Below are 97,772 nucleotides of genomic sequence, written 5' to 3'. Positions count from 1 at the left end.
GCATCGGCACGCGCCCCGATCCACCCTACGCAGTGGATTACCCAGGGACGACACCAAGCCGTCCAGCAAGCACGCTTTTCACCCCTGCTTGCGCCGATCCTGCGCCAGACGCTCGGCCAGGGCATCGAGTTCGGGCAATTCGCCCTCGGGCATCTGCCGGATCACCGCCTGGGTCAGTTTCATCTGCCGGATAAAACGCCGGCAGTTACCGCACATGGCCAGGTGCGCACGTACGGCCAGGCGCTGGCGTAACGTCAGTTGGCCGTCGAGATAATCGCTGGAGTGAGCGACCAGTTCCTTGCAGGTCAGCATTGGCCTGTCTCCTCGAAATGTTCCAGGGTGGCGAAGACTTTCAGGCGTGCCCGGTGCAGCAGCACACGGGCATTGGAGAGGGAGATGTCGAGAAGATTACAGATCGCCTCCAACTCCAGGCCCTGGCGCTCACGCAGTACCAGCACGCTGGCCTGCAACTCGGACAGGCTGGCCAGGGTGTGTTCCAGGCACTCGCGCAGTTCGCCTTCGGTCAACAGGGCTTCGGGGCTGTCCTGATGCCAGGCATGCGGCGCCAGCAGCCAGTGACCATCATCGGCGAAACGTTCTTCACCGATGCTGCCGTGCGGCGCTGGCAGGTCATCGAGCAGCACTTCGCGGCGATTGTGCTTGAGGCGGGTCTTGGCGGTGTTGGCGGTGATGGTCAGTAGCCAGGTCTTGAGGCTGGCGCGCCCCTCGAAGCCGCCGAGGCTGCGCACCACGGCGAGCCAGGCATCCTGCACCACTTCATCGGCGTGGCGGCTGCCGACGATGGCATAGGCCACCGCGCGCATTGCGCCCTGATAACGCGTGACCAGTTCGCGGTAGGCCTTCTGCTCACCGGCGAGCAGGCGGCCCAAGAGATCGGAATCGGACATAGAACTCCCATGGGTAGGGCCTGGCGCGCACGAGCAAACCCTGCACGAACCTATTCACGATCTGCTGCGCGTCGGCCATGCTGCGTTAAAACCAACCTCAAAATGCTCATTTACAGCTCGTAAATTGCGCTTTTTCGGCTGTTTTCGCCTTGCGTGGCCTAGCTCGCTAGATCGTGAAACAGGTTCTACGCGCGTCAGGCATTCCTACAGAGAGTTCAACGCTTGCGCAAAATTACACTGCCGATCGAATAACCGGCACCAAAGGAGCTTAGAACACCCAGACTGCCCGCCGGCAGGTCGTCCTGATTCTTGTGCAGGGCGATCACCGAACCGGCCGAACTGGTGTTGGCGTAGGTGTCGAGGATCACCGGCGCCTCGTGCGGCTCGGCGTCGCGGCCGAGCAGCTTGCGGGCGATCAACAGGTTCATGTTGAGGTTGGCCTGGTGCAGCCAGAAGCGCTTGACGTCACTGACGTTGAGCTGGTTTTCCGCCAGGTGCGCAGCGATCAGCTCGGCGACCATCGGGCAGACGTCCTTGAACACCTTGCGGCCTTCCTGCACGAACAGCTTGTCACGCGCGCCCACGCCCTCTTCCGCGGCGCGGTTGAGGAAGCCGAAGTTGTTGCGGATGTTGTTGGAGAACTGGGTCAGCAGCTTGGTGCCGAGCACATCGAACTGGTACTTGGACGTCGCCTGATCAGCACGCTCGATGATCACCGCGGTGGCCGCATCGCCGAAGATGAAGTGGCTGTCGCGGTCGCGGAAGTTCAGGTGGCCGGTGCAGATTTCCGGGTTGACCATGAGGATCGCGCGGGCCTGGCCGGTCTGAATCGCGGTGGTCGCGGCCTGGATGCCGAAGGTGGCCGAGGAGCAGGCCACGTTCATGTCGTAGCCCCAACCGTTAATGCCCAACGCGGCCTGCACTTCGATGGCCACCGCCGGGTAGGCGCGCTGCAGGTTGGAGCAGGCGACGATCACCCCATCGATGTCGGCGACGGTCTTGCCGGCGCGCTCCAGCGCCTGTTTGGCCGCGCCTACGGCCATTTCGCAGAGGATGCCCCACTGTTCGTTGGAACGCTCGGGAATACGCGGCACCATGCGTTGCGGGTCGAGGATGCCGTCCTTGTCGATGACGAAGCGGCTCTTGATGCCGGAAGCCTTCTCGATGAAGCCGCTGCTGGACTCGCTCAACGCCTCGATTTCACCACGGGCGATGGCTTCGGCGTTATCGGTGTTGAACTGCTGCACGTAGGCATTGAAGGATGCCACCAGCTCGTCGTTGGAAATGCTGTTGGCCGGGGTGTAGAGGCCGGTACCACTGATCACGACGTTATGCACGGTCATTCCTCTTCTTGGCCGCAGCTGACGGCCTCAGGCAGTGAGCCTGCGGCAATTGCGCAGGCCGAAAATCGGGAAATACGGGCCAAGCTTTGATGGTGGTTGGCGCCGGGCCACTGAGTGTGCCACAGGGATAAGCCATTCGTCCTTAGCCCTTGAGAGTGTCTGAGTGGACAAAACATGACCGTATATAGCTGTTTGGTCTAAAGTCTAGTTTTGTTCCGCCCCCCGAGGAGCCTGCATGAATTTCTCCCTGCTCAGCCGCTACGCATTCTTTGCCTTTTGCGTGCTGCTCACTCTGGGTAGCCTGCCCTTCCTTGCTCACGAATGGCTGTGGCCCTTCACCTTGCTGAGCGGCGTGCTCAGCCTGATCGGCATCGGCGACCTGCTGCAGACGCGTCACGCCGTACGCCGCAATTACCCGATCCTCGGCAACATCCGCTATCTGGTCGAAGGCATCCGCCCGGAAATCCGTCAGTACCTGCTCGAAGGCGATGCCGAACAGCTGCCTTTCTCCCGCGCTCAGCGCTCGCTGGTCTATGCCCGCGCCAAGAACGAAGGCTCGGACAAACCCTTCGGCACCCTCAGCGATGTGTATCAGAACGGCTTCGAGTTCATCAGCCACTCCATGCGCCCGGCGCCGCTGACCGACCCGTGCAGCTTTCGCGTGGAGATCGGCGGCCCGCAGTGCCGTCAGCCGTACTCGGCCTCCCTGTTCAACATCTCGGCGATGAGCTTTGGCTCGCTCAGTGGCAACGCCATCCGCGCGCTCAATGAAGGGGCGAAGCTTGGCGAGTTCTACCATGACACCGGCGAAGGCAGCATCAGCCCCTACCATCGCGAGCACGGCGGCGATCTGGTCTGGGAACTGGGCAGCGGCTACTTCGGCTGCCGCGCGTCAGACGGCCGCTTCGACCCCGAGCGCTTCGCCGCGCAGGCCAGTGACCCGCAGGTGAAGATGATCGAAATCAAGCTCAGCCAGGGTGCCAAACCAGGCCATGGCGGCATCCTGCCCAAGCACAAGATCACCGAGGAAATCGCCAACACCCGCGGTATCCCGATGGGCGAGGACTGCGTCTCGCCATCGCGCCACAGTGCCTTCTCCACGCCTACCGAGCTGCTGCAATTCATTGCCCAACTGCGCGAGCTTTCTGGCGGCAAGCCGGTGGGTTTCAAGTTCTGCCTGGGCCACCCCTGGGAATTCATGGGCATCGTCAAGGCCATGCTGGAGACCGGCATCCTGCCGGACTTCATCGTCGTCGACGGCAAGGAAGGCGGCACCGGTGCGGCGCCGCTGGAGTTCACCGATCACCTCGGCGTGCCGCTGCGCGAGGGCCTGCTGTTCGTGCACAACACGCTGGTCGGCAGCAACCTGCGCGACAAGATCAAGCTCGGCGCCAGCGGCAAGATCGTCAGTGCCTTCGACATTGCCCGCGTGCTGGCCATCGGTGCCGACTGGGCCAACTCGGCGCGCGGCTTCATGTTCGCCATCGGCTGCATCCAGTCGCAGTCCTGCCACACCAACAAGTGCCCGACCGGCGTCGCCACGCAGGACCCGCTGCGCCAGCGTGCCCTGGTGGTCGAGGACAAGGCCCAGCGGGTCTATAACTTCCACCGCAACACGCTCAAGGCGCTGGCCGAGATGCTCGCCGCCGCCGGCCTCGATCATCCGTCGCAAATCGACGCCAAACACCTGGTGCAGCGCATGTCCGCCACCGAGATCAAGCTGTTCGCTCAGCAGCACGTCTTTCTTGCGCCGGGCGAATTGGTCAGCGGCAAAGTCAGCGGCGAGTTCTACGAACGCATGTGGAACATGGCGCGTGCGGACAGCTTCGAGCCAGCGCTGGCCTGAACGACCGAATGACCAGGCAGATGGCTCAAGCCAATTCCACAGTGCGGGGCAGGTGACGACCATGAACCGCCTGCTTGCCCTGCTGCTCGTGTTCAGCTTCACCACCTTCGCGCAGGAGCAACGCCCACTGCGTTTCGCCGTGACCGAAAGCTGGGCCATGCCCATGATGCAGATCGTCGATGGCCATGCCACGAGCGGCATTCTTTATGACCTGCAAGTCCGTCTGGCGGAGAAGATTGGCCGACGTGCCGAGCAACTGGTCATGCCGCGATTGCGCGTGCAGCGTACCCTGATTCGCGGAGAGATCGATGTGCGCTGCTACGTCAACCCGGCCTGGCTGCAGGAATCCCATCACCAATACATCTGGAGTCTGCCGTTCATGACGCATCATGACGTGATCGTGAGCCGCAAACAGGAAGCGGACTTCAGCCTGGAGCGGCTGCGTGGCCAACGTCTGGGCACGGTACTGGGCTTCAGCTATCCGCGCCTGGAAACGCTGTTCAATGACGCCAGCATCCAGCGTGAAGACGCACGCACGCAGGAGCAGGCGTTGGAAAAGCTCGAGGCTGGTCGTTATGACTATGCCGTCACCAATCAGTTGACACTGGCATGGTTCAACCGCAAGCGGGCGCCAGACAAGCACCTGTATGCAGTCAACGAAATCAGCACCTACCTGGTTTCCTGCATCGTTCGCGATGAACCGGACGTACCGACTCAGGCGTTGCTGCGCGCACTGGTGCAGATGAAGCAGGATGGTGAATTCGACGCCATCCTGGCCCGCTATCGCTAGATGCTGGTCGAGGCTGCTGCCAGCGCTTGCAACACCTGATCGACACGCTCCACCAATGAGCCACTCAAGCGCGTGAATGCCCAGCCACGCTGCTGTAATTGCTGCTCGTACCACTGGTTCTGCCGACGGCGAAAGGTCTCGTCCTGACGCGTACCGTCCTGCACGAAGGGAAAGTCATCGGCGCACAGAAACACATGGTGATAGTGGCGCTGGGCGAGTTGCTCCAACTCAGCTTCGGCATGACCGAACAACTCGCGGCAATAGAACAGAGTGGTCAACGGCGTGCTATCGCAGACCAGGTAGCGCTGGCAGTTTCCGGCCAGTTCGTCTTCCCGCGCGACCTGGGTGCGGCCGATGCGCAACAGGTCACCGTAGTCCAGCACGCCGCCCTGCTCTTCCCACAATTCACGCCCATATTCGGCGGCATACCGCGTGCCCAGCGCCTCGGCCAGGGCCCGGCTGAGACTGCTCTTGCCGGTGGACTCGCCACCGAGCAGGGCGATGCGCTCGACGAAGTCCGCGTAAACCTGCGGCGCCAGGTACTGGCGCAGGCCGTGGACATCGGCGCGCAGCTGCGTACCGGACACCGGCACCGTGACGCGTGCACGGTCGATCTCGACATGGCGCACCGGTTGCCCGACGCACGCGGCCAGATGTGCGGCGAAACCATCGCCATAGGCTTCGCTGGTGAACACCGCATCGACCGGATGGCCGAGCACGGCCAGGCAGAAGTCGGCGACGAACTGGCGCTGTGCGGCATCGGGCGCCGATTCGTGGGGAAGATCCGGCAACGCCAGAGCTCGGCCACGCTGCTCGTCGACCCACCCGGGCGTCACCACCCAGCTGCGCAGGTCGGGAAAACGCGCCTGCAACCAGTTCGCCCGTCGCTCAGGTGCGCAGCCAGGTAGCTCCGGGTTGGCCCAGCTGAGCAGCACCAGTTGCTCGCACTGCATCTGCGCCTGGCGGATCAACCACTCATGCCCCAGGTGCAGCGGCGCGAACTTGCCCACCACCAGGCCACGGGCGAAACTTTTACTCATGCCCCGGCTGCCTGGGTTGCGCCTGTCAGTTCGCGACGCCAGGCGTACAGGCCGTACCAGGCGTTGAACCAGAACAGCACGTAGATGAACGCCGTCAGGTACAGCTCACGCGAGACGAACAGCGGCACCGCCAGGGTGTTCACCAATAGCCAGCCGTACCAGGTTTCCAGCTTGCGGCGCATGAGCAGCAACTGCGCCAGCACGCTGAAGGTCAGCACCAGCGAATCGATGAACGGTGCGTAGGCATCGGTGAAATGATGCAACAGCGCGCCGTAGGCAATGGCGACGAGCACCGCGAGCGCCAGTGCCTGGCACAGCCCAACCCTGGAAGCACGGCTGATCGGCAGCGCAGCGCCCTTGCGGCCATACAGCCAGCTCCACCAGCCCAGCAGGCTGGTGCCAATGAAGAACAGTTGCAGGGTGACATCCGCGTACAGCTGAACGCTGAAGAACAGCCAGCCGAACAGTACGCAACCGACCAACCCGACGGCCCAGGTGTGCACCGAATTACGGGCAGCCAGCACGACCGAGAGCAGGTAGAAGAGGTTGGCGAAGATCTCCAGCGACGACGGCATGCAGGCATCCTTAGCAGCAGCGAATCAGCCGCGCAGACTAGCACGCGGCCCCTACCAGCCTCACTCCCAAGCCTGACGCTCGCCCTTCCAGACATGCAACTCGCGCTGCTGCGCCGCCGCCCACAGCCAGCCGCTGCGTGCGCCCACCAGCGTGCTGACCGCATGCTGGCGACCGAAGCGATTATGCCGCGCCAGCATCAGGGCAATATCACGCAGCACGGCCAAGGTGCCGCTGTGGGACTGGAACAACGGCGTCAGCAAGCGGCTGGCCTGGCGGTAATAGCGCAGGTGATCACGGCGGGCATCGCCGTAGGAGGCGAACAGCGCGTTCCAGTCGAGCGTCTCCTGAGCCGCGTCCGCCAGGTTGCTCAGCGCATCGGCCAGGGCGGCGGCGTCAACCAGCGCCATGTTGGCGCCCTGCCCCAGTTGCGGGCTCATGGCATGCGCACAATCGCCGATGGCCAGCACGCGGCCATCGTGCCAGCGCTGCATGCGCACGTCCGCGTAGGCGGCCAGGGTCAACTGGGCGGGATCGGCGATCTGCTGCAGATAGGGCTCCGCGGCCTCACCCGCCAGATCGCGTACACGGTGCTTCCAGGCATCCAGACCAAGCTGCAGCCAGGCCTGGTGCTCGCTCAGCGGCAGACTCCAGAACAGGCTGGTCAAGGTGTTCTCACGTGCCTGCTGGGTCGTGCCTGTCGGCATCAGCCCGAACATTTCCCGGCAACCGCGATACCACTGGCGCAACTCGCTGGATTCACCGGACGCGGCCGTCGGCAGCATGCTCCACAGCGCGCCCCAGGGATAAGGCCGCGCCCATTGGCGCACCTGCATCTGCGCACGCAGGTTAGAACGTGTGCCGTCGGCCAGAATCAGCGCGGCGAAATCGCCCAACGGCTGTTCGTTGCCCTGCGCATCCTGTTGCAGCAGTCGAACATGGCCAGCGGTTTGCTCGAAGCGACTGACGGCCACACCGGTTTCCACCCGCACACCCGCGCGCTGCGCTGCATTGAGCAGAGCCGTCATCAAGGCGCCACGGTGAATGCCGAGGCCAAAGCTGCCTGGCTGCCAGTCGTGATAACGGGTATCGAGTATCACCCGGCCCTTGCAACTGGTGCCGTACAGCCGGCTAACGGGCGCGCCCAGCGCGGTGCACTCGGCCAGCAGCCCCAACCGCTGCAACACCGCCAAACCGGAAGGCTGCAACAGAATGCCGGCGCCCACCGGCTGCAGGCGGTCGACCCGCTCCAGCAGACGCACGGCGAAGCCCTGGCGGGCGAGAAAAATGGCCGTGGCGAGGCCGGCCGTGCCGGCCCCCACGATTGCGATCGGTAGTCCCTTCAAGGCTGTTCTCCCTGTTCTGGCCGGGAGATTCTAACCGCCCCGAACGCCAACTGGCGGGAACTGCCACGCAAGCGGCGTGGTTCAGAGGAACATGCCGCCCGATGCCTCGATGCGCTGGCCGTTGATCCAGCGGCCACCATCGCCAAGCAGAGTGGCGACAGCGGCGCCGATATCATCGGGCAGTCCGACGCGGCCCAGTGCCGTATTGCCGGCGACGAAAGCATTGACCTCGGGATTGTCGCGCACCACGCCGTGACCGAAGTCGGTCTCGATGGCCCCGGGAGCCAGCACGTTGGCACTGATGCCCCGCGGTCCCAGTTCCTTGGCCAGGTAACGCGTCCACACTTCGATACCGCCCTTCATCGCCGCATAGGCGGCGTAACCGGGCAGGCTGAAACGGGCCAGCCCCGTGGAAACATTGAGAATCCGGCCGCCATCGGCCATCAATGGCAACAGCCGCTGAGTCAGAAAAAACGGCCCCTTGAGCTGGACCTTAAACAACTCGTCGAATTGCGCCTCGCGGGTGTCGCTGTATGCGGCATGGATACCGATACCAGCGTTATTGACCAGAAAGTCGAAACGCTCGACACCGAAGGTTTCGCGCAGCCCCTGCGCCACGCGTTCGGCGAAGTCGGCGAACGCGCTGCTGTCACCGACATCCAACTGCAGCATCAATGCTCGCCCGCCAAGGGCTTCGATATCACGGGTCAGTTGCTGCGCTTCATCGGCCTGGCTGCGGTAGGTGCCGATGATATCCACGCCCTGCGCCGCCAGATGCTTGGCTGCACTGCGGCCAAGACCACGGCTGGCGCCGGTGATGAGTGCGATCTTGCGAGTCATGATGAATCTCCTGTGAGAGAACGTGAGTACAGGCACAGGTTATTGCTCGCCCATATGCTGATAAATCCAGAAAAACCGGAAATACTGATCGGCATGAGCGAACAATAAGGGCCATCACCATGAACAAGCTGGAGCTGCTGCGAACCTTTCAGCGCGTCACCGAACTGAGCAGTTTCACTCAGGCCGCCGACAGTCTGGGGCTGCCGCGCTCGACGGTATCGGAGCAGGTGCGTGACCTGGAACAGTTGGTGGATGCCCGCCTGCTGCATCGCACCACGCGGCGGGTACGCCCGACCCAGGATGGCCAGATGCTGTACGAACGCGCCCGTGAACTGCTGGCCCAGATGGACGAGCTGGAAAATCTGTTCCGCCAGGATGCTTACGCCCTGAGTGGACGGGTACGCGTGGACATGCCCACGGAAATCGCCAGGCGCCTGGTCGCGCCGCGTCTCGATGAATTTCTTGCCCGACATCCGGCGCTGGAAATCGAGCTGGGTTGCAGCGATCGACGCGTCGATCCACTACGGGAAGGGTTCGACTGCGTATTGCGCATCGGCGCCATCGATGACGACAGCCTGGTGGCGCGGCCGCTGGGCCACTTGTCGATGGTCAACTGTGCCAGCCCGGCCTATCTGGCCACGCATGGTACGCCTGAGAGCCTCGACGATCTCACCGGCCACTGCATGATTCACTACGTGACGAGCTTCGGTGCCCGTCCGGATGGCTTCGAGTTCCTGCGCGACGGCAAGCTGCATCGGTTGGCCATTGCCGGCCGGGTCACGGTGAACAATATCGATGCCTACGAAGGTGCCTGCCTTGGTGGTCTGGGAATCATCCAGGCGCCGCTGATCGGCATGCGCACGCACCTGGAGGACGGCCGCCTGCTGCGCCTGCTTGACGACTGGGTTGCTGCGCCGATGCCGATCAACCTGCTACACCCGCACGGACGGCATCTGCCGCGGCGGGTGCGGGCGTTCATGAACTGGCTGGAGCAATTGCTGAGCGAAGAGTTCAAGACCTGAGCGAGGCGGATCAGCAACTGCCAGCTTCAGGGCGTATCGGCACGGATATCGAAGCCGCCTTTGTTCTGGCTGACGATACGCAGGTGTTTGGTTTCCCCGGCCTCGATCGGCACTGCCACTTCGCGCAGCAAGCGGCCCATGCCGCAGAGGGTGTCGTCCATGCGGTCCGGCGTGATGCCTACCACGCGGGTGCCCGCCGGTACCTGAAAAGAGGCGACCTCGCCGACGCCAATGCGCGCGGCAACCTTGCGATCCACTTCGATGGCCACGTAGCAGCCCCCCCCCATGACTCCGAAATCGCGATTGACCACGATCTGCGCGCCGTTTGCCTGTGTCTCCTGAAAGGCCAGCAGACGGTCTTCCGGCACAGATTTGACATGCTCGGGGTCACCCCGAAACGATGAACAGCCGGCCAGAAACAACAGCGGTAGAGCGATGAGGATCGAACGCATGAAGCCCTCCATGGGCAAATGAGTGCGGCCTGAGTATTGGGCTTGAGACGCCCGCGGGCAAGGTATCGATGGCAACGATGTTTGGTAGCACAAGCATCGATTTCTGCAATGACTGGCGCAGTGTTTTCATTTCTCTCGACCCCAGCGCCAACCCCTTCGGCGCAACTGATCGGAGACTATCGTCATGAAAATCGCAGCTATCACCGCCACTCTTATTGCCGCTTTCGCACCTCTGGCTTTCGCCAACGAAAAAGCGCCCGACGTCACCAAAGTTGACGTGCAACAGTACCAATACGGCATGCAACTGGACATCGCCCAGGTGCTGGAACGTACCGACAACAGCCGCAAGACTGGCGTCGTGCCCAGCGTGATGGTCTACCGTGACAGCCAAGGCGACGTGCACGCCGTGCGTTTCATGGAGTGGGGTGGTCAGACTGACCGCAACGGTTAAGAACTACGCAGTACAGAAAAATGCCCCGGCCGAGCGACTCGTCCGGGGCAATACTTTTCCTGGTTAGTAACAAGCCTCAGTCTGACGAATCGAGCGTCACTGGAGCAGCCCTGTAGCCCGGATGCAATCCGGGGTGCTTTGCTATGCCGCCCGATCTTTCCCGGATTTCATCCGGGCGACCCGCTTGGCTAAACATCGTTGCTGATCAAGATGCTTTTCAGCCTTGCAGACGTTTTACCAGGCGCGCCTGCAACGCCTCGAGCTCGGCAGCATCCGCCTTGGTGGCCGCATGAATGCCCAGCCCTGCACCTTCGAAGCGCGGGATCACGTGCATATGGATATGGAATACCGTCTGCCCGGCTGGCGCCCCGTTGAACTGCGCCACCTGCACACCGGCCGGCTGCAGTTCGTCGACCAGTGCCTGAGCCACCTTCTGCACCACGACCATGACCTTGGCCAGGTTGTCTGCGTCGATCTCCAGAATGTTGCGCGCCGCCGCACGCTTGGGGATCACCAGGCTGTGGCCCTGGGACTGCGGGAATAGATCGAGGAAGGCCAGTACATCGTCGTCCTCGTACAGCTTGTAGCAGGGCAAGTCGCCGCGAATGATCTGGGCGAAGATGTTCTGGGAATCGTAAGTACCGTGCAGGCTCATGCCGATGGGCTCCGTGCCGGGTGGAGGAAAGCTCGCACCATACCGCCTCGTTCGCACGCAGGGAACCGGGCAGGATCGCTCGAGTCGATGAGTATTAGCAGGCTTATCGATTTCCGCCGCTGCCGCCTCTCGTGTTTTGATCGCCGTTCTCAAGGCCCACTGGATATGGAAACCACATGACCGACCTCAGCCCCTTCCACATCACCCGCAAATGGCCCGCCCAGCACCCCGAGCGCCTGCAGCTCTACTCGCTGCCAACGCCCAATGGCGTCAAGGTCTCGATCATGCTGGAAGAAATCGGCCTGCCCTACGAGCCGCATCTGGTCAGCTTTGACAGCAATGACCAGTTCAGCCCCGAGTTTCTCTCCCTGGCGCCTAACAACAAGATTCCCGCGATCCTCGACCCCGATGGGCCGAATGGTCATCCGCTGCCGCTGTTCGAGTCCGGGGCGATTCTGCTTTACCTCGCGGAGAAGACCGGCAAGCTGCTGCCCAAGGACGCCGCCGCCCGCTATCAGGCCATTCAGTGGCTGATGTGGCAGATGGGCGGCCTGGGTCCGATGTTCGGCCAGCTCGGTTTCTTCCATAAGTTCGCCGGTGCCGAGTACGAGGACAAACGCCCGCGTGACCGCTACGTCGCGGAATCCGCGCGCCTGCTCGGCGTCCTCGACCAGCACCTGCAAGGGCGCGACTGGATAGCCGGCGAATACAGCATCGCTGACATCGCGGTACTGCCCTGGGTGCGTTGCCTGGTGGACTTCTACAAAGCTGGCGATCTGGTGCAGTTCGAACGTTTCAGCAACGTGCGCCGCGTACTCGACGCCTTCCTCGAGCGGCCAGCCGTGCAGCGCGGCCTGGCCATCCCGGAACGCGGATGACCGCCACGGGAGCCGGTCATCCGGCTCCCGCAGCCCATCTAAGTGGCCGCGACCCGCTGTGCGGCGACCTTCTGGTCGGCCTGCCCGCCCAGGTACCAACCGAGCAAACCCCATAGCGCGGCGCTGGCCGCACCGACCAGCGCGACCAGCCAGGCGCCCTGTGCCAGCATGTCCAGCAGGCTTTTGAGCCATCCGCTCATGGCATCGCCGGCACGGTAGACCACGGTATCGATGAAGTTCTTCGCCTTGTACTTGCTTTCAGCATCCAGCGGGGCGAAGAGCATCTCCCGCCCCGGCCGCACGAAGGCGTATTCACCGATGCGCCGCACGATCATCAGCGCCGCCAGCATGGCGAAGGTCGGCATCAGCGCCAGGCCGATAAAACCCACGCAGACCAACAGCGGCACGCAGGCCAGCAACACCCGCACGCCCATGCGTCGAGCGATGCGCCCGGTGATGAACAGCTGGGCAATCAGCGCTCCGGCCTGCACGATGAAATCGACTACCCCGAAGACCCGCACCTGATCGGCACGCTGTGGAAACAGCTCGGCGACCAGACGCGCCTGCTCGAAGTAGAGAAAGGTGCTGGCCGTGGCCAACAGGATCACGAACCCGGCAATTCCCAGCAGGTAAGGCGAAGCCAGCACTCGCATCAAGCCACTGAACGGATTGCCCGGTACCGGGCGCCGTGGACTTTCCGCCTGCACCGCCCCGACACGCCCAGCGCCGCCCTCCTCGCGCCAGCGCATCAGCACCTGCTTGAGCGACAGCGCCACGGCCAGCAGCACGGCAGCCAGCAGGATCAAACCGCTCTGACCAAGCACACCCACCAGCGACGCGCTCAGCGCCGGCCCGACCAGGCCGCCGACACTGGCGCCTGCGGCGATGAAAGCGAACAGGCGCTTGGCCTGCTCACTGTCGAACACATCCGCCATCAGGCTCCAGGCCACCGAAACGACGAACAGGTTGTAGACCGAAATCCACACATAGAAGCTGCGCGCCAGCCACACGCTCTCGTCTGCGCTGAAGAACAGCAACGCGAACAGAGCCAGGTTCAGGGTAAAGAAGCCGTACACCCAATCGATGAAATGAATGCGCGGCACCCGCGAGCTCAGCCAGGCGAACAACGGCACCGCGATCAGCATGACCACGAAGGTGGCGGTGAATAGCCACTGCAGGTTCTCCACCCCGGAGACGATACCCATCGCCTCACGGATCGGCCGCAGCATGAAGTAGCCCGAGAACAGGCAGAAAAACAGAGAAAAACCGGCCAGCGCCGGCCACAGCTCGTCGCGCTGCGCGTTGATGGCCACGGCCACACGCTGCGCCAGCGTTGCAGATGTCATGGGACGTTCCTCGAATGGGCGCGCCAGTGCTGACGCGCCGAAATGGCTCAGGCGTATTCGACGCCCGTGAGACGTTCAGCCAGCGCCCACAACCGGGCGGCAGCCTCGCTGTCCATGGCCGCTTGCGGCACCTTGGCCAAACCCAGAGGCCCACGTTTCTCTTCCTCACCGGTCGGTCCGTAATAACGGCCACCCTCGGCTTCGGCCGCCGTCGCCGCGAACAGTGAAGACAGCGCCCCCTGAGCCGCCGAGTGATAGACCTCTCGATCCTTCGCCCACTCGCGCGCGAACTCGCTGTCCAGACCAGGCCCGCGCTCGACCAGTTCGGTCACGGCTACCCCAGGGTGAGCGGCGATGCTGCGAATGCCCCAACCATTGGCCTGACTGCGCCGCTGCAGCTCGAACGCGGTCATCAGGCAGGCGAGCTTGGACTGCGCATAGGCGGCGTAGGGGTTGTAGTTGTTCTCTGACTGCAGGTCGTCAAAATCGATTTTGCCGCGATTCACCGCGATGCTCGCCAACGTCACCACACGTGGGTCAGCGGACTTGCGCAGCGACGGCAGGAGCAAACCGGTCAAGGCGAAATGGCCGAGATAATTGGTCGCCAGCTGCATCTCGAAGCCATCACGCGATACGCCACGCTGGGGCGGCGCCATGATCGCCGCATTGTTGATCAGCACATCCAGCGCCTCGCCCTCGGCATTCAGGCGCTGAGCCAGGCTGCGTACCGAAGCGAGGTCAGCCAGATCAAGCTGTTCGAAGCGCACACGGGCATCCGGCACCTGCGCCCGAATACGCTCGATGCTCTCGGCACCACGCTGCGCATTGCGCGCGGCGATGATCACCTGTGCGCCAGCGCGACTCAGTGCCAGGGCATCCTCGAAGCCCATGCCGCTACTGCCGCCAGTGACCAGCAAGCGCTTGCCGGTCAGCGACGGCATGTCTGTCGCCTGCCAGTGGGGCGCGATATCGGCCGAGGCACTTGCCGGCACGGCGCCCAGCACGCCTTGCAGCGCCAGGCTTCCGCCCAGCACGCCGAACAGCTTCAGGGTGTCGCGGCGCGTATGGCCTGCCATCAGGGGATTCAGTTTGTTCATCGCTCTTGTCCTCGTGTTCGTTGATGATCTGCGCCGTACAGGGCGCCAGCACAGAACACAGGTTGCAGGCAGATGAGCCGTTCGATAAGCCGGGCAAAGCCGAACAAGCCGTACGGTGTGGCGGACAGTTACTCGTTGTTGCACAGCCCAGAACCCTGGCCAATTCGTTACCGCATGCGCCCCTAAGGATTGGCAAAGCGGCCGTTGCACCGCATCATCGGATGCTTGCTCACCAACCAGCTGACGCCCATGCGCCAACCGAATCTGTCCGATATCGCCCTGTTCGCCGCCGTGGTCGAAGCTGGCGGCTTCCGCACGGCGGCTCAACGTCGCGGCATGTCACCGTCGTCCCTGAGCGACAGCATCCGGCGCCTGGAAAAGGAATTGGGTGTGCGCCTGCTCAACCGCACCACACGCGGCCTGACCCCCACCGAAATCGGTGCCCGCCTGCTGCAGCGCCTGGCCCCGGCGCTGGACGACATCAACGCGGCACTCAACGACCTGCAGGAAGATCCGCAGAACCCGGTCGGCTCGCTGCGTCTGCATGTTCCCGGCGTGATTGCGCGGCACATCCTCCCGCCACTGCTCGACGACTTTCTCGCTCGCTACCCCGGCATCGCCCTGGAGGTGAACATGGACAACACCTTCGTCGACGTCATCGGGGCTGGCTACGACGCCGGCATCCGCTATGAGGAAAGCCTGGCCAAGGACATGATCGCCATCCCCATCGGGCCGCGACGGCAACGCTTCATGGCAGTCGCAGCGCCCGACTACCTGCAGCGTCACGGCATCCCTCAGCATCCCGCCGAACTGAATGACCATCGCCTGCTCGGCTATCGCTTCGCCAGCGGCAAGCTCGGCGTTTGGGAGTTCGAGCAGGATGGACGCACCCTGCGTATCGCGCCCGAGGGCCGGCTGGTCAGTTCGTCGCAAGACCTGCTGATCGCTGCGGCCTGCGCAGGTCACGGCATTCTCTACACCTTCGAGGAATACATTGCGGCGCACCTGGCCAGCGGCCAGCTGCTGCCCGTTCTGCAAGACTGGTGGCAGCACTTCGAAGGGCCCTATCTGTATTACCACAGCCGTCGTCACGTTCCCGCCCCGCTACGCGCCTTCGTCGACTACGTGAAAGCCCTGAATAATTCAGACTATTCGCCTCAAAGCCCGAAATAGAGCGATCACGAATACCCAAGCGAGGCGCTGGGAGATTATAATTGCGCGCCTGCGTTTCCCTTCCTCTCAGGTTATTCATGAACACGCCTTCCCAAGACGCCGCGACGACCCTGTCGCCGGGCGCGATCCTTCTCATTCAACTCGCGCTGGCCCTTGGCGGCTTCGCCATCGGCACCGGTGAGTTCGCCATCATGGGGCTGATGCCCAATGTCGCCCTCGACCTGGGCGTCAGCGAACCGCAGGTCGGCCATGTCATCAGCGCCTACGCACTGGGCGTGGTGGTCGGTGCACCGGTGCTGGCCCTGCTTGGCGCACGCTTCCCGAGGCGCATCCTGCTTCTGCTGCTGATGGGCTGCTTCGCCCTCGGCAACTTCGCCAGCGCCCTGGCGCCAACCTATGAACCCCTGCTGATCTTCCGCTTCATCGCTGGCCTGCCGCACGGCGCCTACTTCGGCGTAGCCATGCTGGTAGCCGCGTCCATGGCCCCGCCGCACAAGCGCGCCAAAGCGGTCAGCCGGGTGCTGGCTGGCTTGACCGTAGCGATCCTGATCGGCAATCCGCTGGCCACCTGGCTCGGCCAGTTCATGAGCTGGCGCTACGCGTTCGCCCTGGTCGGGGTGATCGCCATTACCACCATCGCCATGGTCGCAATCTTCCTCCCGACCGATCCCAACGAGCAGCGCAGCAGCCCTATGGGAGAGCTGCGCGCCTTCAATCGTGCGCCGATCTGGCTGGCTCTGGGCATTGGTTCCATTGGCTTCGCCGGCATGTTCTGCGTGTTCAGCTACATGGCGCCAACCCTGCTGGAAGTGACCAAGGTCAGTCCCGGCTGGATTCCACTGGCCATGGGCGTGTTCGGTGCCGGCTGCATCGTCGGCAACAGTGCCGGCGGCTGGCTGTTCGACCGCCTGCGCCTGCGTGCAGTGGCCTGGATTCTGGCCTGGAGCACGCTGCTGTTGCTGGTCTTCCCGTTCGCCACGCAAAGCCTGTGGACCGTGCTGCCGGCGATCTTCGCCCTCGGCACCATGATCGCCCTGGGCCCGGCCCTGCAGACCCACCTGATGGATGTAGCCACCGGCGCACAAACCCTGGCGGCTGCCTCCAACCATGCTGCCTTCAACGTCGCCAACGCCCTTGGCCCCTGGCTCGGCGGCCTGGCCATCAGCGCCGGTATGGGCTGGACCGTCACCGGCTACATCGGTGCCGCCACGGCTATCGGCGGCCTGCTGCTGTTCACCTGGGCGTGGAAGGTGCAACAGCAGAGCGGGCAGATCTGAGCGGATGCATGAAGAGGCTCGGGCAGGTATCTTCTACCTCCCGAGCCACCACTCCGTACCCAGCCCGATGATTGCCCAGCGCCTGCGCTTCACCCTGTTCGGCACCGCTCTCTTTACCGTACTGACGGCCCACGCCAAGGTGGAGGTCGAAGCCCAGGCTGGCATGCTGGCGGCGAAGATTTCCGAAGAGATCGTCCCGGGCGACTACGAACGCCTGCTCAAGGGGCTGCGCGCCAATCCCGGCCAGTACAAGCGCAAGATCGTGCTGCTGGACAGTATCGGCGGCAGCGCGCCAGAGGCCATCCGCATGGGGCGCCTGCTGCGCGAAACCGGTTTCGAAACGCTGGTGCCTGCACGTGGCATGTGCCAGGGCAGTTGCATCTATCTGCTCGCAGCCGGCAGCAAACGCACCATCAATGGTGACATCGCCCTGCGGCGCCCGCCCTTCCCCGCCGGCGACTCGGCGCAGGCACAGGCTGCCCATGGCCGCCAGCCCTACAGCCCGGCCAGGTACTTTCGTGACATGGGAGTCGACGTGCGCCTGGCGGAAGATATCTACCAGGTCGCACCAGGTCAGCTGCGCTTGCTGAGCCAGGATGATTTGCGACGCTATCGGCTGAAATAGCGATAGCCGCTGAAATGAAGCAAGCCTCGGCATCACGCGATGCTGGGGCTGTTTTCAGGCTCTTAGCATTCTCGCGGAGGGATGCGCATGACACCGGGCTGGCAAGTTTATGTGCGTATCGCTCACGGGCTTAGCACTATCCGTTAGCGCGTCTGCTGAACGTTTGGGTTGCGCCCCTTACGGGCGCCACACCTTTCTTGCTTGCCCAAGAAAGGTGTGCCAAAGAAGGGCACCCCGACATCCGGGTTTCGCTGCGCGAAACTACCCTCGCTCCGGTGCCGCTCCGGGGGCCGGCTTACATGGGCCATCCTTGGCCCATTAAGCCTTTCGCCGCATCCATGCGCCTCACTCCCCTACGCAACACCTACGTTCGGCCTCCTGAAGGGGGAACGGACCGCGAGCTTACGAAATCTCCGGAAGATCAAAGTCGGTAGCGTTTGGCTTTTGCTCTTGAAAGTGCGATCTCACAGACGACGCCCAAATCCCCTTCAGGAGGCTGAGTGGAATCGCCTCGTAAGGGGTTGAGCGACATGGATGTCGCGAGAGCCACGATGGGCCAGGGATGGCCCTTCGTGGCGGGCCCCTGGAGTGGTGATGGAGCGAGGGAACCCCGGCGTAGCCGGGGCCGGATGAACGGGGTGCCCTTCTCTTTGGTTACTTTCTCTTGGGCAAGCAAGAGAAAGTGACTCGCCCGTGAGGGGCGAAAACCATCAGACCAGACGGCGCGCTAACGGATAGTGCGAGAATCGACAGCTAACACTTAATTGCCAGTCCGGTATCAACTCGCACTTTCCACAAACTCTGCGAAGAACCTTTTTCGTCAGAACAGGAACGTCAGCGCCAGGTTGAACAGCATGGCTGCAACGAAGCCAATCGGCGCCGCGCGCAGCAGCAGCTGCGAGAACAGCTTGGAGCGGACCTTGTCATCGGTGCAGGAACCCAGCAGCAGGCTGCCACCGGAAGAGAACGGCGAGATGGAGGTCGCCTGAGCACCCACCACGATGGCGATGAAGATGATCATCGGATCAATCGACATCGAAGCCGACAACGGCAGCACCATGGGGAACAGCGCCGGCGTCACCACACCCAGGGTGCTGGCGAAGATCGACATCAGCGCAGCCACCACACCGAATGCCAACGGCACCAGCGCCGGCGGGATGTTGCCGCCGATCCAGGACGCCAGCGCATCGATGGTGCCGGCCTTGATCGCGACGCTGATCAGCATGCCGACACCGCAGATCATGATCAGCGTGGCCCAGGGCAGCGAGGCGATGGCCTTGCGCTCGTCACCCAGCTTGAGCAGCAGTGCGATCACCGAGAACACACTGGCGATCAGACCGATATCCACCTTGCTGTTGATGAACTTGACCGTGGCATTGTCCGGGAAGGCCAGCAGCGCCAGCGGGGCAGCGAGTACCAGCGCCATCATCAGCACGGTCAGCAGCAGCGTCAGCTTCTGTTCACGGTTGAAGGCTTCCGGCAGATCGGCATTGATCACCGCATTCTTCAGATTGCGGCCATGGCCGCCGAGGAAGATGAATGCGGAGATCACCAGCAGAGGAATGACCGCCGTGCTGGCGAAGATGGCCAGAGCGTTTACGAACGCCTCGCTCTCGGGCATGCCGGCGGTGGTCATCAGGCCACGGAAGATGATGCCGCTCTGGCTGGAAACGAAGTTCGCACCACCCAGCGCCCCGTAGTTCACCGCCATACCGCCGAGAATCAGGCTCATGCCGGTGCGCTGGCACAGCAGCAGGGTCAGCGGCGCCATGAACGCCAGCACGGTGTAGTAACCCGCGCCCATGGCAGCGATCAGGCCCGAGGTCAGAAACACTGCATAGGGCAGCAGGTGCGGTACACCCCGGCAACGATAGAGCAGATGCCCGGCTAGCTTCTCGAGCGTGCCGTTGACGGTGGCGAAGCTGTAGAACAGACAAACCGAGAAGATCACGAAGAAGATCTTCAACGGCCACATGCTGATGATTTCACTTGGGCTCATGCCCATGCCGAAACAACCCAGCAGGTAGGCAAAGGCAATGGCGAAAAGACCGATGTTGATCTTGGTGGTATAACCGAGCGCGACGGCGAGGATGATCGCGCTGACGACGAGCAGGCTCATCATGGGGGTGACTCCTTATTGTTCTGGCGGCGGTTACGCGCGGGCGAAACCGAACAGCGTTGCAGGGTTTTCCACCAGAACGCGACGGCGCTCCTCGGGGTTGGGCAGCAGAGCCTCGAGCAGCGCGAACTGCTCATCGTAACGAGTCTGCGACTCGAACTGGGTATTGGGCCAATCGCTGCCCCAGAGGAAGCGCCCAACGCCACCACAGGCCTCACGCAGGCGCGCCTCGATCGCTTGTGCGCGGGCCAGGTCGGACTGGCTGCGGTAGGCGGCCGACAGCTTGATCCACACCGGCGCCTGACCGAGCAGATCGAAAAAGGCCGCATGCTGAGGATCGTCCAGCTGCACGCTGCTTGCCGGCAGACCGAAGTGATCGACCACCACCGTTACACCGGACTCCAGAATTGCCGGTACCACCAGCGCCAGATCCGCGAAGCCGCGTTGAATCTCCACCTGCCAGCCGCGCTGGGCCAGACGACGGAACAGGCCGTTCCAGGCAGGCCCGGCGTAATCCTCGAGCACCTTGCCGATCAGGTTGAGGCGTACACCAACCACGCCGGCAGCGGCCAGCTCGTCCAGTTCGCTATCGCTGATCTGTGCGTCGACCACCGCAACACCACGCAAGCGCTCGGGAAAACGCTGCAGCGCCTCGACCATGTAGTGGTTGTCGGTACCCAGGAAGCTTGGCTGGATCAGCACCCCGTGGGACAACCCACAAGCGTCCAGATGCGCCAGATACTGCTCCACGGTCGCGTCGTAGTCGGGGCTGTAGCGGCGGCCGGGGACCATGGGCAGGTCCTGCCGGAAGATGTGCGCGTGGGTGTCGATGCCGGAGATGCCGGCATAAGGCATGGGCGTCACGAAGCGATACCTCTGTCGATTATTGTTCGAGCCAACCTTGGGCTGACTGCTTCTTATACAGACAATCAGTCATATATATGAATATATGACTGTATAGATATCGATCAACTGCTGTCAACGCACGACCCAGTGGTAAAGTGACGGCCGGTTGAAATTCGGATGCGAGATTTATGAGCAGCGCGCCTTTGGGTCACGACGAGCGCCTGCCGCTTTATCAGCGGCTGCGCGACGAGATGCTGGAAAAAATTGCCGCTGGCGAGTGGCTACCGGGCGAGGCCATCCCCACCGAGGCGGAACTGACCCGCCAGTACGGCGTGGCGGTGGGTACGGTGCGTAAGGCCGTGGAAACTTTGGTTGCCGAGGGCTTGCTGCTGCGCGCCCAGGGGCGCGGCACGTTCGTACGCCGGCCCAACTTCGATGGCTCGCTGTTTCGTTTCTTTCGACAGGTCAGCGCAAGCGGCAAACCTCAGGTGCCGCAGAGCCGCATTCTCGAATGTCGTATGGAGCCAGCCACTGAAGCCATCCGCCAGGCACTGAAACTGGCAGATGGCGAACAATGCATTCACCTGCAGCGTCTGCGTCTGATCGATGGCCGCCCACTGTTTCATGAACTCATCTGGCTACCCGCTTCGCGCTTTGGCGCCCTGCTGGATGTCGCACCAGAGGACTTCGAACAGTTGCTCTACCCCTTCTACGAGCAGCATTGCGGCCAGCGCATCGCCTCTGCCCAGGAAACCCTCACCGTCTCTGCCGCGGATGCAGAACTGGCCGCTACCCTCGACGTTGCACCTGGCAGCCCCAGCGTCGTCATCGAGCGAACCGCGCTGGGCTATGACCGCAAACCACTGGAATATCGCCTGTCACGCGCAGCGGCGGAGAACTTCCGTTATCAGGTGGACATCAACTGAACGCAGCAGACGCCAGATGCAACACGCCCGGGTAAACCCGGGCGTGAGCAGCGCCTTTTCATGCCAGCCTGAGTCGGGCTAGAACAGCCCCATCGCCCAGGCAGCAGCGAACAGCACCAGCGAAAAGCCCCACATCCACCACAGCGAGTAGCGGATGTGCCGGCCCAGATCCAGCCCGGCCAGACCCAGTGCCAGCCACAACGCGGGCGAGAACGGGCTGATGAAGGTCCCGATGATGTTGCCAATGGTCAGTGCGTAGACCACGCTGGCCGGCTCCACACCCTGGCCACCGACCACTTCCAGCGTCACCGGCAACAGACCGAAGTAATAGGCATCGGTACTCAGCATCAGCTCCATCGGCAATCCGAACAGGCCGAGCACGATGTGCATCTGCCCGACCAGCGATGCTGGCAGTACCTGCGCCAGATCCTGAGCGATGGAGGTGAGCATGCCGGTGCCGGTAAATATGCCGAGCATCGAGCCCGCGGCGAGAATGATCATGCCCATGCTCAATGCAGCCGGCGCATGCGCCGAAATGCGCTGCATCTGTGCCTTGCCACCGGGGTAGTTGATCAGCAGCGCCAGGCACAAGCCGATCATGAAGATGTAACCGGCTGGCAGCACACCAGAGAACAGCGAGGCCAGCACCGCGAGAAACAGCGCGGAGTTGGCCCACAGCAGACGCGGCCGCTCCAGCTCGCGCTCCTCGGCACTCGGCTCATGCAGATCGCTGCTGGTTTCCACCAGCACACCTTCATCGACGCCCTTGCCTGCGGCAATACGGCGCTGCTCGCGCCAGCCCAGCAACGCCGCCAGGGAAATCAGCAGCACCACGCCGACGACCTGAATGCTGATCAACGGACGCCACAGCTCGGTGACTTCGATCCCGGTCACCGCAGACGCGCGCCCCAGCGGCCCGGCCCAGGGCAGCATGTTGAAGATACCGGCGCCAAGCGCCAGCAGCAGAAGCATCAGGTAAGGACTCATGCGCAGCTGCTTGTACAGCGGCAGCAGCGCCGGAACGGTGAGCAGGAAAGTGGTCGCGCCAGCACCATCGAGATGCGCCAGCATACCGATCACCGCCGTTGCCACCGTGACAGCGATAACGTTGCCGCGCGTCAGGCGCACCATCCCGCCGATCAGCGGGCGGAACAACCCGGTGTCCTGCAGCACACCGAAAAAGGTGATGGCGAACACGAACATCGTGGCAATCGCCGTAACGCGGCCGATGCCGTCAGTGAAGAAACCGGAAATCGCCTCCGGGCCGAAACCCGCAGCCAGGGCGCCCAACAGCGGCACCACGATCAAGGGCAGTACAGGCGACATACGCCCGATAAGCAGCAGCACAACCAGGCTGCAGATGGTCAACAGGCCAATCAGGGTCAACAAACCGCTTCTCCTCTTTTTCTTGTAGGCACACGAAAGGCGCGAGCGGAGGCTAAGGTGCGAACCTTTCAGCAACCTTTAAGGGGCCCACCAGGAGCAGAGGAAATGTCAGGGGATATGTCGCCTGAGGGACGCCGCAGCGGGCGTCCCAGGCATCGTTCACTGCAGGGTGTACCCCTTGTCCACCACCCAGTCCTGGCCATGCACACCACTGGCACCGTTGGATAGCTGGAACAGCACCACCTCGGCGATCGCTCGCGGCTCGAGGAACTCACCGTCGACCAGGCGCTTGTTCACCTCACTGGCAACACCTGCCAGGGCATCTTCGGCAAGGCCCAGGCTGCTCCAGATCGGCGTTGCCGTCGGCCCTGGCGAAACCAGATTGAGGCGCAGCCCCTCACCGGCATACTCCAGCGCCAGGCTACGCACCAAAGCCGAGAGTGCTGCCTTGCTGGCGATATAGCCGCCCAGTCCGGCAAAGCCCAGCTGGCGCAGGAAGGTGCTGATGAACACCACAGACGCTGGCCGGGCCAGGCAGGGTTTGAGCACCTCAAAGGTATTGATCGCGCCAGCACCATTGACCTGCCATTGCTGCTCGAACGCCTGCATGTCGCAGCCAGGTGCCAGGCGGGCGATCCCCGCATTGGGCACCAGATAATCGACCCGGCCCAGGCGTGCCGCCCGCTCGGCCAGCGTGTGCAGCGCGTCGATATCGGTCACATCACCCGCGCACCAGTGCAAATGCTCGGGATACTGCGCCTGCAGCGGCGCCAGGGCACTCAGGCGCCGCGAGAAGGCCAGCACGCGTGCACCACGCTGCAACAACAGCTCACATACCGCCAGCCCGATACCGGAACTGGCCCCCGTAACGACCGCCAGGCGGCCCTGAAAGTTAGTGCTCATGAACGTCCTCGAAGAGTGAAGAAAGTGAATGCTGTTGCTGTCATTCAGCACAGCGTTGTCGACCTACTCCGCCAGCAAGCGGATGCCATTCATCTGCACCTGCTGACCCACTTCGAAGCGCGCGTTCGGCGAGCGCACCCACTGTTCACGACCGTCTTCATGGCGCACGACATAGGCGGTGCCGCTGTTGCCAGTGGCGTCCTGTACCTCTGCGCCGGACCAACCGCCTACCACGGCGCCAACCAGCGCACCGATAGGGCCGCCCGCTGCGGCCCCCAGCATCAAACCGGACAAGCCACCGAAACCGGCACCGACGGCGTTTTCTTCACGTTCAGCCACCACTTCGGCAGCCTGCAAGGTACTGGCAGCCACCAAACCAAGGGAAAGCGCAAGCAAGGCAATGTGTTTCATCTGAGTTCTCCTGTAATGGGTCATTGCCCCTGAAGACAGTCAGATTTCATGCCAACAAAAATTACGATTAAAAACAATAAGATACACTCATAAAAGTCATAAGGACAACATAACAGAAGAGTCATTAGAACAAACCATGAAGTCATTTTGACCAAAAACTTCTACCCCGCGGCAGACATGGCGCGAGCGACATGCCTGAGCTGACATCGCCGGAAAACGATTCGCCTGCACACTGATTCGATTAATAGCGCGAACTAATAATGCGATTAATAAACACTCTCTTCAGCGTGCAATACACAACTCAATCCGATGACATGTATCAGTGACAAAGAAGATGAAGTGAGCAACTATCTGCTCACTGCCTGGTTTTATGATCGCGTCATATCGATCTAAGAAGTTAAGACCTCCGAGCCGAGCCACCTATGCCCACGTTAACCCTGCGTAATCTTATTCTTCTGTTTGTACTGGCTTCGGCGATCGCAACTCTTATAAATGCCTTTGTCGTGACCTACACGGTACAAAAGCGCGCGCTGGTTGAAACAGCCCTGGAGAGTAACCGCGCCTACGCCACCAAGTTGGCCGAGATCATCAACGACAGTCTTGCAGACGACCTTGCACGCCTCAGTTTCAGCGCCAAACTGATTGGCCGCTCGTTCAGCGACCACGCACTGCTGACTCAGGAAGCAAGCCGCGTATTGCACCAGGACAAAAGCTTCAGCTCGCTGGTCATTGCAGATGATCAGGGCGTAGTGATCGTTACAGAGCCGGCAGATCTGCACATCACGGGCAAGAAACTGCGCTCACTTGCCCCCGTGGAGCAAAAGATCCCACTGGTAAGTCCGGCGTTCTTTTCCATTGCCGGTAATCTAGTCGTGTTCTTGTCACATCCGATCCACAGTAGCACCGGCAAATATCTTGGAGTGATAGGCGGGACGATTCATCTGAACAAATCCAACTCGCTGCACGACATTATCGGCAAGCACTTCCACCGAGATGCTTCATCCGTATATCTGGTGGACCAGAGTCGGCGCCTGCTTTATCACACAGAACCCGGCAGAATCGGTGAGCAGATAAGCGACAACGCCATAATCGATGCAGCCCTGAGCTCGGATAATGGAACCCTGCTGGCGAGCAACTCACAGGGCATCGACATGCTCGCAGGTTTCGCCAGAGTCCCACAGAGCCAATGGGGAATAGTCGTTCAGCAACCACTGCAGAGCGTTCTCAGTACCCTGCAGGAACTGATGCACAGGCTGATCATCGGCATGATCCCGATGTGCGTGCTCGGTTTGAGCCTGATCTGGTGGATTGCCTCGCGCATCAGTCATCCATTGAGAAAGCTGGCTGACTATGCACACCAACTCGACACCCCGGACAACATTCAACGGATCGAGCAGGTGCACGCCAACTACTACGAAGCCATGCAACTCAAGCGGGCACTACTGACCGGAGTGAGACTGCTGCAGGCACGTATCGGCCAGCTCAACGTACAGGCACAGAGCGACGCCCTGACGGGACTGGCGAACCGGCGTGCCCTGCAAGAAACCTTGGCCCTGTGGCAGGAGACCGGCAAGCCATTCGCCGTGCTGGCCGCCGACATCGATCACTTCAAGAAGGTCAATGACCAGTTCGGCCACGATGCCGGCGACCTGACACTCAAGAGCGTGGCCGGCAATCTGCGTCGGTGCCTGCGCAGCGCCGACCTGCCCTGCCGAGTTGGCGGCGAAGAGTTTCTCGTCCTGCTGCCGGACGCATCGCTTGCAGTCGCAGCCGATGTGGCCGAACGCATTCGTTCCAGCATCGCCGCCACACCGATAGCCGGCGTCGGACACATCAGCATCTCGCTGGGCGTTGCTCACTGGCAGGGGGATGACGAAGCGATTAACACCGTTCTCAAACGTGCCGATGAATTGCTGTACAGCGCCAAGCGCACAGGCCGCAACCGAGTTGTGACGGAGGCGACGGATATATCCAGCAGCATTTCAGAACCGAGTTGACGCAGGTAGTAACAAGCAGCCCCTAGCGAAATTTCGTCTTGACCTGCTCCAGCCACTCGGGCTGCAGGCGCGTCTGCTCAAGCTCCAGCCCCTGCTGCTCCATCGCCTCACGGTGTGCGTCGATCTCGTGCACCATCTGGCTCAGTTCACTGCTGTTGCCATCGAGCTGATGCATCTGGGTCACGCCCAGGTGGTAGAAGCGCAGCAGCTTCATCGCCGTTGCATCCCTCTGCTCCACCCCTGCCTTGACGTGATGCATGACATTGGTGATGCGCATCAGGCTGCGCTTGAGCCGCCAACCATAGACCGCCGGCGCCATCCACTCGCGGCGCCAGAACTGCTGGCGCACCAGCACCACGGTGAGGGCGAAACCGAGCACGACGCCAAGCAGGTTCCAGCGAAAATTGTCGTCACCGCCCAGCTCGCCGAACAGTTGCACGCTGAGCATGGCCAGTAACATGGCCAGCGCGACGAAGATCACCGCGACCAGTGCGGTACTGCGACGGGTCTGCTGACGGTAGTGCTCGGGACTGATGGGGGTGATTTCAAACATGCGCGAGGGCTCATGAAACGGGGGCGAGGCGCGATGGTACGACAGCTTGCCCAGCCGACACGAATCCTGCAGGCAGCGCCGGCGCGATGCAGTGCAGTGCCTCGCGCGCCTGCTGCAGGAACGCGTCGCGGTATCGAGCGCCGAACCGTTCAGCACTTCGGAGCATGTGCCGCACACCCTGCGCCTACTGAACGCCCTGGCGCAGCCACTCACTGGGGCTGAGACCGACCTTGCGGCGAAAGGCGCGGGCCAGCGCCGAAGGGCTTTCATAACCGACCTCGTCAGCGATCAATGCCATGGGCCGGCCTTCACGCAGGCGCTTCTGCGCCAGACTGACGCGCCAGCCGACCAGATAATCCGCCGGAGTGGCGCCGACCACCTGGTGAAAGTGCGCGGCGAAACTGGCCCGCGACATGCCCGCCAGCGTCGCCAGCTCGGCCACCGACCAACCATGCTGCGGCCGCTCGTGCAGTTGGTTGAGCGCACGCGCCAGGCGCGGTTCAGCGAGCCCCGCCATCATTCCCGACGCCAACTCGCGGCTGTTCATCAGATGGCGTAGCAGTTGGATCACCATCAGCTCGAACAGACGATTGAGCACCAGTTCGCGCCCACAGTCCTCCCCTTGCGCCTCACTGAACAGCCACTCCAGGCAACCGCTCAGGCTTGGTAATTCACGCAGAGGCTTGACGATCACCCCCGGCAATGCGCGCGACAGTGGATTGTCGAAGCCACCATCGAACGCCAGGGTGGCGCATACCAGGTCCGCACCATCGGCCTCGCTGGCGCTCATCCGGTGCAAACGAGGCCGCGCCACCAGCATCAGGCTCGGCTCCTCGAGGTGCAACTCATGGCCGTCGCTGTCGCGGAAGCTCAGACGCCCCGCCCGCAGCAGATGGATATGGCCATGCGCCTCGTTGGCGCCATAGCTGTTGGTGCCGCAGAAACCACCGCGATGAAAGGTACTGGCATGCAGATTGAAGTGATGCAGCAGGCTGGACAGGCGATCCATGGGCACCTCAAAGTCCTGGACGATCTGTCGCATAAGATCGACGATCTGAATCCGAAAAGCCAGATCGTTCCCCTAGCATGGCTCCAGGCTTGAAACACAAGCTCCCCCAAACCAAGACTGGAGATACACCATGACTCGCATCACCGCTCTGCCGTTCGAACAAACCGCTGCCAGCGCCCAGGCGCAACTGGAGGGCATCCGCAAGGGCCTCGGTTTCATCCCCAACACCTTCGCCACCCTGGCCAACGCGCCTGCTGCATTGGGTGGTTATCTGGCGCTGTCCCAGGCGCTGGGCAAGGGCACTCTGAATGCCAAGGCACGTGAGGTGGTCGCGCTGGCCAGCTCGCAGGTCAACGGCTGCGAATACTGCCTGGCAGCGCACACCCTGTTCGCCGGCAAGGCCGGTCTCAGCGAAGCGGACATCCGCAGCGCCCGCGGCGGCGAGTTCGATGCCGTGGCGCGCCTGACCCGGCAGATCATCGACAGCCGCGGCAGCCTCAGCGATGCGCAATTAGAGGATGCCCGCGAAGCCGGCCTGACCGACGCAGCCATAGTCGAGGTGGTAGCCAACGTCGCGCTGATGACGCTGACCAACTACCTCAACAACCTGGCGCAAACCGATGTCGACTTCCCACCAGTAGCTGTCTGACCACCCAGGAGGTGCACCATGCAAGGCGTTACGCTCTATACCAGCGATCATTGCCCTTACTGCCTCAACGCCAAGGCGCTGCTGAAACGCAAAGGCGTGGCCTACGATGAAATCGACGTCGGTCGCTCACCCGGTCGTCTGGCCGAGATGCTGCAACGCAGCAATCGGCGCAGCGTCCCGCAGATCTTCATCGGCCAACACCATGTCGGCGGCTTCGATGACCTGGCCGCGCTGGAGCGCGGCGGTGAACTGGATGCATTGCTACGTGCCTGAACGTCGCTGGCCGACCTCGTGGTCGGCCAGCGCTCCGTTTATCGCCGGCCACTGAGCCGGCCTACTCCTTTTCGCTGAAGTGGTCGCCTTTTGCCCTCATGCAACGGACCATCGCGGCCGATACAGCAGCGGCAACACTTGCCTGCCAGGCTGCCTGTACGCTGCATCCTTCCCCGAACTGGAGTCCTACCATGCGTTTCGACGCTCTCTCTCTGAAAACCCGACTGCTCGTCGCGGTGGCCATTCCCTGCATCGCCCTGCTGCTGGTGGCGCTGGCCAGCCTGAGCAGCATGTCCAGCATGCATCGGGACACGGAAGTGCTCTATCTGAATACCGCAGCGCCCATGCGCGCCATGGCCGAGGTGGCTTCGCGCGTTCCGCGCATGCGCGTCGGCCTCGACATGATGCTGCTGCAGGACACCCCGCTACGGGACGAGCGCGGTGTGAAATCGCGGGTGCAGGATGCACGCAACGAAGACATCCCGGAAATGCGCGAAGCCATGCGTCAAGCCGTGGCGGCCCAGGTCAATCCGGAACGCAAGGCCCAGGCGCAGCAGTTGCTCGAGCAATTCGAGAACATGGTCAGCAACGAGCTGAACCCGATGCTCGCCGCCTTCGACGCCGGCGACATGGCCCGGGCCCAGCAAATCTACCGCGACCAGTACGCCAAGACCTACGGCGTGATGCGTCAGGCTACCAACGACCTGCTCGACGCATTGCTCAAGCAGGCCGAGCAGCAGAACCAGCACAGCGCGCAGAGCTACGACAGCGGCCTGACTCGCCAGATCGCCATCATCGCCAGTGGCCTGCTGATCTCGATGATCATCTCCTGGCTGATCGTCATCCAACTGCGCCGCCGCGTGGCGATCCTGCAGAGCAGCCTGGGCCAGGCCGCCGATAACCTGGCCCTGAACACCCGTATCGACCTCCCCGGCCAGGACGAGCTGAGCGAAATCGCGCGCAGCTTCAACCAGTTCATCGACAAGGTGCATGGCGCCATGCGCCAGCTCGCCGACAACTCGCGGCAGTTGTCGAGCATGGCTCGCGACGTGGCCGAACGCGCCAGCCTGACCCAGAGCAATTGCACCGCCCAGAGCGACCGCACCGTGCAGGTCGCCACGGCCATCAATGAGCTGGGCTCGACCGTCAACGAGATCGCACGCAATGCCGAGAACGCCGCACAGGTCGCCCGCGAGGCTACGCAACATGCCGGCGACGGCGCAGCCGTGGTCGACCAGGCGCAACAGCAGGTCGATGCCCTCAACGGCGAGCTGGAGCAGGCAGCCAAGGTCATCGAGGCCCTGGCAGCACAGACCGAGGCCATCAGCACCACGCTCAACACCATCCGCAGCATTTCCGAGCAGACCAACCTGCTGGCTCTCAACGCCGCCATCGAGGCTGCTCGTGCCGGTGAACAGGGCCGCGGCTTCGCCGTGGTAGCTGACGAGGTACGCACCCTGGCCAGCCGCTCGGGCGCCTCCACCGAAGAGATTCAGCAGGTCATCGACCGCCTGCAGAACGAGTCACGCTCAGCCGTCGAGGCGATGGCCAAGGGGCAACGACAAAGCGCACTGGTGGTCGAGTACGCCAGCAAGGCCTCGGCCGCACTGGAGCAGATCAACAGTCATATCAGCGAGATCAGCGATCAGAACATCCAGGTCGCCACTGCCACCGAAGAGCAGTCCAGCGTGGTGGAGGACATCAACCGCAACATCGTCGATATCAATGAGCTGACCGTCGGCACCACCCATATCGCCGACCAACTGAACCAGGCCAGCAGCGATCTGCAGGCGCTGTCGACCCAGCTCGATGGTCTGGTCGGGCGTTTCCGGTTGTAAGACTCGCACTGCGGTCAGTGCTGGTGCGCACAGCGCACCCTACGCAAGGCAACCGTAGAGGGCGCGGTGCACACCGAGCCTTCTACCGATCTTCGTCAATGCGCTCGCGCGGATGTGCATCGGCCTGGTCGGGCTCAACGCAGATCTGCGTCGATGCGCTGCAGCAGGTAATCGTAGAAAGGGTTGGACGTCGCCCGCTGCAGGCTGTCCAGCCCCACCACCAGCACGCCATGTTCGCCCCGCGGCGCCAAAGTGCCGAGGGACACGCCATAGGACTCGCCCGCTGCCGGATCGCTGCCGTACAGCGGGTCGCTGGGCGGGAACGGCAAGGCCACATGCGACAGCGAGAACAGCTGCCCCGGATATTCCACACCCAGTGACAGGCTTTCCATCTGCTCGCTGGCCGCCGCAATACGCCGCGCCTCGACCTCGCGGCCGTGATCGGCGGCCACGCCAACCACGGTCAGGTCGAAGTCACGCCGGGCCGTGGGCAGCAGCTCTTCCAGCAGCCCGCTCATGTCCGTACGCAGCAAGGAGCCGGTGGCACGCGAGCGATTGATATCGAAGATGACCAGCTCGCTGCCATTGGCCGGCAAGCGGGCAAACAGCTGACGCACCACCGCCGGCGTACTGACCGTGCTGTCGGCCAGCGACTGGAACGCCAACACCGGCGGCAAGCGCTGCAGGCGGCCAGTGCTCTCGGCACTGTCGAAGGCGCTCTGCACCTCGCTGGTCAGCTCATAGGTCTGCCGCGCCGCCTGCACCGGGAAGGAGTTGTACTTGAACGGATTGAACTCCGGCAGCACGTTCATCCACGCCGACTTGGCGAAGGCCGGCAGCACCGCCGGCAAGGCCGCCAGCCCGGCATAACGGGCGTAGCTGGTGACGCCGATCATCGGCGAAATCAGCACCAGCTGCTGCGGCATGGCCAGACGCTCATCCTCCAATGCCGCCAGGCTATAGCGCAGCGCCAATGCACCGCCATTGGAATAGCCGACCATATACAAAGGCCCGTCGGGCACCTGGCGACGCGCCTCACGCACTGCCAGGCGAGTGGCAGCCAGCCATTGCTCCCAACGCGCATCGGTCAGCGCCGCCGGCACCGTGCCGTGCCCCGGCATGCGTGGCAGCACGGCGAGCAGGCCCTGCTCGCTCAGGTGCCGGGCGATGTGCCGCAAGCTGTAAGGCGAGTCGGTCAGGCCGTGCAGCAACACCACCACACCGCGCACCTCGCCCTTGGGCTGGAGGATCACGGAGCGGTTCCAGTCATGCGCGAGGTTGCCGGGGTAGACCGGGCTGTCGCTGGCGTAACGGCTGTACCCGGCATGGCCTGCCTGAGTCACCGGCTCGACCAGTTCGCGCTGCAGGCGCTCGAACAAGGCGCTCTCGGCCGCCACGTAGCCCTGCCAGTCGGTCGCGTCCAGCTCACGCACCTCCAGCTCCTGCGGAACCAGGCGGTGCCAGGGCTGCAGCTCAGGCAAGGATGAAAGCCCGGCAATGCGAATGCCCAGCAGAGCCACCACGATCAACAGCACGACAACCAGCGTCCAGGCCATAACATTGCGCATGCGCGACAAACGCATGAGGCGCCTCCCTCGAAGATATCCAACCGGGAAAATCCGTCCCGGTAACCGGCTGCACGGACTGTAGTGCAAAGCCGGCCATGACGACCACCGGTGTTGCATCAAACATATGGAAATCCGTATATTCGCCAATCCATATATTCGAGCCACGCCATGTCTGAAGCCCTGCCTCCAACCGAAGTGTTCAAGTCGCTGGCTGACGAGACCCGCCTGCGCGCCGTTCTGCTGATCGCCGACCAAGGCGAGCTGTGCGTGTGCGAGCTGGTCTGTGCGCTGGGCGAAAGCCAGCCGAAGATCTCCCGCCACCTGGCACAACTGCGCAGCAGCGGCCTGCTGCTCGACCGCCGCCAGGGCCAATGGGTGTATTACCGCCTCAACCCGGACTTGCCGCAGTGGATAGCCGCCGTGCTCGACACCACCCTCGCCGCCAATCGCACCTGGCTTGAACAGGACTGCAATCGCCTCGCCGCCATGGGTGAACGCCCTGCCCGCCTTGCCACCTGCTGCTGAGACACCCGCATGCTGATCGCCCTCGCCATCTTCGTGTTCACCCTGATTCTGGTCATCTGGCAGCCGCGCGGCCTCGGCGTCGGCTGGAGCGCCTCGCTCGGCGCGGTGCTGGCGCTGCTCGCCGGCGTGGTCAGCCCCGGCGACATTCCCACCGTGTGGGACATCGTCTGGAACGCCACCTTCACCTTTATCGCCATGATCATCATCAGCCTGCTGCTGGATGAAGCCGGCTTCTTCGAGTGGGCGGCGCTGCACATGGCGCGCTGGGCCGGCGGCAGCGGCGCGCGCCTGTTCGCCCTGTGCATCCTGCTCGGCGCCGGCGTGTCGGCGCTGTTCGCCAACGACGGCGCGGCGCTGATCCTCACCCCCATCGTCATCTCCATGCTGCTGGCCCTGCGCTTCTCGCCGGCGGCAACGCTGGCCTTCGTCATGGCCGCCGGCTTTATCGCCGACACCGCCAGCCTGCCGCTGGTGGTGTCGAACCTGGTCAACATCGTCTCGGCGGATTACTTCGACCTCGGCTTCGGCCGTTACGCGGCGGTGATGGTGCCGGTCAACCTGGTCAGCGTCGCCGCCACCCTGGGCATGCTCTGGCTGTTCTTCCGCCGCGACATCCCGGCGCGCTACGCCACCGACAGCCTGCCGGCACCGCGCGAGGCGATCCGCGATCCGCGCACCTTCATCGCCGGCTGGATCGTCCTGCTGGTGCTGCTGCTCGGCCTGTTCGCACTGGAGCCGCTGGGCATCCCGATCAGCGCGATTGCCGCCGTCTGCGCCGCGGTGCTGTTCGGCGTCGCCGTGCGCGGCCACAGCATCGCCACCGGCAAGGTGCTGCGCGGTGCGCCGTGGCAGGTGGTGGTGTTCTCGCTGGGCATGTACCTGGTGGTCTACGGCCTGAGCAACGCCGGCCTCACCAGCCAGCTCACCCACCTGCTCGACGCGCTGGCCGCGCAGGGCCTGTGGGCTGCGGCCCTCGGCACCGGCCTGCTCAGCGCCCTGCTCTCCTCGCTGATGAACAACATGCCCAGCGTGCTGATCGGCGCCCTGGCCATCGACGCCAGCCAGGCCAGCGGCGTGGTGCGCGAGGCGATGGTCTACGCCAACGTGATCGGCTGCGACCTCGGCCCCAAGATCACCCCCATCGGCAGCCTGGCCACCCTGCTCTGGTTGCACGTGCTGGCGCGCAAGGGCATCCGCGTGACCTGGGGCTACTACTTCAAGGTCGGCATCGTCCTCACCCTGCCGATCCTCCTGCTTACCCTTGCCGCTCTGGCCCTACGCCTGAGTTTCTGAGCCCTTTTCGCGGAGCGTTACGATGAAAGTCCTGTTCATGTGCACGGCCAACAGCTGCCGCAGCATCCTCTCCGAAGCCCTGTTCAACCATATCGCCCCGGCTGGCCATGAAGCCGTCAGCTCCGGCAGCTTCCCCCGTGGCCAGGTGCTGCCACGCAGCCTGAGCACCCTGGAAGCGGCCGGCATTTCCACCGACGGCCTGTCGAGCAAGGGCAACGACGCCTTCGAAGACTGCCCGCCGGATATCGTCATCACCGTCTGCGACAAGGCAGCCGGCGAGGCCTGCCCGGTGTACTTCGGCCCGGCGCTGAAGACCCACTGGGGCCTGGAAGATCCGTCCTACGTGGAAGGCGACGAGGCCACCGTTGACGCCGCGTTCCAGGCCACCCTGGCGCATATCGAACGCCGTTGCCGCGCCTTCCTCGCCCTGCCCCTGCAGGCGCTGAGCCGTAGCGAGCTGCAACAGGCCCTCGATCACATCGGCGAACTGTAAGGAGCACCTGATGAGCGACCTGCCCAACCTCGACCGCGACCTGCTGCCCGCCGCCACCCCAAGCGACGCAGCGGCGCCGCGCATTCTGCTGCTGTACGGCTCCAACCGCGAGCGCTCGTTCAGCCGCCTGCTGGTGGAAGAGTCCGCGCGCCTGCTGCAGCACCTCGGGGCCGAGACACGCATCTTCAACCCGGCCGGCCTGCCGCTGCCCGACGACGCCCCGGAGGAGCACCCCAAGGTGCAGGAACTGCGCGAGCTGATGCAGTGGTCGGAAGGCCAGGTGTGGTGTTCGCCGGAACGCCACGGCGCCATGTCGGCGGTGTTCAAGGCACAGATCGACTGGGTGCCACTGGCCCTCGGCGCAGTGCGCCCGACTCAGGGCAAGACCCTCGCCGTGCTGCAGGTGTGCGGCGGCTCGCAGTCGTTCAACGTGGTCAACCAGCTGCGCGTGCTCGGCCGCTGGATGCGCATGTTCACCATCCCCAACCAGTCCTCGGTGCCGAAGGCCTTCCTCGAATTCGGCGACGACAACCGCATGAAGCCCTCGCCCTACTACGACCGTCTGGTCGATGTGATGGAAGAGCTGATGCGCTTCACCTGGCTGCTGCGCGACCACCCAGAACTGGTCGACCGCTACTCCGAACGCAAGGAATCGGCCGAGGAGCTGATGCAGCGGGTCAATCAGAGCAGTATCTGAGACGGTGGGAGGCGCTTTAGCGGCGACAATCGCGGCTCAAGCCGCTCCTACGGAATCGAGTTGCAGGCTGATTAGGCGGCCGCGACGTAGAGTGGCGATGCGGCCAGATACAGCAGCACGGTTATCGGGAAGCAGATTAGAAACGCCCGATCAACTGAGCAGGCCCTGGACACCGCTGATAGGCTACGGATATGAACCTCGCCGCCCAACTCCATAAATTCATAGCCAGCGACCCACGGCGCCTGCGCATCCTGCAACTGGTACGCGACCTCGACCTGCCCGACTGCTGGGTGGCTGCAGGTTTCGTCCGTAGCGCTGTCTGGGATCACCTGCACCAGCGCAGCGACGCGCCGCTGCCAGGGGATATAGACGTGATCTGGTTCGACCGTGCCCAGACCTCAGCTGCTCGCGATACCGAACTGGAGACGATGCTGCGCCACCGGGACGCACAACTGCAGTGGTCGGTGAAGAATCAGGCACGCATGCACCAACGCAATGGCGATGCACCTTACCTCTCGGCGACCGACGCGATGCGGTATTGGCCGGAGACGGCGACAGCGGTAGCCGTGAAGCTTGATGAACAAGACAGACTGGAAGTCGCCGCACCGCTCGGTCTGGAGGACCTGTTCGAACTCGTGGTGCGCCCGGCTGGACGGTTCAGAGGTGAGAAACAGCCTATCTACCAGGAGCGACTACGCAGCAAGAACTGGCTGGCGACCTGGCCGAAGCTGAAGGTGCTCGGGTAGGCTGGATCAGACTTCAGTGGCGACGGGCTGACAGGCGCCAGCAGACGCTTCGCCCCGGGGCTGGGCTCCTACGGTCGATAAGGCGTGGCACCCGTGGGAGGCGCTTCAGCGGCGACAATCGCGGCTAAAGCCCCTCCCACAGAGCCAAGATCAGATACCGGCAACCACGGCGCAGATGCCCTGCGCCGAGTTGGCGAACTGACTGCACAGGTGGTTGATGGAGGTCATCAGCACCTGTTCCGGAGCGGAGATGAAGTCCACCGACATCATCACACTGAGCATGGTGATGGTGACGATGGAGAAGGTGAACAGCTTGCGTGCCCACACTCTGTCATCGACCGCGCTGTAGCCCGACACGCCCATCCACAGCCAGTAGGCACCGCTCAGCGCGGCGACCACGAAGTAGCTGTAGCCGGCGTAACCGCTGAGGGTCAGCATCAGGGTCGCGACGACGAACGCGGCGATGTACAGCACGATGTGCCGTTTCGCTGCCGAGATACCCTTGATGACTGGCAACACCGGAATGTTCGCAGCCTGGTAGTCATTGAAACGGAAGATGGCGATGGCATAGGAATGCGGCATCTGCCACAGGCTGAAGATCAACAACAGGATGGCGGCGCCAGTATCGAACTCGTTACTGACCGCGCAGTAGCCGACCACGGGCGGAGCCGCGCCGGACAGACTGCCCACCAGGGTGCCGTAGACCGAGCCACGCTTGAGCCACAGGCTGTACAAGCCGACATAGACCACGAAACCCATCAGCACCAGCATCACGGCCAGGGTATTGGTGGCGGCATACAGCAAGGCCACACCGGCAACCCCGAGCGCGAAGGCATAGAAGATGGCGTGCGCAGGGGAAACCAGGCCCTGCGCCAGGACCCGGTTACGGGTCCGCTCCATCTTCTGGTCGATATCCCTATCGATGTAGTTGTTGAACACGCAGCCTGAGGCGATCACCAGCGAAACCCCGAGTGCTGTTGCGAGGAACAGCATCAGGTCCGCATCGCCACGCGAAGCCAGGAAGAAACCGCCCGTAACGGAAATCAGATTTCCGAAGACGATGCCCGGCTTGGCGAGGTTGAGGTATTGCTTCAGGAGCGCCAGCATCAGTTGATCATCATGTGATAGTGCATGCTCCACATGATCCAGACCGAAAGGCCGACCACGAATGCGATGATCAACACGGTGAAGATCATTGACATCACGTTCCAGCGACCTTCCTCGTCTGTCTTCATGTGCAGGAAGTACACGAGGTGAACGAGCACCTGGACCAGACCGAAGACCACCACGGTGATCAGGGTCGCGCCACGGCTCAGGCCCAGCAGCTCAGGGTGCATGACCAGAGCGAACGGGATGACCGTCAGGATCACCGACAGGATGAAGCCGGTCAGGTAGTCCTTGAAGCCCACCGCATGCGCGGCGTGATTGTCTTGGTGAGCCATTTACAGCACCCCCATCAGATAGACGACGGTAAACACGCAGATCCACACCACGTCGAGGAAGTGCCAGAACAGGCTGAGCAGGCCCACGCGGGTCTTGTTGGTGTCGGTCAGGCCACGGGTGCCGACCTGGAACATCAGGATCAGCATCCACAGCAGACCGGCACTGACGTGCAGACCGTGCGTACCGACCAGGGTGAAGAACGCCGACCAGTAAGCGCTGGTCTGCGGCCCTGCCCCTTCATGGATCAGGTGACGGAACTCGTACAGCTCGATGCAGATGAAGGTCGCACCCAGCAGGAAGGTGACGCCCAGCCAGCGCAGCACTGCAGTCCGGTCACCGCGGTAGGTGGCCAGCATGGCCATGCCGTAGGTGATACTGGAGAACAGCAGCGCGAAGGTTTCCACCAGCACCAGGTGCAGACCGCCACCGAGCATTTCCTTCGCGGTGGGACCACCGGCAAAGGAACTGCTCAGCACCGCAAAGGTGGCGAAGATGGTGGCGAAGATCAGCAGGTCGGTCATCAGGTAAACCCAGAAACCGAACAGCTTTATCCCACTGGTGTCGTGGTGGTGCTCATGGTCATGACCATGAGCGTCGTAGTGAGGTTCGTAAGCGGTCATGATCAGGCCTGTACGACTGCGTTAGCTTTGGTTTGGTGATGCGCCTGCTCGATGCGTGCGATCTCTTCGGGCTGTACGTAGTAGTCGATGTCATCGTCATAGGAACGCACGATGAAGCTGGCTACCGCACCGACCAGACCGACGATGGCCAGCCACCAGATGTGCCAGATCATGGCGAAGCCGAAGGCAAAGACGAAAATCGACACGATTAGACCGTTGCCGGTGTTCTTCGGCATGTGGATCGGCTCGTAGTGCTCAGGCACAGGCATCAGCTCGACACCGTTCTTCTTCGCCTCATAGAAGGCGTCGATCTTGTCCGCAGTCGGAATGACGGCGAAGTTGTAGAACGGAGGCGGCGAGGAAGTGGCCCACTCCAGGGTACGCCCATCCCACGGGTCGCCAGTGACGTCGACGTTTTCCTTGCGCTTGATGTAGCTGGTAACGAACTGCACGACGGTGAAGAGGATACCGATACCGATCAGCACGGCGCCGACCACGGCAACCTGAACCCAGGGTACCCAGGCCGGGTTGTCGAAGTGGTTCAGACGACGGGTCATACCCATGAAGCCCAGCACGTACAGCGGCATGAAGGCGAAGTAGAAGCCGATCAGCCAGCACCAGAAGGAGTAACGACCGAAGCGATCCAGCAGCTTGAAGCCGAAGGCTTTCGGGAACCAGTAGGCAATACCGGCCAGGTAACCGAAGACGGCACCACCGATGATCACGTTGTGGAAGTGAGCGATCAGGAACAGGCTGTTGTGCAGCACGAAGTCAGCAGCCGGCACCGCCATCAGCACACCGGTCATACCACCGATGGAGAAGGTCACCAGGAAGCCCAGGGTCATCCAGGTCATGGCGTTCAGTTGCAGACGGCCACGGAAGATGGTGAACAGCCAGGTGAAGATCTTCACCCCGGTCGGAATCGCGATGATCGAGGTCATGATGCCGAAGAAGGCGTTGACGCTCGCGCCGGAACCCATGGTGAAGAAGTGGTGCAGCCAAACCACGAACGACAGCACGCCGATGGCAGCGGTCGCCCAGACCATCGAGGCATAACCGAACAGGGTCTTGCGCGAGAAGGTCGCCACCACTTCCGAGAACACGCCGAACGCCGGCAGGATCAGGATGTACACCTCCGGGTGACCCCAGATCCAGAACAGGTTGGCGTACATCATCGGGTTGCCGCCCAGTTCATTGGTGAAGAAGTGGAAATCCAGGTAGCGGTCGAGCGACAGCATCGCCAGAGTCGCGGTCAGCGGAGGGAAGGCGCCGCAGATCAGGATACAGGTGATCAGGATGGTCCAGGTGAAGATCGGCATCTTCATCAGGGTCATGCCCGGCGCACGCATCTTGAGGATGGTGGCGACGAAGTTCACGCCCGTCAGCGTCGTCCCCAGGCCGGATAACTGCATCGCCCAGATGTAGTAATCCATTCCCACTCCGGGACTGTACTGAATGCCTGACAGCGGCGGATAAGCCACCCAGCCGGTCTTGGCGAATTCGCCCAGGCCCAGCGACAGGTTGATCAGCAGCGCGCCGCCGACGAACAGCCAGAAGCTCAGCGAGTTCAGGTAGGGGAAGGCCACGTCACGTGCGCCGATCTGCAGCGGCACGACGATGTTCATCAGGCCGGTGACCAGTGGCATGGCCACGAAGATCAGCATGATGATGCCGTGCGCGGTGAAGATCTGGTCGTAGTGTTCCGGCGGCAGGTAGCCCTGGCCGTCACCGTGGGCCATGGCCAGGTGAGTACGCATCATGATCGCATCGGCGAATCCACGCACCAGCATGACCAGTGCCACCAGGATGTACATGACGCCGATTTTCTTGTGGTCCACCGAGGTGAGCCACTCTTTCCACAGATAGCCCCACTTCTTGAAGTAGGTCACTGCCGCGAACAGAGCCAGACCACCCAGCGCCACCATGGCGAGGGTGATCATGATGATCGGCTCGTGATACGGCACGGCATCCAGAGTCAGTTTTCCAAACATATTCATTCCTGCACCTCCGCTGCTTCGCGCATGGCCGTGCTGTGAGAATCTTTCAGGGTCACGTACTGACCGATCACCTTGTTGAACAGGTTCGGTTCGACCTGGCCGAAGTAGCGGATCGGGTAGATCGGATAGCGGTGGTTGACCATCTCGCCAGGCTCACCCACCTGTTTGAAGGTGGCGAAGTCCATGGTTTCCGGCGATTGCTTGACCTTGTCGACCCACTGCGCGAAGCCTTCGTCGCTGACCGAGTGAGTGGTGAAGCGCATGGCGGAGAAACCTTCGCCACTGAAGTTGCCGGATTGGCCGAAGAACTCGCCCTGCTCATTGGCGATCAGGTTCAGCTGAGTGCGCTGGCCGCCCATGGCGTAGATCATCCCGCCCAGTTGCGGGATCGACAGCGCGTTCATCACCGTGTCGGAGGTGATGTGGAAGGTCACCGGGGTCTTCTCCGGAATCACCAGCTCGTTGACCACGGCCACGCCCTGGTCCGGGTAGATGAACAGCCATTTCCAGTCGAGCGAGACGACTTCGATGTTCAGCGCCGGCTTGTCCGATTCGATCGGTTTGTAGGGATCGAGCGAGTGCGAGGTTTCCCAGATGATGACCGCCAGAATAGCGACGATGATCAGCGGGACGCCCCAGACAACCAGTTCGATCTTGTGCGAATGCGCCCAGTCGGGCATGTAGGTGGCCTTCTCGTTCGACTCGCGATAACGCCAGCCAAACCAGAAAGTCATGATGATCACGGGGATGACCACGATCAGCATGAGTCCGATGGATATCAGGATCAGATTGCCCTGTTCGACACCGATCTGCCCTTTCGAGTTGAACAGTGCCCAATCACATCCACCGAGTGCCGAGAAGGCAATTGCCATTGCCAACCAGCGTGCGAAACGATGGTACTTCTCTTCTTTCATGTCACGACCTTCAACTGAGTGATGTCCCGCATTCAGGCTTCACTCGCCATGCGCCCCATCCAGGAAAAGACCGCGACGGAGTTTCAAGGCTTGAGCATCCGTTGCAAGCGAAGCGGCAGAACCGCAGGAGGTCGCGATGGTGAAGGTTACGGCGCCTCGACACAATTAGTTAGCAGCCTACTCATGAGCAAGCTGACAGCAGCTTATCGACATGTTTCGCAACAAATACGCAAAGTTTTGAAATAGTTGACGACAATAGCCGACAAACAAACCGCAGGTGCGACAAATGATCACACCCCCGTTTTAGAGCTGTTTGTCAGCCAATTGACAGGAATCAATGCAACGAGAGATCGCCATAGGCAGGAATGCGGGTTTTTCTTGACATTTCACAAATCCAAGAAAATTGGAAATTCCAGAAACTGAGAACCTGCAGATCCGCCGCCCGAAATCAGCGCCGCTCGCACCGTAGCCCGGATGAAATCCGGGGCCATTGTGTCCGATCGCGCCTGAAGCGAAATACCGCCCCACCTCTCCAGACACCCACCGCCCCGTAGGAGCGGCTTCAGCCGCGAAATCCTTAACTCTCGGATCGCCTCGATGATCGCCTACGGTTGCGTAGCCTGATGTAGTCCGGGGTGCTTTGGCATCGACAAAAGCATCGCGGCTGAAGCCGCTCCTACAAGTGTTCGCCTGCTCCGGAGCGGCTTCAGCCGCGAAAGCAGAAGCTCCATAACCACACGCACTCTGGAAAGACTCGATATATGCCCCGGATTGCATCCGGGCTACGCAATGGCGGCCGTCGACGAAATCCGTGGGAGGGGCTTTAGCCGCGATGCGTTGCGGGGAGCATTGCAGCTCCCCTCACCTCTAGTTCCAGGCGCAATAACAGCCAACGGCCAGGCCGCTGGCCAGGGAAAACTGACGCCCCTGGGTCAGCGCATCGAGCACGGGCTCGACGAAGCTGTTGCTGGAATTGCACACCAACCCTTCGCTGTAGGGGCCGGCATACGCCAGGTTGCCATCGCGGTCCCAGATCGCCAGGGCCGGACTGGCCGGCAACGACTCCATGCCCTCGATTCCCGGCAAGGGCTTCATTCGCCCGCGCAGGAACGGCGCAAGCTCACCTTCCGTACCTGGTTTACGCACGCTGTAGAACTCGACATCGGCGTTGCGGTGCAGGCCGATCAGATAGCGCAGGTGCGCGTCTGTCTCAGCGTTGCAGGGGCAGTCAGGGTCCCAGAAGTGCACCACGCGAATGGGGCCGGGACCTGCCATCGATTCAGGCAGCTTCAACTCGCCCTGACCGAAGATCACCGTCTGCTCGGCATAGGGTCGCAGATAGGCGGCGCCACTGAGCCACCAGATCAGCACCACGAGCCCAAGCGCCAGTACGCAAAAGCCCACCACCAGATGCTTGAAGCTCAAGCGCTTGAGCAGACTCATGGCTGATGGCCAAACTTGCGCAGGAACTGCTTCTCCATCTCCTGGCAGCTTTCCTCGGTGAAACTGCGCTCGGTGGCCTGCGCGCTTTTCCAGCAGGCCTCGATGGCCGCACGCTCGCCGGCTTCGATCTCGCCATCCTGCGGGCGGGTCATGATGTAGATAAGCCCGGCAAAGATCAGCACCACGAATGCCAGACCAGCCACAAACAGACCAAGGCAGCCACGGCGCCCCAGCCCGACATTTTCATCTTTCACAGTCATCTTTTCGGTTTCCGCATTCATCAGTGGACAGCTCGCCCCGACGCCGGGGCAAGCGCCGATCATCAACCTTCAACCAGCGTCCACTGCTTGTTCAGGCGTTTGTCCGATACCGCCATCCTGGTGCCCAACTGCTGGGCGAACAGCGATACGCGGTATTCCTCCAGCATCCAGCGATACAGGGTGAGCTGCGGGTCACGCTTACCCTCCTGCAGGTGCTTGGCGGTGCGGGCCTGGTACTGCTCCCAGCAGCCGGCCATCTCGCCGGTCCATACGCGATCACGCTGCACTTGTGCGCCGACCTTGTCCAGACGCTGCTCGATGGCCTTGAGGTAACGCGGCACCTCCTTGAGCCACTCGCCCGGGGTCTCCCGCACGAAGCCCGCGTAGACCAGATTGGCCAGCTGCTGCTTGATGTCGTTGAGGGCCATGGCCTGCGCCAGGTCGATCTTGCCCTTGAAGCGCTTGAGCAAGCCGTGGTGCAGCTTGAGGATCTCCAGCACCAGCCGGGCGATGCGCTCGGCGTGCGCCATCCAGTCGCCACGCTTGCGCTCGGCCAGTTGCGCCAACGCCGCACCGTCGCGCGGCAGCGTCGCCTCGCCATCGAGGATGCAGGCATCCAGACTGGCCAGCAGAATATCTTCCACCAGCGCCTCGACCCGGCCGATCTCGCGATAGAGCAAGCCCAGCTCAGTCAGCCCCGGCAGCTTGCCACGCAGGAACTTGGCCTGTTCGCTCAGCTGTTGCAGCAGCAGGCGCTGCAGGGCGCGGCGATGCTGGAAGTCGGCCTCGGCCTGAGTCGGGAAGCGCCCTTCCTTGACCACACCGGCCTCCTCCACCAGCGCCGGATACACCGTCATGGACAGCCCGGCGATCTTCTGCTGCGCCTTTTCCGCCACCTCGGCAAAGGCCTTGGCCTCCACCGTTTTCGGCGTTTTGTCCTGCTGCGGGATGGCCAGCGCGGCCTGGCTGGCCTCGGCAAAGCGCGCGGTCAGCTCGGCCAGGTCGCGCCCCTCACCGAGGAACTTGCCGCGCGCATCGACCACCTCGATGTTCATTTTCAGGTGGTTTTCCAGACTGGCGGTGGACTCTGCCCACGCTTCATCGGGCACCCGCACGCCGGTCATGCGCAGCAGCTCAGCACCGAGCGCCTGCGGCAGCGAAGCCTGACCGAAGTGCAGCTTGTCCAGCGCCGCGCCGACGAAGTCCGGCACCGGCACGAAGTTCTTGCGCAGCGCCTTGGGCAGGCCGCGCACCAGCGCCACGCACTTGGCTTCGAGCAGACCGGGCACCAGCCATTCGAGGCGCTCCGGCTGCAACTGCGGCAGCAGCGGCGCCGGCACACGCAGGGTCACACCGTCACGCGGGTGGTTGGGCTCGAAGTGGTAGCTCAGCGGCAACTGCAGCTCGCCGATGCGCAAGGTGTCCGGGTACTGCGCGGCGGTGATTTCCTTGGCATCACGGGCCAGGGCGTCTTCCTCGCGCATGATCAACAGTTGGCTGTCGGCGGCGCTGCCCTTCTTGTACCAACTCTCGAAACTGGCAGCCTGGTAGATGTCCTGCGGGATGCGCGCGTCGTAGTAGCCGAACAGGGTTTCCTCGTCGGCGAGGATGTCGCGCCGGCGCGACTTGGCCTCCAGCTCGTCGAGGCGTTCCAGCAACTGGCGGTTGGCGGTCAGGCAGCGCACGCGACTGTTGATCTCGCCGCGCACCAGGCCTTCGCGGATAAACATCTCGCGCGCCACGGGCGGGTCGATCGGGCCGAAATGCACCGGCCGGCGACCGACGATGATCAGCCCGTACAGGGTCACCTGTTCGAAGGCCACCACCTGGCCGCGCTTCTTCTCCCAGTGCGGTTCCAGGTGGTTCTTCTTCACCAGGTGCGCCGCCAGCGGCTCGACCCAGTCCGGCTCGATCTTCGCCACCATACGGGCGAACAGCTTGGTGGTTTCCACCAGCTCGGCGGCCATGATCCAGTTGGGTTTCTTGCGCCCGATCACGCTCGACGGGTGCACCCAGAAGCGCCGCTGGCGCGCACCGAGGTAGTCGCCGTCTTCGCTCTTCTGGCCGATCTGGCTGAGCAACCCGGCCAGAATCGCCTTGTGCACGGCGGCGTAGTTCTTCGCCCGTACCGCTGCCTCGCTGGCCTCGGCCTGCTGGCGGGCGATGGCGTTGACGCGGGTGTCCTTGGTCGGCTGCGGCGTATTCGCCGTTTGCTCGCCCTTCGCCTCCGAGCGGTTCTGACTGCCCTTGCCCAGCAGTTGCAGATCACGGGCAATCAGCACCAGTTGCCGGTGCGCGTCGCGCCATTCGCGCAGGCGCATGTAGTTGAGGAAGTTCTTCTTGCACCAGGTACGCAGCGGATTGCTGCCCAGCTCCTGGCGCTTCTCCTCGAAGCCGCGCCACAGGTTGATCAGCGCGGCGAAGTCCGAGTCCACATCCTTCCACTGTGCGTGCGCCTGGTCGGCGGCCTGCTGGCGATCCATCGGGCGCTCGCGCGGATCCTGCACCGAAAGCGCAGCTGCGACGATCAGGATTTCCTCCAGGCTGCCCTGCTTGGCGCCCTCCAGCACCATGCGCCCCAGGCGCGGGTCGATGGGCAGGCGCGCCAGCTGTCGGCCGATGGGCGTGAGCTGGCTTTCGCGGTTGACCGCCGACAGCTCCTGCAACAGGTTGAAGCCGTCGCTGATAGCCTTGCCGTCTGGTGGCTCGATAAAGGGGAAGTCCTCGATGCTGCCCAGGCGCAGGTGCAGCATCTGCAGGATCACCGCCGCGAGGTTGGTGCGCAGAATCTCCGGGTCGGTAAATTCCGGGCGACCGAGATAATCTTCCTCGCTGTACAGCCGAATGCAGATGCCCGGCTCGACCCGCCCGCAACGGCCCTTGCGCTGGTTGGCGCTGGCCTGCGACACCGCCTCGATGGGCAGGCGCTGCACCTTGGCGCGGTAGCTGTAGCGGCTAATGCGCGCGGTGCCGCTGTCGATCACATAGCGAATGCCCGGCACCGTCAGCGAGGTCTCGGCGACGTTGGTGGCCAGCACGATCTTGCGCCCCGGCATGGGCGCGAAAATCTTCTGTTGCTCGGCCGGCGTCAGCCGCGCATACAAAGGCAGCACCTCGGTAAAACGCAGGTTGGCCTTGCGCAGCACCTCGGCCGCCTCACGAATCTCGCGCTCACCGGGCAGGAACACCAGCACATCGCCTGGGCGCTTGCCCACGCTGCGCTCGTGCTCGGCGATCTCGTCCAGCGCCGCGAGAATGCCCTGATCGACGGTGAGGTCATCGAGCAGGCTCTCGCCCTCCTCGTCCACCTCCGCCGCCAGCGGGCGATACCAGGTTTCCACAGGGTAGGTGCGACCGGACACCTCGATGATCGGCGCATCATTGAAGTGTTTGCTGAACCGCTCCAGATCGATGGTCGCCGAAGTAATGATCAGCTTCAGATCCGGGCGACGCGGCAGCAGGGTCTTCAGGTAACCGAGCAGGAAGTCGATATTGAGGCTGCGCTCGTGCGCCTCGTCGACGATGATGGTGTCGTACTTTTCCAGAAAGCGGTCGTGCTGAGTTTCGGCGAGCAGAATGCCGTCGGTCATCAGCTTGATCAGCGTACCGTCCTTGCTCTGATCCTCGAAACGCACCTGATAACCGACCAACTCGCCCAGCGGCGTACCGATCTCTTCCGCTACCCGAGTCGCCACACTGCGCGCCGCCAGACGGCGCGGCTGGGTATGGCCGATCAGGCCATGCACGCCCCGACCGAGCTCCAGGCAGATCTTCGGCAACTGCGTGGTCTTGCCCGAACCGGTCTCACCGGCGATCACCACCACCTGGCTCTTCTCCAGCGCGGCCTTGATCTCGTCGCGCTTGGCGGCAATCGGCAGCGCATCGTCGTAGCGCATCGCCGGGATGCTGCTGCGCCGCGCCGCAACCTTGTCGCTGGACGCCTGAAAACGCTCCAGCCACTGCGCCAGCTTGGCCTCATCGGGGTGCTTCTGCAGCTCATGCAATTGCCGGCGCAAGCGATGGCGCTCGGCGATCATGACGTGGTCGAAGTTCTTCTGCAGCGTGGCGAGGTCAGTCATCTGGATCAGGGCAATCAGAGCAAAGGCGGGATTGTCGCAGATTACGGCGGGGAGCGGGCAGGGTGGCTATCACCGGGATACGAGGCAGAAACCAGAGCACGATGGATTTCGATCAGCAGAGATAAAACCGCCCAAATAAATTTCCCCCTTGCCTACAAACTTGGCTGCCAATTACAGCCAAGCTATTTCAGTATTATTGGAAAACACCTTAATTAAGCATTCTCTGCTTTTGCCTTCCAGTCCCTGCTATACAAAAGCTCATCTTTATTTAATTTAAGTACCGCCTTGTCATGCAAAATCCGCTCAGCCCTTCCCCCAAACTTGCCAGCCTCATCAAAAGACAAGAACACTTGCTTGCGCTTTACTGCCGCCAATATACGGAGGATATTTCGCGTGGCAGGCACTTCAATATTCTTGTAAATGACTGAATCATGAATGAGGAAAGGTAGCCCTGTCAGCGAAAGTACTGCCAGATCAAACCCAATCATCCCCGCATAAGCATTACCAGTCCCAGTATCGGTAGCAGACGTAAAACTGAAAGAACTTGCCCCCTTTATTCTCAGTTGAGGTGCATTACGATCACCCCCATACACCACTCTATTAAAATTAATAAGCCTGGAATTGATCTCTCGCTCAATTTCGGAAAATATTCTTATATAAATTGACTCCAGGCGCTCTTTAGATAATTTGGCGGCCGCACCAACAGCCTCTTTCTGATCGTAAAACCTATTTTCCTCAGATGCCTTATCAACGACATCCTTGAGTTCGAAGGCTCGGGCGAATAGATCATCAGGAGTGCCTTTAGACTCCAACGCCTGGTGTATTCTACCCTCAATCGAGCCAATCACAGAGCTAAGGCCATTCTCCTTGGCAGATAGCTCTGCCAACTCTTTCTTCAACTCCGCTCGAACCAGTCGACCTATATTTTGATGAAATGCCTCGACCTTCTCTAAACGTTGTATGTTGACGTCAGGAAAAAACTCTGCAACCAATGCAATATTTGCTACCACACCGGGTGTTACTCCTGAGATATCACGCTCAAGACGGTCTATTTTGGCACGCAGTACGCTCCGCTCATTGACGAGATCAATCTTCTGATGTTGTAGAGCGCGCAAGCCTTCATCAAATAATGCCTCATAGGCACTGAGCGCCCCAGTAAAGCCTTTCTTTAGCTCATCAATGACAACATTATTATTATGAATTACTCGCTGATTTTCTTTATATTTATTTTTACTGATCTTAGGAATTATCGCAGCAGTCATTGACTTGGATAAAAGAGCTTTTCTCTCGTTATGTGCCTCCAGAACAGAACGCTCCTCAAGAATATCTCCCGTCCTTCTGAACAGATCAATAAGCCGCTCAATACCTATGCGCGCAGGCTCTCTAATGTCGCCAGAGAAAGGCTGATCTGGGTCTAATGCTCCCTTGTGCCATATGCGGCTAAATGGACTGACAATCGATCGAAAGGAGCTAGCCAGACCATCAATGGCATATAACGACTTGAGCTTTCTACGATAGTCGTCTGTCGAGATATTCTCTATTACGTTGTAGCTCTTATCACAAATAGACACCATATCTGGAACAGCCGTAGATCGACTAAAATAGTGAGAAACCTGATTGAATATAAATTCAAATTTATAGCTATGATGCCCAAGCGCTTTAATTGTGCCGGTTTTATCCTCCAACAAGGAATCCCCACCCATAGCGAAATCCACTACAATTAACGCAGAAGACTTACCAATTGAATTTTTTGCATCATCGCTACCCAAAATAACATTTAGACCTGAATGAAAAGCAATCTCCTGGCGCTTGAATAGTGAGCAAATAACCTTAGCCAGCATAATTAATTACTCCTGACGCTGTGTCGACATCAAGTACTCCAAGAACGTAGAGGACATCAAGCGCATGCAGGAATTCTGAAACGTCTTGAAATTTACCAATTGTCCTTCCTAGCAATTCGGGCACAGTTTCATTTAAAGGCCTTTCCTCAAGAATCGCACGCATTTTAAAAATCGTAGATTCTTCAAGCCGTGTAAACTTAGTGGGCACTATCATCAGAACACCTCACAATTCTGAACAAAAAACGACACAAGCACCCTTGCCGCCATAATATCCCTTCCAGTCCTAAGACTGATCCACTTCGCAATACTGTTAAAAACAAAGTCTTTGCTATCTGGATTTTGCTGACTCATTAAAAGATAGTAAGTATTTATTTGATTCTGAAGAATGCGTATTACTGCTTGATCACGCTGCTCTATAAGCCGAATTTGGTTTCGTATTGAAACATAGAAGTCAACGGCATTATTTCGGATATCACGTTTCTGCAGAGGGCTAACGCCAATCAATTTTTTATCTAGAGAGGTGACATCTAGCTTAGTAATTTTTAGATCTTCAAATCCGCCCTGATCCTTACTTATAATGTCCAGTATCTCTTTTATCTCCTCATGAAGAACATACTGAGATGCCGTCTGCCTAGCCTCAGCCTCACTAAGATAATTTTTCTTTATAGCTAAAAGCTCCAAATACTCCTCTATCTTAAAGTCCTTGTCATATTTAGTGTGGCAAGAAGGGCAAAGGAGAATTAGATTTTCAAGTGCATTCAAATCAGGAGGAACAGGAAAATTGGCAAGTGCCTTTTTCTGCACGGGATTGGCATTTAGTGGATAAATATGAGCAATCTCATACCCTTTATTCAATTTTTTCGAACTGGCCTTCCTAAACATCATCGGTGACGTGCAAAGCGGACAAGCCCCTCCAGTTTCAGCATAAAGGATGCTCTGCTCATTACTGTCATACTTTATCCGTGGATGCGCCATCAACCTAAAATCCGTCAATTTTTTCAGATACTCAAACACAGCCTCAGATGGAATATCGCTGCAGAGGCTGTTTTGCTGGTTATTTATTAATGAGGCACAGTTGGTCGCATAGCGCGATGACATCCAAAGCTATAGAGGTAGCCTGCCCCTGAAAGTATATCGGTCACTTGAAGCTTGATATGTGGAGTCATAAGAATCCTGCTCATCCTTGAAACCTGTTTTGTAACTCAGCGGTTAACCCTTTCGGAAAAACGACCGCCCCGATGGCACCGAAAGCCAAGCCTGATGGTGGCTGAATGATAGCCTGCTGGCATTATCGTGGGTATATAGTTCGCCTTACCAAAACGTACGGATTCGTAAGGCATTAGATAGCGCGTAGGATGGGCTCAGGAGCGCCAGCGAATAGTCCACCAACAAAGCAAAAGGCGTACTGCTTCGCGAGTACGCCCTACAACGTTGGCCGATAGCAGCCACCTCACACCTTGCCCTCTCCTCCCCCCCCCGCGCTACAGTCCGCCCCGTCACGGTCAATCCCGTGACCGGGTGTGGTAACCCGTTTTGTCCGGGCGCGGTAGCGCCATAGTCGAGAGCAGGCGCTTTTTTTGTGCCTGCTGTTTTCTCGTGCATTTATGGCGGGCCGTGTGAGGCAGGCTTCGGCCTGGCCGGTTCCCTCGGACGCCGGTTTACCACCCTTGCACGGTCCGCCTCCATTCCGTGTGGTAACGGGTGGAACGCGGCTCCTTAAACGTTCGAGGAGCATAAGGAAAATGCACTATCCCCCTTTTACCCAAGGGCTCCGCCCTGGGCTGCTGGCTGTTGTGCCCACTTCCGTTTTGGAGGTGCTGCATGACCAAGTCTGAATCCGTCGTTATCCCCTTTCCTTCACCACGCAATCCATTGCACAGCTTTGTCGCGGACGAATGCCCGTTGCAGGCGGCGGCTGAGTATCGGGCGGCATTGTTAGCCAAGCTGTTACGGCGAATGCCAGAGCCGGAGTTGGCCAATAGCACCAATGCGCTGCTGAGCGAGTTGATCGTGCTTTACCGTCGGGCCATCGCTCAGGCATCCGGGAGGGCAGCCCATGATTGAACTGCAAAGGCACCTCACCCACCTGCCCGCCCATGACGGACAACCGCCTGCCAACTTCGGCTGGAACGCAGATTGCCAGGCGAGCTTCGGCCACGGTGTGCAAACCGCGCAAAACTGGCTGGACGACGCCAACAGCGGCTGGCTGTGGGCCAATCTGTTACTGGAGCGCCAGCTATACCCGCCGGGCGCACAGCGCCATGCGTTCGAACTGGGCTTTCTCAGCCGCATCCATCAACGCCTGTGCTCGCCGCTAGGCGGCGGGCATCAGGCGTTGCGTACGGAGTTGCGGTTGTAACGACTCAGGCGAGGGCATGCCCTCGCCTCTTCATGATCGTTCCCACGCTCTACCGCATCAAAAGCCACAACGGCCACTCCGCAAAGTGGATCACTCATTAAGCCTTTAATTGGATCAATACCTTGATCCTCTTGATTGTCTTAATTGAGCAGACCTTACCGACTCCCCCATCCACAAAGGGTACTGCTCTATGACTCGTCTGAATTGGTTTGAGGCTTCACCCGGTGCAGCCAAAGCACTGGGAGGGCTGCACCATTACGTCACCACCGGAACGAACCTGCCGCCTCAGCTCATACATCTCGTGTTCTTGCGGGCATCGCAAATCAATGGATGCGCGCACTGCATCGATATCCATTCGCGCGATCTGATCAAGGCAGGTATGTCGGTAGAAAAACTGGTGTTGGTGCCAGTCTGGCACGAAGCCGCGCATCTATTTTCCGACCAGGAACGTTCCGCCCTGGCCTGGACGGAAGAGGTGACCCTGGTCGGCGAAACGCATGTTTCCGACGAGGCTTACGCTGCGGCATCGTCTGCATTCACTCCGAAAGACCTGGTCGATCTTACGGCAGCTATCGCAGCCATGAACGCGTTCAACCGCATGGGTGTCAGCTTTCGCTTGAGCCCTGCTGCGAAGGCTTAAACCGAAAAAGGGCGGAGTCATTTAATCCGCCCCTCCCCAGTTGCCCTCGCTTAGACCACCGCAGCCGCCACCGCCCTGGAACGCCAGGCAAACCCCAGCACCATCAGCAGCCCAATCCCCGCCATCGCTGCACCGGCGAGGGAAATCGCCGGGTAGCCCAGCCCGACCTTGATCACCGCGCCGCCCAGCGCCGCGCCAATGGCGTTGCCCAGGTTGAAGGCGCCGATATTCACCGCCGAGGCCAGGTTGGGCGCGTCCTTGGCCGCCTCCATCACGCGCATCTGCAATGGCGGCACGATGGCGAAACTGGCGATGCCCCAGATCAGGATGGCCGCGGCGGCCGGCAGCGGCCAGCGCATCAGCACGGTGAAGGCCAGCAGCACCAGGATCAGCGCACTCAGCGAGACGATCAGGGTGCGGTCGACGGAGCGATCCGCCGCCTTGCCACCCCACATGTTGCCCAGCGTCAAGCCCACGCCGTACAACACCAGCATGGCGGTAATGAAGGCCGTCGAGGCATGCGTTTCGCTGCTGAGGATCGGCGCGATATAGGTGAATACGGTGAACATCGCACTCGAGCCAACCACAGTCAGCGCCAGCGCTGCCAGCACCGGGCCACGGCCCAGAACACGGATTTCAGCGAGTACGCCGTCGCGTTTGGGCAGCGGCACGTTGGGCAGCGCGAACCACAGCGAAACCATGGCCAGCACACCCAGGCCGGTTATGCCCCAGAACGCCGTGCGCCAACCGAAGGTTTCACCGAACCAGGCGGCCAGCGGCACACCGCCGATGGTCGCCAGGGTCAGACCCATGAACATTGCCGCTACCGCACCGGCACGTTTGTCCGGTGCGACCACGCTGGCGGCGACGATGGAGCCGACGCCGAAGAAGGCGCCGTGGTTGAGCGAGGTCACCACCCGGGCGATCAGCAGGCTGGTGTAATCAGTGGCCAACGCCGACATCAGGTTGCCCAGGGTGAAGATGGCCATCAGGCCGATCAGCAGGTAGCGCCGGGGAATTTTGCCGGTGGTCAGGGTCATCAACGGTGCGCCGAGCAGCACGCCAAGCGCATAGGCACTGACCAGCAGGCCGGCGGCAGGAATGGAAACGCCGAGATCGCTGGCGATGCCCGGCAACATGCCCATGGGAGCGAATTCGGTGACACCGATGCCGAAGGCACCGACGGCCAGTGCAACAAGGGGTGGATTGATACGCATGGAAGGCTCCTTATCTATGCCGCGAATGCTAGGATCCAAACCTCGAAGGCGGTAGATGGCTTTTTCGGCAAACACCTTTGCTTACGGAGCACAAATGGATTTCAACGGCAGGTCAGGCGAGATGCTCGTGTTCGCCAGCGTGGCTGAAGCAGGCAGCCTGTCGGCAGCGGCGCGCGCGCTGGGGCTGACGCCCTCGGCGGTCAGCCGCATCATTGCGCGTACCGAGCAGCGCCTCGGCACCCGCCTGTTGCTGCGCACTACGCGCGCGATCACCTTCACCGCCGAAGGCGAGGCCTATCTGCGCGGTGCTCGACGCATCCTCGCCGATATGGCCGAAGTCGAAGAGGCCATTACCGATCAGGGCGTGCCTCGGGGGCGCTTGCGCGTGAGTGCCGCCCTCGGCCATGGCCGCCTGGCCATCGTGCCGCTGGTGGCCGCCTTCAGCGTGCGCTATCCGAACATCACCGTCGATCTTTCCCTGGGCGATGAAGTGGTCGACATTCTCGGCGGCCAGGCCGATGTGGCCGTGCGCTTCGGCCACCTGCCCGACAGCCCGCTGACCGCGCGCCGCATTGGCGACACCGGTCAGGTGGTGGTGGCCTCCCCGGCTTATCTGGAGCGCCACGGCACGCCGCAGCAGCCGGAAGACCTACTGCAACACAACTGCCTGCGCTTCAACTTCCGCCGCGCCGAACCGAACTGGCCGTTCATCCGCGATGGCGAGGCGTTTTCCCTCAAGGTCAGCGGCAATATCGAATGCAGCAGCGGTGAGGCGCTGGCCCAGTTCGCCCGCATGGACGCCGGCATCGCGCGCATCGGCGAGTTCAGCGTCGCCGAGTATCTGCAACGTGGCGAGCTGGTGCCGCTGCTGCAAACCTTCAACCCCGGCGACCGCGAGCCGATTCATGCGGTATTCGTCGGCGGGTCGGCGATGCCGGCACGGGTGTGGGTGTTCGTGGATTTTCTGCTGGAACATCACCGGATGTGAGTGAGCAGTTTTCACGATAGATGGATCTGCCGCCTTTCCCGCTTTCCCGCTTTCCCAGCGGCAGCGAGCACCACGGCTGGAACCGTGCTAGGTCGCCTGAGAAGCTCTGCGTCACATATTCCCGGTGGCCATTCGATCAATACAGGCGGCACTCCCAATTAGAACGCGGGAGCGATCACCAGCTAACGATACCGCCCCGCCGCTTCCTGCACCTCGCCCGGCCTGTCGATAACGATTCGACTACGCAACCAGCTGGCGAACTCGGCTTCGTCGATGGAGCCTTCGGCCAGGCCGAGGTATTGCGGGTAAAGTTCGAGATCATCTGCCTGCAATCTACCGTTGTTGAGCTCGATGAAAACTTCACAAACCACAGCGGCGGTCCGTTTGTTGCCATCGACGAAGGGATGGTTGCGAGCCAGACCAAACGCCAGGCTGGCGGCGAGGTCGGCCAGGTCTGGTGCAGGTTCGCCATAGGTATGCAGTTGCTGCGGACGAGCCAGGGCCGAGTCGAGCAGGCCTTCGTCGCGTACGCCGCTGCCGCCACCATGTTCGACCAGTTGGCGGTCGTGAATGGCCAGGGCCAGCGCCTTGCCGATCCAGACGATCATGCTGCGATCCTCATTGCGCCAGTTTGTGCAACAGGGTGCGACGTTTGCGCATGACCTGCTCGGCTACTTCCATCTGCTCGGCCAGGGTGGGGTCGAATACGCTGAGCTTGAGGCCGTCCGGCGTTTCCAGCGCGTACAGCTCGTCACCTTTTTCCAGGCGCAGGCGTGCCAGTATTTCCTTGGGCAGGATGACACCGGCGGAATTGCCGATGGAGGTGATCTTGAGTTTCATGGCGGGAGTCTCCGAAATAACGTTATTACGGATGATATAACCGACGTCAACGACACGCAACGGAACCCTGCATCAGCCGTAGGGTGGATGTCGCTTTTCACATCCACCGGAGCGGTGGATCGGTAAAGCGTGATCCACCCTACGCAGGGATCAATGCCCCTGAGGGGCGGAAAGGAAGGTCGCCAACGGAATCAACGCGCCGCCATCGGCAGCCCCGCCAGCAGCTTGCCCGTCAGCTCATGCAACTTTTGCTGCTCGTCAGCCGTCAATCCTGCGAGCACGCGCTGCAGATTGGCCACATGGGCGCTCAGCATGCCGTCGATCAAATCGAACCCTGCTGGCGTCAGCGCCACCAGTACACCGCGTCGATCACTGGGGTGCTTGCGCCGCTCGATCAGCCCGGCCTTCTCCAGACGGTCGATGCGACTGGTCATGCCACCCGAGGAAATCATCGCGCTCTCATACAACGCGGTCGGCATCAGCGCATAGGGCTCGCCCGAACGACGCAGCGTGGCGAGCAGGTCGAACTCGCCGGCCTGCAAGCCATGCTCGGCGAAGAACGGTAGCAGATGGTCGCGGCTGATCACCTGACTCAATTCGCCCAGGCGACCGATGACCGCCATGGCGAAACCATCGAGATCGGGTCGTTGTTGCTGCCACTGCTCGGCGGCCAGTTGTGCACGGTCTTGCATGTCGCCCTCAATTTATCTTGCCATCAAGATACTTTTCAAAAAGAATGTCGCCATCGTAACGTATTCACGGCAAGGAGGCATCCGCATGTCAGGTTCGAATTCCCGCCCTCTACTGGCCCTCTCGCTATTATTCGCGATTGGCACTCTCATGGGACTGACCAGCAATCTGGTCAAGCTGGCTGGCAATGCCGGCTGGCAGCCGCTGGCATTTCTGCTGTGGAGCCTGCTGGGTGGCGGGCTCCTGCTGCTGCTGTTCGCCTGGTGGCGTGGCGAGCGGCCCGGTGTGAGCCTGCGACTGCAGCGCTACTACCTCGCCTCCGGGCTGCTCAGCATCACCCTGCCGAACGCACTGCTGTTCAGCTCCATCGGCCATGTCGGGGCTGGCTTCGCCTCGATGTGCCTGGCCTTCCCGCCGCTAATCACCTACTTGCTGGCCCTGGCCCTGCGCATGGAAGGACTCAGTCGTATCCGCCTGCTGGGCATCTGCATCGGCCTGGTCGGCAGCCTTATCCTGGCGCTTGGCAAGCTCAACAGCGGTGATAGCCCGGTCCTGTGGATCATGGCCGCGCTCTGTGTGCCGGTGTTTCTGGCATTCGGCAATATCTACCGCGCCCGCTACTGGCCAAGCGACGCCACGCCGCTATCCCTGGCGCCAGGCATGTTGCTCGGTGGCGCCTTGCTACTGACGCTCGCGGCCTTGTTCGGCGTCGACTTCTCGCCATACCTCGACAGCGCACCGGCTGTCGGTCTGCTGGTCGCGCAAATGGTCCTGTTCGCCGGGGTCTATGCCCTGTTCTTCATCCTGCAGAACCTGGCCGGCACGGTGTTTCTGAGCCAAATCGGTTCGGTTGCGGCAATCACCGGTGCGGCCATCGCCATCGGTCTGCTCGGTGAACAGGGCAGCCTGAGCATGGTACTGGCTGCCCTGTGCATTGTCGCCGGGGTGCTGCTGGTAGCCTGGCGCGGCGCAAAGGGGGCACGGGCATGAAGCGCGAAGGTCTGCTGTTACTCGCCATCACCTTGCTCGGCCTGAACCTACGTCCGGCCCTGGCCTCAGTCGGCCCGCTGCTGGATCTCATCCAGCTGGATACCGGGCTGGATCACGTCGGCGCCAGCCTGCTGACCAGCCTGCCGGTGGTGATCATGGGGCTGGGCGCCCTGGCCGCTGTCCTGCTGCGTCAGCGCCTTGGCGAACGCAACGGGATTCTGCTCGGCGTACTGCTGATCGCCGCTGCCTGCTTATTGCGTGGCCTGCTGCCCGACGCCGCTGCGCTGGTCGGTAGCGCCCTGTTGGCCGGCGCCGGTATCGCGTTCGTGCAGGCGCTGCTGCCCGGTCTGATCAAGTCACGCTTCGCCGCGGACAGCGGTCGCCTGATCGGCTTCTACAGTTGCGCGATCATGGCGGGCGCTGCTTTCGGTGCGGCACTCACGCCCTGGCTGGCTCAGATGCTGGGTTGGCCGTGGGCACTGGCCAGTTGGGCAGTGCCCGCCGTGCTGGCTGCAGCACTATGGCGGCGGGCCGCGCCCAGCAGTGCGGAGGCGGCCTCCAGCGCTGCGGCGCCTCTGGATACCTGGCGCTCTCCGAGGGCCTGGCTATTGATGAGTTTCTTCGGCGTTGGCACGGCCGGCTACACCCTGGTGCTGGCCTGGCTGCCGCCCTATTACACGGCGCTGGGCTGGAGCGCTCAGTCCAGCGGCCTGCTGCTGGCCGCGCTGACCGCCTGCGAGGTCGTGGCCGGCCTGCTGGTATCGAGCCTGTTGCCACGCTGCCCGGATCGGCGCGTGCTGCTGGCGGTGGTATTGCTGTCGCTGCTGGCCGGTCTGCTGGGGTTGATGCTTGCGCCCCTGCAATGGGTGGTGCCGATCTGCCTGCTGCTGGGCGTTGGTATCGGCGCGCTGTTTCCACTCTCGCTGGTGGTGGCTCAGGATCATCTGGATGACCCACGTCAGACCGGCGACCTGCTGGCCTTCGTGCAAGGCGGCGGTTATCTGATCGCGGCAACGGCGCCATTTCTGGCGGGCCTGCTGCGCCAGTACACCAACGATCTGCGTCTGAGCTGGCTGGCCATGGCTGCTGCCACCCTGCTGCTGGCGGCAATGGCCACACGTTTCAGCCCAGGCAGTGGCCACTTCCGGCTGCGCACTGCCTGAACCTTTCAGCGGCGCTCGTAGCGCCGCTGAATGCGCGCCAACTCACCGCTGCGGCGCAGCTGCTGCAGCGCGGCCGACCAGGCAGCCACGACGCGATCATCGCTGTCGCGGCTGAAGGCGATATAGAGCGATGAGCGATACAGCTCGATGGGAATTCGCCGCAGTACGCCGTCAGCAATGCCCAGCTGGCGGCTGTAATAGGTCACGCCGGCATCAGTGTCGCCGACGATGACATCGGTGCGCCCGGCCAACAGCATGAGGTAGAGCTGCTCGCTGGCGGTCACACTCTTGTCGAGATTGCGAAAACCCAGCGACTGCAGCATCGCCGGTACCAGGCCGGCGTGCCGCGTGGTGATCTGCGGCGCACGCAGCAACTGCTCGAGAGAGCTTATCGGCCGCTGCGTATCCGCCAGTTGGTAGGGATGAATGGACTCCTCGACTATCGGCCCGACCCACTTGTACAGCGCCTCGCGCTCCTCGGTGCGGAACATCGAGTACATGATGGTCTTGGGTCGCGTCTGCAATACCCGCGTGGTACGCATGCTGGGCAGCAGCACCATCTCGAAGTCGTCACCGGTCAAGGCCATGATCGCCCGGACCACATCGGTGGACATGCCGACCAGCCGCTCACCCTCGAGATAGTTGTAAGGCGCCCACTCTTCAGTCACGACCTGATAGGGCTCGGCGCTGGCCAGGCGGCCGAACAACAGGCAACACATCACTGCGGCGAGTATTGGATGCTTCACGTGTTCAGCCTGGCAAGAAGTGGGGTGTTACGCACCGCGAAGCACAAGCATAGCGGTTGCCGGACGACTGACCTCAAACCTCTGCAGAGTGGCATGGCGCTATCGGTCTAATCCAGAACCTTGTGCAGGTAGAGCATGCACAGCGCGGCCAGCCCCACCGGCAGCAGATGCCACAGATGACTGGCCAGCGGCGAGTCGCTGACATAGAAATAGATCAGCAGCGCACAGGTAATCAGGCTGGCAACAGGCGGCACCAGCAGAGCGAAGGTCGCCAGGCGCGTATGAAAGGGGCTGAGGTCGTTGCGATTGGCAATGGCGGCACCACTGAAGATGGCCAGCATGCCCAGAAAGAACGCCAGACAGAACTGGCCGAATACATTGAAGATCAATGCGCTTAGCGACATGCAGAACACTCCTTGTCGAATGGACTCCTTGTTTACCTCGCTGCGCTGGCGCACCTTGCAAGCACCGCAGCCGGAGAGCCGCAGTATCCATCATTGCAGTCGACCTCGTCTTGATCCTGTCGACAGATTGACTCAGCGCGCCTCCATGGCCTGCCAGCCGCCGCCCAGTGCACGATAGAGGTCGACCAGCGCCAGTGACGCCGCGGCAGCGCTGTCGACACGCTCGGCCTGGTTGGCCAGCAGGGCGTTCTGCACACTCAGCACGTTGAGAAAGTCCACCGCGCCCTGGGCATACTGCTGCTCGGCACTTTCCAGTGCTGCGTGGCTCTGCTCCACCGCCACTTCCAGGCTGGCCTGCCGCCGCTGTTGCGCCTGATAGGCGATCAATGCGTCATCCACCTCATGCCAGGCCAGCAGTACCGTCTTGCGGTAGGCGATGGCCGCCTCCTGCTGGCGAGCCTCCCGCAGTTGCAGGTTGCCACGCAGGCGCCCGCCGTCGAACAGCGGCAGGCTCAGCGACGGTCCGAAGGCAAAGCGCCGCGCATCCCAGCCCAAGCCGCCGAGTTGCAGCGCCTGGAAGCCGGCATCGCCAGACAGAGTGATACGTGGGTAGAAATCGCTTTCCGCAACGCCTATCTCTGCCGTCGCAGCATGCAGGGCGGCCTCTGCCCGCCGCACATCCGGGCGCCGCTCGGCCAGCTCGCTCGGCAAGCCGACCGGTACGCGCGCCGGCCCCGTCGGCATGGCAGGGACTGCCGCGCTGGCCAGATCCTGCTTGAGACTCTGCGGTGGCTGGGCCAGCAGCAGACTCAAGGCGTTGATCAGCTGCGCCTCACGTTGCTGCAACGGCGGCAGGCGCGCCTCGATGGCGGCGACCTGCGCAGCCGACTCGGCGACCTCCAACTGGGTTGCCACCCCCTCGTTGAGCCGCGCCTGGTTGAGCACATGGCTGCGCCGGGCAATCTCCAGGCTCTGCCGAGTGATACCCAAGGCGTTCTGCGTGGCCCGCAGTTGGATGTAGTTGCGGGCGGTATCGGCCAGCACCGCCAGCAGCACATCGCGCTGCGCCTGCTGCGCGACCAGCACGCTGGCATCGGCGGCTTCCACCTCACGACGCACACGCCCCCACAGATCGAGCTCCCAGGCCGCACTCAAACCACCCTGCCAGAGGTTATAGGCCGCGCGCCCGGCATTGCCGGATGGGTCGTTCAAACCTTCCTGACTGTTGCGTGCACGGCTGTAACCCGCTCCGGCCGAAAGGTCGGGCGACTGCCCGGCAGCGACGACACCGCGCGCGGCACGGCTCTGCTCGAGGCGGCTGAAAGCGCTGCGCACATCCAGATTTTCCTTGGCGGCACGCTCTATCAGCGTGCTCAACTGTGGGTCGCCAAAGCTGTCCCACCAGCGTGGATCGATGGCCGTGGGCGTCGCCTCGCTGCGCACACTGGAGCTGTCCGGCAATTGCCAGCTGTCGCTCAGACCGGACTGCGGCCTGACGAAATCCGGGCCGACACTGCAGGCACCGAGGCTCAGGCTAGCCAGCACCATCAAGACTTGCGCACGCATCTCAGTTCACCCCGGCCAGCGCTTCAGGGCGCTGGCGCGTATCGATACTGGCCTCCACCGACATGCCGACACGCAGATGCCCGAGCAGAGGCTGTCCGGCATCGAGCACGATCTTCACCGGAATACGCTGCACCACCTTGGTGAAGTTGCCGGTGGCGTTATCCGGCGCCACCGCAGCGAAGGTCACACCGGTGGCCGGCGCCACGCTCTGCACATGACCGCGCAGGGTTTCACCGGGAAAGGTGTCCACCGCAACGCTCACTGCCTGACCGGGACGCACATGGGTCAGCTGGGTTTCCTGGAAGTTGGCCACCACATAGGCATCCGCCAGCGGCACCACCGCCAGCAGGCGCTCACCGGGGCTGACAAACGCGCCGACGCGCAGTGCGCGATGGCCGATCATGCCGTCCATCGGCGCACGCAACTCGGTATGCGACAGATCCAGCTCGGCGCGCGCCTGCGCCGCCTGTGCGCCCTCCAGCGCTGCCAGCGCAGCATCGCGCTGCGCAGTGAGAATGTCCACCTGCTGACGGGCAGCGACCAGTGCGGCCGAGTGCTCGCCTTGGCGGGCGCGCTGAATGTCGAAGCGGCTCTGCGCCAGCTGTGAATTCTGCAGCGTACCGGCGCCCTGCCCGGCCAGATGCCGATAGCGCTCCAGCTCGTGACGGGCAAAGACCATCTCGGCCTGATCCGCCTCGACCAGCGCCGCTGCCTGGGCGATCAGCGACTGCTGACGATCGAGCGTGGCCTGAGCATTGGCGCGCTGCGCCTCGGCACTGGCCACGGCAGCCCGCGCACCTTCCAGCGCCGTGCGGTAGTCACGGTCATCGATACGCGCCAGCAGCTGGCCAGCCGTGACACGCTGATTGTCCTCTACCAGCACCTCGCTGATGAACCCAGAAACCTTGGGGGCTATCAGAGAGTAGTCGGCACTGACGAAGGCGTCGTTGGTGCTCTGCTCGGTGCGCTCAGCGAACAGCAACTGCCAGGCGCCCCAGACGATCAGGCCGGCAATCGGCAAGCCAATCAGCAAGGTGGGTTTGCGAAATGTAGTCATGCTCTTGTCCATCGGTCAGCTGGCCGCACGCGGCGGGAATATCCGCGTGGGCACGAAAGGAATGATCAGGATTAAGGCGAACGCCAGCACAGCGGCGCACAGGTAGAGATCGGCATAGGTCAGCACCATGGCCTGCTCGTGCAGACGGTGGGCAATGCCGGTGAGGCTGCTCTGCGGCAGCAGCGGCTGGTTGCCAAGGCGGTCGACCAGCTGCGTGGAATGCAGGTGCAGGCGATGAGTGGTGAGCAGACCGAGAACACCGGTGGCCAGTGCCCCGGAGAACCCGCGCACGGTATTGAACCAGGCCGAAGCAAACGGCCCCTCTACGGGCTGCACCACGCCAGTGGCGAGAATCAACAGCGGCAGTACCGCCATTGGCTGGCCGAACACCAACAGCAACTGGATCAGCAGAAAGTCGTCACGAATCCACGCCGAGGTCAATTGCGTACCAAGCAGTGCCGCACTGCCGAGCAGCGCCAGTCCGAATGCCAGCACCCAGCGGCAATCCACCTGACGGATATTGCATAGCGCAGCCGTCAACGGCAGCGCGAGCAGCTGCGGCAGCGCCACCCAGAGCAGCATCGGCGCAGTCTGCAGCGGCCGATAGCCTTGCAACTGGGCCAGATAAGCGGCTGGAACCTGACTTAGCGACTGACTGACCAGCAGCACCCCGGCAAGGGTGAACAGGGAAAAACTCAGGTTGCGCAGCTTGAGCATCTGCAGCTTGAAGAACGGCACCGGATGGAACCATTCATTGATCAAAAACAGCACCAGCAATACCCCGCCGCCACCGAGTAGCACGGTGATCAGCGGCGAGTTGAACCAGTCGAGCATCTCGCCCTGCAGCAGCCCCACCACCAGCATGGCGATCGCCGGGAAACCCAATAGCAGACCGCGCCAGTTGAAGTGCTGGAAACGTTCCAGACGCAATGGGTCCTGCGGGATGCCCCAGGCCACCGCAGCCATGGCGATCAGGCTACCGGGAATGATCTGCCAGAAGGCCCAGCGCCAGCCGACGAACTCCACCCAGAACGCAGCCAAAGGCGTCGCCAGGTTCGGCCCGAAGGTGGCGGTCAGAGCATATGCGCCCAAACCGTAGACCTTGATATTGGCTGGCAGAAAACGCAGCGCCACGGTCATCAGCATCGGCGGCAAGGCGCCGCCAGCCAGCCCCTGCAGTACACGCAGGAACATCAGCACGCGCTCGTTGGGCGCCAGCGGCGAGAGCAGCCCCAGCAGCATCAGCGCGGCGATGGCGCAGAGGGTGAAGCGGCGCAGCGACAGCGTCACCGCGAACCACGGGGCAAACGCCATGGCGCACACCGTCGGCGCAGAGTACAGGGCCAACAGCCAGGAACCCTCGTCGTGGCCAATGCCCATGGCGCCGCGGATGTCCATCAGGGCAATCCGCGTGACGTTCTCATTGAAGCCGGACACCAGCACCGCGAGCAGCACACCGAGCAAGCCGACGATGATGCGCAGACCGAAAGGCGCGGCGACAGGAGCGTGCCGGGCGGGGCTGGCAGTCACCGAAGAGGCATGGGCCGACGCAGGCGCGTTCACGGTGACGCACCACTGTCAGCGAAGAGGGAAAACATCAGGAAACATCCGGTAACGTGTCGAATACCGGCAAAGTGTAAGCAAGCGAACAATTGCAGAAAATTGCAATGTTTCTAATTAATCATTGCGCCTGGCGCAATCGTTGTCAGCCCTGCGGATTCTCCTCGCAGCAGCGCTTGATCAACCCACGCAGCCAGCGATGGGCAAGGTCGTTATCAAAGCGCGGATGCCAGGACTGATGCACCCGCACCGGAGACAGTGGCAGAGGAATCTCGAAGCTGCGCAGCGCCAGCTCCAGTTCGCGACAGATCGCTACCATCGGGTTGGGCATCGGCAGAATCAGGTCCGAGCTGCGCAGCGCCAGCACTGCCGAAAAGAAACTTGGCGACACGGCCACTACACGTCGGGCCAGCCCCTGGCGCTCTAGCGCCGTATCGATCGGGCCGCGCACCAGACCACGACGTGACACACTGACCTGGTCGAACGAGGCAAACCGTTCGGCGTTGATCACCTCGCTGAAAATGGGGTGATCCGCGCGCGCCAGGCCGACGAAACGACTCATGAACAGCCCCTGCTGTTTGATTTCCGGCAGCATCCGCGCCGACGCACCGACAGCCAGATCGATACGCCCGGCGCGCAGGGCATCGTCGTCGTCATCGACTTCCGGGACGAAGCGCAGGGTGACATTGGGTGCCTGCGCACGCACCAGGTCGACCAGACGCCCGCCGTAACAGACCAGAAAGATGTCGTTGGTGCGGATGTTGAATTCGCGCACCAGACTACCCAGCTCGACATCGCTGGAGCGAAACACGCTCCCCGCCTGCTCCACCAGATCGCGCACCTGCTCACGCAACTCCAGCGCCCGCGGCGTGGGCACCAGGCCACGACCGGCACGCACCAGAATCGGGTCGCCGATGGCCTCGCGAATACGCGTCAGGGTGCGGCTCATGGCCGGCGCACTGAGGTGCATGCGCCGCGCCGCGCCGGCGACGCTGCCTTCATCGAGCAGGATGTCGAGCGCGACCAGCAGGTTGAGATCTGGTAATTGCATCAGCCACACGCCTCAGGTTGATTCATGCATGTGGCGCACAGTCTATGCGCCTGTCGCCCGGCGCGACAGGCTTGTGCAATTCAGACGCGGAACTGGGCGACCAACCCTTGCAGGCGCCCGCCCAAGCCATCGAGATCACGCGCGGTCTGCGCGCCCTGCGCGGCATCGCTGGCCACTTCATCCACCGCAACGGCAATCTGATGCACGCTGCGATTGATCTCCTCGGCCACGGCGGTCTGTTCCTCGGCCGCGCTGGCGATCTGGGCGTTCATCGAGTTGATGGTGCCAATCAGCACCGCGATGCTGTCCAGCGACTCGCCGGCATGGGTGGCCTGCTCGCGCGTGCTGTCGCCCATCTGACTGGCACGTCGCATGGCCGCAACGGCCTCTTCGGTGGCGCTCTGCAAGCGGTCGATCATGCTCTGAATCTCGCAGGTGCTCTGCTGGGTGCGGCTTGCCAATGCCCGTACCTCGTCCGCCACCACGGCAAAACCACGCCCCGCCTCACCGGCCCGCGCAGCCTCGATAGCGGCGTTGAGCGCCAGCAGGTTGGTCTGGTCGGCAATGGCGCGAATCACTTCCAGTACGCTGACGATGCCCTGAACGTCCTGGCGCAGGCTGTCGAGCGACTCGCTGCTGGTACGTACCTCGCCCACCAGGTCGTGGATCTGCGTCACGCTGGTGTCGACTACACGCTTGGCCGCCTGGCCTTGCTGATCGGTCTCGCGCGCCGCCTCTGCCGCACGCTGCGCACTTTCCGCGACCTCATGGGCAGCGGCAGACATTTCATTGATGGCCGTGGCGACCTGATCGGTCTCGTGACGCTGTCCTGCCATGGCGTGTTCGGAGCGCTGCGCCTGGCTGGACACCGCACCCACCAGACCGGAGAGCTGCTCGGTAGTGCCGGATACCTGCTGCACCAGTACGTGGATTTTGGCCACGAAGGCATTGAACGCGCTTGCCAGCTCACCCAACTCGTCCCGACTGGTAACCGGCAGGCGTTGCGTCAGATCGCCCTCGCCCGCCGCCATGTCGTCGAGCTTGTCCCTGATCAACTGCACCGGTCGGGTGATCGAGGCAGCCAGTGGCAGGGCAAGCAAGGCCAGCACCACCAGCAAACCAATAGCCGAGCCCAGCATCACTAGCAGGAGTTGGTCGATACTCTGCTGGAATTCGCCACGCGCGGCCTGTACATCACGCTCTACGCCATCGAGATTGACCGAGGTGCCAAACACCATCTTCCATTTCGGCAGGTACTGGGAATAGCCGACCTTCGGTACCTGGACCTTGCCGTCACCCAGCACGAAGCTGTAGTCGACGTAGTGGCTGCTATCCATGCCTGCGCGCACCAGCTCACGAATGGCATACACACCGTTGGGATCACGAAAACCGCTGAAGTCCTCACCGATGCGATCGTCGGTATTGCCCTGCAGCACGCGGCGAATGGACGTGTCATAACCCCAGAAATAGCCATCGGCGCCATAGGACAGACGTTTGAGCACCGCCACGGCCTGCTCGCGCGCACCCATGTCGCCATCGGCGGAGGCCTGGTAGATCGGTTCGATCGCCTTCACCGCCAACTGCACGTACTGCTCAATCTCGCTCTTGCGATCCGCCACCAGCTTGGCTCGGGTCTGCTGTTCCTGCTGCCCGGCGAGGTTGCCGAGCACCAGCATGGCGATGGAGCTGAGCAGCAAGGTCAACAGACAGATGGGGCCAAGGGCCAGCAACAACACTTTGGTGCGCAAACGCAAACGAGCGATCATGATCCAGAGACCTAGCAGTTTGATGTTATCGGGCCGGCATATTGCCAATATGGTGACGCCAAAAAAATAGAGAAATGCAAAAACTGGTCTGACCAGCTTCGTCTTATAAAGAAATAAATATGCCCACTTCGGTCACGGAGTGTCTGACCCGGATCAATAGTCATGTGACTGCTACGCAACGCTGCCCGGCAGAGCGGATCGCTCTCGCAGCATCTGGCACCAGGAATGACGAGCAACAAAAAATCGCCGGGCGCGATTTTTGACATCGCGGCTCGGAGCCTGGCTGGCAGGGATGGCAGGGATGGCAGGGCATAAAAAAACCCGCCGAAGCGGGTTTCTCGTTCAACGCGATCGCGTCATTTCTTGCCCAGCTTCTTCAGCTCTTCGTCGCGCAGCTCCCGACGCAGGATCTTGCCGACGTTGGTGGTCGGCAGTACATCGCGGAACTCCACGGCCTTGGGCACTTTGTAGCCGGTGAGGTTGGCGCGCATGTGCTCCATCACCTGCTCTTTGGTCAGGCTCTCGCCGGGTTTGACCACCACGAATACCTTGATCGCCTCACCGGATTTTTCATCCGGCACGCCGATGGCGGCGCACTGCAGCACGCCCGGCAAGGTCGCCAGCACGTCTTCCAGCTCGTTCGGGTAAACGTTGAAGCCGGACACCAGAATCATGTCTTTCTTGCGATCGACGATACGCAGGTAGCCGTCTTCCTGAATCAGGCCGATATCACCGGTCTTCAGCCAGCCGTCGGCATCGAGGATCTCATCGGTGGCTTCCTGGCGCTGCCAGTAACCTTTCATCACCTGCGGGCCTTTCACGCACAGCTCGCCGATCTCACCGATGGCGAGCTCCTGGCCGTCATCGTTGATGATCCGACACAGGGTCGAGGGCAGCGGAATACCGATGGTGCCCAGCTGGATGGCGCTGAACGGGTTGACCGTGGCCACCGGGCTGGTTTCGGTCATACCGAAGCCTTCGCAGATGGCGCAGCCGGTAACTTCCTTCCAGCGCTCGGCGGTGGCCAGCTGCAGGGCCATGCCGCCGGAGACGGTGAGTTTCAGGCTGGAGAAGTCCAGCTTGCGGAAATCCTCGTTATTGCACAGGGCGACGAACAGGGTGTTGAGGCCGACGAAACCGGTAAAGCGGTACTTGGCCAGGTCCTTGACCACGGATGGCAGATCACGCGGATTGGTCAGCAGGACGTTGTGCCCGCCGATCAGCATCATCGCCATGCAGTGAAAGGTGAAGGCGTAGATGTGGTAGAGCGGCAGCGGTGCGATCAACACCTCGCAGCCTTCGTTGAGATTGGCGCCCATCAGCTCGCGCACCTGCAGCATGTTGGCCACCAGGTTGCGATGGGTCAGCATGGCGCCCTTGGCCACGCCAGTGGTGCCGCCGGTGTACTGCAGCACGGCAATATCGTCGTTGGCAGGGCTGGCTTCGGCGAAGCTCTGCCCGCGGCCCTTGGCCAGCGCATCGTTGAGGGCCACGGCACGCGGCAGGCTGTAGGCCGGCACCATTTTCTTCACATGCTTGATCACGAAGTTGACCAGCAGGCGCTTGAAGGTCGGCAGCATATCGCCGACTTCGGTGACGATCACCGTCTTCACGCCTGTCTTCGGCACCACCTGCTCGGCCAGGTGCGCCATGTTGGCCAGGCAGATCAGCGCCTTGGCGCCGGAGTCGTTGAACTGATGTTCCATTTCCCGCGCGGTGTACAGCGGGTTGGTGTTGACCACCACCAGGCCGGCGCGCATGGCACCGAATACCACGACAGGGTACTGCAGCACGTTGGGCAGCTGCACGGCGATACGGTCACCCGGCTTGAGGTCGGTGTGCTTTTGCAGGTAGGCAGCGAAGTCACCGGAGAGCTGGTAGATCTCACCGTAAGTGAGCGTCTTGCCCAGATTGCTGAAAGCAGGCTTGTCGGCGAAGCGTTGGCAGGACTCTTTCAATACCGCGAGGATGTTCGGGTACTGGTCGGGATTGATTTCGGCAGCGACCCCAACGGGATACTTGTCCTTCCAGAAGTTTTCGGTCATGGAAGCCCACTCCTAAGCAACAGCTGATCTTCACCGCGCGTAGGCGGTTGTTTGTTGTGTATTTAGCTCGCTTTCCCGCTGGCCAGGGGCCCGGAAGCGCGCCGAGAGTAGCAGCTTTACCAGAGGCCCACCAGCACCAAGCATGGGCTGCAGAGTAATGAAAGTGACTAAAAGACGCACAAAAGTCACAATCCATTATCCCCCAATGAAAACGGACAAAAGCCTCTAGCTCGCTTATTACAGCGCATAGAGACTAGCCCGGATAAGCGTCAAGTACAGTGCGGGGTTCGACGAAACGAGTGGGCATACCGCGCTTGCGGTTACCAAATCACAACAATTGATCGGCCATTGCGGCAGATGAGCAGGCCTCTCCCCTGCTCCGGGGAGAGGCGCAGGGGTCAGGCGATGTCGCGCAGCTCGCGGCGCAGGATCTTGCCGACCGGGGTCATTGGCAATGCATCCTTGAAGACGATGTGCTTGGGCACCTTGTAGCCGGTGAAATTCTCCTTGCAGTATGCCTTGAGCTCTTCCACCGTCACACCACCGTCACGCGGTACGACGAACAGTTTGACCACTTCCCCGGACTTTTCGTCCGGCACACCGATAGCGGCGCAACTGGCGACCTTCGGGTGTGCCATGACCACATCCTCGATCTCGTTGGGGTACACGTTGAAGCCCGAGACGATGATCATGTCCTTCTTCCGATCGACGATGCGCACGAAGCCGTCCGGGTCGATTACCGCAATATCGCCGGTCTTGAACCAACCGTCGGCATCCAGCACCTCGGCCGTGGCGTCCTCGCGCTGCCAGTAGCCTTTCATGACCTGCGGCCCCTTGATGCACAGTTCGCCGCGCTCACCCAGCGGCAGCTCACCCCCCTCATCGTCAATCACCTTGAATGCCGTACCGGACACCGGAATGCCAACGGTACCCAGGCGCGCATGCTCGCCATAAGGGTTGGCGCTGGCCACCGGCGACGTCTCGGTCAGACCATAGCCTTCAACGACAACGCAGCCTGTCATGTGCTGCCAACGCTCTGCCGTGGCCTTGACCAGCGCGGTACCGCCAGAGTTGGTGACCTTGAGGTGGGAAAAGTCGAGGTTCTTGAAGTCAGGATGGTCCATCAACGCGACGAACAAGGTGTTCAGGCCCAACAATGCCGAGAACTTCCACTTGCCCAGCTCCTTGACGAAACCGGGAATGTCACGCGGGTTGGTGATCAGCACGTTGTGGTTGCCGTTGACCATCATGCACATGCAGTTCGCCGTGAAGGCATAGATATGGTAGAGCGGCAGAGGCGCGATCATGATCTCCTGGCCCTGCTTCATCAGCGTCGTGCCATCCGGGCCGAGCTGCGACAGGCAGGCATCGACCTGCAGCATGTTGGCCACCAGGTTGCCGTGGGTGAGCATCGCCCCCTTGGCCACGCCGGTGGTGCCGCCGGTGTACTGCAACACAGCGATATCGTCGTGGCTGGCAGTCACGGGCGTCAGCGCCTGGCCATGACCCTGCTTGAGCACCTGCTTGAAGGCAATGGCCTGCGGCAGGTGATAGTCGGGCACCATCTTCTTGACCTTCTTCACCACGGTGTTGACCAGCCAGCCCTTGAGGCTCGGCAACAGGTCACCCATCCTGGCTTCGATCAGGTAGTCGATCTCAGTGTCCGGCAGCACCTCCTGCACCAGCTTGCCGAACATGTTCAGGTACACCAGCGCACGCACGCCGGCATCCTTGAACTGATGACGCATCTCGCGTGCGGTGTATAGCGGGTTGGTGTTGACCACGATGAGGCCGGCGCGCATGGCACCGAACACGGCGATCGGATACTGCAGCACGTTGGGCATCTGCACGGCGATGCGGTCGCCCGGTTTGAGATCGGTATGTTTCTGCAGATAGGCAGCAAAGGCTGCGGAGAGGCGATCCAGCTCGGCATAGGTCAGCGTGACGCCAAGATTGCTGAAGGCCGGACGATCAGCGAAACGCTTGCACGAACGCTCGAACACTTCGATCACCGACTTGTAGCTGGACAGGTCGATATCGTTGGGCACGCCAGGGGCGCGTTTGTCGTTCCAGAAATCAGGTTGCATTGTTCTTGTCCTCTTCCCCTGAAGTAATCTGACTGCCCGGAAAGTAGCAGCTTGGAACAGCGCCGCAAATAGCTCGAAGGCGTCATTGATGGGCTGAATTTCGCATTAAATGTAGCGATTCGTAACCGATCTTTAGCCTTTGGCAGAAATTTACTGGAGCTATGCCTGACAGCGGTCAGGGTGCACAATGCCGCCAACTCCCGGCACAAGGATTCGCCATGCGCCACGACGTCTTCACTCTCAATGCCAGCGATGGTCTGCCGCTGCACATCAACCACTGGTATGGCGAAGAGGCACCACGAGCAGCGCTGATGCTGGCCCACGGCATGGCCGAGCACAGTCTGCGCTACGCGCGCCTGGGCGAAGCGCTGGTGGCGTGCGGAATCGCCTTGTATGCACTGGATCAGCGTGGTCATGGCCTCACCGCAGAACGCGGCACGCTGGGGCACTTTGCCGACGAGGACGGTTGGAGCAAGGTGGTGGATGACCTGTCTACGCTCAATCACCATATTCGCCAGCAGCATCCACACACGCCGATCTTCCTGCTGGGTCACAGCATGGGCAGTTACATCGGCATGGCCTACCTGATGGGCCACAGCTGCAGTCTGCAGGGGGCCATCCTGTCCGGCTCCAACTACCAGCCCGTAGCGCTGTACAAGGGCGCACGCCTGATCGCCGGTTTCGAGCGCTGGCGTCTGGGCGGCAAAGGCCGCAGCAAACTCATCGACTTCTTGTCATTCGGCTCATTCAACAAAGCCTTCAAACCTAATCGCACCGCCTTCGACTGGCTCAGTCGCGATCCGGCAGAAGTGGACAAATACGTGACCGATCCACTCTGCGGTTTCGTCTGCACCACGCAGTTGTGGTGCGACCTGCTTGAAGGCCTGCAGCACATCACCAAGGTGGCCAACCTGACACAGATCGATGCCGACCTGCCGCTGCTGGTCATCGGTGGCTCGCGTGACCCGGTCAGCGACGGCAAACGCCTGGAAGACCTGGCAGCCGCGCTACGCACTGCTGGCGTGCGCGACGTACAACTGAAACTTTATCCCGAGGCCCGCCACGAGTTGCTCAACGAGAGCAACCGCGACGAGGTCACCGCCCATCTGATCGACTGGCTGCAGCAAGCGCTGCGCCACGGTCGCAAGCTCACTCAGGAGTGTCCATGACCCAGGTAACCAACATCCCCTACGAGGCGCTCGAAGTCGGCCAGCAAGCCAGCTTTGAAAAGCAGGTGGAAGAACGTGACGTGCAGCTGTTCGCCGCCGTGTCCGGCGACAACAACCCGGTGCACCTGGACGCAGCCTTCGCCGCCGAGACCATGTTCAAGGAGCGTATCGCCCACGGCATGTTCACCGGCGCGCTGATCAGCGCCGCCATCGCCTGCAACCTGCCCGGCCCGGGCACCATCTACCTCGGCCAGCAGCTCAAGTTCACCCGCCCGGTGAAACTCGGCGACACCCTGACCGTGAAGCTGGAAGTGCTGGAAAAACTGCCGAAGAACCGCGTGCGCATCGCCACCCGCGTGTTCAACCAGGATGGCAAGCAAGTGGTCGACGGCGAAGCCGAAGTGCTCGCCCCGAGCGCCGAGCAGACCGTGACCATGCCGCCGATGCCGCAGGTGACGGTCGGCTGACCCGCTGCAAGCTGGTGCGCGGCAGCAGCACCGCGCACCACTTTTGTTCTACACTCACAAGCCTTGAGCGATCTGGCACTCCAGAAGTGCAATTCATTGTGCACTTCGCACAAAATCCTTTGACCACCTTGCCAAGCGGCCACGCCCGCTGATTCTGGCACGCCCCCTGCTATCGCCAAGGCCTTACCCCCATACCGGAGCCAGGTCCATGAGCCACGCCACCCCCGATAGCGATTACCCTCTGAGCGAGGTGCCCAGCGGCGCCCGCAAGGGGCTGTTCTCCACCGCCATCCTGCTGTTCGGTTTCACCTTCTTCACCGCCACCATGTTCGCCGGCGGCAAGATCGGCATGGCCTTTGACTTCACCACCCTGCTCTGGGCTGCAGTGATCGGCAACCTGCTGCTCGGGCTATATGCCGCCGTACTCGGCTTCATCGCCTGCCGCAGCGGCTTGAACTCGGTGCTGATGGGGCGTTTCTGCTTCGGCGAAGTGGGCAGCAAGCTGTCCGACATGCTCCTGGGTTTCACCCAAATTGGCTGGTACGCCTGGGGCACGGCAACCGTTGCCATCGTCCTGGTGAAGATTCTCGGCCTGCCGGAGGGCCTGACCATCCCGCTGATGGTGCTGTTCGGCTTCGGTTTCTGCCTCACTGCCTTCGTCGGCTACAAGGGCCTCGACCTGCTCTCGCGCGTTGCCGTGCCGGCCATGCTGGTGCTGCTGGTGGCGTCGCTGTGGATCGCCACCCGTGATATCGGCGGCCTCGCCGGGCTGCTGGCGGTAGAGCCGTCGGAAAGCATGAGCCTGAGCGTGGCCATCACCCTGGTATTCGGCACCTTCGTCAGCGGCGCAACCCAGGCCACCAACTGGACGCGCTTCGCCAAGAGCGGCCGCGTCGCAGTGCTGGCCAGCCTGCTCGGTTTCTTCATCGGCAACGGCCTGATGATCATCGCCGGTGCCTACGGCGCCATCGTCTACCAGCAACCGGACGTGGTCGAAGTGCTGGTGCTGCAGGGCCTGTCCATGGCCGCTGTGGTCATGCTCTTCCTCAACCTGTGGACCACCCAGGACAACACCATCTACAACTTCGCCGCCGCCGGCTGTAACCTGCTGCGCACCAGCAAGCGTAAGACCGTGACCCTGGCCGGCGCTGGCATCGGCACGCTGCTGGCCATCGGCGGCATGTATGAAATGCTGATCCCCTTCCTGATCCTGCTCGGCTCGATCATCCCGCCGATTGGTGGCGTGATCATGGCCGACTACTTCTACGGCCATCGCGCGCGCTACCCGAAACTGGCCGATGCGAACCTGCCTGCATTTAATTGGGTCGGCCTCGGCGCCTACCTGATCGGTGCACTGAGTGCCTATTTCTCGCCCTGGGTCGCGCCGCTGGTGGGCATCGCCGTAGCCGCCGTGGCCTACGTCGTGCTGTTTGAACTGCACAAGGCCCTGGCTGGCCGTCAGCAGGTCGCTGGCGCGTGAGCCTGACCGTCGCCGATGTACTCGCCCTGCCCGGCCTGGACAGCATGCACCTGCGTGCTGGCCAGGTCGGGCGCGACAATGCCGTGCGCTGGCCCTACGTGGCCGAGAACGAGGGCATTGCCGACTGGGTGATGGGCGGCGAGCTGATTTTCGTCACCGGCATCAACCACCCGCGTGACGAAGCCAATCTGCTGCGCCTGGTGCGCGAAGGCCATGAGCGCGTGGTCGCCGGCATGGTCATCCTCACCGGCGCCGAATATATCCACACGATACCGCCCAGCGTGATCGACGAAGCCGAGCGCCTCGGCCTGCCGCTGATCGAGCAGCCCTATGCGCTGAAGATGGTGGTGGTCACTCAGGCGATTGGCACGGCCCTGGTCCATGCGCAACAGCTCGGCCGCTCACGTCAGCACGTGCTGGAGCAGGTGCTCGATGGCGACTACCAGTCGCTCGACGTGCTGCTGCAACGCGCCGACAGCCTCGGCCTGGCGCTGCACGTGCCACGCCAGGTAGCCCTATTGCGTCTCGACGGCAGCGAACAGCTGTTCGGCGACCTGGCCGACGAAGACGCCGAGCGCCAGCTGCAAAGTCGTCAGCAACTGCTGCAACGACGTCTGGAGCAGAGCCTCGGCGAACTCGGTGAGGCGCTGCCACTGGTTAGTCAGGGCCGCCACTGGATCGCCCTGCTGCCCTGCCCCACGCCGCAGGATGAAGCGCGCAACCGCCAGGCCATGACCGCCCTGCTCGATGAGCTGCGCCCGCAACTCGGCCCGCTGCGCCTGTTTCTCGGCCTTGGTAGCGCCGGCTGCGATGCGCCGCGTTTCGCCCAGGGCTTGGGCGAGGCGCGTCAGGCTCTGGCCGTTGCAAAGCGTTTCCCGGAGCGCCTCGGGCTGTGCAGTTTCAACGAACTGGGCGTGCTCGAGCTGCTTGGCGCAATCCGTGATCGCAGCCTGCTCGACCGCTTCGTCGAGCGCGTGCTCGGCCCGCTGATCGGCGACGACTCGCGCCACCAGCCGGTGCTGATGCCGACGCTGGAAGCCTGGTTCGCCGAGAACGGCAACCTGGCCCTGGCCGCGCAGCGCCTGAATGTTCACCGCAATACCCTGAGCTACCGTCTACAACGCATCGAAGCGCTGACCGGTTGCTCCTTCGATACCCCGCACGACCGCCTGAACATCAGCGTTGCGCTGCTGATCCGGCGCCTGTCGTCGCCTGCCTGAGAGGAACCCTGCATGATCATCCACAACGCCCGCCTGCGCGGCCGCGACGGCCTGTACCGCATCACCCTGAACGGCGCCGATATCGCCGCCATCGATGCGCAAACTGCCGCTGCCACACCGGCCGCAGACGACCTCGACGCCGCCGGCAACCTGGTGGTGGCGCCCTTCGTCGAACCGCACATTCACCTCGATGCCACCCTGACTGCCGGCGAGCCGGCCTGGAACATGAGCGGCACGCTGTTCGAAGGCATCGAACGCTGGGCCGAGCGCAAGGCGCTGGTGACCCACGAAGACACCAAGACCCGCGCCAAGAAAACCATCGACATGCTGGTCGATCACGGTATCCAGCACGTGCGCACCCATGTCGACGTCACCGATCCGACGCTGGCCGCGCTCAAGGCCATGCTCGAAGTGCGCGAGGAAACCCGCCACCTGATCGACCTGCAGATCGTCGCCTTCCCGCAGGAGGGCATCGAGTCCTACGCGGGTGGTCGTGCGCTGATGGAACAGGCCATCGAACTGGGCGCCGACGTGGTCGGCGGCATCCCGCACTTCGAGAACACTCGCGACCAGGGCGTGTCGTCGATCAAGTTCCTGATGGATCTAGCCGAACGCACCGGCTGCCTGGTGGACGTGCACTGCGACGAGACCGACGACCCGCAGTCGCGCTTTCTCGAAGTGCTGGCCGAAGAAGCCCGCGTACGTGGCATGGGCGCGCGCGTCACCGCCAGCCACACCACGGCCATGGGCTCCTACGACAACGCCTACTGCTCCAAGCTGTTCCGCCTGTTGAAGATGAGCGGTATCAGCTTCATCTCCTGCCCGACCGAGAGCATCCACCTGCAGGGCCGTTTCGACACCTACCCGAAACGCCGTGGCCTGACCCGCGTGGCGGAGATCGACCGCGCCGGGATGAACGTCTGCTTCGGTCAGGATTCCATCGTCGATCCTTGGTATCCGCTGGGTAACGGCAACATCCTGCGAATTCTCGAAGCCGGCCTGCACATCTGCCACATGCTCGGCTATGAAGACATCAAGCGCAGCCTGGATCTGATCACCGACAACTCGGCACGCGCGCTGAACCTGGGCGAACGCTATGGCCTGGAAGTCGGTCGCCCGGCCAACCTGCTGATTCTCTCGGCGCCGGACGATTACGAGATGGTGCGCAGCCAGGGCCACGCACTGGTATCAGTGCGCCACGGCAAGGTGCTGATGCGCCGTACCCCGGCCAGCATCGAACGCAGCTGATCCAGTCATTTCGTCGTGGGGTGGATGACGCTTTTATTCGTCCACCCTAGAACTCAAATGTGGGAGGGGCTTTAGCCGCGAGCCTATACAGGTTGTCGCGGCTAAAGCCCCTCCCACAGTATCGAAAACGCGCTAGTCCACCCGCACGCTGGCAGTCATACCAGCACTCAGGGCGATATCTTCGGGCAGGCTGGTCAGTTTGATCCGCACCGGAATACGCTGCGCCAGACGCACCCAGTTGAACGTCGGCTCGACATTGGCCAGCAGCTGTCCATCCGGGCTGGCGTTGCGGTCGGTGATGCCACGGCTGATGCTCTGCACCTCACCGCGAATCTCGTTCTCGCCGCCCATCAACCAGACCTCCACCGGCGCACCAACCTGAATGCGCGGCAGCTTGGTTTCCTCGAAATAGGCCTGCACGTAGAACGACTGGGTGTCGACCAGTGCCATTACCGCCTGCCCGGCATTGACGTAGTTACCCTGCGCCAGCACCAGATTGGTCACTTGACCATCGCGTGGCGCGCGTACTTCGCTACGCGCCAGGTTCAGCTCGGCGATACGCAAGTCAGCCTGGGCCTCGCGATACTCGCCACGGGCCATCTCGGCGTTGATCTGTGCGTTCTCCAGCAGCTCGGCGCTGATCGCCTGAGCACCCAGTCGAGAACGCCGCGCCGCTTCATGCTCACGCAGGCTGAGCTGCTGCTTGCGAATGTCCACCACGGCCTGGGCCTTCTCCACCGCGGCCTGATAGCGGTCATGGTCGATACTCATCAACAGATCGCCAGCCTTGACCTGCTGGTTGTCGCGTACCTCGAGCTCGACCACCCAACCGGACACATCCGGAGCGATGGTGACCACATCGGCACGCACCCGAGCATCACGGGTCCAGGGCGAGTACATGTAGTGCTGCCAGATCCAGGCCCCGGCGAAGATCGCCGCCACCACCGTGATCAGGGTTATGCCGACACGAATGGTCGAATGCATGTTTCTCTCCTCACTGCGCCAGAACGGCCATCACGGCCGCCAGCACGCAGACATAAAGGGCACAATCGAACAAGGCCTCATGCCAGATCCAGCGCTTCAGCCCGATGCGCTGCAAGCCAAGACGCAGCACGCCAGTGAGCAGCAGCGCCAGTACCGCATAGATCGCCATCGGGCTGAGCAACACACCGCCCAGCGACCACTCATGCAAGCCCATGGGTTTCTCCTCTCAGTTGGCACCAGCGGCGCCAACCACTTTGCAATTGCGCCAGGGCCGCATCGGCCAACCGCCGCTCGATGCTCGGCGCCAGCGTACTCAGTGCCAGCCTGAGCTCTGCGGCAGGAGCGTCCAGCGCGTCCTGGCACTCGGGTGCCGGGCCATGCTCCAGTACTTGGTCAAGGTGTTGCAGGAAACGCTCTTGTGGCTGGCTCAGATCGGCATCGACATGCGCCAGGCAGCCGCGCAGATGCAGCAATTCGTCCCCCAGATCGAGCCCGGCGATACCATCGTCCCAGCGACTGCGCGTCCGATCCGGTCGCGCCGGATAGTGACGCGCCAGCTGCAGCAGACGATCAGCCATGCGCCCACCGAACCAGTTCTCCGCGCGCCCCAGGTCACGCCGGGTCAAACGACCGAGATCGGTCTGAATGGCCTGCGTCAGTCGACGCCCATGCCAGACAGGATCGCGCAGCCCGATCAGCTTGAACGCCATCACCGCACAACCGACGCCCAGCAGCATGCCGGGCGCCTCGTTGAGAAAATACGCCACGTCGTAACCTACGCCAGCAGGCGGCAAGCAAAGCACGATCAGGTGCAGGCAGAATGACGTCGAAGTCGCCGCCAGCGGTGGTTTAGCCATGCCCAGCACGCCAAAGAACAGCGGGACACCCAGCACCAGCGCGAGCATGGGGAATCCGTCGATCTGTGGCATCAGAATCTGCCCGACGAAGAACGCCACCGGCAGCGCATAGAAGATACCGCGCAGGAACATCATGCCGATTGCCGGCGCCGCCTCCAGCCGGGCGAACAGACTGCAGACCACCGCGCCAAGCAACATCGCACCAACGGCATGAGTCCAGCCAGTGGCCATCCAGAACGTGGCCAGGACCATGAAGGTCAGACCGCTACGTGCGCCATAGACCAGAGCGCTCTGCCAGTCGTAGTGCCAGGACAGCGCCTGCGGCGCATCGACCGGTGCCTTGCCCTGCTCGACCGCCTGCAGAGCAAGGCTGGCATCCTCGACGCGCAGCAAGAGAACGGCCAGGCGCTCCAGGCACAGCTGCTGAGCGACGCTCAGCGACGCGTCCTGAGCGGCCTCACGCAAGCGATCGACCAACGTAGAGCGTTCTCCGGGCGGAGCCTGCAATTGCGCCTGCACCGCCTGTAGCCAAGGCGCTACGCCTTGCGCTTCATCCGTGCCGAGTTGACGCCACTGCCTGGCCACGCCCCGGGCGAGCCTCAGCATGCCAAGCAAATCACGACTGAGCACGCGCAGGGCGATGGCTCGCTGGCGGCCACGATCGCCCTCGAACCAGGCGTGCTCGCGCTGGGCGTCCACGGCAACGATACGCGCCAGCACTTCGAGCAGTCCCTGGCGCGAATCGCCCTCTTCTCCCGCCAGGGCCAGGCATACGGCCTTGATACCGGCCTGCCAGGTATCACGTGCCTGCTGTACCAACTGCCGCTCGACCCGCTGCGGCCAGAGCAAGGCACTGCTCAGCGTGGCACAGACCAGCCCCAGGCATATCTCGGTGGAACGGGCGATGGCCTCATCGAAGATCACATGAGGCTTGTCGATAGCCGGCAGGCCGATGATTGCGACCGTGTAGCCAGCCAGCACGAAGGAATACGCCCAGGCGCTGCGAAGCATGGTCGAGACGGCGGTACAGGTCGCCAGCCACAGGGCAAAGGTCAGCAGAAACAGCCAGGGCGTCTGAGCGAACAGGGCCATGAGCACCACGGCCATGAAGGTGCCGACCATGGTGCCGAGCAACCGCGCCAGCCCCTTCTGCACCACCATGCCCGAAAGCGGCTGAGCGACGATGAAGGCTGTCATCAGCGCCCACTGCGGTTGTTCAAGACCCAATCGCAGCGCGAGCCAAAGCGCCAGCCCGCCGCCAAGCAACGTCTTGACCGCGAACTGAACAGCCTGGGCATTGGGCGCCAGGAAAGCCTGCAGGGAATCTCGCATGGACTGGGATTCGAAACTTGACGATTTGAAGATAGACGACGACTCGAGCGAGCCGTTAAACAAAGCCAATTATTAGCTAGCTATCTAAATTCGTCCACCCCCTAGCTCAACTTTCCCCGCCAGGAGGCCACCAGCCTAGGTCACAGGCAAAAAAATGGGCGACCGAAGTCGCCCGAATTGCCTTGCGTGCCCAGTTAACTGGAAGGATCAGCCCTGCTTGCGCTTGTGAGCATCCTTCCAGATGAAGTAACCAACACCCCCACAAAAAGCGATCATCAGAAGAACGGTGCCGACTCCGGCGAGAACCACTGTATCGACGAACATGGCTGCCTCCTGTTGTGCCTGTCTGTCTGGGATGGCTTTAAGTTATCAGCGCTGGCGTCAGGAAAATTGATCTGGATCAATCGCCGCAAGCCCCGCGTGGCGCGGCTACGGGGAATACTGATCCAGGTCAAGAAATCGCGGGGGTACGAGGCGGGAAGCGCGGCACAAGGCACGAGCGGTGGGGGGTCAGCGTTTCTTGGGCTTGTTCTTCGACTTTTTCTTGGCCTTGCTCAACGGCAATACCTGCTCGAAGACCTGACGCATCTCATTGAGACGCTTGTCGTTAAGGTCGTGGATGCGCTTGTCGCGCTCGGCGGCGAAGTCGATCAGTTTGTCGTCATTGCTCATAGCGGAAACCGGATCAGGCGAAAGGTCAGGTTCAGGCGCGGCACGCAGGCTTGCCGCGTCTTCGCCACTTGGTGTTGCCAATGATGCTGCGTTGGCCCGCGCATGACCAGTAGTGAGCCATGCTCAAGGATCAGCGAATGCTCGATGCGCGTGGCGCCCGCACGGCGCAGATCGAAGCGCCGGCTACCGCCCAGGTTGAGCGAGGCGATCAGCGGATTACGGCCTAGTTCGGGCTCCGCGTCGCTATGCCAACCCATCGAGTCCTGGCCATCACGGTAGTAGTTGAGCAACACGGCATTGAGCGACTGCTCGACTTCCTGCATGACCCGCTGACGAATCTCGTCGAGCAGCGCGGTCCAGGGCAAAGGCTCGTGCACCTTGCCGGAATAGCGATAACGCGCCTCGGGCGCGCCATACCAGGCAGTCAGCCGCGGTGTGCGGTGATAACGACCATGGATAAACAGCTCCGGCTGCTGCCAGGGCGTTTGCTCGAACAGCGCCTGTAGCCACTGATCGGCGAGCGCGGGGTCGAGCCAGCCGGGCAGGTAGTCCAGCTCGGCATCGGCGATTGCGGGTAACGGGTCGGCGAACAGCATGAAGATCTACACAGCTAGAAATGAAAGGAGTGTCTCAGACTTCCACATCCACCCACAGTCCTTGTCTGGGCAGATCGCCCAATGCCTGCTCCACCTCTTCCGGCTCGGCCTCGGCCAGTTGCTCCGGAGTGTAGCCGCGCCGCTGTCGGCGGCGCTGCTCCTCACGCAGCAGCTCCTCGGTTTCCTGCGGGTGCCGTTTGTCCAGGCTCAGCGCACTTTCCTTGGCGCTCTCCTCGGCCGGGGTTACCGGTGGAATCTCGGGCTTGGGCTTGATCACGTCCTGCGAGGCAGTGACCGGCACCAGGCTGTGGGGAATCGGTGGCAGCATGCAACAGCACCTCCATTGGTCAGGCTGTCGGCCCCGTCATCCGCGACTTTAGCCGGTGCTCACTACACTTTCGACTGACGGACATCGCGATAGTGCCATGAGCACTTTGGCCATGGCGCAGCATCCGTTACCATAGCCGGCTTTTTCACGCGGGAGACAGACAGGCATGGCGCAATATCAACCGGGGCAACGCTGGATCAGTGACAGCGAAGCGGAACTGGGTCTGGGAACCATCCTTACCGAGGAAGGCCGCCTGCTCACCGTGCTCTACCCGGCCACCGGCGAAACCCGTCAGTACGCCACGCGCAATGCCCCGCTGACCCGCGTGCGCTTCGCCCCGGGTGACGAGATCACCCACTTCGAGGGCTGGAAAGTGACCGTGCAGGAAGTCGAGGACATCGATGGCCTGCTGGTTTATCACGGTCTCAACGCGCAGCATCAGCCGGTCACCCTGCCGGAAACCCAGCTATCAAATTTCATCCAGTTCCGCCTGGCCAGCGACCGCCTGTTCGCCGGCCAGATCGACCCGCTGTCCTGGTTCGCCCTGCGCTACCACAGCCTGGAGCACAACAGCCGCCTGCTGCAGTCCTCGCTCTGGGGCCTCGGTGGCGCCCGCGCCCAACCGATCGCACACCAACTGCACATCGCCCGCGAAGTGGCCGACCGTATCGCCCCGCGCGTGCTGCTGGCCGACGAAGTGGGCCTGGGCAAGACCATCGAGGCCGGCCTGGTGATTCATCGCCAGCTGCTCTCCGGGCGCGCCGGGCGCGTGCTGATCCTGGTGCCGGAAAACCTGCAACACCAGTGGCTGGTGGAGATGCGTCGCCGCTTCAACCTCGACGTGGCGCTGTTCGACGCTGAACGCTTCATGGAAAGCGACGCCAGCAACCCGTTCGAGGATTGCCAGCTGGCCCTGGTCGCCCTGGAATGGCTGAAGGACGACGAGAAGGCCCAGGACGCGCTGTTCGCTGCCGGCTGGGACCTGCTGGTAGTCGACGAAGCGCATCACCTGGTCTGGCACCCGGAGCAGGCCAGCGCCGAATATTCGCTGGTCGAGCAACTGGCCGAGGTCATACCCGGCGTACTGCTGCTCACCGCCACCCCGGAACAGCTCGGCCAGGACAGCCACTTCGCCCGTCTGCGCCTGCTCGACCCCAATCGCTTCCATGACCTGGAAGCCTTCCGCGCCGAAAGCAGCCAGTATCGTCCGGTCGCTGAAGCGGTGCAGGAACTGCTCGACCAGGACAAGCTCAGCGCTCAGGCACGTGATGCCATTGGCGGCTTCCTCGGTGACGAAGGCCGCGAGCTGCTCGATGCCATCGACGGCGGCGACAGCGAGGCCCGATCGCGCCTGGTGCGCGAACTGCTCGACCGCCACGGCACCGGCCGCCTGCTGTTCCGTAACACCCGCGCCGCGGTGCAGGGTTTCCCCGAGCGCGAGCTGCATGCCTACCCGCTGCCGAGCCCGGACGAATACCTCGAACTGCCGCTGGGCGAGCATGCCGAGCTGTACCCGGAAGTCAGCTACCAGGCGCAGGACGAGATCGACGACGAGCAGCGCTGGTGGCGCATCGACCCGCGCGTCGAGTGGTTGATCGACAACCTGAAGATACTCAAGAAATTCAAGGTGCTGGTGATCTGCGCCCACGCCGAGACCGCACTGGACCTGGAAGACGCCCTGCGCGTGCGCTCCGGCATCCCGGCCACGGTGTTCCACGAGGGCATGAGCATCCTCGAGCGTGACCGCGCCGCTGCCTACTTCGCCGACGAGGAGTTCGGCGCGCAGGTGCTGATCTGCTCCGAGATCGGCTCCGAAGGCCGCAACTTCCAGTTCGCCCATCACCTGGTGCTGTTCGACCTGCCGGCCCACCCTGACCTGCTCGAGCAGCGTATCGGCCGTCTCGACCGTATCGGCCAGAAGCACCGCATTCAGCTGCACGTGCCGTACCTGGAGAACAGCCCGCAGGAGCGCCTGTTCCAGTGGTACCACCAGGCGCTGAACGCCTTCCTCGCCACCTGTCCGACCGGCAACGCCCTGCAGCATCAGTTCGGCCCACGCCTGCTGCCAATGCTGGAGAACGCCGACGACGGCGAGTGGCAGCAACTGGTCGACGAGGCCACCGCCGAGCGCATCCGCCTCGAAGGTGAGCTGCACAGCGGCCGCGACCGTCTGCTGGAGCTCAACTCTGGCGGCGCCGGTGAAGGCGAAGCGCTGGTTGAGGCGATTCTCGAGCAGGACGACCAGTTCACCCTGCCGATCTACATGGAAGAGCTGTTCAACGCCTTCGGCATCGACAGCGAAGACCACTCCGACAACGCCCTGATCCTGCGCCCCAGCGAGAAGATGCTGGATGCCAGCTTCCCGCTCGGCGACGACGAAGCGGTCACCGTGACCTACGACCGTGACCTGGCCCTGGCCCGCGAAGATATGCAGTTCCTCACCTGGGAGCACCCCATGGTGCAGGGTGGCATGGACCTGGTGCTGTCTGGCTCGATGGGCAACACCGCCGTCGCGCTGATCAAAAACAAGGCGCTCAAGCCCGGCACCGTGCTGCTCGAACTGCTCTACGTCAGCGAAGTGGTCGGCCCGCGCAAGCTGCAGCTCGGCCGCTTCCTGCCGCCAGCCGCACTGCGCTGCCTGCTCGATGCCAACGGCAACGACCTGGCACCTAAAGTCGGCTTCGAAACCCTCAACGATCAACTGGAAAGCGTGCCACGCGCCAGCGCCAACAAGTTCGTTCAGGCCCAGCGCGACGTGCTGGCCAAGCAGATCAGCGCGGCCGAGGCGAAGATCATGCCGCGCCACGTCGAGCGCGTGAGTGAGGCCAAGCGCCGCCTGGTCGCCGAGCTGGATGAGGAACTGGCGCGCCTGGTCGCCCTGAGCGCGGTCAACCCGAACGTGCGCGACAGCGAAGTGAGCGCCCTGCGCGAGCAACGCGAGCAGAGCCTGGCGATGTTCGACAAGGCCGCCCTGCGCCTGGAGGCGATCCGCGTACTGGTCGCGGGCTAAGCACGACACCACCGTAGGGTGCGCCGTGCGCACCTCATGCGCGCACAACAGCTGGTGCGCGCAGCGCACCCTACAGGTAGCCCTCAAAGCCGCGTAGCCCGGCTGCAATCCGGGAAAAGGCGCCGACGGGAAGCGGCCCGCACACGGCTAGCCAGTTCAACGCCTGCCGTAGGGTGCGCCGCGCGCACCTCATGTGCACGAAACATTGCTGATGCACGCAGCGCACCCTACGTGCAGTCCTTCAAGCCCCGTAGCCCAAATGCGGGTGCTAGGCACCTAGCTCTTCCAGCCTTTTCTGCAAAAACTGCCGGTCCGGCCCCTGCTGCGCCAGCGCCAGTGCCTGGCGATAGGCCGCAATGGCCTGCTCATTGCGCCCCAACCGCCGCAGCAGGTCGGCCCGTGCGGCATGCAGCAAGTGATATCCGCCCAGCTCGCCGCTGGCCAGCAGGCGTTCGATCTCCATCAGCCCGGTCTCTTCTCCCTCGAGCATGGCCAGGGCCACGGCACGATTGAGTTCGATCACCGGTGATGGATTCAGTCGCAGCAATTCGTCATACAGGCCTTCGATCTGCGCCCAGTCGGTCTCTTCCAGGCTGGCCGCCTCGGCGTGCACCGCGGCGATTGCAGCCTGCAGGCTGTAAGGGCCGAAACGCCGCGAATGCAGCGCCTGCAAGACCAAAGCTTCACCCTCGGCAATCAGCTCAGGATTCCACAAACTGCGGTCCTGCATCTCCAGCAGGATCACTTCACCATCGACCCCACTGCGCGCCTTGCGCCGAGACTCGTGCAGCACCATCAGTGCCACTAGTCCCTGTACTTCCGGCTCGGGCAGCAGCTCCAGCAGCAGCCGGCCCAGACGAATGGCTTCCTCGGAGAGTTGGCTGCGGGTCAGCGAATCGCCTGAGCTGGCGAAGTAACCTTCGTTGAAGACCAGGTAGATCACCCGCAACACCGCATCGAGGCGTTCGGGGAGCTCGTTGCGCCCCGGCACCTCGTAAGGAATGCGCGCATCGCGGATCTTCGCCTTGGCCCGTACGATGCGCTGGGCCAGGGTCGAGGGGCTGGAGAGAAACGCGCGAGCAATCTCCTCGGTGGTCAGGTCGCAGACCTCGCGCAGGGTCAGCGCCACCTGCGCGTCGCTGGCCAGCGCCGGGTGGCAACAGGTGAAGATCAGCCGCAGGCGATCGTCTTCGAGTAACTCGCTCTCCTCGGCGCCGATCTCAACTGGCAGCTCGGTCTGTTCGTCCAGCGGCTGGAAGCGACGCTGCCGGCGCAGGTTGTCGATGGCTCGAAAACGCCCGGCAGACACCAGCCAGGCACGTGGGTTGTCCGGGACACCGCCCTGCGGCCACTGCTCGACCGCGCTGCGAAAGGCCTCGTGCAAGGCTTCTTCGGCCAGATCGAAATCGCCAAGCAGGCGAATCAGGGTGGCGAGCACGCGACGCGACTCCTCGCGGTACAGCCGTTCGATCAGCTCGGTGACAGGTGGCGATATCGGCATGCGCTTCTCCTCGACGAACGCCTACGTTGCCCAATACTGCCCGTGACGTCGAGTAGCGGCACAATCCGCCCCTCGATTTGGCATCCCCCGCGTTGGCAGCAGTTCAATCGATCGGCATAGTCGCGCCATTCCAATAACGAAGGGAGTCTTGCCATGCATTGGTTGCTGCTAGGTCTGGTAGGGGCTGCGGTATTTCTCTATGGCCGCATCAGCGGCGATACGCAGCTCAGCCTGCTGAGCAAGGGCATCCCGGTCATCGCCCTGCTGTTCTGGCTACGCCAGGCGCCTCCCGGCACCTACCGCCGCTGGATCGGTATCGGCCTGCTGTTCTCCCTGGCCGGCGACATCCTCCTCGACTGGCCCGGCGATCTGTTCGTATTCGGCCTCGGCGCCTTCCTGCTGGGCCATCTCGCCTACGTGCGCGCCTACTGCTCCGACAGCCGCCAGCCCGCCCTGGCCGCACTGCTGCTGGCGCTGATTGCCGGCGGGGCGATGTTCGCCGTGCTGGCCAGCAGCGGCCTCGGCGAGCTGCTGATTCCGGTTGCCTGCTACGCCACCGTCATTTCCCTGATGCTCTGGCGCGCCCTGGCGCGGATCGGCCACCCTGCCGTTGCCGTCCGCTCCGCTTGGTTGGCCGCCGTCGGCGCCGCACTGTTCGTGATTTCCGACAGCCTGATCGGGATAGACCGCTTCGTCACGAGCTTCGACGCGGCACCCTACGCCATCATCCTCACCTACTGGCTGGGCCAGTGGGGTATCACCGCCTCGGCGTTCGCCCGCAACAAGCCCTGACAGGACGCCCGACGCGCCGTCAGGAAAGCCCTGACGGCTGGGCCGCACTTGGCTAAAATGCCGGCCTTTTCCGCTACCCGTCGCAATCGCCGTGAGCCAAGAATCCGACCGCCTGTTCGCCCAGCCCCTGCCCGATGTGCCTGACTTCGTCTTCAACGAGGACGTCGTGCGGGTCTTTCCCGACATGATCAAGCGCTCGGTGCCGGGCTACCCGACCATCGTCGAAAACATCGGCGTGCTTGCCGGCCAGTTCGCTCAGGCGCATACCACGCTGTACGATCTCGGCGCGTCGCTCGGCGCGGTGACCCAGGCGCTGCGCCGGCACGTGCGCAGCGACGGTTGCCGGGTGATCGCCGTGGACAATTCGCCGGCGATGGTCGCGCGTTGTAGCGAGTACCTGCACGCCCAGGACGCCATGTTCCAGGAGCTGCTGCCGGTTGAAGTGATCGAGGCCGACATCCTCGCCCTCCCCCTGCAACCGACTTCGCTGGTCACGCTCAACTTCACCCTGCAGTTCATCCCGCCGGAGCGCCGCCTGGAGCTGCTCACGCGCATCCGCCAGGCGCTGCTGCCGGGCGGCGCGCTGATCCTCTCGGAGAAGCTGCGCTTCGAGGATGGCGCCCAGCACGAACTGCTCACCGAGCTGCACGTCGCCTTCAAGCGCGCCAACGGCTACAGCGAGCTGGAGATCGCGCAGAAGCGCAGCGCCATCGAGAACGTGATGAAACCCGACAGCCTCGAGCAGCATCGCGAACGCCTGCTGGCAGCAGGATTCAGCAAGGTCGTGCCCTGGTTCCAGTGCCTGAACTTCGCCTCCCTGGTGGCCCTGCCATGATGCGCGATCTGGATCTCGACGCCCTGCAGGCACAGCTTGCTGGTACGCCATTGCAGGACTGGACCTGCGCCTTGCCCGGCCAGCTGGATGCCAAACTGGCCATCGGTCATGGCGACCTGGCGCGCTGGTACGGCGCGGTACAGGCGCTGCCCGCACTGGACGCAAGTGATATCGAGCTGACCCAGCGCTTCGCCTTCGATGGCGCCTGCGACGAAACCACGCGTGCACAACTGAAAAGCGCACTGCAGGGCCTGATTCCCTGGCGCAAGGGACCCTTCCAGCTGTTCGGCGTACACGTCGACACCGAGTGGCGCTCGGACTGGAAATGGCAGCGCGTCGCACCGCATCTGGATCTGGCCGGCAAGCGCATCCTCGATGTCGGCTGCGGCAACGGCTACTACATGTGGCGCATGCTCGGCGCCGGCGTGGACAGCGTGGTGGGCATCGACCCCAACTGGCTGTTCCTCTGCCAGTTCCTGGCGATGAAGCGCTACCTACCGCAGCAGCCGGTGTGGCACCTGCCGCTGGCCTTCGAGGAGCTGCCGGCCAAACTGCAGGGCTTCGATACCGTGTTCTCAATGGGTGTGCTCTATCACCGTCGCTCGCCCATCGACCACCTGCTCGACCTCAAGGATGCACTGGTCAAGGGTGGCGAACTGGTGCTGGAAACCCTGGTGGTGGAAGGCGATGTCGAGCAGGTGCTGGTGCCCGAGGACCGTTATGCGCAAATGCGCAATGTGTGGTTCCTGCCGTCGGTGCCCGCACTGGAGCGCTGGCTGCGCCGTGCGGGCTTCGAAGATGTGCGCTGCGTCGATGTCAGCACCACCTCGGTGGAGGAACAACGCGCCACCGAGTGGATGCGTTTCCAGTCGCTACCGGAGTTTCTCGACCCGGCCGACCACAGCCGCACCGTCGAAGGCCTGCCAGCACCGACCCGCGCCGTACTGATCGCCCGCAAGCCGTAATCGCCTCCCGGCGGATTGCCACGGTCTATCGACGCAGCCAACGTGCCCGCCGTTGCGCGATCAGCCGCAGCGGCTCGCCTGCCCCTTGCTCGACCACGCCACGGGCGCTGCCCAGACGAATGCGCCCCTCGATGTCCTGCGCCAGCAGGCGGCGCATGCGACGACGCCAGAACCAGGCACCGATCCAGTCGACCATAGCGTTCTGCAAATCCAGCGGCCACATGGCCGGCATGTAGAACTCGGGCATGGCTGGGCGCGTCTTGTCGTGATGGTTCGAACTTTTCATGGCTTTTCCTCCCTCTGCTCTACCGGTTCGTACCGGGCTTGCGATCAGGATGAAACGCGCCTATCGTTCAAACAAACGACAAATATCAAATCACCAGTTAAGTAATATTTAACAATCATGAACCCGAGCGCTCCCCTATCACTGCCACTACTGGAAAGCGATGTGTTGCGCACCTTCGTCGCCATCGCCGACAGCGGCAGCTTTACCCGTACCGCAACCCAGGTATTTCGCAGCACGGCGGCGGTCAGCCTGCAGATCAAGCGTCTAGAGGAAACCCTGGGTCGACGCCTGTTCACCCGCGAAGCCAGGCGCGTACAACTGACTGCTGAGGGCGAACTGCTGCTGGGCTATGCCAGGCGCCTGCTCAAGCTCAACGAGGAAGCAGTGGCGCGCTTCCTGACCCCGACGCTGACGGGGCGGGTACGTTTCGGCACACCGAACGACATCGGCGACCGCGTGCTGCCTGGTGTCCTGACCCTGTTCGCGCGCAGCCATCCTGCCGTGGAAGTCGAGGTCAATGTCGGGCGCAGCGTCGAGCTGGTGGCGAAGCTGGATGCCGGCGAGCTGGACCTGACCCTGATCAACGCCGGCAACGATGGTCTGGACGACTCACGCGGTGAAATCATCTATTCCGAGGAACTGGTCTGGGCCGGTCGCGATGGTGGCCTGGCCGTCCAACGTTCGCCGCTGCCATTGGCGCTGGCCAACCCCGGCTGTGCCTGGCGCCGGACTGCGCTCGACGCACTGGACCGCCAGGGCCTGAGCTACCGCATCGCCTACTCCTGCGAGCAGTGTGCAGGCCAGGAGGCGGCGATGACTGCCGATCTGGCCATCGCCCCGTTTCCGCGCAGCCTGGTCAAACCACCGCTGCGCCGCCTGGGCGCGGAACAGGGCCTGCCGGCGCTCGGCGAGTATCACATCAAACTGATTCGCGGCCATCAGCACAACGACGCAATCGAGGCGCTCGCCATGCAGATGATCCAGGCGTTCGCGCAGAGCTAAGCAGGGTGCGCCGTGCGCACCGGGAATACCGCGGTGCTTGCTGGGTGCGCGCAGCACACCCTACGAGAAGTCAGCGTCCGACCGATAGGTTGATCAGCGGCATAACGTTATGCCGCCCACGCCCAGTGCGCGCCTACAGTTAGCCCCGGTTGGCGGCGGCCACGATCAACGCCTTCATCTCCGCGACCGCCTGCTTGAAGCCGACGAACAGCGCATGGGCAACGATGGCATGGCCGATATTCAGCTCGTTGACCCCGGGAATCGCGGCCACGGCTTCAGCGTTGTGGTAGTGCAGGCCGTGCCCGGCATTGACGATAAGGCCATGGTTCAGACCGCAGATCACACCCTCACGAATGCGCGACAGCTCCTGGGCTGCTTCTTCCGCCGTGTGGGCGTCAGCGTAGCGGCCGGTGTGCAGTTCGATGGCCGGCGCACCGACACGCATGGCCGCCTCGATCTGCCGCTCTTCGGCGTCGATGAACAGCGATACCTCGCAGCCGGCCAGTGACAGGCGCTCGACCGCAGCAGCAATGCGCGCCTCCTGCCCGGCCACGTCCAGGCCCCCTTCGGTGGTCAGCTCCTGGCGGGTTTCCGGCACCAGGCAGACATGCGCCGGGCGGATCTGCTCAGCGAAACCGAGCATGAAATCGGTGACGCCCATCTCGAAGTTCATTCGTGTCTGCAGCACATCGGCCAATACACGCACGTCGCGATCCTGGATGTGCCGACGATCTTCGCGCAGGTGCACGGTAATACCATCGGCGCCGGCTTCCTCGGCATCCAGCGCGGCCTTGACCGGGTCCGGGTAGCGCGTACCACGAGCCTGACGCAGGGTGGCGACGTGGTCGATGTTCACACCGAGCAGAATACGATTGGCCTCAGTCACGCTTGGACTCCTTGAGCGTCATGAAAAGTTCGCGGCTGACCAAAGGTCTACCGCCAAGATGGGGGGCCAGCGCCTGACGCATCAGGCGCTTGGCAGCAGCCAGTGCGCCCGGCGTCTGCCAGTCGGCCTCGGCCATGGCCAGCAGCTCACGGCCCTGAAATACCCCAGGCTGCAGTTGTATCACCTGCACCAGGCCGACGTCCTGCTGCCAGCGGTAGAGTGCGGCGGGGTCGATAGCCTGGTCATGCTGGTCACGATCGAGGGCGAAACCATAGCCCAAGTCGTCCAGCAGGCGCCATTCGAATGCGCGCAGTAGCGGCTCCAGAGGCCGGCCGGCAGCCAGCGCCTGCAGGGTCAGTCCATAATGCTCGAGCATCGCGGGGTGCGGGTCCTCGGCGGGCAGCAGGCGGATCAGCAGCTCATTGAGATAGAGCCCGGAAAACAGCGCCTCGCCGGTCAGCAGCAGCGGGATGCCGGCGCTTTCCAGACGGCCGACGGTCTTCAGCTCGCCACGACCACGCAGTTCGAGGTCGAGCGGTGCGAACGGACGGGCAATGCTGCCAACCTTGCCGCGCGCGGCACGCAACACCGCACGGATACGTCCCTGAGCGGTGAAGAAATCAACCAGGGCGCTGCTTTCCTTGTAGGGGCGGCTATGCAGAACGTAGGCGGCAACAGTCATGGTCGTAACCGCCAGAAGACGCCATGAGCGACAGCGAAGGTGCCCACGGCGCCCCGATCAATCCAGGTAACCCAGCGAGCGCAGCGCGCGCTCGTCGTCGGACCAGCCGCCTTTGACCTTGACCCAGAGATTGAGCATCACCTTGGAATCGAACATGGTTTCCATGTCCTTGCGTGCATCCGCGCCGATGCGCTTGATGCGTTCGCCCTTGTCGCCAATGATGATCTTCTTCTGCCCGTCACGCTCGACCAGAATCAGGCCGTGGATGTGCAGGATGCGACCCTCCTGCTTGAACTCCTCGATCTCCACGGTGATCTGGTACGGCAGCTCGGCACCGAGCTGACGCATGATCTTCTCGCGGATCAGCTCAGCCGCGAGGAAGCGGCTGGAGCGGTCGGTGATCTGGTCTTCCGGGTAGAAGTGCTCGGACTCCGGCAGGTGCTCGCCGACCAGTTTTTCCAGGGTATCGAGGTTCTGCCCCTGCAATGCGGAGATCGGCACGATCTCGGCTTGCGGCAGTTGCTCGGCCAGCCAGTTCAGGTGCGGCAGCAGCTCGCTCTTGTCTTCCAGACGGTCAGCCTTGTTCACTGCCAGCAGAATCGGGCACTTGACGTGCTGGACCTTCTCCAGCACCAGTTGATCCTCGTCGGTCCAGCGCATGCGGTCGACCACGAACACCACCACATCGACATCCTTCAACGCCGTAGAGGCGCTGCGGTTCATGTAGCGGTTGAGCGCCTTGTCGTTGTGCTTGTGCAAGCCGGGCGTGTCGACGTAGACGGCCTGCACCTCACCCTCGGTCTTGATGCCGAGCATATTGTGACGGGTGGTCTGCGGCTTGCGCGAGGTGATCGCCAGCTTCTGTCCGAGGATGTGGTTGAGCAGCGTCGACTTGCCCACATTGGGCCGGCCGACGATGGCGACGTAACCACAGCGGGTCACGGGTGCATCAGTCATTGCCATTCTCCACCCCGAGGGCGATCAACGCCGCAGCCGCAGCGACCTGCTCGGCGATACGCCGGCTGCCGCCCTGGCCCAGGGTCTTTTCATTGAGCAGGGCCACCTGGCACTCGACCATGAAGGTACGGCAGTGCGGCTCGCCCTGAATATCCACCACCTCGTAACGAGGCAGCTCGCAGGCGCGCGACTGCAGAAATTCCTGCAGACGCGTCTTCGGATCCTTGTTGGTGTCGACCAGGGTCAGGCCATCCAGCTCGCCGGTCAGCCAGTCCAGCACGCGGTCGCGCGCCGCATCCATGCCAGCATCCAGATAGATCGCACCAATCAGTGCTTCCAGCGCATCGGCGAGGATCGACTCGCGGCGAAAACCACCGCTCTTGAGCTCACCGGAGCCCAGACGCAGGTATTCACCCAGCTCGAAACCGCGCGCCAGCACGGCCAGGGTCTCGCCCTTGACCAGGCGCGCACGCAAGCGCGACAACTGGCCTTCGCGCGCCTGCGGGAAGCGCTCGAACAGCGCCTCACCGGCAACGAAGTTGAGAATGGCATCACCGAGAAATTCCAGCCGCTCATTGTTGCGGCCGGCGAAACTGCGATGGGTCAGAGCCAGGATCATCAGATCCTGGTCCTTGAAGCTATAGCCGAGCTTGCGCTCGAGGCGGGACAGATTGGGACTCACGGCATCCGTACACGAAATTCTTTGTCGAAATTCACCACCAGATCGAGGTTCTCGATCAGCGGCTCGCGTTTTTCATACTTGAGGTGGACGCGAAACTCATTGTTCTCCACCTTCACCTGCATCACGTCACGCAGCTTCAGATCGCGAATGCTGTTGACCTGCATGCCCTTGTCGACATGGCTGTAGAACTCACCAACAGTGCGAACCTGCGCAGCCTTGTCGGTCTCCACCGAAGTGATGATCTTTTCCATCGACATGTAATCGAGATAATGCGGCAGGACCTTGAAGCCAGTACTGGCAAAGAACGCCACCACGGCCAGAACCACCAGCCAACCCAGAATGGAAAGCCCCTGCTGCGAGCGCGCGAAAGTCATGTGTATCCCCAATAGACGGTCTTGTTGAAGCCTTGTGGCTAGAAGTATTTATAGCCTGCGGCGCTGTATTGAACAGCGCGCCAGTGCTCAATGAATCAGGCCGACTCGAGAGAAATTGGGCAGATTGCCGGTTTTCGGTTCCGGCCAGCTCATCCAGATGGCGAAGGCCTTACCGACGATATGATCGTCCGGAACCATGCCCCACAGCTCTTGAGGGATATTGCGATCACGCCAGAAGCGGCTGTCGTTGGAGTTGTCGCGGTTGTCGCCCATCATGAAGTAGTGCCCTTCCGGCACTACCCACTCACCACCAGGCTCGCGACGCATGCGGGTCATTTCCTTGCGGATGGTGTGTTCCACCTGCCCCAGGCGCTCCTGATAAAGAACGGCACTGCCCAGACTGCCAGGCTCCTCGCCAAGCAACTTCTCGGCAACCGGCTCGCCATTGATGAGCAGGCGCTTGCCCTGGGTGTACTGGATCTGATCACCCGGCAGGCCGACCACGCGCTTGATGTAGTTGATGCTCGGATCGCTGGGATAACGGAACACCATCACGTCGCCGCGCTGCGGGTTGTCCACCTCGATGATCTTCTGGTCGATCACCGGCAGGCGGATGCCGTAGGCAAACTTGTTGACCAGAATGAAGTCGCCCACTTCCAGGGTCGGCTTCATCGAGCCGGACGGGATCTGGAAGGGCTCGACCAGAAACGAGCGCAACACCAGCACGATGGCCAGCACCGGAAAGAACGACTTGCCGTATTCGACCAGCAAGGGCTCCTTGCTCAGGCGCTCCAGCACCCTGTCGTCAGGATCGTCGACCCGCCCCTGATACGCCGCAATCGCCGCACGGCGGCGCGGGGCCAGGAGGATCAGATCGATCAGGGCCAGGAAGCCGCAGACGGCAACCGCGATAACCAACAGGAGCGGGAAATTGATCGACATAGAGCCTTAGCTATCCAACCTGAGCACCGCAAGGAAGGCTTCCTGTGGAATTTCCACGTTGCCGACCTGCTTCATGCGTTTCTTACCGGCCTTCTGCTTCTCGAGCAGCTTTTTCTTACGGCTCACGTCGCCACCGTAACACTTGGCCAGTACGTTCTTTCTGAGCGCCTTGACAGTGGTTCGCGCAATGATCTGGCCGCCAATGGCTGCCTGGATCGCCACATCGAACATCTGCCGAGGAATCAGTTCCTTCATCTTCTCGGTCAACGCACGGCCCTTGTAGGCCGCATTGTCGCGATGCACGATCAATGCCAGGGCATCGACCTTGTCGCCGTTGATCAGCACATCAAGCTTGACCAGGTTGGCCGACTGATAGCGATCGAAATGATAGTCCAGCGAGGCATAACCGCGACTGGTCGATTTCAGACGATCGAAGAAGTCCAGCACCACCTCGTTCATCGGCAGGTCGTAACGGACCTGAACCTGAGAACCGAGGAATTGCATGTCACGCTGCACACCGCGCTTCTCGACGCACAGGGTAATGACGTTACCCAGATGCTCCTGCGGCACCAGGATGGTCGCGGTGACGATCGGCTCACGGAAGTCGGTAACAGACGACACGTCCGGCAGCTTGGACGGGTTGTCGACGGTGATGACCTCCCCCGTCTTGAGCTCCAGTTCGTAGATCACGCTCGGCGCAGTGGTGATCAGGTCCAGGTCGTACTCACGCTCCAGGCGCTCCTGAATGATCTCCATGTGCAGCATGCCGAGGAAGCCGCAGCGGAAGCCGAAGCCCAATGCATCGGAGCTTTCCGGTGCGTACTGCAGCGACGAGTCATTGAGGGTCAGCTTCTGCAGCGCCTCACGGAAGTCCTCGAAGTCGTCCGAGCTGACCGGGAACAGGCCCGCGTAAACTTGCGGCTGGATCTTCTTGAAGCCCGACAGCATCTCGACCTCTGGGGTCGAAGACAGGGTCAGGGTGTCACCTACCGGCGCGCCATGGATGTCCTTGATGCTGGCGATGATGAAGCCCACTTCACCGGCTTTCAGATCAGCAGTGGCCGTGTGTTTCGGGGTGAAGACGCCGACGCTGTCGACCAGGTGCACCTTGCCGGTGGACTTGACCAGAATCTTGTCGCCCTTCTTCACCCGGCCCTGGCGCACGCGAACCAGCGAGACCACGCCCAGGTAATTGTCGAACCAGGAGTCGATGATCAGCGCCTGCAAGGGCGCATCGATCTCGCCCTCAGGCGCCGGAATGGTGTGCACCAGACGCTCGAGTACCTCGTCGACACCCATGCCGCTCTTGGCGCTACAGGCCACGGCTTCGCTGGCATCGATACCGATGATTTTCTCGATCTCGTCCTTGACGCGGTCCGGATCGGCCTGCGGCAGGTCCATCTTGTTCAGCACCGGCATGACCTCGAGGCCCTGCTCGATGGCGGTGTAGCAGTTGGCAACCGACTGCGCCTCGACGCCCTGACCGGCATCGACCACCAGCAGCGCACCTTCACAAGCGGCCAGCGAACGGCTGACCTCATAGGTGAAGTCAACGTGACCGGGGGTGTCGATGAAGTTCAGCTGATAGGTCTTGCCGTCCTGCGCCTTGTAATGAAGCGTGACGCTGTGGGCCTTGATGGTGATACCGCGCTCACGTTCCAGATCCATGGAGTCCAGGACCTGAGCCTCCATTTCGCGCGCGGTGAGACCGCCGCAGATCTGGATGAAACGGTCAGCCAAGGTGGACTTGCCGTGGTCAATGTGGGCAATGATGGAAAAATTGCGGATATGACTCAGGTCACTCACAGATCAACACTCGAAGAGGGCACGGGCAAGACGCTTGCCGAAAATAGCCGCGGATTGTACCCGATCCCTTGCAACCGCGTCACGCCCGCTGCACTGCCTGTCTCGCACATAAAAAGGGCGTCCGAAGACGCCCTTGCTCAAGGTTGACGAATAAACTATTCCGCCAGCTTGAAGGTAATGAAGCTGGCACGTCCCTGACGCAGCACACGCATGGAGACCGAACGGTTCTTCGGCAGATCCTGCGCGACCTCGGTAAAGGTGCTGGCGGAGTCGATGGCCTGGTTGTTCAGGTGGGTGATCACGTCGCCCGGGCGCAAGCCGATCATGGCCGCCGGGCCATTGAGCACCTCGCGAACCACAACGCCGCCCTTCAGATCCAGGCCCTTCTTCTGCTCGGCAGTCAGTTCGACCACAGTAACGCCCAGACGGTTGTTGCTGCGCTCGCCGCCCTGAGACGAGTCACTGGCTGCCAATTCCTGCCCCTCTTCCGGGAGCGTGCCAATGGTCACGCTGAGTTTCTTGCGCGAGCCATCCCGCACCACGTCAAGCTCGGCCTTTTCACCCGGCTTCAGACCGCCGACCAGGTGCGGCAGATCCGCCGACATGATGATGGACTTGCCGTTCAGACTGAGGATCACGTCGCCGACCTGCAGGCCTCCCTTATCCGCAGGTCCGTCCTCCAGCACCTGAGCGACCAGCGCACCGGCTGGTTTGTCCAGCCCGAACGACTCGGCCAGGTCCTTGTTCACTTCCTGGATGACCACGCCGAGCCAGCCACGAGTCACCTTGCCGTCACTCTTGAGCTGATCGGCCACCTGCATGGCAACCTCCATGGGGATTGCAAAAGACAGCCCCATAAAACCGCCCGAACGGGTGAAGATCTGCGAGTTGATGCCAACCACCTCGCCTTCCAGATTGAACAGCGGACCGCCAGAGTTACCTGGGTTGATCGCCACATCCGTCTGGATGAACGGCACGTAGCTGTCGCTGGGCAGATTACGCCCCTTGGCGCTGACAATACCGGCGGTCACCGAGTGATCGAAACCGAACGGTGAGCCGATGGCCAGCACCCACTCACCAACCTTCAGATCGTCAGCCTTGCCCAGGCGAACCACAGGAAGGTCTTTGCCTTCGACCTTGAGCAACGCTACGTCACTGCGCGGGTCGGCCCCTACCAGCGTGGCCTCCAACTCGCTGCGATCGGACAGACGCACGATGATCTCATCGGCATCGGCGACCACATGATTGTTGGTCATGATGTAGCCATCCGAAGAAATGATGAAGCCGGACCCAAGCGATTGAGCCTCTCGCTGACGCCCACCCGGGTTACGCGGAACCTGAGGTATGGCGCGCTCGAAGAATTCGCGAAACATCGGCGGCAAGCCTTCGAGATCCGGCATCCCTGGCTGCGCCGCTACCGCCCGCTCGGGCATCTTCTGTCGCGTACTGATATTGACGACCGCAGGCGAGGCCTCCTCTACCAGATCAGTGAAATCGGGCAGACTGGCCTGAGCCAGCAGACTCTGCCCCCAGAGCAGCGCGACGGCCAGTAGCGGCGCAATGGATTTGAGTTTTCTCATCGAACTACGACTCCACATGTGAAACGCAAACACTCTCAACCCGCCGCTGGCATCGTAGCCAGCAGCGCACGTAGGACAACAGGTTGCAACGAGGGGTTCTCGGCGACGCGCGACGCACGCCAACGGACCAACAGCCAACTGCAGAACAGGCCAATCAGGCCCGCAAGGATTGTCAGCGGTTCGGAAAGGCCCAAACCATCTGCAAGCAAGGCTGCAGCGAATAGGCCCAGGAGAGGAATCAGATAAACCAGCAACGAACTGCGAATCAGCAGATCTTCACGCACACCGATAACGACAGTGTCGCCCAGTGCCAACTGCATCGAGCTGAGCGCACGGACATAGCCGCGCTTACGACCAACACCCAGGCGATCCATCAACCCCTGGCCGCAGGCGGCGTTGGCGGAACAAGCAGAGCAAGTACTCTTGCGCAGCGTCTCGATCCAGACAGCGCCTGGCTCGAGCGCCACTACTCGCCCCTGTTCTTCGATCATTGGCTTGCCTGTTCAGGCACTCCGGCACGCATGGACAAGGCGACGCGCTCGGCTGTACCCAGCGGAATCTCGCCCACGACCGTGACCATCACATCACCCGCGTCCGTGGTCATACGCCGTGACACGGCGACGGTCGGCCCCAGCTGGCTGCGCGCATCTTCGACGACACTGCCTTTGAGAGGCTCGAGAAAAACCGAGAATCGTGCCAGCCCGTCGCCATACATCAAGTAAGCGACTGGCTCATCAGAGGAAGGCTCATGACGCAGCTGCGCGGTATTGAGCGTGAAGCCTGGCGGTAACCAGTCAGACCGCCAGCTGCCTTCAGCCAGCGTGTCTACAGTCCGAAATTGCACGGGACGGCAGTGCGAGCTGGGCTGCAATGCATCGGCATCAGGTGACAAGACATTCAGCTGAGTAAACTGAAAGCGCTCCAGAAGCTGTCCGCGCTCGTTAAGCAGCAACGACTTCAAGGGCAGGCCGGTTTCACGGTCCAGATGCAGCTCGAACCCGTAACGATGTTGATCTTTTGGCGCCAGCACCAGCACCACGGCACCACGATTGGCAACCCGGGACTCACCGGCGACGCGAATGTCGTACCAGTTGCTCAACTGCTCGGCGTCCAGCTGGCGGGCAGGCCAGGCCTGCCCTTCACCAACTTGGTCGACCAACGCGCCACTCACGCATTGAGTCTGACCATCGACCTTCAGTACTTCCTGCGCAGGGCCATCGAGCTGTAGAAGGCGCTCGCGAACTTGCCCCCCTTCCTCCACCCTGTGCCAGACGGCATGACTGGAGAAACTACCATTACGTTCGTAAATAAACGTGCCCTGAAAACTTTGCTGGTGCTCCGCCTCAGCGAGGCGCCCAAGCAAGTCCTGAACCTCGGAGGCCTGTACCGGCAGCGCCAGCAGGCCACTGAGCAGACAGAGGGGAATCGCGCGCATGTGACTCCTTAGCGATTTTCCAGA

The 97,772-nt window shown here is 62.3% G+C and carries 97 protein-coding genes and 1 pseudogene (1 of these 98 running past the window's edge); 35 read left to right on the top strand and 63 right to left on the bottom strand.

Annotated features, from left to right (window positions below):
• Positions 1–78: 78 nt before the first annotated feature.
• The 3 genes from ACJRW5_RS12780 to ACJRW5_RS12770 all read right to left on the bottom strand — a co-directional run bounded on the left by ACJRW5_RS12780 (position 79) and on the right by ACJRW5_RS12770 (position 2,245).
• A complete protein-coding gene (locus ACJRW5_RS12780; RefSeq protein ID WP_484570874.1) occupies positions 79–312 on the bottom strand; it encodes an anti-sigma factor family protein in 234 nt (77 codons plus the stop codon).
• A complete protein-coding gene (locus ACJRW5_RS12775) occupies positions 306–908 on the bottom strand; it encodes an RNA polymerase sigma factor (protein WP_484570873.1) in 603 nt (200 codons plus the stop codon). Before ACJRW5_RS12775 ends, ACJRW5_RS12780 begins: the two co-directional genes overlap by 7 nt.
• Before the next feature lie 215 nt (positions 909–1,123).
• Positions 1,124–2,245: a beta-ketoacyl-ACP synthase III gene (locus tag ACJRW5_RS12770; RefSeq protein WP_484570887.1), complete on the bottom strand. Its 1,122-nt coding sequence runs from the start codon at positions 2,243–2,245 to the stop codon at positions 1,124–1,126.
• Positions 2,246–2,486: 241 nt separating this feature from the next.
• On the opposite strand from ACJRW5_RS12770, the gene ACJRW5_RS12765 reads away from it, so the two are divergent.
• On the top strand, positions 2,487–4,097 hold the full coding sequence (locus ACJRW5_RS12765) for an FMN-binding glutamate synthase family protein (RefSeq protein WP_484570872.1): 1,611 nt from the start codon (positions 2,487–2,489) through the stop codon (positions 4,095–4,097).
• Positions 4,098–4,158: 61 nt separating this feature from the next.
• The gene (locus tag ACJRW5_RS12760; RefSeq protein WP_484570871.1) at positions 4,159–4,887 is read left to right on the top strand and encodes a substrate-binding periplasmic protein; all 729 of its coding nucleotides are present in this window, start codon (positions 4,159–4,161) and stop codon (positions 4,885–4,887) included.
• On the opposite strand, the gene ACJRW5_RS12755 is transcribed toward ACJRW5_RS12760, so the two are convergent.
• From ACJRW5_RS12755 to ACJRW5_RS12740, 4 genes are all read right to left on the bottom strand, one after another.
• The gene (locus ACJRW5_RS12755) at positions 4,884–5,927 is read right to left on the bottom strand and encodes an AAA family ATPase (RefSeq protein WP_484570870.1); all 1,044 of its coding nucleotides are present in this window, start codon (positions 5,925–5,927) and stop codon (positions 4,884–4,886) included. The genes ACJRW5_RS12760 and ACJRW5_RS12755 overlap by 4 nt on opposite strands.
• A complete protein-coding gene (pnuC, locus tag ACJRW5_RS12750) occupies positions 5,924–6,502 on the bottom strand; it encodes a nicotinamide riboside transporter PnuC (protein ID WP_484570869.1) in 579 nt (192 codons plus the stop codon). The genes ACJRW5_RS12755 and pnuC overlap by 4 nt, the downstream gene beginning before the upstream one ends.
• A 60-nt stretch (positions 6,503–6,562) precedes the next feature.
• Positions 6,563–7,846 carry an FAD-dependent oxidoreductase gene (locus ACJRW5_RS12745; RefSeq protein WP_484570868.1) on the bottom strand — a complete coding sequence of 428 codons (1,284 nt, stop codon included), beginning with the start codon at positions 7,844–7,846 and terminating at the stop codon, positions 6,563–6,565.
• 81 nt (positions 7,847–7,927) lie between these two features.
• The gene (locus tag ACJRW5_RS12740) at positions 7,928–8,686 is read right to left on the bottom strand and encodes an SDR family NAD(P)-dependent oxidoreductase (protein ID WP_484570867.1); all 759 of its coding nucleotides are present in this window, start codon (positions 8,684–8,686) and stop codon (positions 7,928–7,930) included.
• A 119-nt stretch (positions 8,687–8,805) separates the two neighbouring features.
• Here ACJRW5_RS12740 and ACJRW5_RS12735 point away from each other — a divergent pair, with 119 nt between their 5' ends.
• On the top strand, positions 8,806–9,708 hold the full coding sequence (locus ACJRW5_RS12735; RefSeq protein WP_484570866.1) for a LysR family transcriptional regulator: 903 nt from the start codon (positions 8,806–8,808) through the stop codon (positions 9,706–9,708).
• 26 nt (positions 9,709–9,734) lie between these two features.
• On the opposite strand, the gene ACJRW5_RS12730 is transcribed toward ACJRW5_RS12735, so the two are convergent.
• Positions 9,735–10,160, bottom strand: coding sequence for a 3-isopropylmalate dehydratase (locus ACJRW5_RS12730; RefSeq protein WP_484570865.1), 426 nt, complete (start codon positions 10,158–10,160; stop codon positions 9,735–9,737).
• A 184-nt stretch (positions 10,161–10,344) separates the two neighbouring features.
• Here ACJRW5_RS12730 and ACJRW5_RS12725 point away from each other — a divergent pair, with 184 nt between their 5' ends.
• A complete protein-coding gene (locus tag ACJRW5_RS12725; protein ID WP_484570864.1) occupies positions 10,345–10,611 on the top strand; it encodes a DUF2790 domain-containing protein in 267 nt (88 codons plus the stop codon).
• A gap of 217 nt (positions 10,612–10,828) precedes the next feature.
• Here ACJRW5_RS12725 and ACJRW5_RS12720 read toward each other — a convergent pair whose 3' ends face one another.
• Positions 10,829–11,266, bottom strand: a complete 438-nt coding sequence (locus ACJRW5_RS12720; protein ID WP_484570863.1) for an HIT family protein — start codon at positions 11,264–11,266, stop codon at positions 10,829–10,831.
• Positions 11,267–11,442: 176 nt separating this feature from the next.
• Here ACJRW5_RS12720 and ACJRW5_RS12715 point away from each other — a divergent pair, with 176 nt between their 5' ends.
• Positions 11,443–12,144 (top strand): glutathione S-transferase N-terminal domain-containing protein, encoded by a 702-nt coding sequence (locus ACJRW5_RS12715; protein WP_484570862.1) that lies wholly within the window; start codon positions 11,443–11,445, stop codon positions 12,142–12,144.
• A gap of 38 nt (positions 12,145–12,182) precedes the next feature.
• Here ACJRW5_RS12715 and ACJRW5_RS12710 read toward each other — a convergent pair whose 3' ends face one another.
• Together ACJRW5_RS12710 and ACJRW5_RS12705 are read right to left on the bottom strand one after the other, a co-directional pair.
• Positions 12,183–13,490 carry an NTP/NDP exchange transporter gene (locus tag ACJRW5_RS12710; RefSeq protein ID WP_484570861.1) on the bottom strand — a complete coding sequence of 436 codons (1,308 nt, stop codon included), beginning with the start codon at positions 13,488–13,490 and terminating at the stop codon, positions 12,183–12,185.
• A gap of 47 nt (positions 13,491–13,537) precedes the next feature.
• Positions 13,538–14,587: an SDR family oxidoreductase gene (locus ACJRW5_RS12705; protein WP_484570860.1), complete on the bottom strand. Its 1,050-nt coding sequence runs from the start codon at positions 14,585–14,587 to the stop codon at positions 13,538–13,540.
• 249 nt (positions 14,588–14,836) lie between these two features.
• Here ACJRW5_RS12705 and ACJRW5_RS12700 point away from each other — a divergent pair, with 249 nt between their 5' ends.
• From ACJRW5_RS12700 to ACJRW5_RS12690, 3 genes are all read left to right on the top strand, one after another.
• Positions 14,837–15,760, top strand: a complete 924-nt coding sequence (locus tag ACJRW5_RS12700; RefSeq protein WP_484570859.1) for a LysR family transcriptional regulator — start codon at positions 14,837–14,839, stop codon at positions 15,758–15,760.
• Between the two features lie 77 nt (positions 15,761–15,837).
• A complete protein-coding gene (locus ACJRW5_RS12695) occupies positions 15,838–17,037 on the top strand; it encodes an MFS transporter (protein ID WP_484570858.1) in 1,200 nt (399 codons plus the stop codon).
• 67 nt (positions 17,038–17,104) lie between these two features.
• Positions 17,105–17,662, top strand: a complete 558-nt coding sequence (locus ACJRW5_RS12690) for a COG3904 family protein (RefSeq protein ID WP_484570886.1) — start codon at positions 17,105–17,107, stop codon at positions 17,660–17,662.
• Between the two features lie 820 nt (positions 17,663–18,482).
• On the opposite strand, the gene ACJRW5_RS12685 is transcribed toward ACJRW5_RS12690, so the two are convergent.
• The gene (locus ACJRW5_RS12685) at positions 18,483–19,784 is read right to left on the bottom strand and encodes an SLC13 family permease (RefSeq protein WP_484570857.1); all 1,302 of its coding nucleotides are present in this window, start codon (positions 19,782–19,784) and stop codon (positions 18,483–18,485) included.
• A gap of 30 nt (positions 19,785–19,814) precedes the next feature.
• Positions 19,815–20,645 carry an amidohydrolase family protein gene (locus tag ACJRW5_RS12680; RefSeq protein ID WP_484570856.1) on the bottom strand — a complete coding sequence of 277 codons (831 nt, stop codon included), beginning with the start codon at positions 20,643–20,645 and terminating at the stop codon, positions 19,815–19,817.
• A 170-nt stretch (positions 20,646–20,815) separates the two neighbouring features.
• On the opposite strand from ACJRW5_RS12680, the gene ACJRW5_RS12675 reads away from it, so the two are divergent.
• Complete coding sequence (locus tag ACJRW5_RS12675) at positions 20,816–21,553, top strand: GntR family transcriptional regulator (protein ID WP_484570855.1); 738 nt, start codon at positions 20,816–20,818, stop codon at positions 21,551–21,553.
• A 78-nt stretch (positions 21,554–21,631) separates the two neighbouring features.
• Here the strand turns inward: ACJRW5_RS12675 and ACJRW5_RS12670 are convergent, their stop codons facing one another.
• The 3 genes from ACJRW5_RS12670 to ACJRW5_RS12660 all read right to left on the bottom strand — a co-directional run bounded on the left by ACJRW5_RS12670 (position 21,632) and on the right by ACJRW5_RS12660 (position 24,253).
• Complete coding sequence (locus ACJRW5_RS12670) at positions 21,632–22,942, bottom strand: CitMHS family transporter (protein ID WP_484570854.1); 1,311 nt, start codon at positions 22,940–22,942, stop codon at positions 21,632–21,634.
• A gap of 156 nt (positions 22,943–23,098) precedes the next feature.
• Positions 23,099–23,842, bottom strand: coding sequence for an SDR family NAD(P)-dependent oxidoreductase (locus tag ACJRW5_RS12665; RefSeq protein ID WP_484570853.1), 744 nt, complete (start codon positions 23,840–23,842; stop codon positions 23,099–23,101).
• 63 nt (positions 23,843–23,905) lie between these two features.
• Positions 23,906–24,253, bottom strand: coding sequence for a hypothetical protein (locus ACJRW5_RS12660; protein WP_484570852.1), 348 nt, complete (start codon positions 24,251–24,253; stop codon positions 23,906–23,908).
• A 422-nt stretch (positions 24,254–24,675) separates the two neighbouring features.
• On the opposite strand from ACJRW5_RS12660, the gene ACJRW5_RS12655 reads away from it, so the two are divergent.
• On the top strand, positions 24,676–26,250 hold the full coding sequence (locus ACJRW5_RS12655; protein WP_484570851.1) for a sensor domain-containing diguanylate cyclase: 1,575 nt from the start codon (positions 24,676–24,678) through the stop codon (positions 26,248–26,250).
• Between the two features lie 22 nt (positions 26,251–26,272).
• Here ACJRW5_RS12655 and ACJRW5_RS12650 read toward each other — a convergent pair whose 3' ends face one another.
• Positions 26,273–26,803 (bottom strand): DUF3087 domain-containing protein, encoded by a 531-nt coding sequence (locus ACJRW5_RS12650; protein ID WP_484570850.1) that lies wholly within the window; start codon positions 26,801–26,803, stop codon positions 26,273–26,275.
• 184 nt (positions 26,804–26,987) lie between these two features.
• Positions 26,988–27,812: an AraC family transcriptional regulator gene (locus ACJRW5_RS12645; RefSeq protein WP_484570849.1), complete on the bottom strand. Its 825-nt coding sequence runs from the start codon at positions 27,810–27,812 to the stop codon at positions 26,988–26,990.
• A gap of 130 nt (positions 27,813–27,942) precedes the next feature.
• Here ACJRW5_RS12645 and ACJRW5_RS12640 point away from each other — a divergent pair, with 130 nt between their 5' ends.
• The 4 genes and pseudogenes from ACJRW5_RS12640 (at position 27,943) to ACJRW5_RS12625 (ending at position 30,572) form a co-directional block, all read left to right on the top strand.
• The gene (locus ACJRW5_RS12640; RefSeq protein WP_484570848.1) at positions 27,943–28,461 is read left to right on the top strand and encodes a carboxymuconolactone decarboxylase family protein; all 519 of its coding nucleotides are present in this window, start codon (positions 27,943–27,945) and stop codon (positions 28,459–28,461) included.
• An 18-nt stretch (positions 28,462–28,479) separates the two neighbouring features.
• Positions 28,480–28,734: a glutaredoxin 3 gene (grxC, locus tag ACJRW5_RS12635; protein ID WP_484570847.1), complete on the top strand. Its 255-nt coding sequence runs from the start codon at positions 28,480–28,482 to the stop codon at positions 28,732–28,734.
• 98 nt (positions 28,735–28,832) lie between these two features.
• Positions 28,833–29,714: pseudogene (locus ACJRW5_RS12630) on the top strand (MCP four helix bundle domain-containing protein); the annotation flags it as partial.
• Between the two features lie 18 nt (positions 29,715–29,732).
• Positions 29,733–30,572 (top strand): methyl-accepting chemotaxis protein, encoded by an 840-nt coding sequence (locus ACJRW5_RS12625; RefSeq protein ID WP_484570885.1) that lies wholly within the window; start codon positions 29,733–29,735, stop codon positions 30,570–30,572.
• A gap of 134 nt (positions 30,573–30,706) precedes the next feature.
• Here the strand turns inward: ACJRW5_RS12625 and ACJRW5_RS12620 are convergent, their stop codons facing one another.
• On the bottom strand, positions 30,707–32,155 hold the full coding sequence (locus tag ACJRW5_RS12620) for an alpha/beta hydrolase (protein WP_484570846.1): 1,449 nt from the start codon (positions 32,153–32,155) through the stop codon (positions 30,707–30,709).
• 153 nt (positions 32,156–32,308) lie between these two features.
• On the opposite strand from ACJRW5_RS12620, the gene ACJRW5_RS12615 reads away from it, so the two are divergent.
• From ACJRW5_RS12615 to ACJRW5_RS12595, 5 genes are all read left to right on the top strand, one after another.
• Complete coding sequence (locus ACJRW5_RS12615) at positions 32,309–32,665, top strand: metalloregulator ArsR/SmtB family transcription factor (protein WP_484570845.1); 357 nt, start codon at positions 32,309–32,311, stop codon at positions 32,663–32,665.
• 9 nt (positions 32,666–32,674) lie between these two features.
• Complete coding sequence (locus tag ACJRW5_RS12610; RefSeq protein ID WP_484570844.1) at positions 32,675–33,958, top strand: arsenic transporter; 1,284 nt, start codon at positions 32,675–32,677, stop codon at positions 33,956–33,958.
• A 22-nt stretch (positions 33,959–33,980) separates the two neighbouring features.
• Positions 33,981–34,451, top strand: a complete 471-nt coding sequence (locus ACJRW5_RS12605; protein WP_484570843.1) for an arsenate reductase ArsC — start codon at positions 33,981–33,983, stop codon at positions 34,449–34,451.
• Between the two features lie 7 nt (positions 34,452–34,458).
• Positions 34,459–35,148: an arsenical resistance protein ArsH gene (gene arsH, locus ACJRW5_RS12600; RefSeq protein ID WP_484570884.1), complete on the top strand. Its 690-nt coding sequence runs from the start codon at positions 34,459–34,461 to the stop codon at positions 35,146–35,148.
• Between the two features lie 191 nt (positions 35,149–35,339).
• Positions 35,340–35,894, top strand: a complete 555-nt coding sequence (locus ACJRW5_RS12595; protein ID WP_484570842.1) for a nucleotidyltransferase family protein — start codon at positions 35,340–35,342, stop codon at positions 35,892–35,894.
• Between the two features lie 150 nt (positions 35,895–36,044).
• Here the strand turns inward: ACJRW5_RS12595 and cyoE are convergent, their stop codons facing one another.
• The 11 genes from cyoE to ACJRW5_RS12540 all read right to left on the bottom strand — a co-directional run bounded on the left by cyoE (position 36,045) and on the right by ACJRW5_RS12540 (position 49,589).
• Positions 36,045–37,001 carry a heme o synthase gene (cyoE, locus tag ACJRW5_RS12590; RefSeq protein ID WP_484570841.1) on the bottom strand — a complete coding sequence of 319 codons (957 nt, stop codon included), beginning with the start codon at positions 36,999–37,001 and terminating at the stop codon, positions 36,045–36,047.
• Complete coding sequence (gene cyoD / locus ACJRW5_RS12585) at positions 37,001–37,336, bottom strand: cytochrome o ubiquinol oxidase subunit IV (RefSeq protein ID WP_484570840.1); 336 nt, start codon at positions 37,334–37,336, stop codon at positions 37,001–37,003. The genes cyoE and cyoD overlap by 1 nt, the downstream gene beginning before the upstream one ends.
• Positions 37,337–37,957, bottom strand: a complete 621-nt coding sequence (gene cyoC, locus ACJRW5_RS12580) for a cytochrome o ubiquinol oxidase subunit III (protein WP_484570839.1) — start codon at positions 37,955–37,957, stop codon at positions 37,337–37,339.
• A 2-nt stretch (positions 37,958–37,959) separates the two neighbouring features.
• Positions 37,960–39,948, bottom strand: a complete 1,989-nt coding sequence (gene cyoB, locus ACJRW5_RS12575; RefSeq protein WP_484570883.1) for a cytochrome o ubiquinol oxidase subunit I — start codon at positions 39,946–39,948, stop codon at positions 37,960–37,962.
• A 2-nt stretch (positions 39,949–39,950) separates the two neighbouring features.
• Positions 39,951–40,868: a ubiquinol oxidase subunit II gene (cyoA, locus tag ACJRW5_RS12570; RefSeq protein ID WP_484570838.1), complete on the bottom strand. Its 918-nt coding sequence runs from the start codon at positions 40,866–40,868 to the stop codon at positions 39,951–39,953.
• 867 nt (positions 40,869–41,735) lie between these two features.
• Positions 41,736–42,311 (bottom strand): DUF6436 domain-containing protein, encoded by a 576-nt coding sequence (locus tag ACJRW5_RS12565; protein WP_484570837.1) that lies wholly within the window; start codon positions 42,309–42,311, stop codon positions 41,736–41,738.
• On the bottom strand, positions 42,308–42,571 hold the full coding sequence (locus tag ACJRW5_RS12560; RefSeq protein WP_484570836.1) for a hypothetical protein: 264 nt from the start codon (positions 42,569–42,571) through the stop codon (positions 42,308–42,310). The genes ACJRW5_RS12565 and ACJRW5_RS12560 overlap by 4 nt, the downstream gene beginning before the upstream one ends.
• A gap of 62 nt (positions 42,572–42,633) precedes the next feature.
• On the bottom strand, positions 42,634–46,650 hold the full coding sequence (gene hrpA, locus ACJRW5_RS12555) for an ATP-dependent RNA helicase HrpA (RefSeq protein WP_484570835.1): 4,017 nt from the start codon (positions 46,648–46,650) through the stop codon (positions 42,634–42,636).
• A gap of 212 nt (positions 46,651–46,862) precedes the next feature.
• Positions 46,863–48,491 (bottom strand): DUF2326 domain-containing protein, encoded by a 1,629-nt coding sequence (locus ACJRW5_RS12550; protein WP_484570834.1) that lies wholly within the window; start codon positions 48,489–48,491, stop codon positions 46,863–46,865.
• Entirely contained in the window at positions 48,481–48,705 is a 225-nt protein-coding gene (locus tag ACJRW5_RS12545) for an ABC-three component system middle component 7 (RefSeq protein WP_484570833.1), read from the bottom strand. Before ACJRW5_RS12545 ends, ACJRW5_RS12550 begins: the two co-directional genes overlap by 11 nt.
• Positions 48,705–49,589: an ABC-three component system protein gene (locus ACJRW5_RS12540; protein WP_484570832.1), complete on the bottom strand. Its 885-nt coding sequence runs from the start codon at positions 49,587–49,589 to the stop codon at positions 48,705–48,707. Before ACJRW5_RS12540 ends, ACJRW5_RS12545 begins: the two co-directional genes overlap by 1 nt.
• A 723-nt stretch (positions 49,590–50,312) precedes the next feature.
• Between ACJRW5_RS12540 and ACJRW5_RS12535 the strand changes: the two genes are divergently transcribed.
• From ACJRW5_RS12535 to ACJRW5_RS12525, 3 genes are all read left to right on the top strand, one after another.
• The gene (locus ACJRW5_RS12535; RefSeq protein ID WP_119690966.1) at positions 50,313–50,555 is read left to right on the top strand and encodes a hypothetical protein; all 243 of its coding nucleotides are present in this window, start codon (positions 50,313–50,315) and stop codon (positions 50,553–50,555) included.
• Positions 50,548–50,850, top strand: coding sequence for a LasR-specific antiactivator QslA (locus tag ACJRW5_RS12530; protein ID WP_484570831.1), 303 nt, complete (start codon positions 50,548–50,550; stop codon positions 50,848–50,850). The genes ACJRW5_RS12535 and ACJRW5_RS12530 overlap by 8 nt, the downstream gene beginning before the upstream one ends.
• A gap of 190 nt (positions 50,851–51,040) precedes the next feature.
• Entirely contained in the window at positions 51,041–51,490 is a 450-nt protein-coding gene (locus ACJRW5_RS12525) for a carboxymuconolactone decarboxylase family protein (protein WP_484570830.1), read from the top strand.
• A 50-nt stretch (positions 51,491–51,540) separates the two neighbouring features.
• Here the strand turns inward: ACJRW5_RS12525 and ACJRW5_RS12520 are convergent, their stop codons facing one another.
• Entirely contained in the window at positions 51,541–52,707 is a 1,167-nt protein-coding gene (locus ACJRW5_RS12520; protein ID WP_484570829.1) for an MFS transporter, read from the bottom strand.
• A 94-nt stretch (positions 52,708–52,801) separates the two neighbouring features.
• Here ACJRW5_RS12520 and ACJRW5_RS12515 point away from each other — a divergent pair, with 94 nt between their 5' ends.
• Positions 52,802–53,695 (top strand): LysR family transcriptional regulator, encoded by an 894-nt coding sequence (locus ACJRW5_RS12515; RefSeq protein WP_484570828.1) that lies wholly within the window; start codon positions 52,802–52,804, stop codon positions 53,693–53,695.
• A gap of 182 nt (positions 53,696–53,877) precedes the next feature.
• On the opposite strand, the gene ACJRW5_RS12510 is transcribed toward ACJRW5_RS12515, so the two are convergent.
• The 3 genes from ACJRW5_RS12510 to ACJRW5_RS12500 all read right to left on the bottom strand — a co-directional run bounded on the left by ACJRW5_RS12510 (position 53,878) and on the right by ACJRW5_RS12500 (position 55,227).
• Positions 53,878–54,303, bottom strand: coding sequence for a type II toxin-antitoxin system death-on-curing family toxin (locus ACJRW5_RS12510; protein WP_484570827.1), 426 nt, complete (start codon positions 54,301–54,303; stop codon positions 53,878–53,880).
• Positions 54,304–54,313: 10 nt separating this feature from the next.
• Positions 54,314–54,535, bottom strand: a complete 222-nt coding sequence (locus ACJRW5_RS12505) for an AbrB/MazE/SpoVT family DNA-binding domain-containing protein (RefSeq protein ID WP_193681471.1) — start codon at positions 54,533–54,535, stop codon at positions 54,314–54,316.
• Between the two features lie 191 nt (positions 54,536–54,726).
• Positions 54,727–55,227 carry a MarR family winged helix-turn-helix transcriptional regulator gene (locus ACJRW5_RS12500; RefSeq protein WP_484570826.1) on the bottom strand — a complete coding sequence of 167 codons (501 nt, stop codon included), beginning with the start codon at positions 55,225–55,227 and terminating at the stop codon, positions 54,727–54,729.
• An 85-nt stretch (positions 55,228–55,312) separates the two neighbouring features.
• Between ACJRW5_RS12500 and ACJRW5_RS12495 the strand changes: the two genes are divergently transcribed.
• Both ACJRW5_RS12495 and ACJRW5_RS12490 read left to right on the top strand, forming a co-directional pair.
• Entirely contained in the window at positions 55,313–56,215 is a 903-nt protein-coding gene (locus tag ACJRW5_RS12495; protein WP_484570825.1) for a DMT family transporter, read from the top strand.
• Complete coding sequence (locus ACJRW5_RS12490) at positions 56,212–57,378, top strand: MFS transporter (protein WP_484570824.1); 1,167 nt, start codon at positions 56,212–56,214, stop codon at positions 57,376–57,378. The genes ACJRW5_RS12495 and ACJRW5_RS12490 overlap by 4 nt, the downstream gene beginning before the upstream one ends.
• A gap of 5 nt (positions 57,379–57,383) precedes the next feature.
• Here ACJRW5_RS12490 and ACJRW5_RS12485 read toward each other — a convergent pair whose 3' ends face one another.
• From ACJRW5_RS12485 to fadD2, 9 genes are all read right to left on the bottom strand, one after another.
• Positions 57,384–58,097, bottom strand: coding sequence for a substrate-binding periplasmic protein (locus ACJRW5_RS12485; protein WP_484570882.1), 714 nt, complete (start codon positions 58,095–58,097; stop codon positions 57,384–57,386).
• A gap of 134 nt (positions 58,098–58,231) precedes the next feature.
• Positions 58,232–58,528, bottom strand: a complete 297-nt coding sequence (locus tag ACJRW5_RS12480) for a hypothetical protein (protein WP_484570823.1) — start codon at positions 58,526–58,528, stop codon at positions 58,232–58,234.
• A 132-nt stretch (positions 58,529–58,660) separates the two neighbouring features.
• A complete protein-coding gene (locus ACJRW5_RS12475) occupies positions 58,661–60,094 on the bottom strand; it encodes an efflux transporter outer membrane subunit (protein WP_484570822.1) in 1,434 nt (477 codons plus the stop codon).
• A 1-nt stretch (position 60,095) separates the two neighbouring features.
• The gene (locus ACJRW5_RS12470) at positions 60,096–61,151 is read right to left on the bottom strand and encodes an HlyD family secretion protein (RefSeq protein ID WP_484570821.1); all 1,056 of its coding nucleotides are present in this window, start codon (positions 61,149–61,151) and stop codon (positions 60,096–60,098) included.
• A gap of 15 nt (positions 61,152–61,166) precedes the next feature.
• Positions 61,167–62,714 carry an MFS transporter gene (locus ACJRW5_RS12465; protein ID WP_484570820.1) on the bottom strand — a complete coding sequence of 516 codons (1,548 nt, stop codon included), beginning with the start codon at positions 62,712–62,714 and terminating at the stop codon, positions 61,167–61,169.
• Between the two features lie 142 nt (positions 62,715–62,856).
• The gene (locus ACJRW5_RS12460) at positions 62,857–63,762 is read right to left on the bottom strand and encodes a LysR family transcriptional regulator (protein WP_484570819.1); all 906 of its coding nucleotides are present in this window, start codon (positions 63,760–63,762) and stop codon (positions 62,857–62,859) included.
• An 80-nt stretch (positions 63,763–63,842) separates the two neighbouring features.
• Positions 63,843–65,528 (bottom strand): methyl-accepting chemotaxis protein, encoded by a 1,686-nt coding sequence (locus ACJRW5_RS12455; RefSeq protein WP_484570818.1) that lies wholly within the window; start codon positions 65,526–65,528, stop codon positions 63,843–63,845.
• A gap of 356 nt (positions 65,529–65,884) precedes the next feature.
• Positions 65,885–67,573, bottom strand: coding sequence for a long-chain-fatty-acid--CoA ligase FadD1 (gene fadD1, locus ACJRW5_RS12450; protein WP_484570817.1), 1,689 nt, complete (start codon positions 67,571–67,573; stop codon positions 65,885–65,887).
• A 398-nt stretch (positions 67,574–67,971) separates the two neighbouring features.
• The gene (gene fadD2 / locus ACJRW5_RS12445) at positions 67,972–69,660 is read right to left on the bottom strand and encodes a long-chain-fatty-acid--CoA ligase FadD2 (RefSeq protein ID WP_484570816.1); all 1,689 of its coding nucleotides are present in this window, start codon (positions 69,658–69,660) and stop codon (positions 67,972–67,974) included.
• A 218-nt stretch (positions 69,661–69,878) separates the two neighbouring features.
• Between fadD2 and ACJRW5_RS12440 the strand changes: the two genes are divergently transcribed.
• The 5 genes from ACJRW5_RS12440 (at position 69,879) to codA (ending at position 75,244) form a co-directional block, all read left to right on the top strand.
• Positions 69,879–70,829, top strand: a complete 951-nt coding sequence (locus tag ACJRW5_RS12440) for a lysophospholipase (protein ID WP_484570815.1) — start codon at positions 69,879–69,881, stop codon at positions 70,827–70,829.
• On the top strand, positions 70,826–71,296 hold the full coding sequence (locus ACJRW5_RS12435; RefSeq protein WP_484570814.1) for a MaoC family dehydratase: 471 nt from the start codon (positions 70,826–70,828) through the stop codon (positions 71,294–71,296). Before ACJRW5_RS12440 ends, ACJRW5_RS12435 begins: the two co-directional genes overlap by 4 nt.
• Positions 71,297–71,504: 208 nt before the next feature.
• Complete coding sequence (gene codB, locus ACJRW5_RS12430) at positions 71,505–72,776, top strand: cytosine permease (protein WP_484570813.1); 1,272 nt, start codon at positions 71,505–71,507, stop codon at positions 72,774–72,776.
• Positions 72,773–73,996, top strand: a complete 1,224-nt coding sequence (locus ACJRW5_RS12425) for a PucR family transcriptional regulator (protein ID WP_484570812.1) — start codon at positions 72,773–72,775, stop codon at positions 73,994–73,996. Before codB ends, ACJRW5_RS12425 begins: the two co-directional genes overlap by 4 nt.
• A 12-nt stretch (positions 73,997–74,008) precedes the next feature.
• Positions 74,009–75,244, top strand: coding sequence for a cytosine deaminase (gene codA / locus ACJRW5_RS12420; protein WP_484570811.1), 1,236 nt, complete (start codon positions 74,009–74,011; stop codon positions 75,242–75,244).
• A gap of 132 nt (positions 75,245–75,376) precedes the next feature.
• Here the strand turns inward: codA and ACJRW5_RS12415 are convergent, their stop codons facing one another.
• The 7 genes from ACJRW5_RS12415 to ACJRW5_RS12385 all read right to left on the bottom strand — a co-directional run bounded on the left by ACJRW5_RS12415 (position 75,377) and on the right by ACJRW5_RS12385 (position 80,013).
• Positions 75,377–76,228, bottom strand: coding sequence for an efflux RND transporter periplasmic adaptor subunit (locus tag ACJRW5_RS12415; RefSeq protein ID WP_484570810.1), 852 nt, complete (start codon positions 76,226–76,228; stop codon positions 75,377–75,379).
• Between the two features lie 10 nt (positions 76,229–76,238).
• The gene (locus ACJRW5_RS12410) at positions 76,239–76,442 is read right to left on the bottom strand and encodes a DUF1656 domain-containing protein (RefSeq protein ID WP_484570809.1); all 204 of its coding nucleotides are present in this window, start codon (positions 76,440–76,442) and stop codon (positions 76,239–76,241) included.
• Positions 76,429–78,417: an FUSC family protein gene (locus tag ACJRW5_RS12405; protein ID WP_484570808.1), complete on the bottom strand. Its 1,989-nt coding sequence runs from the start codon at positions 78,415–78,417 to the stop codon at positions 76,429–76,431. The genes ACJRW5_RS12410 and ACJRW5_RS12405 overlap by 14 nt, the downstream gene beginning before the upstream one ends.
• Positions 78,418–78,624: 207 nt before the next feature.
• Positions 78,625–78,741, bottom strand: coding sequence for a cytochrome c oxidase subunit CcoM (gene ccoM, locus ACJRW5_RS12400; RefSeq protein ID WP_484570807.1), 117 nt, complete (start codon positions 78,739–78,741; stop codon positions 78,625–78,627).
• Between the two features lie 186 nt (positions 78,742–78,927).
• Positions 78,928–79,089, bottom strand: coding sequence for a hypothetical protein (locus ACJRW5_RS12395; protein ID WP_484570806.1), 162 nt, complete (start codon positions 79,087–79,089; stop codon positions 78,928–78,930).
• The gene (locus ACJRW5_RS12390; protein WP_484570805.1) at positions 79,086–79,685 is read right to left on the bottom strand and encodes an alpha-ketoglutarate-dependent dioxygenase AlkB family protein; all 600 of its coding nucleotides are present in this window, start codon (positions 79,683–79,685) and stop codon (positions 79,086–79,088) included. The genes ACJRW5_RS12395 and ACJRW5_RS12390 overlap by 4 nt, the downstream gene beginning before the upstream one ends.
• A gap of 34 nt (positions 79,686–79,719) precedes the next feature.
• On the bottom strand, positions 79,720–80,013 hold the full coding sequence (locus ACJRW5_RS12385) for an aspartate-semialdehyde dehydrogenase (protein WP_484570804.1): 294 nt from the start codon (positions 80,011–80,013) through the stop codon (positions 79,720–79,722).
• Between the two features lie 166 nt (positions 80,014–80,179).
• Between ACJRW5_RS12385 and rapA the strand changes: the two genes are divergently transcribed.
• Complete coding sequence (rapA, locus tag ACJRW5_RS12380) at positions 80,180–83,023, top strand: RNA polymerase-associated protein RapA (protein ID WP_484570803.1); 2,844 nt, start codon at positions 80,180–80,182, stop codon at positions 83,021–83,023.
• Between the two features lie 268 nt (positions 83,024–83,291).
• On the opposite strand, the gene ACJRW5_RS12375 is transcribed toward rapA, so the two are convergent.
• Positions 83,292–84,524 (bottom strand): RNA polymerase sigma factor, encoded by a 1,233-nt coding sequence (locus tag ACJRW5_RS12375; RefSeq protein ID WP_484570802.1) that lies wholly within the window; start codon positions 84,522–84,524, stop codon positions 83,292–83,294.
• 153 nt (positions 84,525–84,677) lie between these two features.
• Here ACJRW5_RS12375 and ACJRW5_RS12370 point away from each other — a divergent pair, with 153 nt between their 5' ends.
• From ACJRW5_RS12370 to cmoB, 3 genes are all read left to right on the top strand, one after another.
• On the top strand, positions 84,678–85,316 hold the full coding sequence (locus tag ACJRW5_RS12370) for a lysoplasmalogenase (RefSeq protein ID WP_484570801.1): 639 nt from the start codon (positions 84,678–84,680) through the stop codon (positions 85,314–85,316).
• A gap of 91 nt (positions 85,317–85,407) precedes the next feature.
• The gene (gene cmoA / locus ACJRW5_RS12365) at positions 85,408–86,151 is read left to right on the top strand and encodes a carboxy-S-adenosyl-L-methionine synthase CmoA (RefSeq protein ID WP_484570800.1); all 744 of its coding nucleotides are present in this window, start codon (positions 85,408–85,410) and stop codon (positions 86,149–86,151) included.
• Complete coding sequence (cmoB, locus tag ACJRW5_RS12360) at positions 86,148–87,116, top strand: tRNA 5-methoxyuridine(34)/uridine 5-oxyacetic acid(34) synthase CmoB (protein ID WP_484570799.1); 969 nt, start codon at positions 86,148–86,150, stop codon at positions 87,114–87,116. The genes cmoA and cmoB overlap by 4 nt, the downstream gene beginning before the upstream one ends.
• 25 nt (positions 87,117–87,141) lie before the next feature.
• On the opposite strand, the gene ACJRW5_RS12355 is transcribed toward cmoB, so the two are convergent.
• Positions 87,142–87,402 carry a hypothetical protein gene (locus ACJRW5_RS12355; RefSeq protein ID WP_484570798.1) on the bottom strand — a complete coding sequence of 87 codons (261 nt, stop codon included), beginning with the start codon at positions 87,400–87,402 and terminating at the stop codon, positions 87,142–87,144.
• A gap of 117 nt (positions 87,403–87,519) precedes the next feature.
• Here ACJRW5_RS12355 and ACJRW5_RS12350 point away from each other — a divergent pair, with 117 nt between their 5' ends.
• The gene (locus ACJRW5_RS12350) at positions 87,520–88,404 is read left to right on the top strand and encodes a LysR substrate-binding domain-containing protein (protein ID WP_484570797.1); all 885 of its coding nucleotides are present in this window, start codon (positions 87,520–87,522) and stop codon (positions 88,402–88,404) included.
• 139 nt (positions 88,405–88,543) lie between these two features.
• Here the strand turns inward: ACJRW5_RS12350 and pdxJ are convergent, their stop codons facing one another.
• The 11 genes from pdxJ to ACJRW5_RS12295 form a co-directional block, all read right to left on the bottom strand.
• On the bottom strand, positions 88,544–89,290 hold the full coding sequence (gene pdxJ, locus ACJRW5_RS12345) for a pyridoxine 5'-phosphate synthase (RefSeq protein ID WP_484570796.1): 747 nt from the start codon (positions 89,288–89,290) through the stop codon (positions 88,544–88,546).
• On the bottom strand, positions 89,283–89,972 hold the full coding sequence (gene recO / locus ACJRW5_RS12340) for a DNA repair protein RecO (RefSeq protein WP_484570795.1): 690 nt from the start codon (positions 89,970–89,972) through the stop codon (positions 89,283–89,285). Before recO ends, pdxJ begins: the two co-directional genes overlap by 8 nt.
• A gap of 57 nt (positions 89,973–90,029) precedes the next feature.
• Complete coding sequence (era, locus tag ACJRW5_RS12335) at positions 90,030–90,929, bottom strand: GTPase Era (RefSeq protein ID WP_484570794.1); 900 nt, start codon at positions 90,927–90,929, stop codon at positions 90,030–90,032.
• Positions 90,922–91,611, bottom strand: coding sequence for a ribonuclease III (gene rnc / locus ACJRW5_RS12330; protein ID WP_484570793.1), 690 nt, complete (start codon positions 91,609–91,611; stop codon positions 90,922–90,924). Before rnc ends, era begins: the two co-directional genes overlap by 8 nt.
• Positions 91,608–91,985 (bottom strand): DUF4845 domain-containing protein, encoded by a 378-nt coding sequence (locus ACJRW5_RS12325; protein WP_484570792.1) that lies wholly within the window; start codon positions 91,983–91,985, stop codon positions 91,608–91,610. The genes rnc and ACJRW5_RS12325 overlap by 4 nt, the downstream gene beginning before the upstream one ends.
• Positions 91,986–92,072: 87 nt before the next feature.
• A complete protein-coding gene (gene lepB / locus ACJRW5_RS12320) occupies positions 92,073–92,927 on the bottom strand; it encodes a signal peptidase I (RefSeq protein ID WP_484570791.1) in 855 nt (284 codons plus the stop codon).
• A 6-nt stretch (positions 92,928–92,933) separates the two neighbouring features.
• Complete coding sequence (lepA, locus tag ACJRW5_RS12315) at positions 92,934–94,733, bottom strand: translation elongation factor 4 (protein WP_484570790.1); 1,800 nt, start codon at positions 94,731–94,733, stop codon at positions 92,934–92,936.
• Positions 94,734–94,888: 155 nt separating this feature from the next.
• Positions 94,889–96,313, bottom strand: coding sequence for a DegQ family serine endoprotease (locus ACJRW5_RS12310; RefSeq protein WP_484570789.1), 1,425 nt, complete (start codon positions 96,311–96,313; stop codon positions 94,889–94,891).
• A 35-nt stretch (positions 96,314–96,348) separates the two neighbouring features.
• Positions 96,349–96,804, bottom strand: a complete 456-nt coding sequence (locus ACJRW5_RS12305; RefSeq protein ID WP_484570788.1) for a SoxR reducing system RseC family protein — start codon at positions 96,802–96,804, stop codon at positions 96,349–96,351.
• Positions 96,801–97,748 (bottom strand): MucB/RseB C-terminal domain-containing protein, encoded by a 948-nt coding sequence (locus ACJRW5_RS12300; protein ID WP_484570787.1) that lies wholly within the window; start codon positions 97,746–97,748, stop codon positions 96,801–96,803. Before ACJRW5_RS12300 ends, ACJRW5_RS12305 begins: the two co-directional genes overlap by 4 nt.
• A gap of 8 nt (positions 97,749–97,756) precedes the next feature.
• Positions 97,757–97,772, bottom strand: the end of a protein-coding gene (locus ACJRW5_RS12295; RefSeq protein WP_484570786.1) for a sigma-E factor negative regulatory protein. The gene runs 557 nt beyond the window's last position; 16 of the gene's 573 nt are visible here — the last part of the coding sequence; its start codon lies off the right edge, out of view; the stop codon is at positions 97,757–97,759.

This window comes from Pseudomonas pichavaramensis, from assembly GCF_050473265.1.
In the GTDB taxonomy this organism is placed as follows: Bacteria; Pseudomonadota; Gammaproteobacteria; order Pseudomonadales; family Pseudomonadaceae; genus Aquipseudomonas.
The sequence above is the reverse complement of the archived record's forward strand: the minus strand, read 5'-3'. Positions and strand labels throughout refer to the sequence as shown.

Bases quoted from the DNA above. Each gene is read 5' to 3' on its own strand.
- ACJRW5_RS12780 (WP_484570874.1), bottom strand. From the start codon at position 312: ATGCTGACCTGCAAGGAACTGGTCGCTCACTCCAGCGATTATCTCGAC.
- ACJRW5_RS12775 (WP_484570873.1), bottom strand. From the start codon at position 908: ATGTCCGATTCCGATCTCTTGGGCCGCCTGCTCGCCGGTGAGCAGAAG.
- ACJRW5_RS12765 (WP_484570872.1), top strand. From the start codon at position 2,487: ATGAATTTCTCCCTGCTCAGCCGCTACGCATTCTTTGCCTTTTGCGTG.
- ACJRW5_RS12760 (WP_484570871.1), top strand. From the start codon at position 4,159: ATGAACCGCCTGCTTGCCCTGCTGCTCGTGTTCAGCTTCACCACCTTC.
- ACJRW5_RS12755 (WP_484570870.1), bottom strand. From the start codon at position 5,927: ATGAGTAAAAGTTTCGCCCGTGGCCTGGTGGTGGGCAAGTTCGCGCCG.
- pnuC (WP_484570869.1), bottom strand. From the start codon at position 6,502: ATGCCGTCGTCGCTGGAGATCTTCGCCAACCTCTTCTACCTGCTCTCG.
- ACJRW5_RS12740 (WP_484570867.1), bottom strand. From the start codon at position 8,686: ATGACTCGCAAGATCGCACTCATCACCGGCGCCAGCCGTGGTCTTGGC.
- ACJRW5_RS12735 (WP_484570866.1), top strand. From the start codon at position 8,806: ATGAACAAGCTGGAGCTGCTGCGAACCTTTCAGCGCGTCACCGAACTG.
- ACJRW5_RS12730 (WP_484570865.1), bottom strand. From the start codon at position 10,160: ATGCGTTCGATCCTCATCGCTCTACCGCTGTTGTTTCTGGCCGGCTGT.
- ACJRW5_RS12725 (WP_484570864.1), top strand. From the start codon at position 10,345: ATGAAAATCGCAGCTATCACCGCCACTCTTATTGCCGCTTTCGCACCT.
- ACJRW5_RS12720 (WP_484570863.1), bottom strand. From the start codon at position 11,266: ATGAGCCTGCACGGTACTTACGATTCCCAGAACATCTTCGCCCAGATC.
- ACJRW5_RS12715 (WP_484570862.1), top strand. From the start codon at position 11,443: ATGACCGACCTCAGCCCCTTCCACATCACCCGCAAATGGCCCGCCCAG.
- ACJRW5_RS12710 (WP_484570861.1), bottom strand. From the start codon at position 13,490: ATGACATCTGCAACGCTGGCGCAGCGTGTGGCCGTGGCCATCAACGCG.
- ACJRW5_RS12705 (WP_484570860.1), bottom strand. From the start codon at position 14,587: ATGAACAAACTGAATCCCCTGATGGCAGGCCATACGCGCCGCGACACC.
- ACJRW5_RS12700 (WP_484570859.1), top strand. From the start codon at position 14,837: ATGCGCCAACCGAATCTGTCCGATATCGCCCTGTTCGCCGCCGTGGTC.
- ACJRW5_RS12695 (WP_484570858.1), top strand. From the start codon at position 15,838: ATGAACACGCCTTCCCAAGACGCCGCGACGACCCTGTCGCCGGGCGCG.
- ACJRW5_RS12690 (WP_484570886.1), top strand. From the start codon at position 17,105: ATGATTGCCCAGCGCCTGCGCTTCACCCTGTTCGGCACCGCTCTCTTT.
- ACJRW5_RS12685 (WP_484570857.1), bottom strand. From the start codon at position 19,784: ATGATGAGCCTGCTCGTCGTCAGCGCGATCATCCTCGCCGTCGCGCTC.
- ACJRW5_RS12675 (WP_484570855.1), top strand. From the start codon at position 20,816: ATGAGCAGCGCGCCTTTGGGTCACGACGAGCGCCTGCCGCTTTATCAG.
- ACJRW5_RS12665 (WP_484570853.1), bottom strand. From the start codon at position 23,842: ATGAGCACTAACTTTCAGGGCCGCCTGGCGGTCGTTACGGGGGCCAGT.
- ACJRW5_RS12660 (WP_484570852.1), bottom strand. From the start codon at position 24,253: ATGAAACACATTGCCTTGCTTGCGCTTTCCCTTGGTTTGGTGGCTGCC.
- ACJRW5_RS12655 (WP_484570851.1), top strand. From the start codon at position 24,676: ATGCCCACGTTAACCCTGCGTAATCTTATTCTTCTGTTTGTACTGGCT.
- ACJRW5_RS12650 (WP_484570850.1), bottom strand. From the start codon at position 26,803: ATGTTTGAAATCACCCCCATCAGTCCCGAGCACTACCGTCAGCAGACC.
- ACJRW5_RS12645 (WP_484570849.1), bottom strand. From the start codon at position 27,812: ATGGATCGCCTGTCCAGCCTGCTGCATCACTTCAATCTGCATGCCAGT.
- ACJRW5_RS12640 (WP_484570848.1), top strand. From the start codon at position 27,943: ATGACTCGCATCACCGCTCTGCCGTTCGAACAAACCGCTGCCAGCGCC.
- grxC (WP_484570847.1), top strand. From the start codon at position 28,480: ATGCAAGGCGTTACGCTCTATACCAGCGATCATTGCCCTTACTGCCTC.
- ACJRW5_RS12625 (WP_484570885.1), top strand. From the start codon at position 29,733: ATGCGCCAGCTCGCCGACAACTCGCGGCAGTTGTCGAGCATGGCTCGC.
- ACJRW5_RS12620 (WP_484570846.1), bottom strand. From the start codon at position 32,155: ATGCGTTTGTCGCGCATGCGCAATGTTATGGCCTGGACGCTGGTTGTC.
- ACJRW5_RS12615 (WP_484570845.1), top strand. From the start codon at position 32,309: ATGTCTGAAGCCCTGCCTCCAACCGAAGTGTTCAAGTCGCTGGCTGAC.
- ACJRW5_RS12610 (WP_484570844.1), top strand. From the start codon at position 32,675: ATGCTGATCGCCCTCGCCATCTTCGTGTTCACCCTGATTCTGGTCATC.
- ACJRW5_RS12605 (WP_484570843.1), top strand. From the start codon at position 33,981: ATGAAAGTCCTGTTCATGTGCACGGCCAACAGCTGCCGCAGCATCCTC.
- ACJRW5_RS12595 (WP_484570842.1), top strand. From the start codon at position 35,340: ATGAACCTCGCCGCCCAACTCCATAAATTCATAGCCAGCGACCCACGG.
- cyoE (WP_484570841.1), bottom strand. From the start codon at position 37,001: ATGCTGGCGCTCCTGAAGCAATACCTCAACCTCGCCAAGCCGGGCATC.
- cyoD (WP_484570840.1), bottom strand. From the start codon at position 37,336: ATGGCTCACCAAGACAATCACGCCGCGCATGCGGTGGGCTTCAAGGAC.
- cyoC (WP_484570839.1), bottom strand. From the start codon at position 37,957: ATGACCGCTTACGAACCTCACTACGACGCTCATGGTCATGACCATGAG.
- cyoB (WP_484570883.1), bottom strand. From the start codon at position 39,948: ATGTTTGGAAAACTGACTCTGGATGCCGTGCCGTATCACGAGCCGATC.
- cyoA (WP_484570838.1), bottom strand. From the start codon at position 40,868: ATGAAAGAAGAGAAGTACCATCGTTTCGCACGCTGGTTGGCAATGGCA.
- ACJRW5_RS12565 (WP_484570837.1), bottom strand. From the start codon at position 42,311: ATGAGTCTGCTCAAGCGCTTGAGCTTCAAGCATCTGGTGGTGGGCTTT.
- ACJRW5_RS12560 (WP_484570836.1), bottom strand. From the start codon at position 42,571: ATGACTGTGAAAGATGAAAATGTCGGGCTGGGGCGCCGTGGCTGCCTT.
- hrpA (WP_484570835.1), bottom strand. From the start codon at position 46,650: ATGACTGACCTCGCCACGCTGCAGAAGAACTTCGACCACGTCATGATC.
- ACJRW5_RS12550 (WP_484570834.1), bottom strand. From the start codon at position 48,491: ATGCTGGCTAAGGTTATTTGCTCACTATTCAAGCGCCAGGAGATTGCT.
- ACJRW5_RS12545 (WP_484570833.1), bottom strand. From the start codon at position 48,705: ATGATAGTGCCCACTAAGTTTACACGGCTTGAAGAATCTACGATTTTT.
- ACJRW5_RS12540 (WP_484570832.1), bottom strand. From the start codon at position 49,589: ATGTCATCGCGCTATGCGACCAACTGTGCCTCATTAATAAATAACCAG.
- ACJRW5_RS12535 (WP_119690966.1), top strand. From the start codon at position 50,313: ATGACCAAGTCTGAATCCGTCGTTATCCCCTTTCCTTCACCACGCAAT.
- ACJRW5_RS12530 (WP_484570831.1), top strand. From the start codon at position 50,548: ATGATTGAACTGCAAAGGCACCTCACCCACCTGCCCGCCCATGACGGA.
- ACJRW5_RS12525 (WP_484570830.1), top strand. From the start codon at position 51,041: ATGACTCGTCTGAATTGGTTTGAGGCTTCACCCGGTGCAGCCAAAGCA.
- ACJRW5_RS12520 (WP_484570829.1), bottom strand. From the start codon at position 52,707: ATGCGTATCAATCCACCCCTTGTTGCACTGGCCGTCGGTGCCTTCGGC.
- ACJRW5_RS12515 (WP_484570828.1), top strand. From the start codon at position 52,802: ATGGATTTCAACGGCAGGTCAGGCGAGATGCTCGTGTTCGCCAGCGTG.
- ACJRW5_RS12510 (WP_484570827.1), bottom strand. From the start codon at position 54,303: ATGATCGTCTGGATCGGCAAGGCGCTGGCCCTGGCCATTCACGACCGC.
- ACJRW5_RS12505 (WP_193681471.1), bottom strand. From the start codon at position 54,535: ATGAAACTCAAGATCACCTCCATCGGCAATTCCGCCGGTGTCATCCTG.
- ACJRW5_RS12500 (WP_484570826.1), bottom strand. From the start codon at position 55,227: ATGCAAGACCGTGCACAACTGGCCGCCGAGCAGTGGCAGCAACAACGA.
- ACJRW5_RS12495 (WP_484570825.1), top strand. From the start codon at position 55,313: ATGTCAGGTTCGAATTCCCGCCCTCTACTGGCCCTCTCGCTATTATTC.
- ACJRW5_RS12490 (WP_484570824.1), top strand. From the start codon at position 56,212: ATGAAGCGCGAAGGTCTGCTGTTACTCGCCATCACCTTGCTCGGCCTG.
- ACJRW5_RS12485 (WP_484570882.1), bottom strand. From the start codon at position 58,097: ATGTGTTGCCTGTTGTTCGGCCGCCTGGCCAGCGCCGAGCCCTATCAG.
- ACJRW5_RS12480 (WP_484570823.1), bottom strand. From the start codon at position 58,528: ATGTCGCTAAGCGCATTGATCTTCAATGTATTCGGCCAGTTCTGTCTG.
- ACJRW5_RS12475 (WP_484570822.1), bottom strand. From the start codon at position 60,094: ATGCGTGCGCAAGTCTTGATGGTGCTGGCTAGCCTGAGCCTCGGTGCC.
- ACJRW5_RS12470 (WP_484570821.1), bottom strand. From the start codon at position 61,151: ATGACTACATTTCGCAAACCCACCTTGCTGATTGGCTTGCCGATTGCC.
- ACJRW5_RS12460 (WP_484570819.1), bottom strand. From the start codon at position 63,762: ATGCAATTACCAGATCTCAACCTGCTGGTCGCGCTCGACATCCTGCTC.
- ACJRW5_RS12455 (WP_484570818.1), bottom strand. From the start codon at position 65,528: ATGATCGCTCGTTTGCGTTTGCGCACCAAAGTGTTGTTGCTGGCCCTT.
- fadD1 (WP_484570817.1), bottom strand. From the start codon at position 67,573: ATGACCGAAAACTTCTGGAAGGACAAGTATCCCGTTGGGGTCGCTGCC.
- fadD2 (WP_484570816.1), bottom strand. From the start codon at position 69,660: ATGCAACCTGATTTCTGGAACGACAAACGCGCCCCTGGCGTGCCCAAC.
- ACJRW5_RS12440 (WP_484570815.1), top strand. From the start codon at position 69,879: ATGCGCCACGACGTCTTCACTCTCAATGCCAGCGATGGTCTGCCGCTG.
- ACJRW5_RS12435 (WP_484570814.1), top strand. From the start codon at position 70,826: ATGACCCAGGTAACCAACATCCCCTACGAGGCGCTCGAAGTCGGCCAG.
- codB (WP_484570813.1), top strand. From the start codon at position 71,505: ATGAGCCACGCCACCCCCGATAGCGATTACCCTCTGAGCGAGGTGCCC.
- codA (WP_484570811.1), top strand. From the start codon at position 74,009: ATGATCATCCACAACGCCCGCCTGCGCGGCCGCGACGGCCTGTACCGC.
- ACJRW5_RS12415 (WP_484570810.1), bottom strand. From the start codon at position 76,228: ATGCATTCGACCATTCGTGTCGGCATAACCCTGATCACGGTGGTGGCG.
- ACJRW5_RS12410 (WP_484570809.1), bottom strand. From the start codon at position 76,442: ATGGGCTTGCATGAGTGGTCGCTGGGCGGTGTGTTGCTCAGCCCGATG.
- ACJRW5_RS12405 (WP_484570808.1), bottom strand. From the start codon at position 78,417: ATGCGAGATTCCCTGCAGGCTTTCCTGGCGCCCAATGCCCAGGCTGTT.
- ccoM (WP_484570807.1), bottom strand. From the start codon at position 78,741: ATGTTCGTCGATACAGTGGTTCTCGCCGGAGTCGGCACCGTTCTTCTG.
- ACJRW5_RS12395 (WP_484570806.1), bottom strand. From the start codon at position 79,089: ATGAGCAATGACGACAAACTGATCGACTTCGCCGCCGAGCGCGACAAG.
- ACJRW5_RS12390 (WP_484570805.1), bottom strand. From the start codon at position 79,685: ATGCTGTTCGCCGACCCGTTACCCGCAATCGCCGATGCCGAGCTGGAC.
- ACJRW5_RS12385 (WP_484570804.1), bottom strand. From the start codon at position 80,013: ATGCTGCCACCGATTCCCCACAGCCTGGTGCCGGTCACTGCCTCGCAG.
- rapA (WP_484570803.1), top strand. From the start codon at position 80,180: ATGGCGCAATATCAACCGGGGCAACGCTGGATCAGTGACAGCGAAGCG.
- ACJRW5_RS12375 (WP_484570802.1), bottom strand. From the start codon at position 84,524: ATGCCGATATCGCCACCTGTCACCGAGCTGATCGAACGGCTGTACCGC.
- ACJRW5_RS12370 (WP_484570801.1), top strand. From the start codon at position 84,678: ATGCATTGGTTGCTGCTAGGTCTGGTAGGGGCTGCGGTATTTCTCTAT.
- cmoB (WP_484570799.1), top strand. From the start codon at position 86,148: ATGATGCGCGATCTGGATCTCGACGCCCTGCAGGCACAGCTTGCTGGT.
- ACJRW5_RS12355 (WP_484570798.1), bottom strand. From the start codon at position 87,402: ATGAAAAGTTCGAACCATCACGACAAGACGCGCCCAGCCATGCCCGAG.
- ACJRW5_RS12350 (WP_484570797.1), top strand. From the start codon at position 87,520: ATGAACCCGAGCGCTCCCCTATCACTGCCACTACTGGAAAGCGATGTG.
- recO (WP_484570795.1), bottom strand. From the start codon at position 89,972: ATGACTGTTGCCGCCTACGTTCTGCATAGCCGCCCCTACAAGGAAAGC.
- era (WP_484570794.1), bottom strand. From the start codon at position 90,929: ATGACTGATGCACCCGTGACCCGCTGTGGTTACGTCGCCATCGTCGGC.
- ACJRW5_RS12325 (WP_484570792.1), bottom strand. From the start codon at position 91,985: ATGACTTTCGCGCGCTCGCAGCAGGGGCTTTCCATTCTGGGTTGGCTG.
- lepB (WP_484570791.1), bottom strand. From the start codon at position 92,927: ATGTCGATCAATTTCCCGCTCCTGTTGGTTATCGCGGTTGCCGTCTGC.
- ACJRW5_RS12310 (WP_484570789.1), bottom strand. From the start codon at position 96,313: ATGAGAAAACTCAAATCCATTGCGCCGCTACTGGCCGTCGCGCTGCTC.
- ACJRW5_RS12305 (WP_484570788.1), bottom strand. From the start codon at position 96,804: ATGATCGAAGAACAGGGGCGAGTAGTGGCGCTCGAGCCAGGCGCTGTC.
- ACJRW5_RS12300 (WP_484570787.1), bottom strand. From the start codon at position 97,748: ATGCGCGCGATTCCCCTCTGTCTGCTCAGTGGCCTGCTGGCGCTGCCG.